116 protein-coding genes and 1 tRNA gene (1 of these 117 running past the window's edge) are annotated in these 110,387 nt (G+C 62.4%); 62 read left to right on the top strand and 55 right to left on the bottom strand.

Annotated elements, in window-relative coordinates; genetic code table 11:
* Both kdpA and kdpF read right to left on the bottom strand, forming a co-directional pair.
* A protein-coding gene (gene kdpA / locus FCU66_RS08420; RefSeq protein ID WP_136618587.1) for a potassium-transporting ATPase subunit KdpA crosses the window boundary here: on the bottom strand, positions 1–1,023 show its 5' portion. 681 nt of this gene lie to the left of the window's left edge; only the first 1,023 of its 1,704 coding nucleotides appear in the window; it begins with the start codon at positions 1,021–1,023; its stop codon lies off the left edge, out of view.
* A gap of 20 nt (positions 1,024–1,043) precedes the next feature.
* Entirely contained in the window at positions 1,044–1,133 is a 90-nt protein-coding gene (kdpF, locus tag FCU66_RS08415) for a K(+)-transporting ATPase subunit F (RefSeq protein WP_015315765.1), read from the bottom strand.
* Between the two features lie 365 nt (positions 1,134–1,498).
* On the opposite strand from kdpF, the gene FCU66_RS08410 reads away from it, so the two are divergent.
* Entirely contained in the window at positions 1,499–1,996 is a 498-nt protein-coding gene (locus FCU66_RS08410; RefSeq protein ID WP_168991905.1) for a YciE/YciF ferroxidase family protein, read from the top strand.
* Between the two features lie 251 nt (positions 1,997–2,247).
* Here the strand turns inward: FCU66_RS08410 and FCU66_RS08405 are convergent, their stop codons facing one another.
* The 3 genes from FCU66_RS08405 to FCU66_RS08395 form a co-directional block, all read right to left on the bottom strand.
* Positions 2,248–2,550 (bottom strand): DUF982 domain-containing protein, encoded by a 303-nt coding sequence (locus FCU66_RS08405; RefSeq protein ID WP_136618585.1) that lies wholly within the window; start codon positions 2,548–2,550, stop codon positions 2,248–2,250.
* 614 nt (positions 2,551–3,164) lie between these two features.
* Positions 3,165–3,461, bottom strand: coding sequence for a hypothetical protein (locus FCU66_RS08400; protein WP_136618584.1), 297 nt, complete (start codon positions 3,459–3,461; stop codon positions 3,165–3,167).
* Positions 3,462–3,778: 317 nt separating this feature from the next.
* On the bottom strand, positions 3,779–4,594 hold the full coding sequence (locus FCU66_RS08395; RefSeq protein ID WP_136618583.1) for an FkbM family methyltransferase: 816 nt from the start codon (positions 4,592–4,594) through the stop codon (positions 3,779–3,781).
* A 436-nt stretch (positions 4,595–5,030) separates the two neighbouring features.
* Between FCU66_RS08395 and FCU66_RS08390 the strand changes: the two genes are divergently transcribed.
* From FCU66_RS08390 to FCU66_RS08355, 8 genes are all read left to right on the top strand, one after another.
* Positions 5,031–6,350, top strand: coding sequence for a DUF6538 domain-containing protein (locus tag FCU66_RS08390; protein ID WP_136618582.1), 1,320 nt, complete (start codon positions 5,031–5,033; stop codon positions 6,348–6,350).
* A gap of 252 nt (positions 6,351–6,602) precedes the next feature.
* Complete coding sequence (locus FCU66_RS08385) at positions 6,603–8,204, top strand: AAA family ATPase (RefSeq protein WP_136618581.1); 1,602 nt, start codon at positions 6,603–6,605, stop codon at positions 8,202–8,204.
* 321 nt (positions 8,205–8,525) lie between these two features.
* Positions 8,526–9,128: a recombinase family protein gene (locus FCU66_RS08380; RefSeq protein WP_136618580.1), complete on the top strand. Its 603-nt coding sequence runs from the start codon at positions 8,526–8,528 to the stop codon at positions 9,126–9,128.
* A gap of 21 nt (positions 9,129–9,149) precedes the next feature.
* Entirely contained in the window at positions 9,150–9,653 is a 504-nt protein-coding gene (locus FCU66_RS08375; protein ID WP_168991904.1) for a hypothetical protein, read from the top strand.
* A 371-nt stretch (positions 9,654–10,024) separates the two neighbouring features.
* Positions 10,025–10,390 carry a KTSC domain-containing protein gene (locus tag FCU66_RS08370; protein WP_136618578.1) on the top strand — a complete coding sequence of 122 codons (366 nt, stop codon included), beginning with the start codon at positions 10,025–10,027 and terminating at the stop codon, positions 10,388–10,390.
* Between the two features lie 148 nt (positions 10,391–10,538).
* Entirely contained in the window at positions 10,539–10,820 is a 282-nt protein-coding gene (locus FCU66_RS08365) for a hypothetical protein (RefSeq protein WP_136618577.1), read from the top strand.
* Between the two features lie 213 nt (positions 10,821–11,033).
* Positions 11,034–12,446: a recombinase family protein gene (locus FCU66_RS08360; protein WP_136618576.1), complete on the top strand. Its 1,413-nt coding sequence runs from the start codon at positions 11,034–11,036 to the stop codon at positions 12,444–12,446.
* Between the two features lie 48 nt (positions 12,447–12,494).
* On the top strand, positions 12,495–12,806 hold the full coding sequence (locus FCU66_RS08355; protein WP_136618575.1) for a helix-turn-helix domain-containing protein: 312 nt from the start codon (positions 12,495–12,497) through the stop codon (positions 12,804–12,806).
* Between the two features lie 204 nt (positions 12,807–13,010).
* Here FCU66_RS08355 and FCU66_RS08350 read toward each other — a convergent pair whose 3' ends face one another.
* Complete coding sequence (locus FCU66_RS08350) at positions 13,011–13,343, bottom strand: hypothetical protein (RefSeq protein WP_136618574.1); 333 nt, start codon at positions 13,341–13,343, stop codon at positions 13,011–13,013.
* 1,001 nt (positions 13,344–14,344) lie between these two features.
* Here FCU66_RS08350 and FCU66_RS08345 point away from each other — a divergent pair.
* The 4 genes from FCU66_RS08345 (at position 14,345) to FCU66_RS08330 (ending at position 17,994) form a co-directional block, all read left to right on the top strand.
* On the top strand, positions 14,345–14,845 hold the full coding sequence (locus FCU66_RS08345) for an RNase H family protein (RefSeq protein ID WP_168991903.1): 501 nt from the start codon (positions 14,345–14,347) through the stop codon (positions 14,843–14,845).
* Between the two features lie 404 nt (positions 14,846–15,249).
* Positions 15,250–15,579 (top strand): hypothetical protein, encoded by a 330-nt coding sequence (locus FCU66_RS41860; RefSeq protein WP_246093831.1) that lies wholly within the window; start codon positions 15,250–15,252, stop codon positions 15,577–15,579.
* Positions 15,580–15,766: 187 nt separating this feature from the next.
* Complete coding sequence (locus FCU66_RS08335; protein ID WP_136618572.1) at positions 15,767–17,008, top strand: hypothetical protein; 1,242 nt, start codon at positions 15,767–15,769, stop codon at positions 17,006–17,008.
* 74 nt (positions 17,009–17,082) lie between these two features.
* Positions 17,083–17,994 carry a DUF2806 domain-containing protein gene (locus FCU66_RS08330; RefSeq protein WP_136618571.1) on the top strand — a complete coding sequence of 304 codons (912 nt, stop codon included), beginning with the start codon at positions 17,083–17,085 and terminating at the stop codon, positions 17,992–17,994.
* A gap of 94 nt (positions 17,995–18,088) precedes the next feature.
* Here FCU66_RS08330 and FCU66_RS08325 read toward each other — a convergent pair.
* A tRNA-Ser gene (locus FCU66_RS08325) sits at positions 18,089–18,178 on the bottom strand.
* Between the two features lie 363 nt (positions 18,179–18,541).
* Between FCU66_RS08325 and FCU66_RS08320 the strand changes: the two genes are divergently transcribed.
* From FCU66_RS08320 to FCU66_RS08300, 5 genes are all read left to right on the top strand, one after another.
* The gene (locus FCU66_RS08320) at positions 18,542–19,261 is read left to right on the top strand and encodes a hypothetical protein (protein WP_246093830.1); all 720 of its coding nucleotides are present in this window, start codon (positions 18,542–18,544) and stop codon (positions 19,259–19,261) included.
* Between the two features lie 117 nt (positions 19,262–19,378).
* Positions 19,379–19,702 carry a hypothetical protein gene (locus tag FCU66_RS08315; protein WP_136618570.1) on the top strand — a complete coding sequence of 108 codons (324 nt, stop codon included), beginning with the start codon at positions 19,379–19,381 and terminating at the stop codon, positions 19,700–19,702.
* A 38-nt stretch (positions 19,703–19,740) separates the two neighbouring features.
* Entirely contained in the window at positions 19,741–20,406 is a 666-nt protein-coding gene (msrA, locus tag FCU66_RS08310; protein ID WP_136618569.1) for a peptide-methionine (S)-S-oxide reductase MsrA, read from the top strand.
* Between the two features lie 310 nt (positions 20,407–20,716).
* Positions 20,717–21,706 (top strand): BMP family lipoprotein, encoded by a 990-nt coding sequence (locus tag FCU66_RS08305; RefSeq protein ID WP_136618568.1) that lies wholly within the window; start codon positions 20,717–20,719, stop codon positions 21,704–21,706.
* A 115-nt stretch (positions 21,707–21,821) separates the two neighbouring features.
* Positions 21,822–22,283 carry a GNAT family N-acetyltransferase gene (locus FCU66_RS08300; RefSeq protein WP_136618596.1) on the top strand — a complete coding sequence of 154 codons (462 nt, stop codon included), beginning with the start codon at positions 21,822–21,824 and terminating at the stop codon, positions 22,281–22,283.
* 16 nt (positions 22,284–22,299) lie between these two features.
* On the opposite strand, the gene FCU66_RS08295 is transcribed toward FCU66_RS08300, so the two are convergent.
* Together FCU66_RS08295 and FCU66_RS08290 are read right to left on the bottom strand one after the other, a co-directional pair.
* Positions 22,300–22,692: a hypothetical protein gene (locus FCU66_RS08295; RefSeq protein WP_136618567.1), complete on the bottom strand. Its 393-nt coding sequence runs from the start codon at positions 22,690–22,692 to the stop codon at positions 22,300–22,302.
* 22 nt (positions 22,693–22,714) lie between these two features.
* Positions 22,715–22,924, bottom strand: coding sequence for a SlyX family protein (locus FCU66_RS08290; RefSeq protein WP_056595051.1), 210 nt, complete (start codon positions 22,922–22,924; stop codon positions 22,715–22,717).
* Between the two features lie 230 nt (positions 22,925–23,154).
* Here FCU66_RS08290 and FCU66_RS08285 point away from each other — a divergent pair, with 230 nt between their 5' ends.
* The 6 genes from FCU66_RS08285 (at position 23,155) to deoA (ending at position 29,410) form a co-directional block, all read left to right on the top strand.
* Positions 23,155–24,687: an ABC transporter ATP-binding protein gene (locus FCU66_RS08285; RefSeq protein WP_136618566.1), complete on the top strand. Its 1,533-nt coding sequence runs from the start codon at positions 23,155–23,157 to the stop codon at positions 24,685–24,687.
* Positions 24,684–25,823 (top strand): ABC transporter permease, encoded by a 1,140-nt coding sequence (locus FCU66_RS08280; RefSeq protein ID WP_136618565.1) that lies wholly within the window; start codon positions 24,684–24,686, stop codon positions 25,821–25,823. Before FCU66_RS08285 ends, FCU66_RS08280 begins: the two co-directional genes overlap by 4 nt.
* 1 nt (position 25,824) lies before the next feature.
* Positions 25,825–26,796, top strand: coding sequence for an ABC transporter permease (locus tag FCU66_RS08275; RefSeq protein WP_136618564.1), 972 nt, complete (start codon positions 25,825–25,827; stop codon positions 26,794–26,796).
* Between the two features lie 62 nt (positions 26,797–26,858).
* Positions 26,859–27,251, top strand: coding sequence for a cytidine deaminase (gene cdd / locus FCU66_RS08270; protein WP_109658878.1), 393 nt, complete (start codon positions 26,859–26,861; stop codon positions 27,249–27,251).
* Between the two features lie 30 nt (positions 27,252–27,281).
* Positions 27,282–28,091, top strand: coding sequence for a purine-nucleoside phosphorylase (locus FCU66_RS08265; RefSeq protein ID WP_136618563.1), 810 nt, complete (start codon positions 27,282–27,284; stop codon positions 28,089–28,091).
* A complete protein-coding gene (gene deoA / locus FCU66_RS08260; protein ID WP_136618562.1) occupies positions 28,091–29,410 on the top strand; it encodes a thymidine phosphorylase in 1,320 nt (439 codons plus the stop codon). Before FCU66_RS08265 ends, deoA begins: the two co-directional genes overlap by 1 nt.
* Before the next feature lie 67 nt (positions 29,411–29,477).
* Here deoA and FCU66_RS08255 read toward each other — a convergent pair whose 3' ends face one another.
* The 3 genes from FCU66_RS08255 to FCU66_RS08245 all read right to left on the bottom strand — a co-directional run bounded on the left by FCU66_RS08255 (position 29,478) and on the right by FCU66_RS08245 (position 32,015).
* Entirely contained in the window at positions 29,478–30,041 is a 564-nt protein-coding gene (locus FCU66_RS08255) for a TIGR02281 family clan AA aspartic protease (protein WP_136618561.1), read from the bottom strand.
* Positions 30,042–30,264: 223 nt separating this feature from the next.
* Positions 30,265–30,894 carry a uracil phosphoribosyltransferase gene (gene upp / locus FCU66_RS08250; RefSeq protein ID WP_023759649.1) on the bottom strand — a complete coding sequence of 210 codons (630 nt, stop codon included), beginning with the start codon at positions 30,892–30,894 and terminating at the stop codon, positions 30,265–30,267.
* A gap of 146 nt (positions 30,895–31,040) precedes the next feature.
* A complete protein-coding gene (locus tag FCU66_RS08245; RefSeq protein WP_109658874.1) occupies positions 31,041–32,015 on the bottom strand; it encodes an adenosine deaminase in 975 nt (324 codons plus the stop codon).
* Between the two features lie 134 nt (positions 32,016–32,149).
* On the opposite strand from FCU66_RS08245, the gene ubiE reads away from it, so the two are divergent.
* The 3 genes from ubiE (at position 32,150) to coaBC (ending at position 36,115) form a co-directional block, all read left to right on the top strand.
* Positions 32,150–32,926, top strand: a complete 777-nt coding sequence (ubiE, locus tag FCU66_RS08240) for a bifunctional demethylmenaquinone methyltransferase/2-methoxy-6-polyprenyl-1,4-benzoquinol methylase UbiE (protein ID WP_136618560.1) — start codon at positions 32,150–32,152, stop codon at positions 32,924–32,926.
* 70 nt (positions 32,927–32,996) lie between these two features.
* Entirely contained in the window at positions 32,997–34,571 is a 1,575-nt protein-coding gene (gene ubiB, locus FCU66_RS08235) for a 2-polyprenylphenol 6-hydroxylase (RefSeq protein ID WP_136618559.1), read from the top strand.
* 80 nt (positions 34,572–34,651) lie between these two features.
* Positions 34,652–36,115 carry a bifunctional phosphopantothenoylcysteine decarboxylase/phosphopantothenate--cysteine ligase CoaBC gene (gene coaBC, locus FCU66_RS08230; RefSeq protein WP_206077123.1) on the top strand — a complete coding sequence of 488 codons (1,464 nt, stop codon included), beginning with the start codon at positions 34,652–34,654 and terminating at the stop codon, positions 36,113–36,115.
* Between the two features lie 103 nt (positions 36,116–36,218).
* On the opposite strand, the gene FCU66_RS08225 is transcribed toward coaBC, so the two are convergent.
* Both FCU66_RS08225 and FCU66_RS08220 read right to left on the bottom strand, forming a co-directional pair.
* Positions 36,219–36,794 carry an invasion associated locus B family protein gene (locus FCU66_RS08225; protein WP_136618558.1) on the bottom strand — a complete coding sequence of 192 codons (576 nt, stop codon included), beginning with the start codon at positions 36,792–36,794 and terminating at the stop codon, positions 36,219–36,221.
* Positions 36,795–36,829: 35 nt separating this feature from the next.
* Complete coding sequence (locus FCU66_RS08220) at positions 36,830–37,096, bottom strand: hypothetical protein (RefSeq protein WP_136618557.1); 267 nt, start codon at positions 37,094–37,096, stop codon at positions 36,830–36,832.
* A gap of 45 nt (positions 37,097–37,141) precedes the next feature.
* Here FCU66_RS08220 and FCU66_RS08215 point away from each other — a divergent pair, with 45 nt between their 5' ends.
* Positions 37,142–37,450, top strand: coding sequence for a hypothetical protein (locus tag FCU66_RS08215; protein WP_136618556.1), 309 nt, complete (start codon positions 37,142–37,144; stop codon positions 37,448–37,450).
* Positions 37,451–37,577: 127 nt separating this feature from the next.
* A complete protein-coding gene (locus FCU66_RS08210; RefSeq protein ID WP_136618555.1) occupies positions 37,578–38,054 on the top strand; it encodes an NUDIX hydrolase in 477 nt (158 codons plus the stop codon).
* A gap of 4 nt (positions 38,055–38,058) precedes the next feature.
* Here the strand turns inward: FCU66_RS08210 and FCU66_RS08205 are convergent, their stop codons facing one another.
* The 5 genes from FCU66_RS08205 to FCU66_RS08185 all read right to left on the bottom strand — a co-directional run bounded on the left by FCU66_RS08205 (position 38,059) and on the right by FCU66_RS08185 (position 43,271).
* A complete protein-coding gene (locus FCU66_RS08205) occupies positions 38,059–38,910 on the bottom strand; it encodes a citryl-CoA lyase (RefSeq protein ID WP_136618554.1) in 852 nt (283 codons plus the stop codon).
* On the bottom strand, positions 38,907–40,091 hold the full coding sequence (locus FCU66_RS08200) for a CaiB/BaiF CoA transferase family protein (protein ID WP_136618553.1): 1,185 nt from the start codon (positions 40,089–40,091) through the stop codon (positions 38,907–38,909). The genes FCU66_RS08205 and FCU66_RS08200 overlap by 4 nt, the downstream gene beginning before the upstream one ends.
* Before the next feature lie 15 nt (positions 40,092–40,106).
* The gene (locus FCU66_RS08195) at positions 40,107–41,630 is read right to left on the bottom strand and encodes a tripartite tricarboxylate transporter permease (protein ID WP_136618552.1); all 1,524 of its coding nucleotides are present in this window, start codon (positions 41,628–41,630) and stop codon (positions 40,107–40,109) included.
* 4 nt (positions 41,631–41,634) lie between these two features.
* Positions 41,635–42,171 carry a tripartite tricarboxylate transporter TctB family protein gene (locus tag FCU66_RS08190; protein WP_136618551.1) on the bottom strand — a complete coding sequence of 179 codons (537 nt, stop codon included), beginning with the start codon at positions 42,169–42,171 and terminating at the stop codon, positions 41,635–41,637.
* 122 nt (positions 42,172–42,293) lie between these two features.
* Positions 42,294–43,271, bottom strand: a complete 978-nt coding sequence (locus FCU66_RS08185; RefSeq protein ID WP_136618550.1) for a tripartite tricarboxylate transporter substrate-binding protein — start codon at positions 43,269–43,271, stop codon at positions 42,294–42,296.
* A gap of 183 nt (positions 43,272–43,454) precedes the next feature.
* Between FCU66_RS08185 and FCU66_RS08180 the strand changes: the two genes are divergently transcribed.
* On the top strand, positions 43,455–44,216 hold the full coding sequence (locus FCU66_RS08180; protein WP_136618549.1) for an IclR family transcriptional regulator: 762 nt from the start codon (positions 43,455–43,457) through the stop codon (positions 44,214–44,216).
* A gap of 26 nt (positions 44,217–44,242) precedes the next feature.
* Here FCU66_RS08180 and FCU66_RS08175 read toward each other — a convergent pair whose 3' ends face one another.
* Positions 44,243–45,343, bottom strand: a complete 1,101-nt coding sequence (locus tag FCU66_RS08175) for an OmpA family protein (RefSeq protein ID WP_168991902.1) — start codon at positions 45,341–45,343, stop codon at positions 44,243–44,245.
* Positions 45,344–45,413: 70 nt separating this feature from the next.
* Positions 45,414–45,947 carry a GNAT family N-acetyltransferase gene (locus FCU66_RS08170; RefSeq protein ID WP_136618548.1) on the bottom strand — a complete coding sequence of 178 codons (534 nt, stop codon included), beginning with the start codon at positions 45,945–45,947 and terminating at the stop codon, positions 45,414–45,416.
* Positions 45,948–46,149: 202 nt separating this feature from the next.
* Between FCU66_RS08170 and FCU66_RS08165 the strand changes: the two genes are divergently transcribed.
* Positions 46,150–46,605, top strand: a complete 456-nt coding sequence (locus FCU66_RS08165) for a DUF2214 family protein (RefSeq protein WP_136618547.1) — start codon at positions 46,150–46,152, stop codon at positions 46,603–46,605.
* Here the strand turns inward: FCU66_RS08165 and nth are convergent.
* Positions 46,599–47,405: an endonuclease III gene (gene nth, locus FCU66_RS08160; protein WP_136618546.1), complete on the bottom strand. Its 807-nt coding sequence runs from the start codon at positions 47,403–47,405 to the stop codon at positions 46,599–46,601. The genes FCU66_RS08165 and nth overlap by 7 nt on opposite strands.
* 22 nt (positions 47,406–47,427) lie before the next feature.
* On the opposite strand from nth, the gene FCU66_RS08155 reads away from it, so the two are divergent.
* Entirely contained in the window at positions 47,428–47,922 is a 495-nt protein-coding gene (locus tag FCU66_RS08155; protein ID WP_136618545.1) for a DUF2244 domain-containing protein, read from the top strand.
* 2 nt (positions 47,923–47,924) lie between these two features.
* On the opposite strand, the gene FCU66_RS08150 is transcribed toward FCU66_RS08155, so the two are convergent.
* Positions 47,925–48,740 carry a class I SAM-dependent methyltransferase gene (locus FCU66_RS08150; RefSeq protein WP_136618544.1) on the bottom strand — a complete coding sequence of 272 codons (816 nt, stop codon included), beginning with the start codon at positions 48,738–48,740 and terminating at the stop codon, positions 47,925–47,927.
* 115 nt (positions 48,741–48,855) lie between these two features.
* On the opposite strand from FCU66_RS08150, the gene FCU66_RS08145 reads away from it, so the two are divergent.
* From FCU66_RS08145 to FCU66_RS08110, 8 genes are all read left to right on the top strand, one after another.
* Positions 48,856–49,731 (top strand): methylated-DNA--[protein]-cysteine S-methyltransferase, encoded by an 876-nt coding sequence (locus tag FCU66_RS08145; RefSeq protein WP_136618543.1) that lies wholly within the window; start codon positions 48,856–48,858, stop codon positions 49,729–49,731.
* A gap of 220 nt (positions 49,732–49,951) precedes the next feature.
* Positions 49,952–50,422, top strand: a complete 471-nt coding sequence (locus tag FCU66_RS08140) for a hypothetical protein (RefSeq protein ID WP_136618542.1) — start codon at positions 49,952–49,954, stop codon at positions 50,420–50,422.
* 22 nt (positions 50,423–50,444) lie between these two features.
* Entirely contained in the window at positions 50,445–50,837 is a 393-nt protein-coding gene (locus FCU66_RS08135; protein ID WP_136618541.1) for a hypothetical protein, read from the top strand.
* Positions 50,804–51,313 carry a hypothetical protein gene (locus tag FCU66_RS08130; RefSeq protein WP_136618540.1) on the top strand — a complete coding sequence of 170 codons (510 nt, stop codon included), beginning with the start codon at positions 50,804–50,806 and terminating at the stop codon, positions 51,311–51,313. Before FCU66_RS08135 ends, FCU66_RS08130 begins: the two co-directional genes overlap by 34 nt.
* Positions 51,288–51,770, top strand: coding sequence for a hypothetical protein (locus FCU66_RS08125; RefSeq protein ID WP_136618539.1), 483 nt, complete (start codon positions 51,288–51,290; stop codon positions 51,768–51,770). The genes FCU66_RS08130 and FCU66_RS08125 overlap by 26 nt, the downstream gene beginning before the upstream one ends.
* Positions 51,771–51,924: 154 nt before the next feature.
* A complete protein-coding gene (locus FCU66_RS08120) occupies positions 51,925–52,830 on the top strand; it encodes a ribokinase (protein ID WP_136618538.1) in 906 nt (301 codons plus the stop codon).
* A 1-nt stretch (position 52,831) separates the two neighbouring features.
* On the top strand, positions 52,832–54,286 hold the full coding sequence (locus tag FCU66_RS08115) for an amidase (protein ID WP_136618537.1): 1,455 nt from the start codon (positions 52,832–52,834) through the stop codon (positions 54,284–54,286).
* 168 nt (positions 54,287–54,454) lie between these two features.
* Entirely contained in the window at positions 54,455–55,069 is a 615-nt protein-coding gene (locus FCU66_RS08110) for a LysE family translocator (RefSeq protein WP_136618536.1), read from the top strand.
* Positions 55,070–55,237: 168 nt separating this feature from the next.
* On the opposite strand, the gene FCU66_RS08105 is transcribed toward FCU66_RS08110, so the two are convergent.
* A complete protein-coding gene (locus FCU66_RS08105) occupies positions 55,238–56,179 on the bottom strand; it encodes a nucleoside hydrolase (protein WP_136618535.1) in 942 nt (313 codons plus the stop codon).
* Between the two features lie 315 nt (positions 56,180–56,494).
* Between FCU66_RS08105 and FCU66_RS08100 the strand changes: the two genes are divergently transcribed.
* Together FCU66_RS08100 and FCU66_RS08095 are read left to right on the top strand one after the other, a co-directional pair.
* Positions 56,495–56,920, top strand: coding sequence for an Hsp20 family protein (locus FCU66_RS08100; protein WP_023760739.1), 426 nt, complete (start codon positions 56,495–56,497; stop codon positions 56,918–56,920).
* 65 nt (positions 56,921–56,985) lie between these two features.
* Entirely contained in the window at positions 56,986–57,240 is a 255-nt protein-coding gene (locus FCU66_RS08095; RefSeq protein ID WP_013529590.1) for a BQ00720 family protein, read from the top strand.
* A 128-nt stretch (positions 57,241–57,368) separates the two neighbouring features.
* On the opposite strand, the gene ptsN is transcribed toward FCU66_RS08095, so the two are convergent.
* The 7 genes from ptsN to FCU66_RS08060 all read right to left on the bottom strand — a co-directional run bounded on the left by ptsN (position 57,369) and on the right by FCU66_RS08060 (position 63,284).
* Complete coding sequence (ptsN, locus tag FCU66_RS08090; RefSeq protein ID WP_013529589.1) at positions 57,369–57,833, bottom strand: PTS IIA-like nitrogen regulatory protein PtsN; 465 nt, start codon at positions 57,831–57,833, stop codon at positions 57,369–57,371.
* 112 nt (positions 57,834–57,945) lie between these two features.
* Positions 57,946–58,530 carry a ribosome hibernation-promoting factor, HPF/YfiA family gene (hpf, locus tag FCU66_RS08085; protein ID WP_126070528.1) on the bottom strand — a complete coding sequence of 195 codons (585 nt, stop codon included), beginning with the start codon at positions 58,528–58,530 and terminating at the stop codon, positions 57,946–57,948.
* A gap of 266 nt (positions 58,531–58,796) precedes the next feature.
* Positions 58,797–60,323, bottom strand: a complete 1,527-nt coding sequence (gene rpoN / locus FCU66_RS08080) for an RNA polymerase factor sigma-54 (RefSeq protein ID WP_136618534.1) — start codon at positions 60,321–60,323, stop codon at positions 58,797–58,799.
* A 199-nt stretch (positions 60,324–60,522) separates the two neighbouring features.
* Positions 60,523–61,341: an LPS export ABC transporter ATP-binding protein gene (gene lptB / locus FCU66_RS08075; protein WP_013529586.1), complete on the bottom strand. Its 819-nt coding sequence runs from the start codon at positions 61,339–61,341 to the stop codon at positions 60,523–60,525.
* A complete protein-coding gene (locus tag FCU66_RS08070; RefSeq protein ID WP_136618533.1) occupies positions 61,341–61,925 on the bottom strand; it encodes an LptA/OstA family protein in 585 nt (194 codons plus the stop codon). The genes lptB and FCU66_RS08070 overlap by 1 nt, the downstream gene beginning before the upstream one ends.
* Positions 61,912–62,625 (bottom strand): LPS export ABC transporter periplasmic protein LptC, encoded by a 714-nt coding sequence (gene lptC / locus FCU66_RS08065; RefSeq protein ID WP_136618532.1) that lies wholly within the window; start codon positions 62,623–62,625, stop codon positions 61,912–61,914. The genes FCU66_RS08070 and lptC overlap by 14 nt, the downstream gene beginning before the upstream one ends.
* 464 nt (positions 62,626–63,089) lie before the next feature.
* Positions 63,090–63,284 carry a hypothetical protein gene (locus tag FCU66_RS08060; RefSeq protein ID WP_136618531.1) on the bottom strand — a complete coding sequence of 65 codons (195 nt, stop codon included), beginning with the start codon at positions 63,282–63,284 and terminating at the stop codon, positions 63,090–63,092.
* A gap of 174 nt (positions 63,285–63,458) precedes the next feature.
* On the opposite strand from FCU66_RS08060, the gene sppA reads away from it, so the two are divergent.
* From sppA to lhpI, 4 genes are all read left to right on the top strand, one after another.
* A complete protein-coding gene (sppA, locus tag FCU66_RS08055; protein WP_136618530.1) occupies positions 63,459–64,415 on the top strand; it encodes a signal peptide peptidase SppA in 957 nt (318 codons plus the stop codon).
* 83 nt (positions 64,416–64,498) lie between these two features.
* The gene (locus FCU66_RS08050) at positions 64,499–64,783 is read left to right on the top strand and encodes an integration host factor subunit beta (RefSeq protein WP_006200394.1); all 285 of its coding nucleotides are present in this window, start codon (positions 64,499–64,501) and stop codon (positions 64,781–64,783) included.
* 54 nt (positions 64,784–64,837) lie between these two features.
* Complete coding sequence (locus FCU66_RS08045) at positions 64,838–65,218, top strand: LapA family protein (RefSeq protein ID WP_136618529.1); 381 nt, start codon at positions 64,838–64,840, stop codon at positions 65,216–65,218.
* Positions 65,219–65,255: 37 nt separating this feature from the next.
* Complete coding sequence (gene lhpI / locus FCU66_RS08040; RefSeq protein ID WP_136618528.1) at positions 65,256–66,221, top strand: bifunctional Delta(1)-pyrroline-2-carboxylate/Delta(1)-piperideine-2-carboxylate reductase; 966 nt, start codon at positions 65,256–65,258, stop codon at positions 66,219–66,221.
* Here lhpI and FCU66_RS08035 read toward each other — a convergent pair.
* The 3 genes from FCU66_RS08035 to FCU66_RS08025 all read right to left on the bottom strand — a co-directional run bounded on the left by FCU66_RS08035 (position 66,218) and on the right by FCU66_RS08025 (position 67,811).
* Entirely contained in the window at positions 66,218–66,655 is a 438-nt protein-coding gene (locus tag FCU66_RS08035; RefSeq protein WP_136618527.1) for an EVE domain-containing protein, read from the bottom strand. The two genes, lhpI and FCU66_RS08035, sit on opposite strands and share 4 nt — an antisense overlap.
* Complete coding sequence (locus FCU66_RS08030) at positions 66,652–67,047, bottom strand: VOC family protein (protein WP_136618526.1); 396 nt, start codon at positions 67,045–67,047, stop codon at positions 66,652–66,654. The genes FCU66_RS08035 and FCU66_RS08030 overlap by 4 nt, the downstream gene beginning before the upstream one ends.
* 74 nt (positions 67,048–67,121) lie before the next feature.
* Positions 67,122–67,811, bottom strand: a complete 690-nt coding sequence (locus FCU66_RS08025) for a helix-turn-helix transcriptional regulator (protein WP_136618525.1) — start codon at positions 67,809–67,811, stop codon at positions 67,122–67,124.
* A 136-nt stretch (positions 67,812–67,947) separates the two neighbouring features.
* Here FCU66_RS08025 and FCU66_RS08020 point away from each other — a divergent pair, with 136 nt between their 5' ends.
* The 6 genes from FCU66_RS08020 to olsB all read left to right on the top strand — a co-directional run bounded on the left by FCU66_RS08020 (position 67,948) and on the right by olsB (position 74,993).
* The gene (locus FCU66_RS08020) at positions 67,948–69,039 is read left to right on the top strand and encodes an RsmD family RNA methyltransferase (RefSeq protein WP_136618524.1); all 1,092 of its coding nucleotides are present in this window, start codon (positions 67,948–67,950) and stop codon (positions 69,037–69,039) included.
* Between the two features lie 17 nt (positions 69,040–69,056).
* Positions 69,057–69,914 carry a TrmH family RNA methyltransferase gene (locus tag FCU66_RS08015; protein ID WP_126070538.1) on the top strand — a complete coding sequence of 286 codons (858 nt, stop codon included), beginning with the start codon at positions 69,057–69,059 and terminating at the stop codon, positions 69,912–69,914.
* Positions 69,915–69,927: 13 nt separating this feature from the next.
* Positions 69,928–70,455 carry a signal peptidase II gene (gene lspA / locus FCU66_RS08010; RefSeq protein WP_136618523.1) on the top strand — a complete coding sequence of 176 codons (528 nt, stop codon included), beginning with the start codon at positions 69,928–69,930 and terminating at the stop codon, positions 70,453–70,455.
* 54 nt (positions 70,456–70,509) lie between these two features.
* Positions 70,510–71,499, top strand: a complete 990-nt coding sequence (gene acuI / locus FCU66_RS08005) for an acrylyl-CoA reductase (NADPH) (protein WP_136618522.1) — start codon at positions 70,510–70,512, stop codon at positions 71,497–71,499.
* A gap of 144 nt (positions 71,500–71,643) precedes the next feature.
* Complete coding sequence (locus tag FCU66_RS08000) at positions 71,644–73,935, top strand: hybrid sensor histidine kinase/response regulator (RefSeq protein ID WP_136618521.1); 2,292 nt, start codon at positions 71,644–71,646, stop codon at positions 73,933–73,935.
* A gap of 182 nt (positions 73,936–74,117) precedes the next feature.
* A complete protein-coding gene (olsB, locus tag FCU66_RS07995; protein ID WP_168991907.1) occupies positions 74,118–74,993 on the top strand; it encodes a l-ornithine N(alpha)-acyltransferase in 876 nt (291 codons plus the stop codon).
* 87 nt (positions 74,994–75,080) lie between these two features.
* Here the strand turns inward: olsB and FCU66_RS07990 are convergent, their stop codons facing one another.
* A complete protein-coding gene (locus FCU66_RS07990) occupies positions 75,081–75,713 on the bottom strand; it encodes a trimeric intracellular cation channel family protein (protein ID WP_136618519.1) in 633 nt (210 codons plus the stop codon).
* A gap of 107 nt (positions 75,714–75,820) precedes the next feature.
* Entirely contained in the window at positions 75,821–76,456 is a 636-nt protein-coding gene (gene grpE / locus FCU66_RS07985) for a nucleotide exchange factor GrpE (RefSeq protein WP_136618518.1), read from the bottom strand.
* 239 nt (positions 76,457–76,695) lie between these two features.
* Here grpE and FCU66_RS07980 point away from each other — a divergent pair, with 239 nt between their 5' ends.
* Positions 76,696–76,896 carry a hypothetical protein gene (locus FCU66_RS07980; RefSeq protein WP_136618517.1) on the top strand — a complete coding sequence of 67 codons (201 nt, stop codon included), beginning with the start codon at positions 76,696–76,698 and terminating at the stop codon, positions 76,894–76,896.
* A 183-nt stretch (positions 76,897–77,079) separates the two neighbouring features.
* Positions 77,080–78,102: a fatty acid desaturase gene (locus FCU66_RS07975; protein ID WP_136618516.1), complete on the top strand. Its 1,023-nt coding sequence runs from the start codon at positions 77,080–77,082 to the stop codon at positions 78,100–78,102.
* A 42-nt stretch (positions 78,103–78,144) separates the two neighbouring features.
* Here the strand turns inward: FCU66_RS07975 and FCU66_RS07970 are convergent, their stop codons facing one another.
* From FCU66_RS07970 to cysG, 7 genes are all read right to left on the bottom strand, one after another.
* Entirely contained in the window at positions 78,145–78,765 is a 621-nt protein-coding gene (locus tag FCU66_RS07970; RefSeq protein ID WP_136618515.1) for a DJ-1/PfpI family protein, read from the bottom strand.
* Between the two features lie 193 nt (positions 78,766–78,958).
* Entirely contained in the window at positions 78,959–80,563 is a 1,605-nt protein-coding gene (locus FCU66_RS07965) for a GMC family oxidoreductase (protein ID WP_136618514.1), read from the bottom strand.
* A gap of 96 nt (positions 80,564–80,659) precedes the next feature.
* Positions 80,660–81,193: a DUF934 domain-containing protein gene (locus FCU66_RS07960; RefSeq protein WP_136618513.1), complete on the bottom strand. Its 534-nt coding sequence runs from the start codon at positions 81,191–81,193 to the stop codon at positions 80,660–80,662.
* 165 nt (positions 81,194–81,358) lie between these two features.
* The gene (locus FCU66_RS07955) at positions 81,359–82,123 is read right to left on the bottom strand and encodes a phosphoadenylyl-sulfate reductase (RefSeq protein WP_136618512.1); all 765 of its coding nucleotides are present in this window, start codon (positions 82,121–82,123) and stop codon (positions 81,359–81,361) included.
* Positions 82,098–83,768 (bottom strand): nitrite/sulfite reductase, encoded by a 1,671-nt coding sequence (locus FCU66_RS07950; protein WP_136618511.1) that lies wholly within the window; start codon positions 83,766–83,768, stop codon positions 82,098–82,100. The genes FCU66_RS07955 and FCU66_RS07950 overlap by 26 nt, the downstream gene beginning before the upstream one ends.
* Before the next feature lie 43 nt (positions 83,769–83,811).
* Positions 83,812–84,117, bottom strand: a complete 306-nt coding sequence (locus FCU66_RS07945; RefSeq protein WP_136618510.1) for a DUF2849 domain-containing protein — start codon at positions 84,115–84,117, stop codon at positions 83,812–83,814.
* Complete coding sequence (gene cysG / locus FCU66_RS07940; protein WP_136618509.1) at positions 84,114–85,565, bottom strand: siroheme synthase CysG; 1,452 nt, start codon at positions 85,563–85,565, stop codon at positions 84,114–84,116. Before cysG ends, FCU66_RS07945 begins: the two co-directional genes overlap by 4 nt.
* Before the next feature lie 418 nt (positions 85,566–85,983).
* Between cysG and FCU66_RS07935 the strand changes: the two genes are divergently transcribed.
* A complete protein-coding gene (locus FCU66_RS07935; RefSeq protein ID WP_136618508.1) occupies positions 85,984–86,433 on the top strand; it encodes a baeRF12 domain-containing protein in 450 nt (149 codons plus the stop codon).
* 224 nt (positions 86,434–86,657) lie between these two features.
* Positions 86,658–88,430, top strand: coding sequence for a cation:proton antiporter domain-containing protein (locus tag FCU66_RS07930; protein WP_136618507.1), 1,773 nt, complete (start codon positions 86,658–86,660; stop codon positions 88,428–88,430).
* Between the two features lie 84 nt (positions 88,431–88,514).
* Here the strand turns inward: FCU66_RS07930 and FCU66_RS07925 are convergent, their stop codons facing one another.
* Positions 88,515–89,324 carry an AraC family transcriptional regulator gene (locus FCU66_RS07925; RefSeq protein ID WP_136618506.1) on the bottom strand — a complete coding sequence of 270 codons (810 nt, stop codon included), beginning with the start codon at positions 89,322–89,324 and terminating at the stop codon, positions 88,515–88,517.
* Positions 89,325–89,516: 192 nt separating this feature from the next.
* On the opposite strand from FCU66_RS07925, the gene FCU66_RS07920 reads away from it, so the two are divergent.
* Positions 89,517–90,437, top strand: a complete 921-nt coding sequence (locus FCU66_RS07920) for a zinc-binding dehydrogenase (RefSeq protein WP_136618505.1) — start codon at positions 89,517–89,519, stop codon at positions 90,435–90,437.
* 26 nt (positions 90,438–90,463) lie between these two features.
* Here the strand turns inward: FCU66_RS07920 and FCU66_RS07915 are convergent, their stop codons facing one another.
* From FCU66_RS07915 to FCU66_RS07870, 10 genes are all read right to left on the bottom strand, one after another.
* Positions 90,464–91,216 carry an SDR family NAD(P)-dependent oxidoreductase gene (locus FCU66_RS07915; RefSeq protein WP_095199543.1) on the bottom strand — a complete coding sequence of 251 codons (753 nt, stop codon included), beginning with the start codon at positions 91,214–91,216 and terminating at the stop codon, positions 90,464–90,466.
* Between the two features lie 145 nt (positions 91,217–91,361).
* On the bottom strand, positions 91,362–93,638 hold the full coding sequence (locus FCU66_RS07910; protein ID WP_136618504.1) for a transglycosylase domain-containing protein: 2,277 nt from the start codon (positions 93,636–93,638) through the stop codon (positions 91,362–91,364).
* 378 nt (positions 93,639–94,016) lie between these two features.
* Positions 94,017–94,400, bottom strand: a complete 384-nt coding sequence (locus FCU66_RS07905) for a hypothetical protein (protein ID WP_136618503.1) — start codon at positions 94,398–94,400, stop codon at positions 94,017–94,019.
* A 114-nt stretch (positions 94,401–94,514) separates the two neighbouring features.
* The gene (locus FCU66_RS07900) at positions 94,515–95,528 is read right to left on the bottom strand and encodes an NHL repeat-containing protein (protein ID WP_136618502.1); all 1,014 of its coding nucleotides are present in this window, start codon (positions 95,526–95,528) and stop codon (positions 94,515–94,517) included.
* A gap of 84 nt (positions 95,529–95,612) precedes the next feature.
* Complete coding sequence (locus tag FCU66_RS07895) at positions 95,613–96,527, bottom strand: hypothetical protein (RefSeq protein ID WP_136618501.1); 915 nt, start codon at positions 96,525–96,527, stop codon at positions 95,613–95,615.
* A 30-nt stretch (positions 96,528–96,557) separates the two neighbouring features.
* Positions 96,558–96,704, bottom strand: coding sequence for a hypothetical protein (locus FCU66_RS07890; RefSeq protein ID WP_013529552.1), 147 nt, complete (start codon positions 96,702–96,704; stop codon positions 96,558–96,560).
* A gap of 25 nt (positions 96,705–96,729) precedes the next feature.
* Positions 96,730–96,984: a GlsB/YeaQ/YmgE family stress response membrane protein gene (locus FCU66_RS07885; RefSeq protein WP_056594910.1), complete on the bottom strand. Its 255-nt coding sequence runs from the start codon at positions 96,982–96,984 to the stop codon at positions 96,730–96,732.
* Positions 96,985–97,222: 238 nt separating this feature from the next.
* Positions 97,223–97,423 carry a hypothetical protein gene (locus FCU66_RS07880; protein ID WP_127261154.1) on the bottom strand — a complete coding sequence of 67 codons (201 nt, stop codon included), beginning with the start codon at positions 97,421–97,423 and terminating at the stop codon, positions 97,223–97,225.
* Between the two features lie 96 nt (positions 97,424–97,519).
* Positions 97,520–98,140, bottom strand: coding sequence for a ribonuclease D (locus FCU66_RS07875; protein ID WP_136618500.1), 621 nt, complete (start codon positions 98,138–98,140; stop codon positions 97,520–97,522).
* A gap of 124 nt (positions 98,141–98,264) precedes the next feature.
* Complete coding sequence (locus tag FCU66_RS07870; RefSeq protein WP_136618499.1) at positions 98,265–99,650, bottom strand: dipeptidase; 1,386 nt, start codon at positions 99,648–99,650, stop codon at positions 98,265–98,267.
* Between the two features lie 421 nt (positions 99,651–100,071).
* Between FCU66_RS07870 and polA the strand changes: the two genes are divergently transcribed.
* Positions 100,072–103,041 carry a DNA polymerase I gene (polA, locus tag FCU66_RS07865; protein WP_168991906.1) on the top strand — a complete coding sequence of 990 codons (2,970 nt, stop codon included), beginning with the start codon at positions 100,072–100,074 and terminating at the stop codon, positions 103,039–103,041.
* 205 nt (positions 103,042–103,246) lie between these two features.
* Here the strand turns inward: polA and FCU66_RS07860 are convergent, their stop codons facing one another.
* The gene (locus tag FCU66_RS07860; protein WP_127264562.1) at positions 103,247–103,651 is read right to left on the bottom strand and encodes a Fur family transcriptional regulator; all 405 of its coding nucleotides are present in this window, start codon (positions 103,649–103,651) and stop codon (positions 103,247–103,249) included.
* A gap of 247 nt (positions 103,652–103,898) precedes the next feature.
* On the opposite strand from FCU66_RS07860, the gene FCU66_RS07855 reads away from it, so the two are divergent.
* From FCU66_RS07855 to FCU66_RS07840, 4 genes are all read left to right on the top strand, one after another.
* Positions 103,899–106,103, top strand: a complete 2,205-nt coding sequence (locus FCU66_RS07855; RefSeq protein ID WP_136618498.1) for a caspase family protein — start codon at positions 103,899–103,901, stop codon at positions 106,101–106,103.
* Between the two features lie 127 nt (positions 106,104–106,230).
* Positions 106,231–106,611, top strand: coding sequence for a hypothetical protein (locus tag FCU66_RS07850; protein ID WP_136618497.1), 381 nt, complete (start codon positions 106,231–106,233; stop codon positions 106,609–106,611).
* On the top strand, positions 106,608–107,315 hold the full coding sequence (locus FCU66_RS07845; protein WP_136618496.1) for a DUF4760 domain-containing protein: 708 nt from the start codon (positions 106,608–106,610) through the stop codon (positions 107,313–107,315). Before FCU66_RS07850 ends, FCU66_RS07845 begins: the two co-directional genes overlap by 4 nt.
* 2 nt (positions 107,316–107,317) lie before the next feature.
* A complete protein-coding gene (locus FCU66_RS07840; protein ID WP_246093828.1) occupies positions 107,318–110,344 on the top strand; it encodes a caspase family protein in 3,027 nt (1,008 codons plus the stop codon).
* Positions 110,345–110,387 lie beyond the last annotated feature (43 nt).

Raw genomic sequence — 110,387 nt, 5'->3', positions numbered from 1 at the left:
GATGACGGCGAACAATGCCGACAGAGCGATGCCGAAGCGGCTCTCCTTGCCTTCCATGTTGCCGCCGTCGATGCCCAGCGCATGCACCAGCGGGTTGCCGGCAGCTTCCGCCCAGTAGCAGATGGCGACACCGGCGATGAACATGACGCCCATGGCCGACAGGATCGCCCAACCCTGGCGCTGGTTGCCGATCATGCGCCCGAAGACGTTGGTCAAGGCGGCGCCGATGGCGAAGATCGACACCATCTGGATCAGGTTGGAGATCGCGTCGGGGTTCTCGAACGGGTGCGCGGCATTGGCGTTGAAGAAACCGCCGCCATTGGTGCCGAGCATCTTGATGGCCACCTGCGAGGCGACCGGGCCGACGGCGATGGTCTGCTGCGCGCCTTCGAGCGTCGTGGCGTTGACATAGGCGCCAAGCGTCTGCGGCATGCCGAGCCAGACATAGACCAGCGTCAGCACGATGCAGAACGGCAACAGCAGATAGAGGGTGGAACGGGTCATATCGACCCAGAAATTACCGATCGACTTGCCCGACGCCCGGGCAAAGCCGCGGATCAGCGCGATGGCGATGGCGATGCCGGTGGCTGCCGAAACGAAGTTCTGCACCGTCAGGCCGGCCATCTGCACGAGATAGGACATCGTACTTTCGCCACCATAATTCTGCCAGTTGGTGTTGGTCATGAAGCTGGCGGCGGTGTTGAAGGCCAGCCCTGGTTCAACCGCGGTCATGCCGGCCGGATTGTAGGGCAGGCTTCCCTGCAGGCGCTGCAGGATATAAAGCACCAGGAAGCCGGCAAGGTTGAACAGCAGCAGAGCGACCGCGTAGGTCGTCCAGTGCTGTTCGTCGCGCTCGCTGGTTCCGCAAATGCGATAGAGCCCGCGCTCGAGCGGGCCGAAGAGTGGCGAAAGCAGCGTGCGGTCGCCGTTGAAGACGCGGTGCATGTAGCCGCCGAGCGGCTTCACCAGCAAAATGATGATCCCGCAAAAGACCAGGATCTGTATCCAACCGTTTGTTGTCATGGCTGTGGCTTTCCGTGCCTTCAGAAGCGTTCTGGACGAATGAGCGCGTAGGTCAGGTAGGCGAGCAGGAACAACGTCACGCCACCACCGAGGATGTAATCGACAAGCATGGTCCGATCCTTCAGCTCAAATTCTGTCGCAGGCTTTGACATAGGCGAAGAACAGGGCAAAAAATAAAACCCCGGTCCCGAGAACAATGACGTCCATTATGTTTATTCCTTGCTTCCACTTTTCTATGGCGCGCCTGCTGCTCGCAAGCTGGCAATTACGTGAAAACGGCGCGCCCCACTTCGATTGGTGGCGGCGTCCGGCGTTTTGCTCAAGGGGAATATGGACCCGATCGCCATAAAGGTTCGAGACGGGGCGCAGTGGAAAGAAATAGGAATTTTATAAAGGTTTCCGTTCGAACCGGGCGGAACGAATCCCCGGACGGGAGATTGTCGACCTGAGGGCTCACGCACCAAAGGACATGACAATGGCAAAGCAGAAAGTGCTCGACGACCTGTTTCACGACACGCTGAAAGACATCTATTTCGCCGAGAAGAAGATATTGGCGACGTTGCCGAAAATGGCCAAGGCCGCGCAAAGTGCCGACCTGAAAGCCGCCTTCGAAAAGCACCGCACCGAGACCGAAGGACATGTCGCAAGGCTGGAGAAGGTCTTTGGTGTCATCGGCAAGAAGCCGGCTGGCAAGACCTGTGCGGCCATCATGGGCATCACCGAGGAAGGCGCCGAGATCATTGAGGAGTACAAGGGATCTCCCGCGCTCGACGCCGGCCTGCTGGCTGCCGCGCAAGCGGTCGAACACTACGAGATCTCGCGCTATGGGACGCTGAGGACCTGGGCCGGCGAACTCGGCCTGAACGAGGCCGTGACGCTGCTTGAAGCGACGCTGAAGGAAGAGAAAGCCACCGACGAAGCGCTGACGCAGCTCGCGGAGTCGGCCGTGAACGTCGCGGCGGAAGCAGCGTAGATCCGCGAAAAAATGATCGGTGGGCCGCGTCTAAGCGGCTCCCGCATCATGCTGAGGTAGGTCGGGTCAAACTCGGCGACGCACACGTTCGACAAGTTGATTGCCACGGAAGGCGCAACGTCGTCAGCCTCAGTTGCAAGATGGCGGTTTCCTGGGTTGCTGGAAAAGTGAAGCCCGGCTGGGGAGGACCAAGCCGGGCTTTCTGGTGGCTGGTGTGGCTTTTGCCACCCGATGGACGGTGGCATCAATCCTCAGGCGGCGTAACCGCCATAACCACGCGCAACGGCGTGCACGCCCTCGACCGGCTCAAGGTCCGGCCACAGGATACCGGTGGCTTGCGCAAAATCGAGCAGCGCCCGGCGTGCCTGTTCGATGGTCACATAGCCCGGAATGGCGAGGTCACATGCCTTGACCGCATTGCGGTAAAGCGGGCCGCGGCGGGAGGTCGTCCAGTCGGTCAGAAAATCGTGCATTCCGGCCAACGAGGCGATCTCGCGCTTGAAGCCGAGGCCGACGGACAGTGCGACCGGTGAATGAAACAGCTTGTCGTGCATGAAGCGGGCTCCTGATTTTATCGCGCGCTTGGAGAAATATCCGGGCGGGTCCGCGAACGGGACGCCGAGAAACGCGCAACGAGGCAGGAGGTTCCAAGCTTGGGCCTGGACGCTTTTTTGGATGTGCCCGGCTGCTGTCGAAGCGGTTGTCTCGAAGGCGTGCATCGGGTGTCCGGTCCGCCAGCCATGGCTGTGGTCATACGGTTAAGTCTGCTCCTGGCGCGAGGCTGGCGCCTTCCGGAATTTTGACCGTCACTTGACAAACAGGCCGCCGGCGACGAATTTGACGTGGTCTGAGTCAGGGGGATTTCGGATGAGAAAGACTTACGAAAAGCCGATTTTGGTAAAGCGGGAAAGATTGTCCGTCGTCACCGCCGACTGCACGCCTTCCACCTGCGTGCCGCAGTAAGGCCAGCAGATCGGTAGATGACCGCGCCTGACCGAGGGCTGGCGTGGCTTTTGGCCGCCTGTTGGTGCGGCAGGCCCGCTCTCGCGCTGGCTGGCTTTGTGCTGAGCGGCTTCAGGAAATGTGTCCGGGGCCTTGCGTCGGATGCCCGGTTAGCCAGTGATGTCGGGCGGGCATATGCGCTTGGCGATCTGCGCGTGCCACAGTTTCATTGCTGAATGGATTTGGCCGGCATTCCAATATCGTTCTGTATTCCTATGGCGTCCGCGGCCCATTCCCGCATTTCCGGGGACGCATCGCTGGACTTGAGGATCGACACTGCCAGTGCTGCTATATCGGCCGGCGGTTTTTGGTTGGCGGCCATATAGGCAAAATAGCCAACTGTGACGGCACATCCTATCGAGATGACAGGTGGCACAAACTGCACTGTCTTCAGAGCTATTGTTCGCCAGCGGTTGGATGGGCTGGGTTTTGGGACGTCATCCTCGTCATCCAGGTCAGTCATTCCACCCCGCCCCCGCGAGTCGATACCACACCATTTGGTAGGATGAGCTTCATTGGTTAAAATGCGAATAAACTTTCATGGGTCTATTCGCACAAGCAAGGCCGAGAAGTGTACAGCCACGCCCGATCGATCCGAAAGACGCGGCCCAGACAGAATGGCCAGACAATGTGCTGCTGCCAGCCAGCTTCTATTGCCACACAGTTTGCACGGGCGGTCCGATCAACATAGATAATAGTATGCGCTGGAATCTGATCGTCCGCGCCTGGGCATGATTGTCCCTCGCGCCTGCGCTAGCCCATTAGAAATGGTGCCTCTCCTTAAACCGGACGTGGGACTGCAAACATGTCGATATTCTTGGTCCCGCCAAGGTCGTTTTCGGTAAGAAGGTTTCCGAAAAGCGTTGTCGGTTCGACACGCCGGACATCGTAGCCTCTGCCGGTGAAGAACCGAAGCATCTCGACCCGCTCCTCAATCGAAAGATTGTGGCTGACTTCCGATTTTATGTAGGGCCGGCACTCGTCTATCAGCGAACTGATCGAGACCAAAACCGATAGATCGTGCGATTCCACATCAGTCTTAATATAGCGCAGTCGCTTGATACGATCTCCCAAACGAGCTCGGATCAAGGGTTCAATTCTTCGCCCTTCAACGGGGACGCTGAATGCGCTGCCGTGCTTCCATCGCGAAACACCGGCATGGTTGCCGCCGTTGTCGAATCCGGGGTTGCCGTAGTCGAAGACGAACGACCCATCTTCTGGCGTAGCTGCATAGGGGATCGGGAAAATGTTTAGCTTGGTCGGATTGAGCGCCGCGTTGGCACCGAGGATCGCAAAGGTGAACGGGTTAGGTTCAAAAGCAAGCACAAGTCCTTGGGGACCGCAGGCAAGGGCAATCGGCACGGTACTGTCACCGACCTGAGCACCAACGTCGACTGCCACATCGCCATCACTCAGGAAAGTTCGGAGGTCATCCAGGTCGGACTGAGCAAGATTGAGGTCTTCGCCACGCGGGTTTTTCCACCTGGCAAACTCGATCCTTCCGTCTTTTGGCAGGTCAATTGTCTGTATAGAGTGGCCATAAACCCGAGTATTCGGTTTAAAACCAAGTAGATAGAAAAATTCATTTATCCTCATGCCGCAGCTGATAGCTCAAAGGTAAATGCCATACAAGCCTGCTCGCCCCCTTCGCCCCTTCCATAGACGACGTTGCCAGCACCATCTGCCGAATTGCACCATGGCTGCTATACTGGTGCTTCCAGCGCATAACGTGCCGGCCCAAGGGGCAACGTCGCCATGCCCGGACCAGTTATCAAACTCGCAGCTTTTTCGGGCGAACACGCCCGCATCATCGCGCGGCTGATGCCCGATTCCGCTGCGCGTGCAAGGCGCGTAGAGCGTCGAGAAGATCAATAGGAGGGATCAGAATAGCCGAATTCTGCGGTTTTTGGGTAAGCTGCTGGCGGAGAGAGCGGGACACTCTCCTCCAAGGCTCTAGACCCATTGCATCCCTTGACTTCTGGCCTTCTAAGACTCAGTTGTGGGGCACCAGCGTGGGGCACCGGGGGCGGGTTTGGCAAATCAGCGACAATATCTCGAATGGCATGGGCAGCAGTGGCGGGTCCGCGTCAAGGTGCCCGCGCGGGTTCGGGATTTGATTGGACGTGGCAAGCTAACCCATCCCCTCCACACCGCCGACCTCAAGGAAGCAGATGCTCGCAAATGGCCCATCGTGTCTCGGCTCAAGGGTATCATAGCGGCAGCCGAGAAAGTGTTGGGGACGAATGATCCCTTGGAGGCGGAGGCGCTGCGACATCGGCTTACGATGGACGATGAGGGCACCCAGTACGCAATCAATTTGCGGGCTCATCAGATTGAGGAGACCAAGGGCCTAGACATAGCTAAAGCATTCTTCGCGCTTGCCAGCGGACAGGTCACGCCGCTTGACCACCACGCCGCCGAGTTCGTGAAACACCAGAATTACCGTCTCAAGTCTGAAGGGGACTTCCGAAGGGCGCTGGGCTGGCTTGGGGACTGGCTCCGCGATAGCCGGCTCCCTGTCGCCCTTGAAGCCGTTAGACGGGTGGACGCCGGCAAGTTCCTGTCTGAGTCTCTGCTTGTCGGTAGGGGTCGTCAGAAGGCCACAGCCTATCTTGGGTTCATACGGCAATACTGGACGTGGCTGCTAGACAAGGGGCACCTGCCAGCCGGGGAGAACCCGTGGGCAGGGCAGAGGCTTCCAGCAGAGCGACGGCAAGCACGCGAAGCGGAGACGGACAAGGGCAAACGCCCGTTTACAGATGATGAAATGACCAAGCTGCTCAAAGGCGACGGCGGGCCACTTCTGAATGACTTAATGCCGGTGGGAGCCCTAAGCGGAATGCGGATCGAGGAGATTTGCCAACTCCAAGTCTCCGATTGTCGAGACGATGTTTTTAGTGTCTGGGCAGGCAAGACAGACAACGCCCGCCGCACTGTACCAATCCACACTGGGCTTACAGAGATCGTAAGGCGGCGCACGACAGGGAAGAAGAGCACCGACTATCTATTTGACGACTTGCCGCCTATCCCAAAGTCACGTGAGACGCGCTCCGATCCGGCAGCTAAGCAGTTCACCCGCTATCGCCGTAAGGTGGGTGTCGATGAACGGCCAAACGAAAAGGCCAAGAGCAACGTGGATTTCCACTCGTTCCGCCGCTGGTTCATGCGCAAGGCACGTGATGCCATGCTTGCTGGTGGCGCGGGGTTTGATGAATGGACTTTCGCCTGGGTGGTTGGACATACAGATAGCGAACGTGCCAAGAGCCTAGACCTAAGCCAGCACGGCTACGCGGGGCAGGACCCGGAGAAGGCCAAGAGGGCGCTTGTGGAGGCCGTGACACTGCCTTGCTAGTCGCGCCTAGAAGTGTCAGAGGCGAATTGCCCTTGGGCGCCAACTCGCCATTGAATCATCAATTAGTCGGTGTCGAGTTACTGTAACACACTGCGGTAGCACGTTTTAAGCTCGGACCGTCACCTGAGTGACAGCGCTGAGAAACACGTAAGAAGTGACCCTGGTTCGCCTACAATTCTCATCTCCCCCGTCATACTGATATTGCGCGAGCTCAATCGACCTGATTAAAACCGGCGCGAGTGGGAGGGAATCATGGAAGACATCAATATAATTTTAGATGGGGATGTTTCCTATCCTGGGAATTCGCCAATAGTTGTGCTAGGGCCGAACGGGTCGGGTAAGACGAAGCTCGCTCAGCGCATTTCGCAGTTGAATTCTGTCTCCGCAATAAGTGCTCAGCGGCGGACTTGGCTGGACGACAATATACCCGTTCAGCAAGAGGCGCAGGCATACTCGAATATCAATCAACACCAAAATTCTTGGCAGGGGCACGCTTACAGGCCCACGGAAGAGATAAATGACCTCCTGTCCTTCCTCATCCAAGAGCATGCCAACGCCCTGACAAAACAGAATGCGGAGGCGATCCTCAGAAAGAAGAGATTGCCACCTATAACTAACACGAAGCTTATGCAGCTACAGGCAATTTGGAAGACGATTTACCCAAAGCGAGACCTGCAAATCGGAGGGTATTTCCCAGCGGTAAAAAGGCTCGATGCCGCAGGCGAGCCGCCTTACAAACTTAGGGATATGAGCGACGGAGAAAGGACCGTCCTATATATGTGCGCCAGAGTGCTATCGGCCAAGCAAAACATTATTTTGATTGATGAGCCGGAACTCCACCTCCATACGCGTCTCGCGGTTATGTTCTGGGATGAGATCGAAAAGCTCAGGTCCGATTGCCGATTCATTTACATAACACACGACCTAAATTTTGCTCTGTCTCGCAGGGATGCCATTATGCTGGTGGCCAAAGGGAATAATGAAGCAGTCACCCTGCTCACGGAGGACCTACCATCGTCTGTCGCTGCGGACGTTCTCGGGGCCGCGACGCTCCCCTTTCATGCGAGGCGCATATTCATCTTTGAAGGACAAGACGGTCGTGGGTTCGCTGGCGAGTTCTTTCCGGTGTGGTTTGACGATTCTTCCACATACTCCATGGGAGTAGGCGACCGCGCTTCGGTCATGGAGACGACCTCAGGTCTACTCAAAGCTGGCGTGGCGGCAGCTACCGTGGTTGGGCTGGTTGATCGGGACTACTATCCAGATGAGGCACTCGCTAAGCCGCCGAAAGGTGTGGCAGTCCTTGCTCTTCATGAGATCGAGAGCGTTCTTTGCGACAAGGATTGTGTGTCCGCTATCGCAAGTCACTTAGGCAAGGATGGAGCGGAGGTGTGGAGCGGTTTCCACAAACGGGTTGTCAACGAGTTCAGTGCCGGCCAACTGAGTCACATTGTCGCGAACAGGGTCAGGGCAAGGGTTGGCGATTTGCTCCACGGCGCATTTGACGCCGCTCAGGTGACCAAGAGTTTGGCGGAAACTAGCGAGAACCATCGCAACGGATTCGAGGCACTTGACTTGCCTAACAAGGTGCAAACGATGTTCCAAGAGGAAGGCGAGAGAGTGAAGGCTGCGCTCAAGCCTGATAGCCAGGAAACGCTTGCAATCTTGCCGGGCAAACAACTTCTTTCGCTCTTAGCTTCCACGCTGGGCTTCAACAAGAATAGCGAACTCACCGGATTAGTCCTCCGAGCGCTCAATCGCGGGCCAACGCGGGAGCAGTCGGTTGCAAAGCTGGGCGGCGAGATTTCAGTCGCGCTAGCGAAGTACCTGCCCCCCAGAAAGACCCCGGAATAGGGCCGCCGTATGAAATTTGGGGCCACTAATGTGAGACCCCATATCGCGGGGGGCGACGGCGAGGTTCCCCCCCCGTACCCCCTCCAGCTGCCGCGTATTGTGCCGCCTCCGATGAGGAAGCCGCCGACAAGCTCTAAGTGCGTGGGGCACGGGGACCATTGCGTCTGCCCTACTGTGACGCTGGAGGGTCAGACAGCCGCATGCGCTAGCAAGCCGTCTCACTAGGGCAAGCCCATGTGAGTCTCGCGAAAGGCCGCCCGGACAGTCTCACATGAATAGTCTCTTGACATTTTGCCTTAGAGTCTCACATAATAGTCTCATATGAATGCCAATGGGAGACCCAATGTCATGTCCACGTCCGCATTAGTCGGCTACGCCCGCACCTCCACCACCGACCAAAAAGCAGGCCTTGAGGCTCAGCTTCGCGACCTTGAGCAAGCGGGATGCACCAAGGTTTTCCGGGAGGAAATCTCCTCTGTGGCGACCAATCGGCCACAACTTGCGGCCGTCCTTGAATGGGTACGTGAAGGCGACACATTGGTTGTGACCAAGCTGGACCGGCTTGCCCGCTCAGTGGTGGACCTCATGTCAATCACTGCCGCCTTAAAGGCGAAGGGGACAGGCCTCCGCATTCTGGCGATGAACCTCGACACCGCCACCCCCACCGGAAAGTTGATGTTGAACCTATTGGGCTCAATCGCCGAGTTCGAACGGGAGCTAATGCTTGAACGGCAGCGCGAGGGGATCGCGAAGGCGAAGGCGGAGGGGAAGTATTCGGGGAGGCAACCAACTGCGCGGCGGCAGGCCGGCGAAGTGCTTCGGCTCCGCGCGGAGGGCAAGTCTGCCAACGATATCGTGGGCGCTTTGGGCATTAGCAGGGCATCCGTCTTTAGGATATTGCAGGAGAACGGGGAAACCGCCTAACCAGAGGAAAGACGACACGCCATGTCACATTCTTACTTTGGCTCTGTCGAGGTTGGACCACACTGGTGCGGAGAGTACCTCGTTGAGAGCGTTGCGGCGGGGCGGGCAGTAGCCGACGAGGCGTTCGCCACGCTTAGCAAACAGCAAGAAGTAGCCGCTATGGCGCAGCAACTTATGCGCGACAATCCAAGCCTCGACTTAACGCCTAGTGAGGAGCAAACCAAAGCGGCCCGAGAGACAGTGGAAGAGCAGGACCGCCTTGATGTCTTGCGGTCTCGTGAAAGGGCGGCGGAGATTTGGGCAGAGATTTTGCCGGTGACCAACCGGGTAATGGAAGAACTGCAAGGATTGCCCGCCAACTATCTGCTGTGGGCGCTCGCTCAGGTCGTTGGCGACGCGATTGCCAAAATCTCTCACACGAAGGGTGATGCTCTGACTAGGGCCTACTATCTAGACGGCTGCATCCGCCAAAAGTTGGCAGAGGTGTTTTACCACAGGGAAAACGACGGAGCGCTACGCGGATAGCTTCTGGTGCCTTGGAAATTCTGCAAACGGCAAGTGAGAGGGCTTAAAGCTTAGGGGTTTGGCTTCGATTGAGTCGGGAGGGCCGGCGCTTGGGATGATCCGGCGTGAGGTGAGGCGTTAGGAACGCCAACCAACAAACCGCCTATTCCGCAAAATAGAACTAGAACCGCCAGAGCGAATGCGGCCAACAGTGTCCCGATCACAGCGAGGGGGCCGTTAGCCTTGACCTTGGCGAACCAAATTGACACTTCCAAATCGCTCATGTCTGGTGTGCTCCTTTCGCGGGGCAACGTACCATCTGAACGTTGATGTTGCGTTTTAAGATGCTCTTGCGTCGTGGGCCGTTGGCGCTTGATCCGGGAGTGAGTGATATGGTGGCTTTGCTGAAACAAGGTCGGTTGCTTTCCTGCTGGGCGCTGTTGCTCTTGGTGTCAGTGAGCCCCCTATACGCGGAGACAGTTGAGGTGAAATATCGGGGTCCTGTGGACCTTGCCAAGTTCGAATGCACGGGGGAGTTGGATGGCAGCTTGGTCAAGCGCGTCTGCTACAATACTGAACACTCCTATATGCTCATCCGCCTCAAGCAGACTTGGTATCACTACTGCGAGATTGACCAGGGTACGGTGTCCGCGCTGTTGGCGGCTCGATCAATGGGGAGCTTCTACCGCGAGAATATCAAGGACGATGCAACAGGCGGAAAGTTCGGTTGTAGGGACAAGCCTGTGCCGGAGTTTTAGCGCTCCCAGTTCGGTTGCGGTGCGACTTTTTGCGAATGAGCGCACGCGAGGTAAGCAGATGAGGGGAGACGGGATGAGGTGTTCGCTGATGTTGGGCTTGGTTAGCCTTCAATGTGTCACGGCAGCCGCTAAGGAGCCATTCGCAATCATGGGCTTTGGACAAAGTACCTGCGCCGAGATTACAAGATTAAAGCCAGTCGATAGAACCCCAGAAGCCGCTGCGGTCATGTCTTGGGCTCAGGGCTATATGAGTGCCCTTAATATTGATCACGTGCGCAATGGGAAACCATTTCAGGATTTGGGAGCAGTGACCATCTCCGGCCAGCTGGCATTCATGCTAAACTACTGTGACAAAAACCCGCTCAAACAGTTCGGCGTAGCTGTGCATTCGCTTTACATTTCTTTGCCCCAAGTCACAGAAACGAAATAGGCCGTCGCGCTAGCCATGTGCAACCTCTACAACATCACCACGTCGCAAGAAGCCATCCGCCAGCTAACCCGTTGAGCCGCTTTGCTATCGACAAGCACCCGTGAGTTGACCGCGAAGAATGTTTGCTCAAGCACGTTCTGGATGTAGTATGCGCTTGTCGTCATCAGCGTCATCCCTACCGCATTAGAGATCAGCTCGCGCGGAGGCACTATAGTGGCTGAGCTTACAAGCAATCTCCGGGTTCCGGCTGCGCAGTACATTCGCATGTCGACCGACCACCAGCGCTATTCGTTGGAGAACCAGATTGCTGCCATCGGGGAGTATGCCGAAAAGCGAGGGTTTGCTATCGTTGATACCTATGCTGATGCCGGCAAAAGTGGTTTGAGCCTGAAGGGAAGAGATGGCCTAAAACGGTTGTTGGCTGACGTTGTGACTGGGCAACACACTTATTCTGCCGTTCTCGTTTTAGACGTCAGCCGATGGGGCCGCTTTCCGGACACGGATCAATCCGCCCACTACGAATTTCTCTGTCGTAACGCGGGTGTCGCGGTGGTGTACTGCGCCGAGCCCTTTGAAAACGACGGAAGCATGGTCTCGGCCATCCTCAAAAACATGAAACGCGCAATGGCTAGCGAGTTCAGCCGAGAACTATCTTTCAAGGTTTCAAGGGCACATCGACAGCAAGCCCTGCTTGGTTTCAGTCAAGGAGGTGTCCTGCAATATGGCGTGAGACGCCTTTTGGTGAACAAAGACCGGGAGCCGCTGTTTCTACTTAAGCCCGGCGAACGAAAGGGATTGAGTACCGACCGCGTATTGCTTGTCCCTGGTCCACCGAACGAAATTAGTGTTGTGCGGCGAATATTTGACATGTTCGTGAATCAAAAGAGAAGCATGAGCCGCATTTCAATCAGCCTGAATCAAGAGGGGCTTCCCTCTACGAACGGTCGGGTCTGGAATCACCGGCGGGTCAAAGCCGTGCTCAGCAACGAATTGATGATAGGTTACTACGTATACAATCGCAGATCTTATTTGCTGAAGGGCAGACCCAAGCGGAACCCTCCTGAACAATGGACAAGAGCGCGGGTCATCGACCCGATTGTGGACTTAAGGCAGTTCGAGAAGGCTCAACGAGAACTCCGTTGTAAGCGGGGCTACGGTTATGAGAGGCCCAGGATGGTCAAATGCCTCCAGCGCCTGTTCAAGGAAAAGAAGAAGCTTACCGTCTCGATTATCAACGCTTGCCCATATACGCCCGCTGCGGCAGCTTATGTTGCGCATTTTGGAAGTCTAAGAGCCGCCTATGCAGCTGTCGGTTATAAGCAGTGCTCCGCAGGTCCTAAGGCAGATCGACACTACTCGGACGAAGAGCTTTTGGAGTGCCTTCGTCGACTGCAAAGGGCATACGGATATGTCACGGTCGCGCATATAAATGCTGATCCTGAGCTACCTAGGTATCAGGCTTTCCTAGACCGATTTGGCACGATGAGGAGCGCCTATTCGCTGGCAGGCTTGCCCGCCACCAACTCGGAGTTGATCTCGGCGGGGCTTCTACGGGCAACCCTTCGACGCGAGAAAGATCAACAGGGGAGCTCAAGAAGGGGTCCGCCTTTTTCTCGGGAGAAGTGATGTGCTAAAGTATATCAGACTTTGAACCTGATATGCAGAGACATATCGATGCGCTACGCGACCGAAGACATTATTCAAACTCTCCGTGGTGCCCGCAAAGACAAAGGGCTAAGCCAGCGCAAGCTCAGCGCTCGGGTCGGACTGCCGCAAAGCCATATCTCCAAGATCGAAAGTGGGGCAACTGATCTCAGGCTTTCGAGCCTGGTTCAGCTAGCTCGATCGCTCGATTATGAGGTGGTGATTGTGCCGCGCAAGGCCCTGTCGGCAGTCAAGGCAGTGGTCGTTGCGTTGTCGGTCCCACATAAGGCGATCTCCCAACCCCGCGCAGCCTACGAACTCAACGACGACGAGGATGCGTAAGGTTCCAAAAAACGCACCCATCTCGTAAATGGACGCATCACGGGCGAGGCGACCGGCTTCACAAGAGCGTTGTCGGCCCGCTACTGTCGCCAAGCTGTGACCACTACCGAGCGCTTCAGGCGAGGCATGTGGCTGTCGTCGTGTAGGCCCGTGATGCGAACCCCTCGCTTTAGCGATGTGCCCGACATGGAGTTAGCTACGGCCTTAGGGCTGCGCAGACACGTCAGGATCAATCTCGTACGAAAATTTCCCAGGAGTGCGCGGATAGTCCGGACAGCGCGAGACTGGGCCTGACATACAGTAGCGATTGACTGACCGTCGATATTCCATCTTGCCGAATGCATAGAGGACCACAACTGTAAGCGCGAGCGCCAGAGCGGCATAAATCAGCACCGCCAGCATGTTCTTTGGGCGCGGCTCGTCTTCGGCGAAGTAGCCCTTTTTGGAGCGTGCTCCCAAGCCAGCGATTTGGTTGGCAATGGTTGCCGTGACCCCAGAGGCGACGGCTTCTCCCTGCCTAGCCTCCGCCGGCATCATCTCCACCTTCCAGCTTGGAGGTACCGGGCGTGCCCCCATGAGAAAACTCGTCACGGCTGCTGATGCTAAATCGGGCCAGCCCGCCTCTCGAAACTCTGCCAGCCATACTGCCGGCTCTCTCCCTCGGAATGTGCGGTAGCGATCGGATGCCTCAACGTTACTTGATCGCTGCGAACCTCTTACGGACATGCGGTTTCCCCTACGGAGGCAGTGGCCTGCGGTACGCCCCCGCAAGCAGCCTCCTCGTGACCCCTGATCGGGGAGTTGGAAAACCGAGTTCCGGTTCCTGCGGCCTTTAGTTCCGGAGAACCTGGACATACGCCACAGGCTCCCCGACCAAAAAGTCGAGGTTCGGCACCGACGTGTTCGGCACCATGTCTGAACTCGGGTTTCCACACCCGGACCGCCGCGTAAGCAGTCGAGAAAGAGTCTAGCCAACGGGCAGCACATTGCAAGGCTTGACCGAGTTAGGCCTTCCTTCGTTCGCAAAGCCGTGGCGGCTGCTTGACACCCCTGCCAGTGCCCTTGCTCGGTGCTGTCGCTGATGCCCCTGGTCGGTGCCTGGGGGGTCTGTGGCCCTGGTGATGTCCTCGCTACCTCCTGCGCGATGCCCGTAGTCGATGTCCTTGCTGGTGCCCTTGGTCGGTGCCTGGGGTCTATCCCCTTGGTGAGGACCTTGTCTGTGCTCCTAGTCCATGCTTGTGGTCAGTACTCGATTACTACACAGAACCACCGCTACGTCAGTCATGGTGAAGTCCATGTGACCACATGAGGGGTGGTGACCCTAGGTAGTAGGAGGGTGGGCGGTGTATACCCCTGACCTATGCCGGGATGTGATGATCTGTCGACAGGTGCTACCCTTGCTCTGTGAGTAATGTACTGTGCCATGTAGGTATCCTATTTGATAAATATTTGTTTTATACTCACTTGCAATGTGATGCGGCATGCTTACGTGAAAGGCGTCGGCCCGGATTGCGAGGCCGCGAATGGAGCCTGAAACAATGCAGATGACCAAATGGCCTTACCCCGAGGCGGAGCCGGATTTCGACGAAGTGGGGGAATTCGATGGTTGGCTGGCGGGCAGCGGAAGTCCCGGAAAATCGGCATCCGCGTGGCGCGTGGTGTCAAAGACCGATCCGTCTTCTTTTGTCGAGAAAGTCAAACTGAGTCGCCCCAAGGGCACATCGCCGCGAGCGGCTTTGGGAAGCCTAGTCGGTGCGTTAGAGGCTTTGAAAAGGGGTTCGTCTCTAGATTGCTATACACGCAGTGAGTACGCGATCACTGCCGCCGAGAGCATTGACGTTTGGAAGCAACGAGGCTGGCAATCAACCGACGAACCGCTCGCCAATCGGGACATTTTGCTGAGGATCGAGGAGGTCTTGCGAACACGTCAAATAACCTTGCGAATGCACCATGTCCCAAAGGCACGTGCACCGCACGATGAGATTATTGAAACTCTTACCCGCAGGGCTCGTGGCAAAGTTCGGGATGATGCGGAGTGAAATCTAACAACCATCCTGCAAATCGAATCCGGCAAGGTGGTGGAGCGACAGGCGACCTATGTTCTATTCCGGGATGTGGTCGCCTTTCGATGCTCTCACAAGGCACCGGGCTATCTCGATATTTGTGCCGCTATCACGGCCAACGAAGGTCGCGTAACGGGAGCCCGTGGCACCGGACATATCGTGCGGCCGAATTGAAGCCGTATCTTGATGCCGCCTCCCGCTGGCTGGCCGCTCAGCATGGAACTAGTGCCGGGGGTATAGCGGTAAGGGAGATGGACCACATGCTGGCCGGGTCCGGCAGGGCCGAATCTGCGATGAACTTGCGGGGACTCCGTGCAGTCACCAGGGCGCGGATTGCATTCGCCCGGCTGAGTGAGGCAGAAGTCCCAGCAAGCAGGCTGGTGGCCATCTACGTCGCCGTGGCGGCCCTCATTGAAGACGACTTTGGAAGCCATAGGACACGCGAGTTCCAAATCGTGCAGGCTGCCAAGGTTGCTCATCGGTTGGCAAGTGGCACTCATCGGCGCTGGCAGATGTGGAATCCAAAGGGCGCGGACGTGCCAATTGAGATTCACGCCTACCCTCGCTCCGCAGGTCTTGTGTTGCGAAAAATCGGAGAGGCTATTGGCAAGGTTGTCGATCCGCTGGTTGCCGCTGCCGTGCCGGAAATCATTCAACTGAAAGTCGCCAAGAGCGGCCCGCATCCGTCACACCGATGCCAGCAGAAATGAAATTCGCGGCCACTTTATCGTGTGACCACATTGAGCACAGTGGGGACGCGCATGTTGAAGCCTTAGCTCCCCCCATTCCCCTTATCGCGGCCCGTGGCGGTGCGCTTAAAGAGATTTACCTTGCTAGCCCCCATCTCCATCAATTCGGCTTAATGGCTCCTTGAGACCTTAGAGATTGATGGCTTCGATGGATGATCCCTTCTCCTCCTCCGACCATTGGTTTGATCCCTGGGCAACAGCACAAGGCCCCAGCCTCAAGGCCGTCACCCAGTCCATCACAAAGCAGGTACTCCAAGCCACCGCTAAGGGACCTCAAGCCCGCATCAGGCAACCCAAGCAGGAGCAGGTGGAGAGGGTGACCAACATCGTGTCCTGCCTAGTGGCCAACCTTGCGGTGATGCATCATGGTCACCCCGAGCACAGGCGCCTAGCCATCCCCCTACGCCACGACACTCTGTCCCGCTATGACCGCAAGGGCTTTGGGCACCTCCCCCATGTCCTCGATGCGATGGCCACCATGGGCCTAGTGGTCAAGCATGCAGCACACATCAAGAAGCGGAGGACAGGCATAGAGGCCACCGGAAAGCTGCTTGAGGCTCTGCTATCGGGGACAGTGGCGGAGGTGGGCAGAGCAGAAGGGGAGGAGGCTGTATGGTTGACCGCGAGGATGGGGCGGGACGGCAGAGGCCACAAGCTCCCCTTCATGCTGATGAACTATGAGGACACCCCCGAGACATGCTCACTGCGGGGGGAGATGGAGGAGATCAACGCCTTCCTCGCCACCCAGCGCATAGAGCTTCAAGGCGAGCCCCAAGCCGGCTTCAAGTTAACCCGCCGCTTTACCCTTCGCCACATCGGGGACCCGCATACCTTTCGCCTTCATGGCAGGCTTTACGGCGGCTTCTGGGAGTCGTTACCGAAGAGGCTGCGGGACGACCTTCGCATCAACGGGGAGCCGATAGCCGACCTAGACTTTGCCAGCATGTTCCCGAGGCTTGCCTATGCGCTGGTACGGGCCGAGCCGCCTGAGGGTGACCTTTATGCCATCCCCGGATTGGAGGAGCATCGTGCCGGCGTGAAGGCGGGCTTTGCGGCCATGCTGTCCTCTTCGAACGAGATGACCCGCTTGCCGAGTAGCGTAAAGGATGCCTTGCCGGTTGGCTGGACGGGAAGGCGATTAGCTGAGGCGATTGGCAAGAAGCACCCAGCCCTTGTGCGGCTGTTCGGCAAGGACATCGCCATGGACCTGATGTTCACCGAAAGCACCATCTTGGTTGCCGTGTTGCTGCGGCTGGCGCGGATGGGGATAGCGGCCCTCCCGATGCATGACGGGATAATGGTTCAATGCAATCACGGTGAAACCGCTGCTGAAGCGATGAAGATCGCGGCACACCAAATCGGGCTGACTATTCCGGTGATTCATAAATGACATCGAAGTCCTCCGTCGCGACTCACGCTCAGATGTTGTACCAAGTCTTGCATGGATAGCTGACGAGAAACGATATGTCGGGCGGTGGCGGACTCATAAATGTTGGCGACCTGGGCAAGGCAGCGGAGGCCTTAATCAATAGAGTCTCTGATGCTGTCGGCGGTGTTGCAAGACCCTGGCAGATCGAACGCGTAGCAAAGGCGGAGGCCAAGGCTGAAATCATCCAAGCTCAATCGAAAGTCGCAGTCTCAGACATTGAGCAACGAGCGATCCATCGAATGGTTCGAGAGGAGGGCAGAAAGCAAGAAAACATTGAAGCCATTACTATGAAGTCGTTGGAATACCTGTCGCAGGAGGCACAGCCCGAAAAGATTGAAGAGGATTGGCTGACTCATTTTTTTGAACGCTCTCGGGCCTACAGTGACGCAGACACCCGCACCATATGGGCCAAGATTCTTGCCGGCGAAGCCAACAGCCCCAAAAGCTTCTCTAGGCGAACCATTGATATCCTTGCTTCGATGGATACCGACGATGCACAAATGTTCACGGCGTTGTGCTCATGCGTCTGGAACCGAAGCAATGACCCTATCCTGATCATTCCCGGTCTCGATCCTTCTGATTTGATGATTGCGGGGGTCAATTTTTCTCAGTTGGCTCACATGGAGAGTGCAGGACTAATTTCCCTTGAGACACTGGGCGGCTATTCGAGGCAAGGACTTGGACCTGTCGTGGTGCTTACCTACTTCAATCAGGCGACTTTCTTAAAGTTCCCGGCACCTCCGGAAGGTCGTGCGCAATCTGTTGATAACAGGCTCTCTCTGGGCAGAGCACTGTTGACGAGGGCGGGCGTCCAACTTTGCAAAGTATGTGAACCGCAGAAGAACGAAGCTTACCACGCACAGGTTCTGAAGGCATGGGAAGGCCAAGGTTTGCAATTCGTTTCAGGCCAGGAATACGTTGAAATGCTTGTCCAGAAGAGCACTTAGCAGAGGTTTTTGGGGCACCACCGTGGGGCACCAACCCAAAACTGCGGCAGATTTTGTGCTTAAAAAGCAATAACTTACGTATAAACGGAATAGCTGGCGGAGAGAGCGGGATTCGAACCCGCGTTACGGTCTCCCGTAAACACACTTTCCAGGCGTGCGCCTTCAACCACTCGGCCACCTCTCCGTCCTTGCATGTCGCGCCGGCCGGTTTCGCCGCGCGGGTTGGGGAGATGCATCTCCCTTGGGGCAAGGCGGAACTTCCGCCATCGGCGTCGCCAACCAGCAAACGCCTTCCCCCGCACCTGAGCCGTCAAAGCAACAGGCGCGGGGCTCATCTAGTCGATCCGACGGCGAATGCCAAGCCATAACGGCAGTCTATTCGCTTTGCCGGCCACACAGTGTTTCGCAAGGCCACCGGCGCCGCCGTTTCTGACGGGTACCGCCAGCAAATGGTGTGCACAGGACAAGCCGCAAAGCCAGCCGCGCTTGACTTCGTCCCTGCCCGTCTGTCGAGTGGCGCAAAGGCGCTGCGGGGGCATTGTCGGATATGACATCGAGCAGTGAAACGCCGGGCAGTGGACAGACGCCAGCCAGGCGGCCGGACAGCGGGCTGTCCTTCGTGCCACCCGGCTGGATCGTCTTCGTCATGGCATGGTCGGTCTACGGCCTGATATCCACCTGGCGACTGGTGTGGGACTACAGCCTGCCGGACGGAGTTTTCTATCTCATCTATGGCGGGCTCGCCGTCGACATCATCACCATTCTATGGGGGCTCTATCTGCTCGGCCTTGCCTTTGGCCGCTCGGCGCGCTTCCCGCGCCAGTTCACCATCTGGCAGATCGCCACCATCGTCTGGCTGCTGGCGCGGCAGGCCTATGTGCTGACGATTTCCGATTTCGTCTTTTCAGGCAAGGCGCTTACCATCACCGTTGCGGAAATCGCCATCGGGGTTCTCTGTATCTATCTCCTGCGCCGCGGGTCCGAAGCCGAGGCCGTCTATGCCAAGCCGGGAACCGAAGCGCCTCCGGTCTTCGTTTCGATCGTCGCCGCCCTGCTCGGCATCATCCTTGGGGCGATCATCGGGGCCTTGGGTGGCTTCTTCGTCGGCTCAGTGGTTGCGAATGCCACCGACATGAGTTGCTTCGAAGGCGCCTGCGGCTATTTCGCCGTGTTCATCGGCCTGGCCGGGTTGGTGGTCGGCGCCATAGGCGGCGGCATTTTCGCCGTCTGGCGCGTCCATCGGCGCAAACGCAAGCCGGTGGCTTAGTCGGGCTTCAAATTCGCGTATGGCGATTGCGAACCAGACATGCGCATTCTATCTCTCGTTTTGAACCCGGAAGGCCCTCGGGAGGAGCTTGAGGACTGGCCGGAGGGAAGGTCTCCAATGTTTCGCTTCGTTTTCCGTCTTGCCGCAATGGTCGCGCTGTCGATTTCCGTCATCATGGCGGTGCTCGACGCGACGCGCACCGTGGCGGCCTCAGTGCTGGTGCTAACCCCGCTCAACACCAGCTGGCTGGCCGTCTCGCCCGACACGCGGGCCGCCTTCGAAACCTTCGTTCGGGCCAAGGCCGGTCCGCTGCTGTGGGACGGCGTCATCGCCTGGGTGCTCAACCAGCCGGGCTTCGCCGTGTTCGCGGTGCTGGCCTTCCTGCTCTATGCGATCGGCTACAGGCGGCAACGGCGCACGGGACAGTTCGCGGCCACCTGACCCACTTCTTCCGTTCCACCCAGAGAGGAAAGCCGCGCATGTTCTTTCTCAGCGACATGCTGAACAAGAAGCTCAATCTGCCGAAGCCGTCCGAGGCGTTGCCGGGGCGCGCCCGGGCGATCCCGACCGCACCCAGGCACAAGGTCTTGAAAAGACCGCTCAAGGGTCCCCATCCCGAGGGGCTGGAGACGGCGATGTTCGGGCTGGGCTGCTTCTGGGGTGCGGAGCGGCTGTTCTGGCAGTTGGAAGGCGTCTGGGTCACGGCGGTCGGCTATTCCGGCGGCTTCACGCCCAATCCGACCTATCAGGAAACCTGCACCGGACTTACCGGCCATGCCGAAGTGGTGCTGGTCGTCCACGATCCCGAGATCGTCTCCTATGCCGCGCTTCTGAAGCTGTTCTGGGAAAGCCACGACCCGACGCAAGGCATGCGCCAGGGCAATGATGTCGGCACCACCTACCGCTCGGCGATCTACACATCAGGTGATGCGCAATTGCGGGCGGCGAGCGCCTCGCGCGATGCCTATGAGGCCTCGCTGCGCGGCGCCGGCCACGGCAGGATCACCACCGAGATCGCGCCGGCGCCCGAATTCTACTTTGCCGAAGGCGATCACCAGCAATATCTGGCGAAGAACCCTTACGGCACTTGCAACCTCAAAGGCACCGGCGTCGCTTGCGCCATTCCGGCTGCCGCCTCCGCCTGAAGCCCAATGCATCTCGCTCAAAAGTGGCCCCGGTTTTGAGACGACATGCATGGAAACAAAGACCTAAAGCGCGGCGCATGAATCCGTTTCGACGCGACGCGCTTTAGGCGCAAGGATCAAGCAGCAGCGCGACTTACCCACGCCATGCTTTTCCAAAAGGTCAAAATTCCGCGTGAATTTTGTTTCGGGCCATGCCAGATTGCCCCGAGCGGGAGGGGAGTACACTCCTGGCTGACGTCGCATGCCTGCCGGAGAACCGGGCCGGTATGCGGTGCGTAACGGAAAAAATAACCGACAGGGTGTGGATCACATGAAACGTATCGTTCTCGGCCTTCTGGCCGCAACCGCAATGGTTCTTCCGGCTTTCGCCGCGGATGTCCAGCCGGCCATCCTCTATGATCTCGGCGGCAAATTCGACAAATCCTTCAACGAGGCTGCCTATCACGGCGCCGAGAAGTTCAAGACCGAGACCGGCGTCGCTTATGTCGAGTTCGAGGTGTCCAATGCCTCGCAGCGCGAGCAGGCTTTGCGCCGCTTCGCCGAGGACGGCCACAACCCGATCGTCATGGCCGGCTTCGCCTGGGAGGATGCGCTGAAGAAGGTCGCGGCCGAATATCCCGATCTCAACTTCGCCATCATCGACGATGCCGTTGACCTGCCTAATGTTCGCTCGCTGGTATTCAAGGAGAACGAAGGCTCCTATCTCGTCGGCATCCTGGCGGCGATGGCCTCGAAGTCCAAGAAGGTCAGCTTCATCGGCGGCATGGACATCCCGCTGATCCGCAAGTTCGAATGCGGCTATGTCGGCGGCGCCAAGTCGGCCGGCGCGACCGACGTCATCCAGAACATGACCGGTGACACGCCGGCGGCGTGGAACGACCCGGCCAAGGGCGGCGAGATCGCCAAGACGCAGATCGACCAGGGCTCCGACGTGGTCTATGCCGCGGCCGGCGGCACCGGCGTCGGCGTGTTGCAGGCGGCGGCTGATGCCGGCAAGCTCGGCATCGGCGTCGATTCCAACCAGAACGGCCTGCAGCCCGGCAAAGTGCTGACCTCGATGATGAAGCGCGTCGACGTTGCCGTCTACACCGCCTTCATGGACGGCAAGAACGGCACCTTCAAGGGTGGTGTCGAGAACCTCGGCCTCAAGGAAGGCGGCGTCGACTACGCCATGGACGACAACAACAAGGCACTGGTAACCGACGAGATGAAGGCGGCCGTCGAAAAGGCCAAGGCCGACATCATCGCGGGCAAGCTCGAAGTGCACGACTATACGACTGACAACGCCTGCCCATACTGAGCGGCACGGATATCCAGCAATGATCCGCAAACCGCCGGGCGCAAGCCCGGCGGTTTTGCCTTGCCGGATCGGGCGAAATATTCGCCACCCGCAACGATACCATTCCGGGACAATGATGCAGCCGACAATCGAACCCATGGACGAGCGCGATGTAGCAGCCGTCGCGCGACTGCGCCTGGCCACCTTTTTCGAGGGGACGGCGAGGACTGTCGAAGAGGATGCGGCAGGCCTTCGCCGACTGCTTGCCGGTGATGGCTTCGAGGTCGCATTCGTGGCTCGGCTCGGCGACATACCGGTCGGGACGTGCCTGCTGGTCCGCCACGAACTTGAACCAGCGCATGATCTCACGCCATGGCTGGCCGGGTTGGTTGTCGATGCCAGGTATCGAGGCGCAGGGATCGGCAGCGCACTGGTCAGGGCGACTGAAGCCCATGCGGCTGCGCGGGGTGTCGAGACACTCTATCTCTACACATGGGAAGCACGTGATTTCTACGCAGCCCTTGGCTGGAACATGATTGAGGTTTTTGGGCAGGACGACGAAACGATGGCTCTGATGTCGTGCCGGCCGCGAGCATGATCTCGAAAACAAAGCTCTAAAACTTGCCCGCCAGATACCCCAGCGCGAACGCCACGATCAACCCGACGGCGACGACAAATCCGCGCCGGCCGCCAAGCGTGTGCAGGCCGATGCCGTACGGCCGCCGCGACAGGCTTCGGATCACGGTTGGCGACCTGGCGTCGCTCAGGCCAGAGCTGCGCATCTGCGGCAGGTCGGCAATGCGCTGCGTGATCTGCTTCCAGCGCGCTTCGCCGTCAGCCGGTTCGGCACGGTCGAAGATGTGCATGCGTTCGGCAAGCTGCACGACGGCGTCGCGGAAGGCCGGGTCGATCTCCAGATCGCGCTCGGCCCGTTCACGTTCCGCGTCGTTCATCAGGCCGAGCACATAGTCGCCGGCCCGCGCGATGCGATCGCTTTCACTGGCCATGGCGTGCACCTCCCCCTTTTCCTCACCAGTGCGGCGGCTTGGTTACAGGCACATCATCTCCTGCCTGCTCCTCCAGCGCCAGGAAGCGATCCGTCAGGGCGTCGAGCTTGCGTTGCATGCGTTCGATCACCTTCCACTGCTCGGCGATCTGGCCGGACAGTTCCTCGATGGTCTTCTCCTGTTCGGCGGCGCGGATCTCCAGCGTCGTCAGCCGGTCGGCGGGCATGATCATCTAAAATTCCCCAGTCCTCACCGCGATGTCTTGCACCGCAATGTCTTGTGCCGTGATGCGAATTCCGGCTTCGCCATATTAGCGAATATGAAGGCCCCGGCCATGTTGGAAATTGACAAGCGCACCGGGATTTGTCGAGAGTGAACCCTGCTCCGCCCAATTGGCATGGACGGAGCGTCATGCTAGGCGTTTTGACCAAGCGATAAAAAAATAAGAGTGGGACAGGCTGCATGGCGCAAGCCGCAATCGAGCTGATCGGCATCAACAAGAGTTTTGGCGCCGTGCGCGCCAACCGCGACATCAATCTGGAGATCGCGCGCGGCACCATCCACGGCATCGTCGGCGAGAACGGCGCCGGCAAGTCGACGCTGATGTCGATTCTCTATGGCTTCTACCAGGCCGACAGCGGCGAAATCCGTGTCGGCGGCCAGCCGGCCTCGATCAAGACGCCCAATGACGCGATCGCGCTCGGCATCGGCATGGTGCATCAGCATTTCATGCTGGTCGACAATTTCTCGGTGCTGGAAAACATCATCCTCGGCGCCGAGAGCGATGCGTTGCTGAAGAAGAGCATCGCCAAGGCGCGCTCGGAACTGGAGCGGCTTGAGCGCGAATACGGGTTGGAAGTCGACCCCGATGCGATCATCGAGGAACTGCCGGTCGGCCTGCAACAGCGTGTCGAAATCCTCAAGGCGCTTTATCGCGGCGCCGAGATCCTGATCCTCGACGAGCCGACGGGCGTGCTGACGCCGGCCGAGGCCGACCATCTGTTCCGCATCCTCAGGCAGTTGAAGGACCAGGGCAAGACGGTGGTGCTGATCACCCACAAACTCCGCGAAATCATGGCCATCACCGACACGGTGTCGGTCATGCGCCAGGGCACGATGGTGGCGACGCGCGAGACAGCCAAGACCACGGTCGAGGAGCTGGCCGAACTGATGGTCGGGCGGCGCGTGCTCTTGAGGGTCGAAAAGGGCGAGGCGGAAGCCGGCGGCGTCAAGCTCGCGGTCAAGAACCTGACGGTGAAGGACACGCGCGGCGTCACCATGGTCGACGACATCTCCTTCGACATCCGCGCCGGCGAGATTGTCGGCATTGCCGGTGTTGCCGGCAACGGCCAATCCGAATTGCTCGAGGCGATTTCCGGCATCAGGCGCGCCGTCTCCGGGTCGGTCATGCTCGACGGCAAGCCGATCGACCTGACCGGTGCCGCCGACCCCGGAGAATTGCGCGACCGTGGCCTGGCGCATGTACCGGAGGACCGCCATCACGTCGGGTTGGTGCTGGCCTTCGAGGAGAACGAGAATTCCATCCTCGGCTATCATGACGACCCCCGCTATTTGAAGGGACCGTTCCTCAACATCGATGCCATTCGCAACGATGCCAAGGACAAGATCGCCAAATACGACATCCGCCCGGCCGACTGCCGGCTCAAGACCGCCAATTTCTCCGGCGGCAACCAGCAGAAGATCGTGCTCGCGCGCGAGATGGAACAGGACCCCGGCGTGCTGATCGTCGGCCAGCCGACGCGCGGCGTCGATGTCGGCGCCATCGAATTCATCCACAAGCGCCTGATCGCCATGCGCGACCAGGGCAAGGCGGTGCTGGTGGTATCGGTCGAGCTGGACGAGATCCGTTCGCTCTCCGACCGCATCCTGGTGATGTTTGCCGGCCGCATCGTCGGTGAGCGCGGCCCGGAAGCGACCGAAGGCGAACTCGGCCTGCTGATGGCCGGCGTCGAGCAGCAGGAGGCAGCACTTTGAGCACGCCTTACGCCAAACTGCCGGCCTGGGCTGACTACGGCCTGATCCCGCTGATCAATCTGTTCGTCGCCTTCGTCGTTGCCGGCTTCGTCGTGCTTCTTGTCGGCGAGAACCCGTTCCGCGCCGCAATCATCCTGGTCGAAGGCGCCTTCGGCAAGGGCACAGGCATTGCCTTCACCCTCTTCTATGCCACCACGTTCATCTTCACCGGATTGTCGGTGGCAGTGGCAGCGCATTGTGGCCTGTTCAACATCGGCACCGAGGGGCAGGCCTACATCTCCGGCCTCGGTATCGCCGTCGTCTGCCTGAGCTTCGACAGCACGCTGCCATGGTGGCTGACCTTTCCGCTGGCCATCATCGCTGCGGCGGTCGTGGGCGCGTTGTGGGCGCTGATCCCCGCCTACCTGCAGGCCAAGCGCGGTTCGCACATCGTCATCACCACCATCATGTTCAACTTCATCGCCGCCTCGATCATGGTTTACCTGCTGGTGGGCCCGTTGAAGCCCGCAGCCTCGCAGGCGCCGCAGACGCGCAACTTCTTTGCCGGCGCGGAATTGCCGAAGCTCAACTGGATCATCGAGCTGTTCGGCGCCAAGATCCGTTCGGCGCCGCTCAACATTTCCTTCCTGCTGGCGCTGGCCATGGCCTTCCTGGTCTGGCTGCTGATCTGGCGCACCAAGCTCGGCTATGAGATGCGCACCTACGGTCACAGCCCGAAGGCGGCGCGCTATGCCGGCATTTCCGAAACCCGCATCATCATCACCGCCATGATGATCTCCGGCGCGCTCGCCGGTATGATGGCGCTCAACCCGGTGATGGGCGACCAGCACAATGTCGCCATCGACTTCGTTTCCGGCGCCGGTTTCGTAGGCATCGCCGTGGCGCTGATGGGCCGCCTGCACCCTGTCGGCATCGTGCTGGCAGCGATCCTGTTCGGCATGCTCTACCAGGGCGGCGCCGAGCTTGCCTTCGAGATGCCGGCAATCAGCCGCGACATGATCGTCATCATCCAGGGCCTGGTGATCCTGTTTGCCGGCGCCCTCGAACACATGTTCCGGCCTTACATCCAGGCGCTGTTCGCCTCGTTCAGTCCGCGATCGGTCGGTATGGAAGCGGTCAAGGGGAAGGGTGCCTGAGATGGACGTGTTCAACGCAATCGTCCAGACACTGGACTCCACCATCCGCCTCTCGGTGCCGCTGCTGCTCGCTTGCCTCGCCGGCCTCTACTCGGAGCGCGCCGGCATCTTCGACATCGGCCTCGAAGGCAAGATGCTGGTCGGCGCCTTCGCCGGTGCTGCGGCCGCTTCCGTGTTCCATTCGGCCTTTCTCGGCCTCGGCATGGCCGTCCTGATCTCGGTCGCCTTTGCCATGATCCACGGCTTTGCCTCGATCACCCATCGCGGCAACCAGATCGTCTCCGGCGTCGCGATCAATTTCATCGCCGCCGGCTCGACCATCATTCTCGGCCAGGCCTGGTTCCAGCAGGGTGGACGCACGCCCGCGCTGCAACCGGGCGAGCGCTTCGAGGCCATCACTCTGCCGGGTGCCGACGCCATCCGCGACGTGCCGATCGTTGGGCCGATCTATGCCGAGCTGCTGTCGGGCCACTCGATCCTGGTCTATCTCGCCTTCGCGATGGTGCCGTTCACCTGGTGGGTGCTGTTTCGCACCCGCTTCGGCCTGCGCCTGCGCGCCGTCGGCGAGAACCCTGCCGCCGTCGACACCGCCGGCATCTCCGTCGCCTGGCTGCGCTACCGGGCGCTGATCTGCACCGGCATCCTCACCGGCATTGCCGGCGCCTATCTGTCGATGGTGCAAAATGGCGGCTTCGTGAAGGACATGACCGCCGGCAAGGGCTATATCGCGCTGGCCGCGCTGATCTTCGCCAAGTGGAAGCCGGTCAACGCCATGTTCGCCTGCCTGTTGTTCGGCTTCCTCGACGCGCTGTCGATCCGCCTGCAAGGCTCGCCACTGCCCATCATCGGCAAGGTGCCGGTGCAGTTCATGCAGGCGCTGCCCTATATCCTCACCGTCATCCTGCTCGCCGGCTTCATCGGCAAGGCCATTCCGCCACGCGCCGGCGGCGTGCCTTACGTCAAGGAACGCTGAGCCGCAGCAACGGGGCGGCTTGGTGCCGGGTTTTGGACACGATCATCGGAGAGAACACCTGAATGTCGCATGATCTGTTCGAGGCCGCCAAGGCTGCCATGGCCAAGGCCTATGCGCCCTATTCGAAATTTCCGGTGGGCGCTGCCTTGCGCACCGAGGACGGGCGCGTCTTTACCGGCGCCAACATCGAGGTCGCCTCCTACCCGGAAGGCTGGTGCGCCGAGACCACAGCGCTCGGCCACTACATCATGGGCGGTGGCGGCAAGATCGTGGAAATCGCCGTTCTTGCCGAGCGCATGGCGAAATGCTCGCCTTGCGGCGGCTGCCGGCAGCGGCTGGCCGAATTCTGCCGGCCGGAAACAAAGCTCTATCTCTGCGACAATGCCGGCGTGGCCGAGACTGTGACCATGGGCGAGATGCTGCCCTACGGCTTCCGCGGCGACATTTTGAAATGAACAACGAGCTGAAATGAAGAGCTGGCTGCAATGACGGAAAAGGCTCTGGACCACCTCATCGAAAGACTGGACGGCTTGGCGCCGTTGACAGCGCTGGTGCTGGGTTCGGGCCTGGGCGGGCTGGTCGACCAGATCGAGCATCCGATCCACATCTCCTATGCCGACCTGCCGGGCTTTCCCAGAAGCGGCGTCACCGGCCATGCCGGCGAAGTGGTGGCGGGGCTGTTTGCCGGTGTGCCGGTGCTGATGCTGTCTGGCCGCGCCCACTACTATGAGCATGGCGTTGCTGCGGCTATGCGACCGGTGCTGGAAGTGCTTGCCGGCATCGGCATCACGAAACTGATCCTCACCAATGCCGCCGGCTCGGTCGATCCGGACATGCCGCCGGGCTCGGTGATGCTGATATCGGACCACATCAATTTTTCGGGCACCAATCCGCTGATCGGCGAGCCCAGCGACCGCCGCTTCGTTGGTCTCACCGAGGCCTATGATGCCGGCATCCGCAAGGCCATCGAACGGGCGGCGAAAGCGACGGGAACCACACTGCACAAGGGCGTCTACATGTGGTTCTCGGGGCCATGCTTCGAAACACCCGCTGAAATCCGCATGGCGCGCATCATGGGCGCCAACGCGGTCGGCATGTCGACAGTACCGGAGGTCATTCTCGCCCGTTTCCTTGGACTGCGCGTCGCTGCCTGTTCGGTCATCACCAATCTGGCGGCCGGCATGACCGGGGCCGAGCTTTCGCACCAGGAGACCAAGGACATGGCGCCGGTAGGCGGCGCGCGGCTGGCAACGATCCTGCAGCGGGTGTTCCGCGACGGACTGCTGGAGAGCTGATGCTTCCGCAGGAAATCATCCGCCGCAAGCGCGACGGCCTGAGGCTGTCGGAGCAGGAGATTGCCGACTTTGTGAAGGGCTTGACCGGTGGGGCCGTTTCGGATGGCCAGGTCGGCGCCTTCGCCATGGCGGTGTTCTTCAACGGCATGAACCGCGACGAGGCGGTGGCGCTGACGCTGGCGATGCGCGATTCCGGTGACGTGCTCGACTGGTCGGACCTGCCCGGCCCGGTCACCGACAAGCATTCGACTGGCGGCGTCGGCGACAATGTCTCGCTGATGCTGGCGCCGATCGTCGCCGCCTGCGGCGCTTATGTGCCGATGATATCAGGCCGTGGCCTTGGCCACACCGGCGGCACGCTGGACAAGATGGATGCGATCCCCGGCTACGCCAGCCAGCCCGATATCGCACTGTTTCGCAAGGCGGTGCTCGAAACCGGCTGCGCCATCATCGGCCAGACCGCCGACCTCGCGCCAGCCGATCGACGGCTTTATGCGATCCGCGACGTCACCGGCACGGTCGAATCGGTGCCGCTGATCACCGCTTCGATCCTGTCGAAGAAGCTGGCGGCCGGGCTGCAATCGCTGGTGCTCGACGTCAAGGTCGGCAACGGCGCCTTCATGGAAAAATCGCGCGACGCCACCGCACTCGCCAACAGCCTGGTCGAAATCGCCAATGGCGCCGGGCTGAAGGCCTCGGCGTTGATCACCGGCATGAACGAGCCGCTGGCGTCGGCCGCCGGCAACGCCGTCGAGGTGCGCAACGCCGTCGATTTCCTCACCGGCCGGTTTCGTGACCATCGGCTCGAGGATGTGACGCTGGCGCTGGCCGCCGAAATGCTGCAGTCGGCGGGACTGGTTTCGTCCAATCAGGATGGCATGCGGCGCGCCACCGAGACGCTCACCAGCGGCCGCGCCGCCGCCACCTTCGCGCGCATGGTGGCCGTGCTCGGCGGCCCGGCCGATTTCATCGAGAAGCCGGAAAGATACCTGGCCACAGCGGCGACCGAATTTGCCGTCAAGGCGACGGCGAACGGCTTCGTCACCGGCATCGCGACCCGCGACATCGGGCTCGCCGTGGTTGGCCTGGGAGGCGGACGCACGCGGCCGGACGACAAGATCGACCCCGCGGTCGGCATCACCAGGCTGTTGCCGGTCGGTGCGGAGGTGAGGAGCGGCGAGCCGCTGGCGCTGGTCCATGCCCGCTCGTTGGCCGATGCCGAGGCCGCCGCCGTCACCGTGCTTTCGGCCTATACGGTCGGCGCTTCGAAACCGGCCGCCGACAAGTCGGTTATCCGGCGGATTCTTCCGCGCGGCTAGTGCATGTCGCCCAAAAGTGCGCAGCGGTTTTGGGATAACGACCTGCACAAAACAAAGACACGACTCTTTACTGAACGAGCAGCAGCGTGCCGTTCTCGACCTGGTATTTGTCGAGCCGGTTGAGGAAGCTCATGCCGATCAGATTTGTGCGCAGCGCCTTGTCGTCGAGCACGATGGTCTGGACGTCATTGACGGTGATGTTGCCGATCTGCAGGCGGTCGATCATTGCCACGGCTGCCTTGATGGTGCCGTTGGCGGTGCTGACCTCGTGACTGAAATCGGAAGCGTTCAGCGACAGCCCGATTCTACGCGCCGTCGAGGTGTTGATGGCGACCAATGTCGCGCCGGTGTCGATCATGCCGTCGACCTGACGTCCATTGAGCTTGAAGGCCGACGAAAAGTGTCCGCGCTCGTCTGCCGCAACGACGACCTTGCGGCCCATCGGCAGCGGCGCCGCCGATTTGTCGGGCACCGACGCCAGCTTGACGTCCGGCTGGGCCGCGATCGTAGGTTTGTTCGGCGCCGTCGATTTCAGCAGGTTTTCGACGAATTGCGGATTCGACTGATACACAATCGGTATCGATGCCGACGTACCGGCGAAAACGCCGAGGATGAGAAGTTTGCGCAGCATGGCTCGGCCTCGCCGCATGACCCCGAAAATCGGGATCGATTTTCGGAAAGGATCATGCGCAAAATCAAAGTGCTACAGCGTCTTTTGCGCGTCCGAATGGACGCGCGGCGCTGTAGTGACAGCCGATCCTTAAGCGCGGATGGTGTTTGCCGCTTTAACGGGCGCCAAAACCCCGCCTTTGCGTAAACATTTGGTAAATCGTACCAGGCAACTTTGCCTGGTACTACTTGGTCCCGTACATGCGGTCGCCGGCGTCGCCGAGGCCGGGCATGATGTAGCCCTTCTCGTTGAGCTGGCGGTCGATCGAGGCGGTGAAGACGGGAACGTCCGGATGCGCCTTGGTGAAGCGCTCGATGCCTTCGGGCGCTGCCAGCAGGCAAAGGAAACGGATGTTGGTGGCGCCGCGCTCTTTCAGCTTGTCGATCGCAGCGATCGCCGAATTGGCGGTCGCCAGCATCGGATCGACGACGATCACCAGACGATCGGCGAGGTCGCTCGGCGCCTTGAAGAAATATTCGACCGCTTCCAGTGTTTCGTGATCGCGATAGAGGCCGACATGGGCGACGCGGGCCGCCGGCACCAGGTCGAGCAGGCCTTCCAGCAATCCATTGCCGGCGCGCAGCACCGAGGCGAAGACCAGCTTCTTGCCCTCCAGCGTCGGCGCCTCCATGGTTTCCATCGGCGTTTCGATCGTCGTCGTCGTCAGTTCGAGGTTGCGGGTGACCTCGTAGCCAAGCAGCAGCGATATTTCGCGCAGCAGCCGGCGGAAGCCCGCCGTCGAGGTTTCCTTCTTGCGCATGATGGTCAGCTTGTGCTGGACAAGCGGATGGTCGATGACGGTGACGCCCTGCATGGTGTTCTCCTGATGCCTGCGCCCGAAAGTGCGCGCATGGTCCTTTCGGACGCGCCGCGCTTCAAGCTGCTTGAGCGAACCCTATCGACAATGCGCCGGCCAAGGAACCGCTTGGCCCGCACCGACCACAGCTTTGTCGGCAGAAATCAGCGTGCCGCGCCGTTCAACCGGGCAAGAAGCGCGGTCTTGGTCTTTTTGTCGACGAAAGCGGCTTCGATCGCGGTGCGGGTAACGGCGGCCAGCGCCTTTTCGTTCATCGAGAAATGCTCGCCGGCAATGTCGTATTCGCGCTTCAGCGAGGTCCAGAAATAGGGCGGGTCGTCGGAGTTGAGGGTCACCTTGCAACCGGCTGCCTGCAAGGCCGGGAACGGATGGTCGGCAAAACTGTCGAACACCTTGAGCGCGATGTTGGAACCGGGGCAGCATTCCAGCACGACGCCCTCGTCGGCAATGCGCCGGACAAGGTCCGGATTCTCGATGGCGCGCACACCATGGCCGATGCGGGACGGACGGATGTGATCGAGCGCCGCCTGGACCGTCTCCCAGCCCGTCAGTTCGCCGGCATGGATGGTGATGCCGAGCCCGGCCTCGCGCGCGATCTCGAAAGCCCTGACATAGTCCTCCATCTCGCCGATCCGCTCATCGCCGGCGACGCCGAAACCGGTGACCAGCGGATGCCCGCAGCGCGCTGCGAAACGCGCCGCCTGCTCGATCGACTCGACGCCGACATGGCGCACGCCTGTGACGATCATGCGGCCCTCGATGCCGGTCTTGGCCTTGGCGCGGGCCATGCCTTCGCCGAGCGCGTCGGTATAGGCTTTCGGCGACAGCCCGGCCTTCCTGGCATGGTCCGGCGAGGTGAAGACCTCGGAATAGATAGCCCCGTCGCGGGCAAGGCTGGTCAGATAATGGTCGGCCAGCCGCGCATAGTCCTCCTCGGTCCGGAAGAGGTCGGCGGAAAAGTCGTAAGCCGCGAGGAAGGACGTGAAATCGTGCCAGACGAAGGAACCGTTCTGGATATAGGGCGAGGTGTCCTTGCCGTATTTCTGCGCCTGGCGGATGACGAGTTCGGGCGCCGCTGCCCCTTCAATGTGGCAGTGCAGTTCCGCTTTCAAAGGCATTCAATCATCCCGTCGGTCTGTCCAGGTCTTGAAAACCCGCCACCTGGAAGCGCGGCTGAACACCGCGCCTTAAACAATAGCGCCCGCACCATCGATCGGCTATGGTCCCGCCGGTTTTATGACGGATCAAAAAAATGTCAGTTGAGAGAACCACGGCCGCGGGCGGCATGGAAACCTCTTATGGTTTCAAGCGTGTAGGGGCTGGCGACAAGCAGTCCCTGGTCAACGATGTTTTCCACAAGGTCGCCAACCGCTACGACCTGATGAACGATCTGATGTCGGCCGGCCTGCACCGGCTGTGGAAGGATGCCATGGTGACATGGCTCAACCCGCCGAAACGGGCGGGCTGGAAGGTGCTCGACGTTGCCGGCGGCACCGGCGACATCGCCTTCCGCATCGTCGATGCCAGCCACGGCAACGCCCATGCAACCGTGCTCGACATCAATGGCTCGATGCTGGCCGTCGGCCGCGACCGGGCCGAAAAGAAAGGCCTGTCCGCCAACACCGATTTCGTCGAGGCCAATGCCGAGGAGTTGCCCTTCGCTGATGCCACATTCGACGCCTACACCATCGCTTTCGGCATCCGCAACGTGCCGCGCATCGATGTCGCGCTCAGCGAAGCGTTCCGCGTGCTGAAGCCGGGCGGGCGCTTCCTGTGCCTGGAATTTTCCGAGGTCGAGATGCCGCTGCTCGACAAGGCCTACGAAGCATGGTCGTTCAATGCCATTCCCAAGATCGGCAAGATGGTCACCGGCGACGGCGAGCCCTATTCCTATCTGGTCGAATCGATCGCCAGGTTCCCCAACCAGCAGAATTTCGCGACGATGATTTCCCGCGCCGGCTTCGACCGCGTTTCCTTCCGCAATTATTCCGGCGGTATTGCTGCGCTGCATTCGGGCTGGAAGCTTTGAGGCTGGCTCGCATTTCTCACATTCGATGTGCGCTATGCCGGTTCGAAGATCCGGCAGGGCGGGCGCAGCCATGAGCACGGTCAGCGCTGGATTTCGGCTCGTAAGGGCCGGCTGGGTGCTGGTGCGCGAGGGCGTCGTCGCCGCCTTGCCGGGCGAGGAGCTGTCCGGCCTGCCGAAGTTCGGCTGGCGGCTGGCGCGATTGTTCACCCGTCGCCGCGCGCTTGCCTATGAGCGCAGCGACCGGCTGGCCAAAGCGGTCGTCCGGCTCGGTCCATCCTACGTCAAGCTCGGCCAGTTCCTGGCGACGCGGCCCGACGTGGTCGGCAACGACATGGCGCTCGATCTCGCTATGTTGCAGGACAAGATGCACACCTTTCCGAAGGCCGAAGCCATCGCGGCTATCGAGGCTTCGCTTGGGCGCAAGGTCGGCGATCTCTACGCGCAATTCGGCGATCCGGTCGCCGCCGCCTCGATCGCCCAGGTCCATGCCGCCGACACCATCCATGACGGCGCAGCCACCAAGGTGGCGGTAAAAGTCATCCGGCCGGGCGTACGCCGCCGCTTCTTCCATGATCTCGAAAGCTATTTCCTCGCCGCTCGCCTGCAGGAAAAATACATCCCGTCGTCACGCCGGCTGCGACCGGTCGAAGTGACCGAGACCCTGGCGCAGACCACCAGGATCGAGATGGATCTGCGGCTCGAGGCGGCCGCGCTCTCTGAGCTTGGTGAGAACACCAAGGACGATCCCGGCTTTCGCGTGCCATCCGTCGACTGGGAGCGCACCGGCCGCGACGTGCTGACCATGGAGTGGGTCGACGGCGTCAAGATGAACGACATTGCCGGTCTCGACGCCGCCGGCCACGATTTGAAGGCGATCGCCACCAATCTCATCCAGTCGTTCCTGCGCCATACGCTGCGCGACGGCTTCTTCCATGCCGACATGCATCCGGGCAACCTCTTCGTCGAGGCAAACGGCACCATCGTCGCCGTCGATCTCGGCATTGCCGGACGTCTCGGCAAGAAGGAGCGCCGCTTCCTCGCCGAAATCCTCTACGGCTTCATCACGCGCGACTATCTGCGCGTCGCCGAGGTGCATTTCGAGGCCGGCTACGTGCCGCGTCAGCACAATGTCGCGGCTTTCGCGCAAGCGATCCGCGCGATCGGTGAGCCGATCCATGGCCAGCCGGCCGAAACCATTTCGATGGCCAAGCTTTTGACGCTGCTGTTCGAGGTGACCGAACTCTTCGACATGGCGACGCGGCCCGAACTGATCCTGCTGCAGAAGACCATGGTGGTGGTCGAGGGCGTGGCGCGCACACTCGATCCGGCCTTCAACATGTGGAAGACGGCCGAACCGGTGGTTGGCGGCTGGATCGCCGGCAACCTTGGCCCGCAGGGTATGATGATCGATGCGCGCGACGGCGCCAAGGCGCTGCTGACGCTGGCCCGCCAGGTGCCCGAGCTTGCGGCGCGCACCGACCGGCTGTCACGCGAGATCGACCTGATGGCCGAGCACGGCCTGCGCTTCGACGAGACAACCGCGCGCGCCATCGGCAAGGCCGAGGCGCGTTACAGCCGCTCTGGCCGCCTGGCACTGTGGGTGATCGCGCTGACGCTCGTCTATATCGCCTGGAAGATCATCTAGCGGTCTGCCAAGAACGGCTTGTCCCAAAGTGATTGCATTGCTATCATTGCATTCGGCAGTGTTGAGCAGAGTGCAATCATATGGCCAGCATCACCATTCGCAATCTTGACAACGAGGTCAAGGATCTGCTGCGCCAGCTCGCTGCGGAGAACGACCGCTCGATGGAAGAGCAGGCGCGAGTGATGATCCGTGCTGCCGTCGAAGGCCAGCTTGGTTCGGCCGGCCGCATCGATCAGATCGAACAGACCTTGCGCGAACTGGCGAGCGCGCGCGGCCTGGCCGCCCCGGTTACCGCGGGGAAAATCATGCCGCGCGGCCTCTCCGGCAAGCGCATCCTGTTCATCATTGGCGGCGGCATCGCCGCCTACAAGGCGCTCGATCTGATCCGCCGGCTGCGCGAGCGCGGGGCTGCGGTTCGGGTGGTCATGACATCGGCCGCGCAGGAATTCGTCACAACCCTGTCGGTTGGCGCGCTCTCCGCCGACCATGTCTTTACCGAACTGTTCGACCGCAATGACGAGCACGATGTCGGCCATATCAGGCTGTCGCGCGAGGCCGACCTGCTGGTGGTGGCGCCCGCCACCACCGACCTGATGGCCAAGCTTGCCAATGGCCACGCCAACGATCTCGCCTCCACCGTACTCATCGCCACCGACAAGCCGGTGTTGATGGCGCCGGCCATGAACCCCAGGATGTGGGCGCATCCGGCCACCCGCCGCAACCGCGCGACACTGCAAAAGGACGGCATCGCCTTTGTCGGTCCGGCCAGGGGTGAGATGGCCGAAAGCAACGAGGCGGGCGAAGGCCGCATGGCCGAACCGCTGGAGATCGTCGCCGCGATTGAGGCGCTGCTCGATGTCGGCCCCAAGCCGCTGTCGGGGCGCAAGATCATCGTCACCTCCGGCCCGACGCATGAGCCGATCGACCCGGTGCGCTACATCGCCAACCGTTCGTCCGGCAAGCAGGGCCATGCCATCGCGGCAGCATTGGCCAGGCTCGGTGCGGATGTGTACCTCGTTTCCGGCCCTGTCGGCATCGCCGATCCGGCAGGCGTGCAGACCATCCATGTCGAACGTGCGCAAGAGATGCGCGATGCGGTGGAACAGCTCCTGCCCGCCGACGCGGCAGTGTTCGTCGCCGCCGTTGCCGACTGGCGCACGGAGAACTCGGCCGATGAGAAGATCAAGAAGGTCGCGGGCGAAGGGCCGCCGATGCTGCGCATGGTGGAGAATCCCGACATCCTCGCCGGCGTCGGCCATCACAGCCAGCGACCCGGCCTGGTTATCGGCTTCGCCGCCGAGACACAGGACCTTTTGCGCAACGCCGAGGCAAAACTCAGAAAGAAGGGCGCCGATCTCATCGTCGCCAACGACGTGTCGCAGGAAAGCGGCGTCGGTCCTTCGGGCGTGATGGGCGGCGATCGCAACCGGGTGCGGATCGTGTCCAAGGCCGGTGTCGAGGAATGGCCCGAGATGAGCAAGGACGAAGTGGCGGCTCGGCTCGCCGCCCTGATCGCCGAACGGCTCAAAACGATCGTCGTTTGAGCCGGCGCAAAGACGTCCCGCCCGCCACGTTCTGCGGCAGCGGCGCACCGCCCTGCCGCGAGATGGCATTCAGGCGGCGCGCCTTAAGTCCTGCGGCTCTACATCAATTGGTCAAAAGCTCCGCGGTCCGGGCAAGCGCGCCGGCGAAGCCGTTGAGCGGAATGGAAAAGCTCACCGCTTGTCCGGTGTCGGCCGCGAAGGCGTCGATCTTCAGGGTGGTGCCTGATTTCAGCAGCGGCGTGACAGTCGCATCGAACGCCACCGGCACCAGACAGCCGACGACCTGGCAGGTGTTGAATGCCAGGCTGCCATCCAGCTTCTGATCGTCGATGGTCAGGCTGACCCCCTTGGCCAGCGCCAGCCCGAACGGCAGCGCCAGCGTTCCCGTGGCATCGTCGCCGGTCTTGCTCGACAACTCGATCGCCAGCAGGCGCTGATTGCTTTGCTTGTTGAATTGCTGATGCGACAGGCTGCAGGTCTTGGTCGTGCCCGATATCTGGCAATTGACCGTCCAATCGCCATGGGTTTCGGACAGTGCCGACGCGCCCCCAGGCAGCTGCGGCGCATCGGCGGCGGCCGGCGCCGCCACCTTGTCACTTTTGGTTTGCGCTGCCACGGCCGGCATGCCGACGGTGCAGGCAACACCCAGCACCGCCACCAAATACGCGTACTTCCTCATCAAGACCCCTCCCGCCCGGCTCCGCCTCGGGCCAGCTAGAAGCTGACCTCGAGAGACGCGCTGATAGCGTTCTGTTCAACCGTTTCGCCGAAGGCGCCATTATACCTGACGGACATGCCGACGCCATTGACGCCATTCAGCTCAAGGCCAGCGTCGACCCGATAGAGCGGCGAATCGACGGCCTCCGTCAAGTACAATGCGGGGTTGCCAGGCAGATTCTCCGCCGCCGCGAAGCGGCCTTCGGCGGGTAAGTAGATCGACTTCACGACGATCGACGCCCTGGCCATGGCATCGTCGCGCAAAAGCCCTATATCAATGCACGGTGTTTTTTGCGCGGGAATGAGCGGATGTCGGCGCTTCGACCATCAACGATCTTCACATCGGCGATGCTGGCCACGGCAATGCTGGTGGGCGCTTGCCTGCCCGCCTCCGCGCAGGCCCTCAATTTCGACACCGGCAACAACGCGCTGATCCGGCAGAACGACCTGCAAATCCTGCAAAACAGGGTGCAGCGGCAGCAATACCAGCAGCAACAGCAGCAGTATCGTGCCCAGGACCGTCAGATCGTTCCGCAACCGCCGCCTGTCGTGCAGCAACTCAGGCCAAGCTGCCAGACGCAGATAATCGGCACCACCGCCGTGAGCAATTGCCGCTGACATCCAGGCGTTTTTCATTTATTTAGCCGACTTATGTATTGCGGGTGCCTTTCAGCACGTGCGAAAGTTTTGGTTTTGCAACGATGCCTTGTCGCGCTATGCGGCATTGCATCGACTGGATTGACGAATGGCAGCCACGAAGAAAAAGGCCGTACGCAAGGCAAAGAAGGGCGAGAGCATCCGCCAGGTGGCGGCTATTCCCTTTCGGCTGAACGCGCGCGGCGACATCGAGGTGATGCTGGTCACGTCGCGAACCACCAGACGCTTCATCGTCCCCAAGGGCTGGCCGATGAAGGGCAAGAGCGGACGCAAGGCAGCCACCATCGAGGCGCAGGAGGAAGCCGGCGTGCTCGGCAAGACGCTGAAGCAGCCGGCGGGCACCTATTCCTACTGGAAGCGGCTGGCCAATCGCTTTGTCCGCGTCGACGTCATCGTCTATCTGCTTGAAGTGACGGAGGAACTGGCCGACTGGCAGGAATCCAAACGACGCCAGCGGGCGTGGCTGGCGCCGGCCGACGCGGCCATGCTCATCGATGAGCCCGACCTTTCGACGCTGGTGAAGACGCTGAAGCTTCCTCAGCCTGTGCCAGACGACCAAGCATAAAGCCTCAGTCGCCGGTGTCATCGCCTCCAGAAAACGGCCGTACCGGAGTGCCGGTATAGGCCCACAACCACTCGCGCGGCAGCGGCCCCTTGTTTCGCTCGGCCTGCTGCGACTGCTCCCAGGCATGCGCCAGGATGCCGACCGAGCGCGACAGCACGAAAAGCCCGCGCGTCAGCGGCGGCGGAAAGCCGAGTTCGCCATAGATGACGGCGGTGGCGCCATCGATGTTGAGCGGTATCTTTTTCCCTTTGCGCCGCGCGATTTCCGTCTCGATCGCCTCGGCGATGTCGGCGAAACGTCCATTGACGACACCGCGCGCGGCAAATTCGCGGGTCAGTTCCAGCAGCCGCGGCGCGCGCGGGTCGACGGGATGGAAGCGGTGTCCGAGCCCCGGCACATAGCCCTTCTCCTCGGCGAAGAACCGGTCGAGCCGTGCCGAGACCGCTTCATTCAGCATCATCCCGGCATCGATCGCCACGGCAATGTCACCGTAGAAGGAAAGCGCCTGTTCGCCGGCGCCGCCATGCACGTCGCCGAGAACGTTGATGGCCGAGGCCATGGCGCTGTTGATGCCGACGCCGCAGGTTGCCGCCATGCGCGCGATGGCGATCGACGGCGCCTGAGGCCCGTGGTCGACTGCCGCCCCCAGCGCAATACCGAGCAGTGCCGCCTGGTCCTCGCTGGGAAGCTCGCCACGCAGCATCAGCCAGATCATCGCCGGGAAGCTGACGCGGCCGATCAGATCCTGGATCTCGTAGCCGCGCAGCCGGATGACACCAGGGTGCATCTCGATGATATCGGTCTGCCACCATTCCTCGCCGCGCTCACGGCCAGTCTTCTTCTCCGTGCCACTCATGCCCGTGCCTTTGCCTTGGCGCGGGACGGCAGGTCCGCGAACACCTCGCCCATATGCTCGCCGAGCGCCGGCGGCGGCTTCGTCGGCAAGGGTGCCACGCCGTCGACCATGAAGCCGCCGCGCAGAACGGTCAGCGGCTTGTCCATGCCAGCCACATCGTCAAAATTGGTGGTCACCTGGCGTTCGAGGACTTGCGGCTCGGCGAGCACTTGCGGGATCGTCAGCACCCTGCCGGCGGGCACGCCGGCACGATTGAGCGTCTCTTCCCAGGCCGCCGCCGGGGCGCCCGCCAGGGCGTCCTCGATCTCGACTTTCAGCGCCGCACGGTTGCGCTTGCGCGTCTCGCGCTCGGCAAAGCGGGCGTCCCCGGCCAGGTCCGGCCGGCCGATCAGCCGGCACAGCGTCACGAACTGCTCCTGCTTGTTGGCGGCGATGTTGATGAGCCCGTCGCCGGTGCGAAAGGCGCCGGAGGGTGCCGCGGTCATGTTCTCATTGCCCATCGGCTGGGGATCGACACCTGCGGTCAGGTAGTTGGAGACCGGCCAGCCAAGCGCGGAAAGCGTGCATTCGAGCATCGAGACGTCGAGAAAAGCGCCCTCGCCGCTCGTCTTCTGCCGCACCAGCGCCGAGGCGATGGCGAACGCGCCGACCAGTCCGCCAAGCGTGTCGGCGACGGGATAGCCGACACGCAGCGGCGCCGTCTCCGGCGTACCGGTGATGCTCATGATCCCCGACAGGCCCTGGATGATCTGGTCATAGGCGGGATTGTCGCGCATCGGCCCGGTCTGGCCGAAACCCGATATCGCGCAATAGACGAGGCCGGGACGGACCGCCTTCAGCGCCTCGTAGCCAAGGCCGAGCCGATCCATCACGCCCGGGCGGAAATTCTCCACCAGCGCATCGGCGCTGGCGACCAGATCGAGGAAGCGCTCGCGATCCGCTTGCTTCTTGAGGTCGAGCACCACCGATCGTTTGCCGGCGTTCTGCGCCAGGAACGAGGCGCCCATGCCGGCGCTGTTGAGCTTTGGTGAGCCGCCGAGCTGGCGTGCCAGGTCGCCGCCTTGCGGTGCCTCGACCTTGATGACGTCGGCGCCGAGCAGCGCCAGCTGATAGGCGCAATAGGGGCCGGCCAGGACGTTGGTCAGGTCGAGGACGCGGATACCGGAAAGCAGTTCTGTCATGGCATCAGGGATCGATCAGGCATCGCCGGGCACATGCTCCGGTCCGCGCCGGCGCCGATGCTCGATGAAGGCCCAGATATGCGGGCCGGCGAGGCCGATGAAGGCGAGCGTCAGCAGCGTGAGCGACAGCTTGTGGGTGTAAAACACCGACCAGTCGCCATTCGAGATGGTCATCGCCCGGCGAAACTGGGTTTCTGCGAGTGGCCCCAGGATCATGCCGATGATGACGGGCGCGGTCGGGAAATCGAAGCGCCGCATCAGGAAGCCGGCCGCCCCCAGCAGGTAGAGGATGACGAGGTCGATGGGCGATTGCGAAATGCCATAGGTGCCGACCGTGGCGAACACCAGGATGCCGGCGTAGAGCTGCGGCGCCGGGATTTTCAGCAGCCGCACCCACAGCCCGATCAGCGGCAGGTTGAGGATGACGAGGATGACGTTGGCAATGAACAGGCTGGCGATCAACCCCCAGACGAGGTCGCCCTGGGTCGTCAGAAGCAGCGGCCCGGGATTGATGCCGTAGCTCTGGAACGCCGACAGCATGATTGCCGCCGTCGCCGAGGTCGGCAGGCCAAGCGTCAGCATCGGCACCAGCACGCCGGCCGCGGACGCATTGTTGGCCGCCTCGGGACCGGCGACGCCCTCGATGGCGCCGACCGTGCCGAACTCCTCCTTGTGCTTCGACAGCTTCTTTTCGATCGCATAGGACAGGAAGGTCGGGATTTCGGCGCCGCCGGCCGGCATGGCGCCGATCGGGAAGCCGATAGCAGCGCCGCGCAGCCAGGGTTTCCACGAACGCCCCCACTCGGCCGCAGTCATGTAGAGCGAGCCCTTCAGCGGCACGATCTCGTCCTTGCCGGCATAGCGGCGCGAGGCCATGTAGAGCGTCTCGCCGACGGCAAACAGGCCAACGGCGGCGATGATGACATCGACGCCGTCGAGCAGTTCGTTCGTGCCGAAGGTGAAGCGCGGCTGGCCGGTCTGCAGGTCGACGCCGATCATGCCGATGACGAAGCCGGCGAACAGGCTGGTCAGGCCACGCACGGACGAGGAGCCCAGCACCGCCGAAACCGTGATGAAGGCCAGCACCATCAGCGAGAAATATTCGGCCGGGCCGAAGGCCAGCGCGAACTTGACCACCACCGGCGCCAGAAAGGCGACGCCCATCGTGCCGATCGTGCCGGCGACGAACGAGCCGATCGCCGAGGTGGCGAGGGCTGCACCGCCACGGCCGGACCGCGCCATCCTGTTGCCTTCCAGCGCGGTGACGATGGTGGCGCTTTCGCCGGGCGTGTTGAGCAGGATCGACGTCGTCGAACCACCATACATGGCGCCGTAGTAGATGCCGGCAAACAGGATGAAGGACGCTTCCGGCGCCACCTGGTAGGTGATCGGCAGCAGCAGCGCGATGGTCAGCGCCGGCCCGAGGCCGGGCAGCACGCCGATGGCGGTGCCGAGCGTGGTGCCGAGCAGGCACCACATCAGGTTCACCGGCGTGAAGGCGACGGAAAATCCATGTGCGAGATGACCGAGCGTTTCCATGGCGTCAGCCCCTCAACGCGCCGATGATCGCATCGATCACCGTGTTCAGCTGGTTTTCGATGAAGCCGGCGCCGATGTTGACTCCAAGCGCCCTGGCAAAGCCGAAATAGGCGGCAAGCGCCAGGATCAGACCGAGCAGCGCATCGCGCAGCGTATTCTTGCTGCCGAAGCCGTAGCAGACGAGCACGAACATAACGACCGAGGCGGCGGTGAAGCCGAGCGGCTGGATCAGCACCAGGTTCGCCACCAGCCCGGCAACGACGATGCCCATCGCCTTCCAGTCGGTCGGCGTTTCCTTTTCTTCCTCCGGCTGCCAGCCGCCGCGCAGCGCGGCGAGGATGAGCAGCAGCGAAAGCACGATCATGCCGGTCATGGTGATATAGGGAAAGACGGTCGGCCCGACCTTGGAATAGAGCGGCGACACCGGGATCGCCAGGGTCTGCCAGGCTACAGCCCCGGCGCAGGCCAGAAGCCCGACGCCGATCAACAATTCGGGCACGGCAAGGCGCGGGGGCGCCGCCTGCTGGTCGCTGGTGCTCATCGGTGTCCTCCCAAGGTGGCCGGCATCCTCCAGCCGGCCGCATCCGCAGTTTCGCCGCATGATATGTCCATGCGGCAGGCGAAATGGGAAGGGGGCGGCACTCTAACCGCCCCCTGAAGACATCAGGCGAGGCCGAGATCCTTGAGGATCGCGGTGATGCGGGCCGTGTCCTCGGTGAGGAATTTTGCGTAGTCGTCGCCAGTCAAAAGGATGGGCGTCCAGTTGCGGTTTTTGCACTCGGTTGCCCATGCATCGCTCTTGGCCATGGTCTCGATCATTGTGACCATCGCCGCCTTGTCGGCGTCGGAAACGCCGGGCGGTGCGAAGACACCGCGCCAGTTGAACAGCTCGACATCGATGCCGGCTTCCCTCATCGTCGGCGCGTCGATGCCGTCCTGGCGCTTGTCAGCCGAGATGGCGAGCAGCCTGAGCGCACCCGCCTTGATCTGCTCGGAGAACTCGCCAAAGCCGGAGATGCCGGCCGCGACCTGGTTGCCGAGCAGCGCCGACAGCGCCTCGCCGCCGCCGGCGAACGGCACATAGGAAAGGTTGGTTGCCGGCACGCCGACGGTCTTGGCAATCAAGCCGAACAGAATGTGGTCCGAACCGCCGGCCGAGCCGCCAGCGACAGGAACCTTTGTCGGATCGGCCTTCAGCGCGGCGACGAAATCGGCGGCCGTCTTGAACGGCGAGTCCGCCGGCACCACCAGCGCCTCGAACTCGCCCGTAAGGCGGGCGATGGGCGTGACTTCGGTGAGGTTGTTGGCGGATTTGTTGGCGATGATGGCGCCAACCATGACCATGCCGGCAACCATCAGCGTATTGCCCTTGCCGTTCCACTGGCTGATGAACTGCGGCAAGCCGACAGTGCCGCCGGCGCCGCCGACATTGGTGATCTGCGAGCCGGAGATCAGTTTTTCACTGCGCAGCACCTGGTCGATGGTGCGCCCCGTCTGGTCCCAGCCGCCGCCTGGTGCCGCCGGTACGAAAATCTGGATCTGGGGTGCACCCTCGGCGAAAGCTGGAGAGAGATGCGACGCCACCAGCCCGGCGGCGCCCGCGGCTGCGGTGCTCATCAAAAATCTGCGTCTGTTCAGCATGGGATTCCTCCAGATCACGACACCTCCTCCGGTGCCTGCCAAAACGCGCCTGCATCCAGACCCGTAATCAAGTTCAAGCAGATGTTACGGAGTTCTGTCAACGGAAACGATATTCTACTAGACAGAACGTATTGGTGGCGCGACACAGTCGCTCGGCTCGGCCTTCTTCGAATTGGAACCGCAATGGACTCACCAAGCAAATCGGAAATCCGGCGCGCATCGGCCGAAGGTGTTGCAGCACTTGATCGGGCAATCGCCATCCTCGATGCCTTCACCACGGCCGACCGGTCGCTCAGCCTGGCCGAAATCGCGGCGCGCACCGGCCTCTACAAGAGCACCATCCTGCGGCTGGCGAATTCCCTGTTGCGCGGACGATTGCTCGAGCGCCTCGACGACGGGCGCTACCGCGTCGGACCTGCCACATTTCGCCTCGGTGCGCTCTATCAGCGTTCGGTGGTGGCGATCGATATCCTGTTGCCGATCATGCGCGACCTTTCCGAACGAAGCTGGGAAAGCGTTGCCTTCTATGTTCGCTCGGGCGACGTCCGCACCTGTCTCTACCGCGTCGAATCCAAGCACGCGATCCGCTACACGATACGCGAAGGCGACGTCCTGCCCTTGCTGGTCGGCTCGGGCGGTCGCGTGCTTGCGGCGTTTTCAGGCCAGCAGGGCGAACCCTACGAGACCATCCGCAAGACCTGCAACTGTCTCGCCATCGGCGACCGCGATCCCGACACGGCGGGCGTGTCGGCGCCGGTGTTCGGGCCGGGGCGCGTCCTGCTCGGCGCCCTGACGCTGGCCGGACCCAGCACGCGCGTCGACGCGGCATTTCTCCAGCGCATGAAGCGTCCGCTGCTCGAGGCGGCGGCCCGCGCCACCCGCGCCTTCGGCGAGGACGCCTCCATGCTCGAGCAGGCAAGCCTCGCGGCGGATGCCGTGTCGTAGAATGCGTCCTCGTCGGGAAGGCTCGCTCAGTTCAACTTGACCAGAACCACACGGCGATTCTTGGCGCGGCCCGCGTCATCGTCATTGCTGGCGACAGGCGCCATCATGCCGGCGCCGGCTGCGGTCAGCCGCGCCCCGTCGATGCCGTATTTCGACACAAGTGCCGCCTTGACCGCTTGCGCCCGTCGCGACGACAGGTCGAGATTGTAGTCGAAGGCGCCCTGATTGTCGGTGTGGCCGACGACGATGACGGCCATCTTCGGGTCGTTGGCCAGCAGCATCGAAATTTCCTTCAGTGTTGGTTCCGACTCCGGCTTGATGTCGGCCTTGTCGGTGTCGAAGAAGATGCCGTAGAGCGAAATGCTGCCGGTGGCGGAGAGCGAATCCGCCATCTTGGCCGCCTCGACGACCACCATCTTCTTGTCGCGCGCCTTGGGTTCCAGCACCTGGACGATGGCAACGGTGCGGCCGTTAAGCTCCTTGCAGTAGAGATCGTCGGTCATCGAATAGGTCTGCACGGTCACATAGGCGTCGCCGCCGTCCTGCGGCACCTTGGCCGAGAAATAGCGCTGGTCGTTGATGCCGGAGGTCTGCGCGCAGGCGCCATTGGAGAATGCCGCGTCCTTCAGATCGCTCTCATGGAAGGAATACATCGTCAGGCTCATGTCGCCGCCGCCGCCGCTCGACGAGCGGTCAGCGGCGCCACCGCATTCCTCCTTCTTGCATTCGAACAAGGTTTCGCCGCCGGCCGCCTCGATCACATCCTGATAGTTGCGCAGCACTTCGAGCGGCGAGCGCTCGGCCGGCAGCACATAGGCGATGCGGGTCAAAGCGCCCTCGACCTCGGCCTTCTTGTCGGGTGCGAAGACACGGTTGTTCATCGCATCGCGCGCGTCCGGGTCGGCGCTCGGCTTCAGCGGCGACAGCGGCACGCTGAAGTCCGTAAAGGCCAATTTCCCATAGGAGACGATGAACGAGCCTTCGTAGCGCTTGGCGAGATGGTTGTCGGCGGCGCCCTCGATATCGGCGGTGGGCACAGTCGCGTCGGCTGCCGCCAGCCGTCCGGCCAGCATGAGCACCAGCATCGCCCAGAAAAACTTGATGGCTATCGTCTTGAATGCACGCATCGATCGTCCCCCCTTCGCACCAATCGATGCTAGCAGAGCGGATATGTCCAGTCGATGACGCCGGTTAGGGTCACCGCGCCAGCAGGATGGTCGGGGCGTCGTGATAGGTGGTCTGCACCACTTCCCGGTAACCGCACTTCGCGGCAACCCTCAGCGAAGCGGTGTTTTCCGGATCGATGATGCAGACGGTCTTCTCCCGCCCGAACGTCTCTTCGCCCCATGCGAGCACGCGGCCGACCACCTCGGTGGCGAAGCCCGCCCCGTGCACGGCCGGAACCAGCGCCCAGCCGGCCTCGGGAATGCCTTCGATCGACGGCTCCATATCGCGCTTGAGATCGTGAAAGCCGGCCTCGCCGATGAAACGGCCCGTCGCCTTCTCCTCGATCGCCCAGAAACCGTAGCCGAGCAGCGACCACAGGCCGGCGTGACGCAGGAAGCGCATCCAGCTCTCTTCGCGCGTGCGCGGCTTGCCGCCGATGAAACGGGTGACGACGGGATTGGTCCACATCGTGGCATAGGCGTCGAAATCGCCCATCCGGTGTGCCCGCAGGATGGTTCGCTTCGTCTCGATGACAGGAGCGCTGGTCGCTGGTGAATTGTTCATGGATCTGCCTCGCCCGGATGGTCAGCGCTTAGCAAATCGCCGGTCTGGTGCAAGGGCCAGGGCAACGCGGCCGATCATCCAGGCGCCGCTATGGGAATCTTGCGCGACGGTGTTACTTTCACCACAGGCTGATTCAACACCTGCCGGCGCGACCCTTTTTTCAGGCGCGGGCCGGCGCGCCATCAAACCCAAGGGAAAAAGCATGGACACCACCGATCTTGTGCTGGCGATCTTCCATCATGTGCTGGTGTTTTCGCTGGCGGGGATCATCGGCGCCGAATTCGTGCTGATCCGCGGCGATCTGGCCGCCCCGACGCTCAAGCGGCTCGCCGGCATCGATCGCCACTACGGCATCATCGCCGCGCTGATCATCATCGTCGGCATCGGCCGCATCTTCTATGGCCTCAAGGGCTGGGAATTCTACGTCTACAACTGGGTGTTCTGGGCCAAGATGGCGGCGTTTGGCGTGGTCGGCCTGCTGTCGATCATCCCGACCGTCCGCTTCATTTCCTGGAACAGGCAGGCAAGCGCCAATCCCTCGTTCCTGGTGCCGGCGACCGAGCTTGCGTCCGTGAAGACTTACATCCGCGCCGAGGCTTCCATCTTCCTGCTGATCCCGGTCTTCGCGGCGGCGATGGCGCGCGGCTACGGCTACTGATCTACCGCCGAAGCCATTTCAAGAGGAGCGATCGGCACCAGCGGTGCCGGCACATCGGTTGTCTTCTCCTGCGCCTTGCAGATGTCGGCGATGACGCAGGCCGTGCAATCCGGCTTGCGCGCCTTGCAGACATAGCGGCCGTGCAGGATCAGCCAGTGATGCGCGTGGCGCATATATTCGTCCGGGATGATCTTGAGCAGCCCCTGCTCGACCTGTTCCGGTGTCTTGCCGGGCGCCAACCCAAGCCGGTTGCCAATGCGGAGAATGTGCGTGTCGACCGCCATCGTGTGCTGGCCGAAGGCCATGTTGAGCACGACATTGGCGGTCTTGCGCCCGACGCCCGGCAGCTTGACCAATTCATCGCGGTCGTCGGGCACCTCGCCGCCATGGTCGCGGATCAGCGCTTGCGACAGCGCAATCACGTTCTTGGCCTTGTTGCGCCAGAGCCCGATGGTTCTGATGTAGTCGCCGACCTTGGCTTCGCCCAGCGCCAGCATCTTCTGCGGCGTGTCGGCGACCTTGAACAGCGCCCGCGTCGCCTTGTTGACGCCGGCGTCCGTGGCTTGCGCCGACAGCACCACCGCGACCAGCAAGGTGAAGGCGTTGACATGTTCAAGCTCGCCCTTCGGTTCGGGCCGCTGGACGGAAAAGCGCCGGAAAATCTCGTGCACTTCGGCCGGGCTGTAGCGCGAAATGCGTCGCACCGGCCGCGGGCGCGGCTTCGCGTTCGACCCATCGCGTCGTCCGGGCAACAGTTCTTTTTTGGGCATCGAAGACTCTTTGGACTTGGGGCTCGCCATTTCCCTCCTATAATGTCCCGCCATGAGCGACACAAACGCCTCGTTTCAGGCCGACGAGCCATTCTTTCAGGCGCTACTGACCCCGCACCGGTCGCTGGGCCGGACAGGCTTCTTCATCCTGATGGGGGCTCTGCTGTTCGGCTGGCTGGTGCCAGGCGCGTTTTTCCTGTCGCGCGGCGCCTGGCCGGTGTTCGGCTTCTTCGGCCTCGATGTGGTCGGCGTCTACATCGCCTTTCGCGTCAACTACCGAGCCGCCCGCGCACGCGAGGAAGTCTCGGTCTCGCGCACCAGCCTCGACATCCGCAAGACGGCGCCATCCGGTAAATCGGAAGCGCATCGCTTCAATCCGTTCTGGGCGCGGTTTTCGGTCGCCCGTCACGCCGAGATCGGCATCACCAGGATGACGGTTGAAGGGCAAGGCCAGACCGTGCCGATCGGATCTTTCCTGGACCCAGACTCCCGAGAGAGCTTTGCCACGGCTTTTTCACGAGCGCTGGCGACCGCCAAGACGCGCTGATTCTAGAAGCGGTAGCGCAAAAGCCTGCCGACTTTGCGCAATGCGGGAATGTGTCTCCACAGGCGAACGAACAGTTTCGCGAACCAGCCCATGCGGGCGGCGTGTTCAGGCTTGTATGCCGAGATGTCCTCGACGAATCGCAGCTTCGGAACGGCTCGCTCCAGCTCATGCGGATCGTCGATCGCCCAGTGGACCTCGGCGCCCGTCGCCTTGATGGTCGGATTGAGGCGAAGCAGCTTCAGGCCGAAACGGCTGTAGGCGTCGAACACCAGCTCACCGCTGGCAAGATGCGAGACAAGCCGCGCAAACAGGCGTGGCCCTTCGTCGGCAGGGAGATAGGGCGTCAGCCCTTCCGCCACCACGATCGCCGGGCGATTGCGGGGCACCTCAGCCAGCCAATCCGGCTCGGTCACCGACGAAGCCACCAGATGATAATGCTCCCGGGACGGGTAAAGCTTGCGCCTGAGCTCGATCACCTCGGGGTAGTCGACATCGAACCAGTCCACGCCCGGTGTTGGATCGACACGTAAGATGCGCGTATCGAGCCCGCAACCGAGATGCAGCACGATGGCGTCAGGAGTTCTGGCGAGAAAATCCTCAACGCGGACGTCCAGCGTCTTTGCCCTGATCGCCAGGCCGACGCCAAGATTGTCGTCGACCTTGAGCCTGGAGAAATCATAGTCGATCTTGCGAACCGCCTCGTCGGCGAAATGATCCCCGAGCAGCGAATCCGGCAACCGGCTCTCCAGCGCCTTGCCGTAGAGCGTCATCAGCAAGGTCTCTTTTGCCCCGGTGAGATTTACTTTTTCGCCAGCCATGAGCGACTCCTGGACACGAATCCCGTGTCTATCTGGGTATGCGCCGCAAGAAGGCAAGTTTCGGGTGGCGATCGACGCCCCAAGGGGCGATATTCCGGCTCAAGGAGACAGTTCCATGAGCACACACACAGCAGTCCTCAAAAAGGACATCACGCCGCAAGGCAGCGACTATGAAATCGTGCGCCGTGCCATCGAGAAGATCAGCCTCGACTACCGCGACCAGCCTTCCCTCGAAGAGCTGGCGGAGGAGGTCGGCGAGACGCCGACCGGCCTGCAAAAACTCTTCACCCGCTGGGCCGGCCTGTCGCCCAAGGCTTTCCTGCAGGCGGTGACACTGGATCATGCGCGCAGACTGCTCGATTCCGGCATGCCGCTGCTCGAAACATCGTTCGAACTGGGCATGTCCGGCCCGGGCCGGCTGCATGACCTGTTCGTCACCCATGAGGCGATGTCGCCGGGCGACTACAAGACGCGCGGCGCCGGGCTCACCATCCGCTACGGCTACCATTCCTCGCCCTTCGGCACCGCCCTCATCATGGCCACCGACCGCGGGCTTGCCGGCCTCGCCTTCAACGACCCCGGCGAGGAGCGCGCCGCCTTCGCCGACATGTCCAGCCGTTGGCCGAACGCCATCTATGTCGAGGACATGACTGCTACAGGCCCCTATGCCGCGCGCATCTTCGACCCAGCGCTGTGGCGCCCCGACCAGCCGCTGCATGTCGTCATGATCGGTACCGACTTCCAGGTTCGCGTCTGGGAGGCGCTGCTCAAGATCCCGATGGGCAAGGCCCGCACCTATTCCTCGATCGCCGCCAGCATCGGCGCGCCGTCCGCCAGCCGTGCCGTCGGTGCGGCGAACGGCGCCAACCCGCTCTCTTTCGTGGTTCCCTGCCACCGCGCGATCGGCAAGTCCGGCGACCTCACCGGCTATCACTGGGGCCTGACCCGCAAGCGCGCCATCCTGGGCTGGGAGGCAGGACAAGTGTCGTGAATATCGATTTTCCCAATTACAGCCGAAGAAATATGTAGATATCAGATGTATCCAATATAAATATGATTTCAGCTTCAGTTTTATTTCTTACAACCGAAGGCAACCTCCGGTTTCTGTAGCTGTTATTTTCAGAAGTTATTTTAGTTAACTCTAAATTAACCACGATAAAGTGATGATGACCCATATTAATTCGGGCGATCCGGCTTGATAGGAGGTCTCGATGGCACTGTTTCGCGCCGCCTTCGGCGCAGCTCTGCTGGTTGCCAGCATCGACCAGACCGCTTTGGCCACGACGCAAAATGTCATTTTCAATGGCACGGTCGCGCCCACCTGCACGCTTGTCGTTGCCACCACCGGCACGATGACGGTCAGCCCCGATCTCCAGTCCCTCAGCTCCCACAACAGCGGCGGTTCTGCCGGAACCGTGACGCTGACGACGACCGGAGGTGTGTCGCTCAGTGTCGATCCGGTCACCACCACGACGGCGCCGTCGGCCGACAGCACATCGACGACCTGGACGCCGACCTACTCCGCCGCTGGTGCGCATTCTATCGTTGAGACCGGCTCGGCTACCAGCATCAGCACTCCCGGCGCCGATCTCGTCTCGGTCCACCTCGCCGGCACCAAGGGCGGCAGCAACCGCTTCGCCAACGGCAACTATCAGGCAACGGTAACGCTGCGCTGCGAATGACGCCGTGGCGAAGGAGGGGTCCTTGAAACATGCTCGAATCCTGGCGACGGCACTGGCCGTCGGATTGGCGCCCATTGCCGCCAAGGCTCAGTCGATGTCGCCGATGCGCGGCGAGGTCAACAGCTTCACCGACGTCTTTGCGGTCCGCGTTTTCCCCGCCAATCCCTACGACCGGAAGATCCAGGTCGAAATCCACGTCTACGATCAGGATTTTCAGCCAGTAGACGCCAGGATCTCTCCGAATGTCTTCCAACTGGCTTCCCAGGCTTCCCGTCCCGTCCTTGTGGTCGTGCCCTTTGACGGCACCACCGAGCGTAAAGTGCGTATCTGTACCGAAAGCATCCCCTTTCCCAATCAACAGACGCAGATAAGGGCACAGATATGCGGAAAGTTTTTTGGGCACCGCAAGTCTTGACGATTGCGCTCGCGGCTGCGTTTGCGAATGTCTCGCCCGCCGGGGCCGAGGATGTCTACAACCTCAATCAGAACGAGAGCGGCTTCAACCTGCCCGGCGTAACCTTGCCCCAGGGCCAGGACGAGGTCCATGCCGCGGACGGCACCACTTGCCGTTCCGCCGTCTCCGGCTCCGGCGCCTATGTCGATCTCGGCGTTATCAGAGGCAACAGCCAGTCGGACAACAGCGTTGCCACCTATGGTCGGGTGGTGATCCCGATCGGGCGTACGCCGAAGCGCGTCGATTGCAGCCGCCTCTATGAGCTTGAGGTCGAGCGCCTGCAACTGGAGCTGAAGCTCCTCAAAATGGGCCTCGGCGCCGACGGCCAGACGGCGAGCGTTGCCGCCAGCGCTCCCGCGGCCGCATCACCCGGATGGGCCAACGAAGGCTGGAGCATCAGGACCGGAAGCGATGGCAAGAAAAAGAAGAAGAAATAGCCGCGCGCTGCTTGCAATGGCAGCACTTGCCGGCTTCTGCCTTCCGCTGCAAGCGGCGATCATCGGCACTTGCACCATCATGGTCGGGGCATCGGGAACGATGACCGCAAATCCCGCCATCAGCATACTGGGTTCCAAACAGGCCGGCGGATCGAGCGCAAGCGCCACCATCGTGGCAAGCTCCCTGCTGTGCTCCTTGCTCAACTTGCTGGACTGCTATTCGGTTTCGGCGCCGGCGCCTGCCGCATTCTCGTCCGCGCCGAGCGGCGGCGGCACCAACGTGACCTTCGCTTCGGTCTTCCGCCTCGATGGCTCGGGGGTCGACATCAACGGAAGTGTGCCGCAGCGGGTCGTCAACGGCACCCACCCGATGCAGGTCGACCTCACCGCCACCAAGTCGAGCGGTATCTTTCCCGCCGGCACCTATCAGGGCACGGTCACCGTGCGCTGTGAATAAGCCACGATACCTCAAATCGAGCTGGACCATTCGCGTGGTCTGGCAAGCCGCGGCCTTACAGGTTAGCTTCCCGCGCGATTGGAACGACCTGCGTTCGCCCGGACGCACAAAGGACGCTCCGACATTTTGAATTTGCGCTGCCAGGAGGCCTTGCTTGATTATCGTCATCGGCTCGATCAACCTCGACCTTATCGCCAATGTCGACCGCTTGCCGAGCCCCGGCGAGACGGTAGGCGGCTCGGCCTTCACCACCGCGCCTGGCGGCAAGGGTGCCAACCAGGCGCTGGCCGCCGCGCGCGCCGGCGCCTCGGTGCGTATGGTCGGCGCCGTCGGCAAGGACAGCTTCGCTGCCGAGGCGCTGGCATTGCTGCGCGACGGCATGGTCGACCTGTCCGGCGTCGCCGAGACCTTTGCTTCGACCGGCACGGCGCTGATCATGGTCGGCGACGACGGCGAGAACATCATCGCCGTGGTGCCGGGCGCCAACGCCTCCGTCCTGCCCGGTGATCTCTCCAAAGCCTTCCTGAAAAAGGGCGATGTCGTGCTGCTGCAACATGAGATCCCGCTGGCGACCGTCGATGCCGCCCTCGACCAGGCAAGAGCGGCCGGCGCCATCACCGTGCTCAACACAGCCCCTTTCCAGGGCAAGGCAGCCGGCTTTCTCGGCAAGGCAGACTATGCCGTCGCCAACGAGACCGAATTCGACCTCTATGGCGAAGCGCTGGCCCTGAACGGCCGCGACCGGGCGGCACGGATGCGCGACTTCGCCGCGAAAACCGGCCGAACCATCGTCGTCACGCTCGGCGGCGACGGCGTGATGGCGGCGACGCCGACCGATTTCCTCACCGTTCTGGCAATGAAGATCAGCCCTGTCGACACGGTCGGCGCCGGGGATACGTTCTGCGGTTATTTTGCCGCCGGCCTCTCTGCCCGTCTCACGCTCGAACAGGCGCTGGCGCGCGCCGGCGCGGCCGGCTCGCTGGCCTGCCTGAAGCCTGGCGCCCAGCCGGCAATCCCGCTCGCCAGGGATGTCGATCAGGCGTTGCAGGAAACCCGTTGAGATGCTGCGCCCTCAAACGAAACATGCTGTGCCGCCGGCCGGCGAGATCTGCCGCCTGTCCGCTGTCGAACTCGCCGCCGCGATCCGCCAGAAGACACTTTCCGTGCGCGAGGTGATGACGGCATTCCTCGACCGCATCGAGGCGGTCAACCCGCTGGTCAACGCCATCGTCTCCTTGCGCGACCGCGGCGATATCCTGCGCGAAGCCGATGCGGCCGATGCCAGCCTGGCGCGAGCCGAAGCCGGCCCGCTCTTCGGCCTGCCGATCGCCATCAAGGATCTCGCCTCGACCACGGGCCTCAGAACCTCCCTCGGCTCGCCGATCTTCGCCGATTTCGTGCCGCAGGAAGACGATTTCTTCGTCGAGCGCATTCGAAACGCCGGCGCCATCATCATCGGCAAGACCAACGTCCCCGAATTCGGGCTTGGCTCCAACACCTACAACAGCGTGTTCGGGCCGACGCTGAACGCCTTCGATCCGGCCCTGACCGCCGGCGGCTCGAGCGGCGGCGCGGCGGTGGCGCTGGCGCTCGACATGGTGCCCGTCGCCGATGGCAGCGACTTTGGCGGCTCGCTGCGCAATCCGGCCGCCTGGAACAATGTCTACGGCTTCCGCCCGTCACAGGGGCTTGTCCCCGGCGGACCCGACTTCGAGGTTTTTCATGCGCAGATGGGCGTCGATGGGCCGATGGGCCGCAACGTCCGTGACATGGCGCTGCTGCTCGATGTGCAGGCGGGTTACCACCCGCGCGCGCCATTGTCCTATGAGAAACCGGGTTCCTTCCTCGAAGGGCTCGGCGCGGCAGCGGCTGGTGGCCGCATCGCCTGGCTCGGCGACCTCGGCGGTCATCTGCCGCTCGAATCCGGTATTCTTGAACTTTGCGAGGCAGCACTAGGCCGCTTTGCGGATGCGTCCTTCCTGACCGAACCCTTGCTGCCGGATTTCGATTTCGAAGCGCTGTGGCAGGCCTTCGTGACGCTGCGCCAGGCCGGCAGCGGCTGCGCGCTCAAAACCCACTATGACGATCCCGCCAAGCGCGGCCTGCTCAAGCCGGAAGCCATCTGGGAGGTGGAGAACGCAATGCGGCTGACGGCACCGCAGATCCGCGCGGCTTCGGTTATCCGTACGTCCTGGCATCGCACGCTGCTGTCGCTCTTCGACCGCTATGACCTCATTGCGCTGCCGACCGCGCAGGTCTTCCCCTTCGATATAGGCACGCATTGGCCCCGTGAGGTCGCCGGACGCGCAATGGACAGCTACCACCGCTGGATGCAGGTTTCCGCCTTCGCGACCTTGGGCGGCTGCCCGGCGGTCAACGTGCCGGTCGGCTTCGACGACAAGGGTAGGCCGATGGGCATGCAGCTGATCGGCCGGCCACGCGGCGACCTTGCCGTACTGAAGGCGGCGGCGGCCTATGAGGCGACGCTGCCCTGGCAGTCCGGCGCCAGCGCCTGAGCCGCATGCACCGGCGTGTCGCGGCGCTTCGCGCATCGGCTTGCATCGGCAGTGCCGCCATGCATTGATTGTCCTCAGCTGCGCCGCATCGCAGGCATTCCTAGAGCATGATCCCGAAAAGTGGGAACCGGTTTTCGGAAAAGATCATGCTCCAACTAGGGAAAAATCATGTCGCTCGAACTCTACGCTGCCTATGTCGTCGCTTGCATCGTCATCATCTTGGTGCCCGGTCCGACGGTCACGCTGATCATCGCCAACAGCATCCGCCATGGCTCCCGCGCCGGTCTCGCCAACGTCGCCGGCACGCAGGCCGGGCTTGCCGTGATGATCGCCATCGTCGGCATCGGCCTCAACACGCTGATTTCGGGCATGGGCCACTGGTTCGAGTGGGTCAGGCTGATCGGCGCCGCCTATCTGATCTGGATGGGCGTGCAGATGTTCCGTTCCAAGGGCACGCTGAACGCTGACGGAACAGCGAGGAAACCGCGTGGCGGCTTCTTCCTGCAGGGCCTGCTGGTGGCGCTCAGCAACCCCAAGACGCTGATCTTCTTCGGCGCCTTCTTTCCGCAGTTCATTTCGCCGCAAGGCAACTATTCGCTGCAGATCGCCGTCATGGGTCTCACCGCCATGATCTTCGCGGCCATGTCGGATTCGACCTATGCACTGGCCGCCGGCCGCGCCGGGCGTCTGCTGTCGGCCAGCCGCATCAAGCTTTTGTCGAGGATCAGCGGCAGCTTCATGGTCGGTGGCGGCCTGTGGCTGGCGTTTTCGCGGTCGAAGTAAGACCGCCTTTACCTTCTCCCCTTGAGGGAGAAGGTGGATCGGCGCGCAGCGCCGAGACGGTTGAGGGGTGCGTGAAGGATCGCCGTCTTTGCCAAGCTGGAACACCCCTCATCCGACCTCGCTTCGCTCGGCCACCTTCTCCCACAAGGGGAGAAGGTAAAAAGCCCCCTAAAGCCGCCCCAGCCGCTCCACCAGCAAGGCGAAAAAGCCGTCATGGTCGATGTCGCGCATCACCATGGCGTTCTTTGGCCGCTTGGTGACGCCCCACCAGTCGATCACGGTCATGCCCATGGTCAGTTCCGAATTGGTCTCCACGCTGACGTTGCAGTTGCGGCCCTTGAACAGGTCCGGCTTCAACAGATAGGCGATGACGCAGGGGTCGTGCAGCGGCCCGCCATCGGTGCCATATTTCTCCTCATCGAAGCGCTCGAAGAATTCCAGCATCTCGGCGGTCGCGGTGCCGACCTTGGTGCCGAGCGCGCGGAAGGCCTGCGTGCGCTTGGCGGTGGTCAGCGCCTTGTGGGTGACGTCAAGCGGCATCATCACGATCGGAATGCCGGATTTGAGCACGACATCGGCGGCATGCGGATCGACATAGATGTTGAATTCGGCCGACGGCGTGACATTGCCGCCTTCGAAGAAGCCGCCGCCCATCAGCACGATTTCCTTGATGCGCGGTGCGATGCGCGGCTCGCGGATCAGCGCCAGCGCAATGTTGGTCAGCGGGCCGAGCGGGCAAAGCGTGATCGTGCCGCTTTCTTCCTTCATCAGCGTCTCGACGATGAAATCGACCGCGTATTGGTCCTGCAGCTTCATCGTCGGTTCGGGCAATTGCGGTCCGTTGAGGCCGGTCTTGCCATGCACTTCCTCGGCGGTGACCAGTTCGCGCATCAGGGGCCGGATGGCGCCGGCATAGACCTTGATGTCAGGCCGGCCGGCCAGCTCGCAGATCTTGCGGGCATTCTTTTCGGTAAGCTTCAGCGGCACGTTGCCGGCAACCGCTGTGATGCCGACGATCTCCAGCTCGGCGCTGCCGAGCGCCAGCAAAATGGCGACGGCATCATCCTGGCCGGGATCCGTGTCGATGATGATCTTGCGTGATTGAGGCATTTCAATTCCTTGTTTGGCGAGGCCGTGGACCTGAATGAATCTGATCGAAACATCCAAATGACGCCGAAGCGGCCGCGAGCTGCAATGTCGAACCGCTCGACCGGGGAAGACAATCCCGACCTGCGCGCTTCTCCTTGCATCTGCTCGCCGTTTCAAGCGCCATGTCGATCATTCCTGTGAGTCCACGACCTGGTCTTTTTGGGCGGGTCTTTTGACGGCTTGAACTTGGTCGCGGGGCGGACCATATCAAGACCATCGGGAAAAATGCCATCTGGGTTTTTCCACTTTATGTCGCTCTTGAGAGGACAGTGTAACATGAGCCGAATGACGCCCTTTTCCAGCCCGCTTCTGCTTGGCTTCGACGCCATGGAAAAGACCCTGGAACGCCTGGCGAAATCCGGTGACAGCTACCCTCCCTACAACATCGAACGCCTCAGCGGCGCCGACGGCAAGACCGAGAGGTTGCGCATCACATTGGCGGTCGCCGGTTTCGCCGAAAGCGATCTCGATGTCACTACGGAGGAAAACCAGCTGGTCGTGCGCGGCCGTCAGACCGACGACACCGAGCGCGAATTTCTTCATCGCGGCATCGCCGCACGCCAGTTCCAGCGCTGTTTCGTGCTGGCCGACGGCATGCGGGTGATCGCGGCGGAGCTGAAGAACGGCCTTTTGTCGATCGACCTCGATCGGCCGGAGTCCGAACGGCTGGTACGGAAAATAAACATATCGGTGAAAGACTGATCTTTACCGATGGCTCTCATGCGGGATGGCCTTGAGCGGCGTCCTCGCGCCAAGGAGGCTTTGAAATGACCAGAACTGAAACTATCACCATGACCAATGGCGAATTCGCCCATCTCGGCGAGGGCTCGGTCGCCTATCTCAGAAAGGTCTCGAGCGACGAATTGCTCGGCCGTTTCCCGAATCTCGGCGAAATCGCTCCCGGCATGGAACTGTGGGCGCTGTTTGCGGCCAATGGCCAGCCGATCCTGCTTTCCGACGCGCGTGACCGCGCTTTGGCCGGCGCCATGGAAAACGACCTGACCACGGTCGCCATTCACTGACAGCAATTTCCGGCTGAAACGGAAAGGGCCGCCCATGGCGGCCCTTGAGGTCGTCTCAATTCAAAGCAATTCCAGGAAAAGTGTGTAACGGTTTTCCGTCCGGAATTGCGTAAAAACAGATAAAAATATCAGGCCGCGTGCGAGGCCTGGGTGTCCGACAACAGCGCGTGGATCGCCGCGGCGTCGCGCGTACCCCTGATCTTGGCCACCGTGTCGGCGTCGCGCAGCACCCGCGCGATGCGCGACAGTGCCTTGAGATGGTCGGCGCCCGCCCCTTCCGGCGCCAGCAGCAGAAACACCAGATCGACCGGCTGATCGTCCAGCGATTCGAAATCGACAGGCGTCTCCAGCCGGGCGAAAACCCCGGCGATGCGCTTCACGCCGGCCAGCTTGCCGTGCGGAATGGCGATGCCGTTGCCGACGCCGGTCGAGCCCAGCCGCTCACGCTGCAGGATGGTGTCGAACACTTCCCGCTCCGGAATGCCCGAAATCGCAGCTGCCCGTTCGGACAGCAGTTGCAGCAGCTGCTTCTTGGAGTTCGCCTTCAACGCCGGCAATATCGCCGGAACGTTGATAAGATCGCTCAGATCCATGCTTGAAAATCCCTTGTTCGCCTACCGTCACCAGTCCTCACCCCTCGTGCGGCCGGCTTTTATCCCTTGTCGTCACCGTGCGACCCTTGTCGTCACGCCCGTGCGACCCTTGTCACGCTTGTGCGACCTTGGTGGTGGACGGGTCGATCCAGCCGATGTTTCCATCGGGCCGGCGATAGACGATGTTGAGATGGTCGTTTCCGGCGTTGCGGAAGACGAAGACCGGGCTGTCCTTGGTGTCGAGCTCGATGACCGCCGACGCCACCGACATGGTCTTCAGCGTCATGGTTGATTCGGCGACGATGGCCGGCGCGAAATTCTCCGGAATGTCCTCGTCGTCATCGGCAAGCGGCGCCATCACCGTATAGGCAATGTCGGTCGGCTCGCCATTGGCGGCGCCCGAATTGTGCGATTTCAGCCGGCGCTTGTAACGCCTCAGCCGGGTCTCCAGACGATCCGCCGCCGCCTCGAAGGCAAGCGTCGGATCCTGGGCATCGCCGGTGGCCTGCAGCGAAGCGCCGGAATCCAGCCTGATCATGCAATCCGCCGAATAGCGCGAGCCCGATTTGATGACAGTGACGTGTCCGGCAAAGCCGCGATCGAAATACTTGCCGATCGCTTCGCCGACACGATCGTTGATGCGTGTGCGGAACGCATCGCCGATATCCATGTGTTTTCCCGATATGCGCAGATTCATCTGAAAACTGACCTTCCTTGCTCAGGCTTCAAACTGGCCCGAGTTTATACTCGTGATCCGTGCGCACAAGCTTTGCGGCGTCACTCGCGCCGATTTTAAATCCGAACTTTTCCGGTTGATCACAAGCCGCCCTTTGACCGTCCCGAGGCCAACGTCGTGACGGACCATCCGCATGCAGGCATCTAGCCCGTCTCATGCGGGCGGGCTTCTAGCCACTTCACCGCGGCTTGTCAATGAAGTGCGGGCCTGTGGAAAATCGGGCGGCCTCAGCGGCCGGCGCTGGCCAGCGCCCGTTTCTCGCGCCGGCGCTGCACCGAGGAGGGAATATTCATGCCTTCCCGGTACTTGGCGACCGTGCGCCTGGCAATATCGACGCCGCTCTCGCGCAACATGTCGACGATCGCATCGTCTGAAAGCACGTCGACCGGTTTTTCCTCGTCGATCAATTGCTTGATGCGGTCGCGCACGGCTTCCGAGGAATGCGCATCGCCGCCGCCCGACGCCGCGATCGAGGCGGTGAAGAAGTAGCGAAGCTCGAACACGCCGCGCGGCGTCAGCATGTATTTGTTCGCGGTGACCCGGCTGACCGTCGATTCGTGCATGCCGATGGCATCGGCCACCGTGCGCAGGTTGAGCGGTTTCAGCTGGCGCACGCCATGGACGAGGAAGGCATCCTGCTGGCGAACGATTTCCGAAGCGACCTTGAGGATGGTCTTCGCCCGCTGGTCGAGGCTGCGCGTCAGCCAATTGGCGTTCTGCAGGCATTCGGCCAGAAAATCCTTTTCCGCCTGATTCTTCGTCTGCGGCGAGACCTGGGCGAAATAGATATGGTCGACCAAAACGCGCGGCAGCGTTTCGGCATTGAGCTCGACCGTCCAGCTGCCGTCATTGGCGGCACGCACCTCGACATCGGCGACGATCGCATCGCTGGCGCCGCCCGAAAACGCCATGCCCGGCCGGGGATCGAGTGCCCGGATCTCAGCCAGCATGTCGAGCAGATCCTCCTCGTCGACGCCGCAGATCCGTTTCAATGCGTGGAAATCGCGCCGCGCCAGCAGTTCGAGATTGGCGATCAGCGCCTTCATCGCCGGATCGAGCCGGTCGCGCACGGCAAGCTGCAGCGACAGGCATTCGGCAAGGTCGCGGGCGAACAGGCCCGCCGGCTCGAAAGTCTGGCACACCGCCAGCACCTTCCCCACAGCGGCGGCGTCGGTACCGAGACGAGCGGCGATCTCGGCCATGTCGGCGCGCAAATAGCCGGTCTCGTCTAGGCCGTCGGCGAGGTCGGCGGCGATCAGCCGCGCGGCCGGGTCGGCGAAGGCGAGCGCGACCTGTTCGCCGACATGGTCGCGCAGCGTGATCGCTGCGGCCGCCATGTCGCCGGCGTCGAAACCCTCGGATGAGGAACTCGCGCCATTGCCGGAAGCCGATTTCCATTGCGCCGTCAGGTCGGGACCGAGCCGCTCGCTGGTGCCCGGATCGTCGGGAAACAGGTTTTCCAGCGACGTGTCGAGCTTGTCCGAGATCGCCTCGGCGCTCCACTGCGTCTCGTTTTCGAACCAGTCACCGTCAGTGGTGGCTTGCGGCTCCGCCTCGATCTTCTGCGCCTGATCACCGGCGGCATCGTCCTGCGGTTCGGCGCGCTCCAGCAGCGGGTTGCGCTCGATTTCCTCGTCGATGAAATGCTCGAGTTCGACATGGGTGAATTGCAGCAGCCGAATCGACTGCATCAGCTGCGGCGTCATCACCAGCGACTGCGATTGTCGTAGCTGTAGTTTGGCCGCCAACGCCATGGTTCGGTTTCAAACGCCTCGTCTACGCATCCGGACTTCCGGAAAAGAATTTTGCAGCCGGCCATAGAAACTGGCCCAGCTTTTGCTTGTCAAGGCAATTGCTAGCAAAACCCGCTTACCGGAGCGTTATCTCGGAGCAAAATCGAGGAAAAAGAGCCGCGCGAACCGCAAAAATCGTGTCAGGAAACAAATTTCACGCTCAGAGCGTAAAACCCTCGCCGAGGTAAAGTCGCCGCACATCCGGGTTTGCCACCACTTCGTCGGCCCTTCCATGGGTCAGCACCTGGCCGGCATGGATGATGTAGGCGCGGTCGATCAGTCCGAGCGTTTCGCGCACATTGTGATCGGTGATGAGGACGCCGATGCCGCGCGCCGTCAGGTGGCGCACCAATTGCTGGATGTCGGCGACGGCGATCGGATCGATGCCGGCAAAAGGCTCGTCGAGCAGCATGTAGGCCGGACGCGTCGCGAGCGCACGTGCGATTTCCAGGCGTCGCCGCTCGCCGCCCGAGAGCGACATGGATGGCGCCTTGCGCAGATGGCTGATGTGGAATTCCTCAAGCAGTTCGTCGAGATTGCGCTCGCGCACCTTGCGGTCCTTTTCGACCACTTCCAGCACGGCACGGATATTCTGCTCGACATTGAGGCCACGGAAAATCGACGCTTCCTGCGGCAGATAGCCGATGCCGAGGCGGGCGCGACGGTACATCGGCATCGACGTGACGTCGAAGCCGTCGATCTCGATCGTGCCTTCATCCACCGGCACCAGGCCCGTGACCATGTAGAAACAGGTCGTCTTGCCGGCGCCATTGGGACCAAGCAATCCAACGGCCTCGCCGGCACGCACGCCGATGGTGACGCCGCTGACGACCTTGCGGCCCTTGTAGCTCTTGGTCAAACCCTTTGCGATCAGGGTTCCCTTGAACTTTCCCGCATCGACGGTCACCGTGGCCGGCGCCGAAAGCTTGCCAGCGGCCCGCCCCGGAAGACGCGCCGTCAGCGACGACAGGCTGGCCATCAGGGGTTCGTCGCTCCCGATTTCGGCGGCGGCGTGATCGACATCTGGACGCGTTGCCCAGCGCATGGATCAACCTGGGCCAACCCGCTTTTCATCTGCACGGTGAGCTTGCAGCCGACCAGAACGTTGTCGTTCTGCGACAGAACGACCTTTTTGCCCGAAAGCACCAGCACCTGGCTCTTCATATCGAAGCTGCCTTGATCGCCGGTCGCGACCTGCGCATCCGACTTGATGTAAACCTTGTCGGAGATCTCAAGGTGATCGATGTTGGCCGAGCCGGTCATGGCTGCCGCGCCAGCCGCTTCCGCGCCCTTGGCGCCGGCGTTGGGGTCCTTGACGTAATAGACCATCATCTTGCCGGCCTTCATCAATGTCGGGCCCTGGACGACGCTGACATTGCCCGTGAAGATGGCGATACTTTCGGCCTGGCGGACCTCCAGCTTGTCGCTTTCGATCTGGATCGGCTTGTCGCCGGACAGTTTGAGGCCTGATTGGCTGGTGGTCTGCGCCCATGACGGCACAAGTCCGAGCAGCAGCAACGCTGAAGTTGCAGCCGCGAGCCGCGTCGAACTACTGAGCCGCATTGGTTTCTCCGCTGTTTCCCTCTGCCGTCTTCAAGGCGGCGGAATCGATGTTGACGCGCACTTTGTTCTCGAAAACCAGAATCTTGCCATTGTCCTGGACCGACATCGAATCCGCCTGGATCCGCGACCCGCCACGGCTGACATCGACGGGATCTCCCGTCTTCATAGTGCCTTTGCCCATGTCGAGGAAGACCGATTTGAACTTGGCCTGCATGCCGTCGGTTGTGGTGATCGTCACGTCGCTGGTCAGGTTCATCGTATTGCCGTCGCGATCGTAGGTGCCGTGCGAGGCCTTGACCGCCGCTACATTGTCGGGCGCGATCGGCACCTTGGCGTCGATGCCTTCCAGTTCGATGATACCTTGCGTGCTGACATCCTGAATGGCGCGCAGCGCGGTCATCGAATAGGGCTGCTTCTGCTTGGTGAAACCGTTGAGCTTGGGATTGGCCATCACCAGCTTGCCGTTGGAAAAGGCGGTGCCTTCCGCCTGAACCTTCACGGAGATGGGTGCGGCCAGATAGGAGTAGACCGGGAAAGCGATGGCGATCAGGGCCGCAGCCAGCGGCACCGCAAACTTGAGAATGCGCACGCGGCGCGAATGACGTTGCGCGCGGTCGAACGCGTCGCCACGCGTCCGGCCGTCCGCCTGGGGGACCAACTCCATCTCGGCGTCGGTCGGTTCATTCGGTCGCGCTAACATTCACTGCTTTCTTCTAAACCCCTGCCCACCCGGGAGCATCGCCTATAGGTGGGACGCCGGCGCCTTCAAGCAAGCACAAGCCCACGAAAACTGCAAAAATGTGACAGCCGCACTTGTACAGATGAAAACCAGGTCCGCACAACTGCCCGTTCTTCATAGCAGAAACAGACACGCGGGGTAAAATTTATCAGCTGTCTGTCTCGCCGCCCGACCTCGCGGTGAATGCACAAATACGTGAGGGGAGATGTCGGATGCCCCGCCTGGCCGGCCCGGTCGATCGTGTATGCGGCATGGCCATCTCGACCATCCGCGCCGATTGTCCCGTCGTGTGGGAAAGAGGTCAGTTTGAAATTTGAAACCAGAGAAGCGCGTTGGTCGGCGGCTTGATGTTGGCAATGCGCATGGTGCTAACGGCGTTGCCGATCACTTCGGCGGGACGCTTTTGGCCTTAGATCCGGTCAGCGTCAGGCCGCCTTCCGCCGTATGAGACCAACAAGAACGGTGCGCATTCCCGAATACGATGGGCTGCCAATTTTCACTTCCCAATCAGTGTTGCGTTTCCGAGGGTGCTTCACATTACGCAACGCTTCGCGGAATGTGTTCGGGTCAACACCTACAGTTCGAGCCATATCTTCGGCGGTTGTGTGTTTGGCGATCATGACGTCTCCTATGCCTATGCCTTTTGCCGGTATATAGGGCGTTTGCACAACTCGGCCAAAGGATTAGGCGTTTCCGCAAATTTCAAACTGAGACACTGCCGGGAAAGAGAACTGCTTCCCGATGGAAGGATCATGGTCTAAAAGCGTCTCCTCCCGCCGACTGAAAGGCTGACCATGGCACTGAGAGCCGACGACCTGATCGACCGCCGCCGTTTGCGGCGCAAGCTGACATTCTGGCGCGTCGTCGCCATAGGCATCGTTGCACTTGGGGTGATTGCGCTTTCAGCCTGGTTCTATGGCGACGATTTCGGCGGCTCGGCGGTCGACCATATCGCCAAGGTCAGGATCGAAGGCACCATCACCGAGGACGAGGAACTGATCAAGCGGCTGGAAACCATCCGCCTGTCGTCGAAGGTGAAAGGCGTGATCCTGTCGATCGATTCGCCTGGCGGCACCACGGTCGGCGGTGAATCGATCTATGAAGAGGTGCGCAAGCTGGCTGCCGACAAGCCGGTGGTGGCGGAAGTCGGCACGCTCGCCGCATCGGCGGGCTATATGATCGCCAGTGCCGCCGATCACATCGTTGCCCGCAAGACTTCGATCGTCGGCTCGATCGGCGTGTTGATCCAGTATCCCGATGTCAGCGGCCTGATGGACAAGCTCGGCGTCAAGCTGGAGGAAGTGAAGTCCTCGCCGCTGAAAGCCGCCCCCTCGCCTTTCAAGCCGACCAATGACGACGAGCGCGCCATGGTCCGCAAGCTCATCCTCGACAGCTACGACTGGTTTGTCGGCATCGTTGCCGAGCGCCGCAAGATGACCCGCGAGCAAGCGCTGGTGCTTGCCGACGGCTCGATCTTCACCGGTCGCCAGGGTGTCGCCAACGGACTGATCGACGCCGTCGGCGGCGAGACCGAAGCGGTCGACTGGCTGGCGACCAAGGGCGTCGATGCCAAACTCAAGGTCGTCGAATGGAAGGACACTGAACGGCGCGGCGGCTTCCTGTTCTCCAAGGCGATGGCGCAAACGATCGGCAATGCGCTCGGCCTGCCGGCCTATAGCAGCGACGTCATCCATGAACTCGGTGCCGACCGCTTGTTTCTTGACGGTCTCGTTTCCGTCTGGCACCCTTGAGATGCCGTTTGGGGGCAAGTGAAAAAAGCAAATAAAATCATCCTCATAAATTTGACCGCACTGCTTTCACGGGGACCCGTCTCATGATCAAGTCCGAACTTGTGCAGATTATTGCCACGCGCAATCCGCATCTTTTCCTGCGCGACGTCGAAAACATCGTCGGCGCGATCTTCGATGAAATCACCGACGCCCTTGCCGAAGGCAACCGGGTCGAGTTGCGTGGCTTCGGCGCTTTTTCGGTGAAAAACCGTCCCGCCCGCACCGGCCGCAATCCGCGCACCGGCGAATCCGTCGAGGTCGAGGAGAAATGGGTGCCGTTCTTCAAGACCGGCAAGGAACTGCGTGAAAGGCTGAACGGCGGCAAGTAGGCGCGTCAGCGCCAGACGGCCTTTCGGACAGGCCAGCTTCCGACGGAAAACATCATGTTCAATCGCTTCATGCTCATCGTGATCTTCGTGCCCCTGGCGATCATCCTGATCGCACTCGCCGTTGCCAATCGCGAACTGGTCGCCTTCACGCTGGATCCGTTCAACCCCGGCAATCCCAAGCTGACACTGACTTTGCCGCTGTTCATCTTCTTGTTCCTGGCGCTCGCCATCGGCATGATCGTCGGCAGCCTGGCAACCTGGGTCAAGCAGGGCCGCTACCGCAAGCTGGCGCGCCAGCGTGGCGTCGAGGCCGAGAACCTGCGCCAGGCGGTCAGCCGTGCGCCGGCGGCACCGCAAAGCCCGGTCCAAGGATCGGCCCAGGGGGCGGCTCAAGGGTCGGCCCAAGGGTCGGCATTGCCGAAGCCGACCACTTGAACCGCCTGTCGGCGGTTTTGTCCCCACGGAGTTTTTCATGCTGACCATTTCGGCCGCAGAGGTCGACCATGCGCTGACCTTTCCCGGATTGGTCGAGACGCTGCGCACGGCGTTTCGCGACGGTGCGGTGCAGCCGGTCAGGCACCATCATACGATCGAACGGCCCGATGGCGCGGCCTCCACCCTGCTTTTGATGCCGGCCTGGACCGACCTCAACGCGGCCGGCACGTCGGCCGGTGGTCACGTCGGCGTCAAGATCGTCACCGTTTCGCCCGACAACAACGCCATCGGCAAGCCCGCGGTGATGGGGCTCTATCTCCTGCTCAACGGCGCCACCGGCGAACCCGAGGCCTTGATCGACGGCCAGCGGTTGACCCAATGGCGCACGGCCTGCGCTTCGGCACTTGCGGCCTCCTATATGGCCCGCGACGATGCCTCGCGGCTGCTTGTGGTCGGCGCCGGCGCGCTGTCGCCCTTCCTCGCCAAGGCGCACTCAGCCGTGCGGCCGATCAAGACCATCCGCATCTGGAACCGCACCCCGGCCAATGCCGAGAAGGTCGCGGCCGATCTGCGCGCCGAAGGCTTCGCGGCCAGCGCCGCAAGTGATCTCGATGCCGAGCTTGGGCAGGCCGACATCATCTCCTCGGCGACGATCACGACCACGCCATTGATCAAGGGCGCATTGTTGCGGCCGGGAACCCATGTCGACCTGGTCGGCGGCTTTACGCCTACGATGCGCGAAAGCGATGATGATGCGATCAGGCTCGCCCGCGTCTATGTCGACACCCGCGCCGGCGCCACCAAGGAAGCCGGCGACATCGTGCAGCCGCTGGCCTCCGGCGTGCTGAAGCCGGAAGCCATCGTCGCCGATCTGCACGAATTGGCGCGCGGCCAGAAGAAGGGCCGCGAAAGCGCCGACGAGATCACGCTGTTCAAGTCGGTCGGCGCGGCGCTCGAGGACCTTGCCGCCGGCATTGCCGTCTACAAGGCGCTCACCGCCTAGTTTACTATAGCAGCCATTTTGGCGCCCATCGCCTCGGCGATGACACGAAAATCGTGATCCCCGATTTCGAAAAGGCCGAACCGAAGCTGATAACCCCAGTTCGACTTTCCGGCGGTGAAGTCCAGCCTGTCGAGTAACGGCTTGATCGGCGTTTCTTCAGCCGCTGTCCACTCGACGTCGCGGCGGAACGGTGTGAAACCGCCACCCATGACGCCCTGATAGGGTTCGCCTTCCCGCACCGTGCCGATTGCGGTGAAAGCCTGCAGGCCGTCTTTCTGGCCCATAATGATGGTCGGCGAATAATAGATGATGCCATCGCTGGGCTTGACGCGACGCAGCGGTGCCGCCTTGCCGTGGTTGACCTGCATGAAGCCGGCGGCACGGCCGCGCCGGACATGCTCGGCGGAGGCCACCGCGATCCAGTACGCGCTCATTTTTGTTCCCCATTGGCCTGTTCCCCATCGGACAGCCAGTAGACGCGCAGGCGATGATTGTCGGGATCGAGCGCAACGAAGGTGCGGCCGAAATCCATGTCGGTCGGCGTCTGCAGGATTGTCAGCCCGCGCCCGGACCAGTCGGCATGAGTGGCATCGACCGCATCGGGCGTATGCAGCGCAAAGACGATTTCGGCGCCGCCGCCTGCCGCGGCAGCAGCCGGCTCCACCGTGTGGCGCGACCAGAGGCCGAGCTTGAAGCCGTTGTCGAGAACGAACAGCACGAAGGTCGGCGAACTTTCGACCGGCTCACGGCCGAGCAGTGCACCGTAGAAGGCACCGCTCTGTTGCGGCTGGTCGACATAGAGGATGACGAAATTCGGGGTGGTCATGTCTGCTCTCCAAGGTTCAGCGTTTCGACTTGGCGACCATAGGATAGGCTACTGTCAGTTTCTGGCAGCAGCCGTCACGAACCACGCGGCTTGTCGAGCGTCGCCCGCCATTCCTTGAGCAGTGCCTGGCGACGGCGCGGATAGCGCGTATCTGTTGCTTGAAGCTCGGCGATGCGATCGGCGCGAAAATGCCGGAAATCTTGCCGCATCTCGCACCACGCCACCACCACCCGCACCTTGTCGAAGAACCCCAGCGCAAACGGCCAAACCACACGTTCGGACGCGGCGCCGCCAGCATCGCGGTATAAAAAGCCGAGCTTGCGCTCGTTGCGGATGGCCTGCCGCACCAGACCAAGGTCGATGCCCTCGATGGCCGCGGCGGGAGGGCCGACCAGCAGTGTGCTCGCGTCGAGATCCTCGCGCAGATCGTCCGGCAGCACGGCGGCGATCTTGGCCAAAGCATTGGCGGCGGCGGCCGAGAGACGCTGGTCCGGCTGCTTGGCGACCCAGCGCGAGCCGAGCACCATGGCTTCGATCTCCTCGTCGCTGAACATCAGCGGCGGCAGCATGAAGCCGGGCTTCAGCACATAACCCAGCCCCGCCTCACCCTCGATCGGCGCACCTTGGCCCTGCAGCGTCGCAATATCTCGGTAGAGCGTGCGGATCGAAATCCCAAGCTCATCGGCCAGCGCCTGCCCGCTCACCGGCCGGCGATGCCGACGCAAGGACTGGATCAGGTCGAGCAGGCGTTCGGAGCGGGACATCCAGCAGATTTGCCTGTTTCTTTGACATTGGTCCATCGCCGGCCGACATAAACCGGGAAGGCCGGCGTGTCGGACTTGGTTGCGAAGCCGGTTGCCCTATGTCAAAAGCGGCCACGCCGCTCGGAGTTGCCCCCGCTTGAAGTCTTTTCGCGACAAACGCCGCGACAACCGTCCGCATCCATCCGCAAAGGGTGCGGCGGACGCGTCACGTCCGCGTACCGGCCAGGCTCCTGCCCGACCGGAAGCGCCGCCGCGCGAGCGGCACGAGGCGAAGGCGGACAACCGTTCCGAGCCGAAAGCGGCGCCGCGCATCCTGGCCCGCCGCGAAGGCGCTCTGCCCAGCGAGCAGCTTCCTGTGATCCTGGAAGTCGCGCCCAATGCCGATTATGCGCTGCTCGACAGCGGCGCCGGTCAGAAGCTCGAACAATACGGCCCTTACCGGATCGTGCGGCCCGAGGGCCAGGCGATCTGGCAAAAGGCCTTGCCGGCAAAAGACTGGGAGCGCGCCGACGCCATCTTCACCGGTGATACCGACGAGGAAGGCATCGGCCGCTGGCGTTTCCCCAAGACGCCGCTCGGCGAGACCTGGCCGATGAAGCATGACGGCATCGACTATCTCGGCCGTTTCACCTCGTTTCGCCATGTCGGCGTCTTTCCCGAGCAGGCCTCGCACTGGGACCACATGGCCGGGCTGATCGCGGCGGCGAAGCGGCCGGTCAAGGTGCTGAACCTGTTCGGCTATACCGGTCTTGCCTCGCTGGTGGCAGCCCGCGCCGGCGCCGAGGTCACCCATGTCGATGCCTCGAAGAAAGCGATCGGCTGGGCCCGCGAAAATCAGGAGATGGCTGGGCTCGGCAGCAAGCCGATCCGCTGGATCGTCGACGACGCGGTGAAATTCGCCGAGCGCGAGGAGCGCCGCGGCAGCCGCTACGACATCATCCTGTTCGACCCGCCGGCCTATGGCCGCGGCCCCAAGGGCGAGGTCTGGCAATTGTTCGAGAACCTGCCTGATTTGACCGACCTTTGCCGCGCGATCCTGACGCCGAAGCCGCTTGCCGTGGTGCTGACCGCCTATTCGATCCGCGCCTCCTTCTTCGCCATCCATGCCTTGATGCGCGACACCTTTGCCGGCATGGGCGGCAAGATCGAATCGGGTGAGCTGATCATCCGAGAAAAGTCCGCCGGCCGGGCGCTTTCGACCTCATTGTTTTCGCGTTGGGTGGCCTGAATGCCCGGGAGTCCTGAATGAACGAGCGGCACGCAGGCGCACCCGGGCAGGTGAAGGAAGTCACCAGCCTCGCCAATCCGCTGGTCAAGGACATCAAGGCGCTCGCGCAGAAGAAATTCCGCGACCAGCAGAACGCCTTCATGGCCGAAGGACTGAAGCTGGTCATCGATGCGCTCGATCTCGGCTGGCACATCAGGACATTGGTTTTCGCCAAGGCCGGGCGCGGCAACGCGGCGGTGGAGAAGGTCGCGGCACGCACGGTTGCAGCCGGCGGCATGGTGCTCGAAGTGTCGGAAAAGGTGCTCGTCGCCATCACCCGTCGCGACAATCCGCAAATGGTGGTCGGCGTCTTTTCGCAAAAATTCCTGGCCTTGAAGGATGTCCGCGCTGACAATGGCGACGTCTGGGTGGCGCTCGACCGGGTGCGCGATCCCGGCAATCTCGGCACCGTCATCCGCACCATCGATGCCGTCGGCGCCAAGGGCGTCATCCTGGTCGGCGACACCACCGATCCTTTTTCCGTGGAGACAGTGCGCGCCACCATGGGCTCGATCTTTGCCGTGCCGGTGGCCAAGGCGACAACCGAGGCTTTCCTTGCCTGGCGAGGCGGGTTTTCAGGCCTCGTCGCCGGCACCCACCTGAAAGGCGCCGTCGACTACCGCTCGGTCGATTTTTCCCGTGGACCCGTGCTGCTGATGATGGGCAACGAGCAGCAGGGACTGCCCGAAAGCCTGGCTGCGAGTTGCGACAGGCTGCTCAGGATTCCGCAAGCGGGCCGTGCCGATTCGCTCAATCTGGCCGTTGCCACCGGCATCATGCTGTTCGAGATCCGGCGCGGCGCGCTGAAGCTCGAACCAATCGTGGATCAGCAATGAAGGTTGCCTGCCCGTGAGATCATGGTCTCCCTACGCACTGCTCGTCGTCGCGGCCATCGCGCTTGACCAATGGATAAAACACCTGGTCGAGACCAGTCTCGCCTTTCAGGAAAAGCTCGATCTGGTGCCTTTCCTGGCGCTGTTTCGCACCTACAACACCGGCATCGCCTTCTCGATGTTCTCGTCCTTCGGCGACACCGGGCTGATCGTCATTTCGCTTGCGGTCGTTGCCTTCGTGCTGTTCCTGGCGACGCGGATCGCGCCGTCCCAGATCCTTGCCCGCACCGGTTTTGCGCTGATCGTCGGCGGTGCGCTCGGCAATCTGATCGACCGCGCCGTCTACGGCCACGTCATCGACTACATCCTGTTCCATACGCCGGTCTGGTCCTTCGCCGTCTTCAACCTTGCCGACGCCTTCATCTCGGTGGGTGCGGCGCTGGTCGTCTTCGACGAGCTGTTCGGCTGGCGGCGCGAGCCCAGGCCTTCAAACGCCAAGCCTTCCAAAGCCGGGCCTTCCAAAGCCAGGCCTTCCAAAGATTGACCCCGTGCGGCCATCGCCGCACAGTTCATGTCGCCAAAGATCGCGGAGAAAGAGATGTCCGAAACCTTCAAAGCCATCCTCGTTTCGCGCGACGCCGAGAAAAAGCAGTCGGTAACCGTGACCGATCTCACCGAAGCCGACCTGATGGAAGGCGATGTCACCGTCGCGGTCGAGGCGACGACGGTGAACTACAAGGATGGCCTGGCCATCACAGGCAAGGCGCCGGTGATCCGCCGCTGGCCGCTGGTGCCGGGCATCGATTTCGCCGGCACCGTCATCTCGTCTTCCCATCCCGACTGGCGCGCTGGTGACAAGGTCATCCTGAACGGCTGGGGCGTCGGCGAAACCCATTTCGGTGCCTACGCCGGCCGCGCCCGCGTCAAGGGCGACTGGCTGGTGCCGCTCCCGCAAGGCATCAGCCCGCATGACGCGATGGCCGTCGGCACCGCAGGCTATACCGCCATGCTCTGCGTCATGGCCCTGGAGCGGCACGGCATCCTGCCCGATCGCGGCCCGGTGGTGGTGACGGGGGCGGCCGGCGGCGTGGGCTCGGTCGCGGTCTCGATCCTGTCCAGCCTCGGCTACCATGTCATTGCTTCCACCGGCCGCAATGCCGAAAGCCCCTATTTGATCAACCTTGGCGCCGCCGAAGTGATATCGCGCGACGAGCTTGCCCAGCCGGCCAAGCCGCTGGCCAAGGAGCGCTGGGCCGGCGGCGTCGACGCCGTCGGCAGCCACACGCTGGCCAATGTGCTCTCGATGACCTCTTATGGCGGCGCGGTCGCCGCATGCGGCCTGGCCGGCGGCATGGACCTGCCGACCAGCGTCGCTCCCTTCATCCTGCGTGGCGTCTCATTGCTCGGCATCGATTCGGTGATGGCGCCGAAGGCAGTCCGCCTCGAGGCATGGCGACGCATCGGCACCGACCTCGATCTGCAGAAGCTCGCCAGCCTGTCCAGGACCATCGGTTTCGACGGCATCATCGATGCCGCGCGCGACATCGTCGACGGCAAGATCCGCGGCCGCGTCGTCGTGAACATGTGAACCCGCTCGACTGCCGGGGAAGGCGGACGGAAATCGCCATTTCTGGTGGCAAATCCGCCGCTGCGGCAGCAAAAAGCGCTCATCCGCTAAAATTCGAACGATCCGCCGCAATTTTCCATAATCTCTGTCTGGCAAGGATTTCGCATGATCGCGGAATCCGGCAGCCAAGAGGCGGACACTGGTGACGACGTCGATGCGGCGCCCCCGCCGACGTCGACGCGGCGCTTCGTAGCCGCGCCGACGCTGGTGCCCGAGCCGGAATTCTCCAGGCGCGAAGGCCTGCCCTTTCTGACATTCGTCGCCATCGTCGTGGTGGCCGGCCTGGCGCATTTGACCGGGGCACCGATCTTCATCAGCGTCGCATTGCTGGCAACCGGCCTTGCCGGCCTTGCCATGCATCTGCGCGCCAGGCGGAGCGAACACCGCACCGCCGCCCTTCTTGACGAAACTACTGCCCGCAGCCGCGCCGAGATCGAGACGCTGGCCGACCGCATGTGGGAAATGCAGGAGAGCGATGAGCGCTTTCGCGGCCTGATCGACGCGCTTGGTGATCTCGTCATCCATCGCGACCGCGATGGCTACATCGTCTATGCCAACAAGGTCTTCGCCGATCTCGTCGAAATCGATCAACGCGACCTTGCCGGCAAGACCCTGGCGGAGCTCGGCATCGAGGTCGGCATCGTTCCCGATGCCGCCTTTTCCGACCATGAGTGCCTGAGTTCCACCGATGTCGCCATCAGTACGCCGAGCGGGCCGCGTTGGTTCTCGTGGATCGAACTGTCGGTGCGCGACAAGGACAGCGATGCGGTTTCGCATCGCGCGATCGCTCGCGACATCACCGCCCGCAAACGCGCCGAATCCTCGCTGATCACCGCACGCGAGCGGGCCGAATATGCCAGCCAGGCCAAATCGCGCTTCCTCGCCACCGTCAGCCATGAAATTCGCACGCCGATGAACGGCATCATGGGCATGGCCAGGTTGCTGGCCGACACCAGCCTGTCGCCGGAGCAGCAGACCTATGTCGGCGCCGTCTCGACCTCGGCCAGCGCATTGCTTGCCTTGATCGAGGATCTTCTCGACTACTCCAAGATCGAAGCCGGGCGCTTCGACCCGGAGCCGCAGCCGATGTCGGTGCGCGAGATCGCCGACAACATCATCGAGTTGCTGGCCGCGCGCGCCTTCGCCAAGGGTATCGGGCTGGGCTGCCATGTCGAACCCGACGTGCCGCAGTTGATCACCGCCGATCCGGGCAAGGTCAGGCAGGTGCTGCTCAACCTTATCGGCAACGCCATCAAGTTCACCGACAGCGGCGGCGTGTTGGTGAGCATCGCACGCGCGCGCACCGAAACCAGCGACCGCGTATGCTTCACCATCGCCGATACCGGTCCGGGCCTGCATGATGAGGACCTGGAACGCATTTTCGAGGAGTTCGAGCAGGCCGACGGCACGTCGACGCGCACGCATGGCGGGGCCGGCCTCGGCCTTGCCATCTCCAGGCGCCTAGTGGCCGCCATGGGCGGCACGATCTCGGTATCCAGCCGGCTCGGCCAGGGATCCGAGTTCGTCTTCGAAATCCCGGCGATAGCGGCCACCGAAGCGCCGCAGGGCCGCCAGAACGCGCTCTCGGGCAGACGCGCGGTGATCCTGTCGAAAAACGCCGTCGAGGCCGACGCCATCGCCCGCACCATCCGCGCCAATGGCGGCGCGGTCGACGTCGCCACCACCGCCGCACAGGCCGCGCCCTTCGCCGCCGGCTGCGATGTGATTCTGGTCGATGCGGCCATGGAAGAAAGCGACGGAAGGCTACTCAAGCGCCTGCGCCAGAGCGGTTTCTCCGACTGCGAGGCCATCACTTTGATCGCGCCGACCGACCGCGGCATGCTTGGCGAGTTCCGCGCCAGCGGCTACGCAACCTTCCTGGCCAGGCCGGTGCGTGGCGGAACGCTTCTGCGTGTGCTGTTGAGCAGCCATGCTCCCAGCCTCGCCCAGCCGCAGCCGGAAAAGCGCGGCGCGCCGACGCTGCGCGCCGTCGGCAACCGCCAGCGCGGCCTGTCGGTGCTGATCGCCGAGGACAATGACATCAACGCCATGCTGGCCCGCGCCACGCTGTTGAAGGCCGGGCATCGCGTCAAGGTGGTCGGCAACGGCAAGGCCGCCGTCGAGGCCGTCACCGGCGCCGGGCACAGAGACCGCTTCGACGTGGTCTTGATGGATCTGCATATGCCGGTCATGGACGGGCTGGACGCGATTGCCGCCATCCGCCGCCATGAGGAAGAAACCGCCGTGTCGCCGGTGCCGATCATGGTGCTGTCGGCCGACAGCCAGGAAAAGACCCGCCATGCGGTGCTGGCCCATGGCGCCAGCGGCTTTGTCACCAAGCCGCTCGACCCTGAGGCGCTGGTCAATGCCGTAGAGGGACAGGTCGTCGCGGCCTGAGCTTTCCACCGCCCATTCCGAGCTGCGCGATCACTTAAACGTAGCCGGTTGATCGTATTCGCCAGCCGACGAAGTATTGCCCACGACGTCGTATCACGGTACTGTCACAATCCTGTTGCACCTACACCGTATCCCCGTGCCAAGAGGGATGGCTCGAAGGAGAATCACTCGTGCATACAGTTATGCCGGAATGTGACACTCGGCCGAACGCCAGCAGCGCCTTGCTTGCCGGACGTAACGTCGATTGCGTCATAAAGGGCGCGGCACTGGGCCGTATAGGCAATCTTGAAGTGCGGCTCGCTCGCAACGAAGCCGAGATCGCGGCCGCGCAGGAAGTGCGCTACCGGGTGTTTTACGACGAACTTGGCGCCAGGAAGGACCTGTTCCAGGCCCATGACCGCCGTGATGCCGACCGGTTCGATCCGCTCTGCGACCATCTGCTGGTTTTGGACACCACGCTTTCCGGCCCCGAACATCGCCGCATCGTCGGCACGTATCGGCTGCTGCGGCAAGAAATCGCGGCCACGGCCGGAGGGTTCTATTCGGAAGGCGAATTTGAGCTGACCAAGCTCATCGCTCGTCACCCCGGCCAGCGTTTTCTCGAACTCGGCCGCTCCTGCGTTTTGCCGGAATACCGCTCGAAGCGCACAATCGAGGCGCTGTGGCAAGGCATCTGGGCTTACATCAACCATTACGAAATCGGTGTGATGACCGGTTGCGCGTCCTTCCACGGCACCGTGCCGGCGGCGCATGCTGAGGCGCTCACCTACCTCGCCCATCACTGCCGGACGAATTCGGCCTGGGACGTGCGCGCCGTCACCGGGCGCTACTGCTCGATGGATCTGATGCCGATCGAGGCGGTCAATGCCAAGGCGGCGATCGCGGCGATGCCGCCTTTGGTCAAGGGCTATCTGCGCGTCGGTGCCCGCATCGGTGACGGCTGCGTCATCGATCGCGAATTCTCGACGGTCGACGTGTTCGTCGTCATGCCGGTCAAGGAAATCGGCGCCCGCTACGTCAATTATTACGGCGGGGAAGCCCAGCGCTTCGCGGCGTGATAGCGAATAGCGAATAGCGAATAGAATGTAGCGGGCTTTGTCCCGCTTAACCCCTATTCGCTACTCCCTATTCGCTATTCGCTCCTTTCACGGAATGTCTTCCGGCCGTCGGCCGGGTCGGCTCTTGTAGGACGGAAACGACCAGCCGAATTTGAGCGCGCCGCCACGCACGAGGAACGCCGCCGCAAAACCGGCGAGGTCCGAGGCGAGCGGCGGCAGTCCGGCAAGATCGCCAAGTGTGTAGAGCCCGGCACCCGCAAGGGCTGCCGTGACGTAGATTTCGGGCCTGAGCAGCACCGATGGCTCGCCGGCAAGGAGGTCGCGCAGAATGCCGCCGAAAGTGGCGGTGAGCACGCCGGTGATGACGGAGACGACCGGCGAACCGGTAATCGCAAGTCCCTTGGCCGCGCCCATCACCGAAAAGGCGGCGAGCCCGATGGCGTCGAGCCAGAGCAGCCATTTCCAGCGCGATTCGACACGGTGCGCGCTGAAGAAGACCAGCACCGCAACCACGGCGCAGATCAGCACATAGCTGGAGTTGGCGACCCAGAAAACCGGCAGGTTGAGGATGACGTCGCGAAGCGTGCCGCCGCCTATCCCGGTGACGCTGGCCAGGAACAGGAAGCCGATAATGTCGAGCTGCTTGCGCGAGGCCGCAAGCGCCCCGGTCGCCGCGAAGACGGCGACACCGGCATAGTCGAGAAGCGCGATGGAGTTCATGAGGCTAAGGCAGTAGGAATTAGGGATTAGGCAGTATGAATAGCACGAAGCCGCGCGATTGATACGACTGCCCTAGTTTCCCTACTGCCTACTCCCTACTCCCTACCTCACGCATCCTTCTCAGCCTGTTCGTTCACCGGCCCCGGCTCGACCGGCGCTTCAGCGGCGGCAAGCTTCGGACCGCCCTTGGCGACGCCGACCATGGCCGGGCGCAGCACGCGGTCGCCGATCGAATAGCCCGGCTGCACGACCTGGACCACCGTATTGGCCGGAACATCCGGGTTGGGCACTTCGAACATCGCCTGGTGGAAATTGGGATCGAACTTCTCGCCTTCAGGCGCGAGCTTCTTGACCCCATGCCGTTCCAGCGCCGACAGCATGGCGCGCTCGGTCAAGTCGACGCCTTCGATCAGCGCCTTGAAGCCGGCGTCACCCGACGCCTTGGCCTCGGCGGGGATAGCGTCCAGCGCGCGGCGCAGATTGTCCGACACCGACAGCATGTCGCGCGCGAAATTCGCGACCGCATAGGTGCGCGCGTCATGCACGTCGCGCGCCGTGCGACGACGCAGGTTTTCCATCTCGGCCGCCACGCGCAGCGCGCGGTCCTTCAGCTCTTCATTTTCCTTCAGCAGCCGCACAAGGGCTTCATAGTCGCCGTCGATGCTGCCTTCCGTGCGCTCGGCAGTGGCCTCGGTCGCCTCGACTTCATCGGGCGCGCGTTCGTCTTTTGCCTGGTCGCTCATCGCCGTTTCCCGTCAATCTCGAATGATGTGGATTTTGTGCCCGATATCGAGGTTTGGCAGCCAAAAATCAAGGGGTAAGCGATAGTGGAGGCGATCCGTCAGGGCTGGACAATGACAGCCAAGGCATTTCGATTTTAGTTCAAATTTTACCCTAACCGCCGGCTTTGCTTGCCACAAAGGCGTTATGCGGGAACCATTCCCTTGCTGGAGGAGTTTCGAAGCCGACACAGGATTTTGAGATGATGACCCGCAACAAGGGCGAAAAGGCAGAAAAGCTGGCCACCGAGGTCAGACGCCAGTTCGGCGCCGAGACGGTGACGCGCTTTCTGCGCACCTTGCCGGCCTTCCGCACCGAGGCCGACATCCCTGACCGATTCAGAGAATTGCTCGACCGCCTCGACGGAGCGGAGAACGGTGACGTCGGTTGGCGCCGGCGGTAACGCGACAAAGAGAGCTTCGGATTCCTGAACGATCGGACTTGAAAGCCAGCCACTTCGGCGGCGTATCATCAATGGGTCGGGCCGGCGGTTGGCAGGCTCGACCGCCACCACGCGACAATTACGCACAGTAATTTTGCGTGATTGCTGTCTTGCGGTGGCGTGGCACCCCGCCTATGCTTCCTGATGAACATGATTTCCCCTGAGGCGGTCGCCAACAGCAAGCGCGCCTGGTTGAAGATTCTGGCGCGCTACAAGAAGCCTGACAGGCGGCGCAGCACCATCGAACTCGCCATCACACTCATCCCGTTCGCCGTGCTCTGGGGATTGTCCTCGGCGGCCTATGCCTATGGCCATTGGTGGGGACTGATCCTGATCCTTCCCGCGGCCGGGTTTCTGGTGCGCATCTTCATGATCCAGCACGATTGCGGCCACGGCTCCTTCTTCGCCAATCGCTACGCGGACGACTGGATCGGCCGCGCGCTCGGCATCCTGACGCTGACGCCCTACGATTGCTGGCGGCGCGCTCACGCGACGCATCATGCCAGCGCCGGCAATCTCGACGAACGCGGCATGGGCGACATCAGGACGCTGACCGTTGCCGAATACCGGCAGATGTCATGGCGAGGCCGTCTTGCCTATCGTCTCTATCGCCACCCGCTGGTGATGTTCGGGCTCGGGCCGATCTGGCTGTTCATCTTCGAGCAAAGGCTGCCCGTCGGCATGATGCGCGGCGGCCTGACGCCCTGGGTGTCGTCGATGACCACCAATCTTGGCATCGCGGTTGCAGCAGCCGTCGTCATCTGGTTCGTCGGCCCCGGCGCGTTCCTGGTGGTCCATCTGCCGATCGTCATCCTCGCCGGTTCAGCCGGCATCTGGCTGTTCTACGTCCAGCACCAGTTCGAGGAAACGGAATGGGCGAAGGATGCCGACTGGGAATTCCAGCACGCCGCCCTGCACGGATCGTCCTATTACGACCTGCCGCCGGTGCTGAACTGGTTCACCGGCAATATCGGTGTCCATCACGTCCACCACCTCTCTGCCAAGGTGCCTTGCTACCGGTTGCAGGAAGTGCTGCGGGATTATCCCGAACTGCGCAACATCGGCCGCGTCACGCTGCTCGAAAGCCTGCGCTGCGTCAAACTTGCACTGTGGGACGAGAACCGCCGCAAGCTGGTGTCGTTCCGCGAGGCACGGGCGGCGGTGTAGCAAGACCGCCGCGCCATTGGCACGGCGGCCCAAAATCCTGGATCAGGCCGCCTGGCGCTCGTCACGCATCAGGATCTCGCCATGGCGGATCTCGGTGCCCAGCACCTTCAGGCATTCGCGGATGAAGTTGGACAGGCCCGGCCAGCCCTTGGCTGAAACGAGATTGCCGTCGACATGGGCGCCGGTCGGCGCAACGTCGATATAGATGCCGCCGGCGAGCGTGACCTCCGGCTCGCAGTAATGGAGTGCGGCGACTTCCCGGCCCCGCACCACGCCGTCGACAGCGATCAGTATCTGCACGCCATGGCAGATGGTGAAGATCGGCTTGCCGGCCTCGTGGAAATGCCGCACCAGCGCCTGTACCCGCTTGTCGATGCGGATGTATTCCGGCCCGCGCCCGCCCGCCGCATAGACGGCGTCGTATCCGGCTGGGTCCACCTCGGAAAACGTCTTGTTGAGGATGTAGTCGTGGCCAAGTTTTTCCGTGTAGGTCTGGTGGCCTTCGAAGTCGTGCAGCGACGTTTTCAATATATCGCCCGCCTTCTTGTCCGGGCAGACGACATGCACGGTGTGGCCAACCGCATGCATCGCCTGCTCAAAGACGAAAATCTCATATTCCTCGCTGAACTCGCCAACGAGCATCAGTATCTTCTTGCCAGCCATTTCCGGTTCCTCCCTTGTGGCCATATTTATTTCGGATCGCGAAATAATGGACCTATCCTAAGGGCAGGATGGCGAAAGGGAAAGCGCAAATCGCACAATTGGTAAGACCAGTTGATGTCGATTGGCACCAGCATCCTCACAGAGTATTCCACAACAGGCAAAACCAGCCCCACTGGTTCGACCAGAATTCCAATCAGGCAGCCTTGATCATATCAGCTGCCTTTTCGGCGATCATGATGGTTGGCGCGTTGGTGTTGCCACCGATCAACGTCGGCATCACCGAGGCGTCGACAACACGCAAGGCTTGCATGCCGTGCACGCGAAGCTGCGGGTCGACCACGGCCATATCGTCGATGCCCATCTTGCAGGTGCCGACCGGGTGATAGATCGTATCGGCACGAGCCCGGATATGCGCCATCAGCTCGGCATCGCTCGAAACGCCGGCGGTGTAGATTTCCTTATGGCGGTATTTGGCCAGCGACGGCGCCTCCAATATGGCGCGCATCATTCTGGCGCCCTTGAGCAAAAGCTCGGCGTCGCGTTCGTCGGACAGAAATCGCGGATCGATGCGCGGTGGCGCCAGCGGGTCCGGCGTCGACAGCCCGACCTCGCCGCGCGACTGCGGCCGCAGCACGCAGACATGGCATGAGAAGCCATAGCCCATATGCAGCTTGCGGCCATGGTCATCGACGATGGCGATGCAGAAATGCAATTGCAGATCGGGCCGATCGATCGCCGGGTCGGACTTGAGGAAGGCGCCGCCCTCCGCGTAGGGCGTGGCGATCATGCCGCTGCCGTCCTTGCGCCAGCGCCGCAGATGCCGCAGCAGGCCAGGCAGACCGCGCAGGCCGATGCCCATCATGTCGGCATCCCTTGATGTCCAGCCCATGATGAAGTCGAGATGATCCTGCAGGTTCTTACCGACGCCGGGCAACTCATGAACGACCGGAATTCCGTGCGCTGCAAGCTCGACAGCTGGCCCGATCCCGGACAGCAACAAGAGCTGCGGCGAGCCGAAGGCACCACCGCAGACGATGACCTCGCGCCTGGCTTTCGCAACGGCTTCGCCCTTGCCCACGCGGTAGCGCACGCCGGTGGCCCGCTTGCCGTCAAGGACGATGCCCGTGGCATGCGCGCCGGTGATGACGGTAAGGTTTGGGCGGTCCATGGCCGGATGCAGATAGGCGGCCGCCGCCGAGCAGCGCTCGCCATTGCGGCGTTCGCCCCAGAATTGCGTGACCTGATAAAGCCCCGCCCCTTCCTGCTCCGGTCCATTGAAATCATCGTTGCGACGGATCTGGTTTTCGCCGCAGGCCTCGACAAAGGCCCGGGAGAGCGCACGTGGCTCTTGCTGTTCGGCAACCCGCAGCGGCCCGTCGCCGCCATGCAGGGCATCGGTGCCGCGCTCATTGCCTTCGGCCCGCTGGAAATACGGCAGCACCTCGTCCCATGACCAGCCGGTGCAGCCGAGATCGGCCCATTCGTCATAGTCGCCGTGGTGTCCGCGTGTGTAGAGCATGGCATTGATCGCACTGGAACCACCCAGCGCCTTGCCGCGCGGCTGGTAACCCTTGCGCCCGCCAAGCCCCTGCTGCGGCACCGTCTCGAACGCCCAGTTGTTGATCTTCGGCCGACCCGGCAGCAGCGCGATGACGCCTGCCGGGGCGCGGATGAGCAGATCTTTGCCCTCGCCGCCGGCTTCGATCAGGCAGACCGTTTTCGATGGATCTTCGGAGAGCCGCGCGGCAAGCGTGCAGCCAGCGGACCCGCCGCCGGCAATGACATAGTCGAAATCCATGATCTCCTCCCTCTCACCCGGCGGATGTTTCCGTCCGGACGACCAAGAGAAGGCCCGATCACAGCTGATGTAAAGGCGTACGGAACTACCGTTGCGTCAGCTGTTGCGAAGGCGGCGCCAGGAATATTTTGGGCCCTTGGGCTCCGGCACGGCGGCTGGCTGGTAGTAGAGCCCCAACCCGCCGGTGCGGCCCTCCTCCAGCCGCTTCAACAGCACCGGATTCGAGATCTCGAACTCATCGAAGCCAAGCCGCAGCATATGCGGCAATTGGTCGACCAGAACCTGCCCGGTGGCGCGCATCGCACCTTCGAAATCGTAGCGGCTGCGCAGCAACTCACCCTTGGAGAAGGAGCGTCCATCGTTGAAGGCCGGGAAGGCCAGCGTCACCAAAGGCAGCTGGTCGAGCAGATCGGCGATCTTTTCGAGCTGATCGCCCGGCTGCAGCACGACGCCGAGCCGCTCCTTGGCTGACCGGCGCACCTCCGGCTCGAGATCGAGAAACGCCTGCAGCGGCAGGATGAAGCGGCCATTGCCGGAAAGCGCATCCGCGTTTTCGGCATAGGCCCAATCGTCCTCGCGAAAACCTGTCGGGGTCCAGAGGCGGGTCTCCGGTATCGTCGGTTCAGTCATCAAAAATTCCTAAAAACTCAAAGAAGCTCATTGTGTGTTGAGATTCAGGTCAGGCCGCGCCGAAAATGGTGGCTTCCGAGAACCGGAGCGTAGCGTACTTGAAGTACGTGAGCACCGGAAGCGCAGGAAGCTGCCGTTTGCAGGCCGGCTGAATATCTACATACCCTAAAGGGATGCGTCGGTCAGCGACTTCTCCAGCCCCGACAGGTGAATGCCGCACTCGGTCTTGGCATGACCGGCCCAGCGGCCGCTGCGCGCGTCCTCGCCCGGCTGCACGGGCTGCGTGCACGGGAAGCAGCCGATCGACAGATAGCCATAGGCGACCAGCGGATTTTCGCGCAGCGCATGCGCGCGCATATAGTCCGCCTGATCCGATGTCGTCCAGTGCGCCAGCGGATTGATACGGATGCGCGGGCCGACCGCTTCGAACACCGGAAGTGCCGCCCGGGTCGAGGCCTGGAAGCGCTTGCGGCCGGTGAACCAGGCACGGAAGGGGGCAACGCCCCGCGCCAGCGGCTCAACCTTGCGCACGTCGCAGCAGGCGTCGGTGTTGCTCTGGTGCAGATTGCCCGTCGGATCGATCCGTTCGAGCGCCGCTTCCTCTGGCTTGATCACCCTTATATTGGTCAGCCCGAAATCGGCGGCAAGCGCGTCGCGATAGCCGAGCGTCTCCTCGAAATGCTTGCCGGTGTCGAGGAAGATGACCGGCAGCGTCCGGTCGATCTTGGCGATCATGTGCAGCAGCACAGCCGAGTCCGCGCCGAACGACGACACCGCAGCGATCTCGTCGAGGAACAGTTCGCGGGCCGAGCGTTCGATGATCTCGAGCGGCTTCAGATGACCGTAAAGCGCATCGAGTCCCGCCGCCTTGGCGGCGATGCCGTCATCGACATCGGCAATACGGTCAAGCGGCCTTGGTTTCGCCAGCATAGAGCGCCTCCTTGAACGGCGCGGGACCGACACGGCGGTAGGCGTCGATGAATTTTTCTTGTGGGTCGAGCCGAAGGCCGAGATAGGTCTCGACGATCTGCTCGATGGCGTCGGTGATCTCTTCCGAGGAGAAGCCGCGGCCGATAATCTCGCCGACCGAGGTGTTCTCGTCGGCCGAGCCGCCCAGTGTCACCTGATAGAGCTCGGAGCCCTTCTTCTCGACGCCGAGGATGCCGATATGGCCGACATGGTGATGGCCGCAGGCGTTGATGCAGCCGGAGATCTTCAGCTTCAGTTCGCCGATCTCGCGCTGCCGTTCCAGCGAGGCGAAGCGGCGCGAGATTTCCTGCGCGATCGGAATCGAGCGCGCCGTCGCCAGCGCGCAATAATCGAGGCCCGGGCAAGCGATGATGTCCGATATCAAATTGGAATTGGCCGTCGCCAGGCCGATGCCGACCAGCGCATCATAGACCGCCTTGAGGTCAGCGCGCGCCACATGCGGCAGGATCAAGTTCTGCTCATGGCTGACGCGCAGCTCGTCAAAGGCATATGTCTCGGCGATGTCGGCGACCGCTTCCATCTGGCTGTCCGAGGCGTCGCCCGGCACCTCGCCGATGCCCTTGAGCGAGATCGTCACCGCCGCGTAGTCGGGATGGCGGTGCGTCACGACGTTCTGGTCGAGCCACTCCGAGAACCCTTTGGAATCCAGACGCGCCAGCTTGACCGCCTGGTCGCCTTCCGGCCGCTCGGTGAGCGCCGGCGGCGCGAAATAGGCCTCGATGGCGCGGATATCGGCTTCCGGCAGCTTCAGCTCGGCGTTCTTCAACTCCTGCCACTCGGCCTCGACCTGGCGGGTGATTTCCTCGACGCCGGTCTCGTGCACGAGGATCTTGATGCGCGCCTTGTACTTGTTGTCGCGGCGGCCATAGAGGTTGTAAACGCGCAGGATCGCCGTGCAGTAGGACAAGAGGTCGGCTTCCGGCAGGAAGTCGCGGATCTTGCGGGCCACCATCGGCGTGCGGCCCTGGCCGCCGCCGATATAGACGGCGAAACCCAGTTCGCCGGCAGCGTTCTTCTTCAGATGCAGGCCGATGTCATGCGTCTGGATGGCGGCGCGGTCGCGCTCGGCACCCGTCACCGCGATCTTGAACTTGCGCGGCAGGAACGAGAATTCCGGATGCACCGACGACCACTGGCGCAGGATTTCCGCATAGGGCCGCGGATCGGCGACCTCATCGGCTGCGGCACCGGCGAAATGGTCGGCGGTGACATTGCGGATGCAATTGCCGCTGGTCTGGATGGCGTGCATCTCGACGCTTGCCAGATCGGCCAGGATCGCCGGAATGTCCGACAGCGCCGGCCAGTTGAACTGGATGTTCTGGCGCGTGGTGAAATGGCCGTAGCCCTTGTCGTATTTGCGGGCGATGTGGCCGAGCATACGCAACTGCTTGCCGTTCAGCGTGCCATAGGGCACCGCGATGCGCAGCATGTAGGCGTGCAGCTGAAGATAAACGCCGTTCATCAGCCTGAGCGGCCGGAACTGGTCCTCGGTGATCTCGCCGGCCAGCCGGCGCTGGACCTGGTCGCTGAACTCGGCGACGCGGGCCTGGACAAAATCGTGGTCGAACTCATCGTAACGGTACATGCTTCGTCTTTCAGGGCGCGTCCGCCCATGCCTGGTGTCTTGGTTATGCTGCCCAAGTTGCCTGCTTGGCAGCCTGCTTGCCGAGATCGCTGCGGATGGTCGGGCCGGCAGCGCGGATCTTCTCGCGCAACCGCACCGGCTCGACGACGCCGTTGACGACGTCCGCATCGATCAAATTCACGTCGACCACTTCGTTGGCCGCATACGCCTTGGCGCCGATTGCCTCGAGCCGATCCTCGGCCGCCTTGTCATGGGCAAGGTCGGCATGGTCGACCGTCTCGGCCCAGCCCCCATCGGCGTACCAGACGGCAATGCCGTCGGTGAGGCGGTTGGCGGTCAGTATCTTCATTGCTGAACTCCTTCGGCGACCGAACTGGACGCGCCTTCATGCCTGTGTGCCGCGAGCGGCTCGGACCGTTCAAAATTGGCGCCGGCGACCGCATCGCCGATGATGGTCATGACCGGGCCGGAAAGATCGGCCCGCGCTTCCAGCGACGGCAGGTCGGCAAGCGTGCCGTGGAAGCGGCGACGGTTGGCGAGGCTGGCATTCTCGACCACGGCCACCGCCGTATCCGGCGACAGCCCGGCCTCGATCAGCCGGCCGGCAACCTCGGCCGCGACCGAGCGGCCCATATAGACGGCGACCGTGGCGCCGGAAATGGCGAGCTTGGCCCAGTCGGGCAGCGAATTGCCCTTGAGGTCATGGCCGGTGGTGAACACCATCGACGAGGAAACACCGCGCAAGGTCAGCGGCAGTTCAAAATCGGCGGCGGCGGCAAAGGCCGCGGTGACGCCCGGAACCACCTCATAGGCGATGCCGGCATCACGCAGTGCCGCCATCTCTTCGCCGGCCCGGCCGAACACCAGCGGATCGCCCGACTTCAGCCGCACGACGCGCTTGCCTTCACGGCCAAGCTCGACCAGCAGCGCATTGATTTCAGCCTGGCTCTTGCTGTGGCAGCCCTTGCGTTTTCCGACCGGCAGGCGCTCGGCATCACGGCGACCCATGGCAACGACCGCCTCCGGCACCAGCGCATCATGGACGATGACATCGGCTTCCATCAGCAAACGATGGGCACGCAAGGTCAAAAGATCCTCGGCGCCTGGACCGGCGCCGACCAGGGCGATGTGGCCGCAAGCAGGCGTGTTCGACAGCAGAAGATCGACGGCGGCGTCATGCGCCTGCGAAAGCTGGCCGGCTTCAGCCGCGCGGGCAGGAGCGCCAGCGAAGAAATCATTCCAGAAGCGGCGGCGGGCATTGCCTCTCGGCAGCAGCTTCTCGGCAGCCCCGCGAAACGAAGCGGCAAGAATTGCCAGCGGCCCGAGCGACGGCGACAGCATGCGGTCGATGCGGCCGCGCAGCATCTGGGCAAGCACCGGGCCTGCACCTTCCGTGCCGATGGCTATGGCGACCGGCGCGCGGTTGACCAGCGCCGGGGTGAAGAAATCGCAAAGCTCTGGCCGGTCGACGGCATTGACCGGAATGCTTAAGCGGCGCGCATCCGTGACCACACGGCGATCGAGTTCCTCGTCGCCGCTGGCGGCAAACACCATGACCGCGCCTTCGAGCTGCGACGCGTCGTAGGCGGCGGCAAGATGGTTCGTGCCGGTCTGGGCGATGAAGGCGAGCAGGTCGGGCTCGGCGTGTTCCGCAATGATGCGCAGGACCGCGCTCGACTGTCCGATCAGCCGCGCCTTGGCCAGCGCCTCTTCGCCGCCGCCGACGATGGCCACGGTCTGCCCCTCGACCCGCATGAAGACAGGAAAGGCATTGAGTTTGGGAGCAGTGTGCGACATGGGCGCGAGCGGAATCCTGAACAGGCTTGCAGTTCTACGCGCGGGCGTGAGAAACCAGAAGGAACGCACTCGCGCATCGCCTGTCGGGATGCAATCGCTTTTCTGAAAGCATCCCGGCCAAGAGAAAAATATTCCTCGTTGGCGGATGGAGCGGATTCAAGCCGCTGTCGCAGGCCTTGATTTGTAGGTCTTTTAGCGCCCGACGACAAATGCCGCAAAACAGTTTTTTCTAAATTCTACCAATTTAGTAGATTAAAGCCGCAGGCATTGGATGACCCGAATGACCGATACCCGCGAGGGTCTGGTTGGAACATTACCGGTTCGGGGCGCGTTCCCCAAACAGCCCATCACGTCGGATCGAAACCCGGCCGCGGCATGTCACAAGATGCCCGCGCGGCCCTAGAAGGAACCTGTCATCATGAGCACAATCAATCTGAAGCACGGCATCTGGGTCATGGTGGCCGATGGCGAGAAGGCGCTTTTCCTCAGGAACGCCGGTGACAACAAATATCCGAATCTCGAGGTGGTGCAGGAAATGCAGCAGGACAACCCGCCCACCCGTGAGCAAGGCAGTGACAGCCCGGGCCGATACAATGATGGTCCCTCCGTGCACCGCAGCGCGGTCGAGGACACGGACTGGCACCGCATCGGCAAGGAGCGTTTCGCCGATGAGATCGCCGCCCGGCTCTACAAGCTCGCCCATAGCGGCGAGTTCAAGGAGATCGTGCTTGTCGCACCGCCGATGCTGCTTGGGGCAATGCGCAAGAAGCTGCACAAGGAAGTCGAGGACAGGGTGACCGCCGAAATTCCCAAGACACTGACCAACCGCGCCATACCAGAGATCGAGGCCCTGCTGCAGGCAACCTGATTGGTGTCGATCGATCGCGCCGGATCGGAACGCAATATCATCGCGCGAATTCAAATCCGGCCGGCGGCTTCTTCGGCTGCCGGTCAAGTTTTTGCGGCCGCACCGTCGATTTCATGGCTTTGCGGGTTGCATCGCCGACACCCCATCCACCATATTGCAAACAGGCGGCGGCTTCGGGCGGCGCCCATCCGACATTGCTGATTTTGAAAGGCGCTCCATACACAATGCCGCATGACACGCCCCTTATCGCCACCATCGTCGCCGGTCTGGGGCTGGCTTTCGTCTTCGGCGCTCTCGCCAACCGCTTCCGTATTCCGCCTCTGGTCGGCTATCTCGTAGCCGGCGTGTTGGTCGGGCCGAACACGCCCGGCTTCGTCGCCGATGCCGGCCTTGCCAACGAACTCGCCGAAATCGGCGTCATCCTGCTGATGTTCGGCGTCGGCCTGCACTTCTCGTTGAAGGACCTGCTGTCGGTGCGCGCCATCGCCGTGCCCGGCGCCATCGTCCAGATCGGCTTTGCCACCGCGCTCGGCGCCGGCCTTGCCTGGATGCTCGGCTGGTCGATGGGTGCGGGGCTGGTTTTCGGCCTGGCGCTGTCGGTCGCCTCGACCGTGGTGTTGCTGCGCGCGCTGCAGGAGCGGCGGATGATCGAGACCGAGCGCGGCCGCATCGCCGTCGGCTGGCTGATCGTCGAGGATCTGGCCATGGTGCTGGCGCTGGTGCTGCTGCCGGCGCTTGCCGGCGTGCTCGGCGGCCAAGAGCAGGTGGACACCCATGCGAGCGGCCTGCTGTCGCTACCGGCCAGTTACGGCATCTGGGGCGTCGTCGGCATCACGCTGGCCAAGGTCGCCGCTTTCGTCGTCGTCATGCTGGTGGTCGGCCGCCGGGTCATTCCCTGGATCCTGCACTATGTCGCCCACACCGGCTCGCGCGAATTGTTCCGGCTGGCGGTGCTCGCCATAGCGCTCGGCGTCGCCTTCGGCGCGGCCAAACTGTTCGGCGTCTCGCTGGCGCTGGGTGCCTTCTTCGCCGGCATGATCATGAGCGAGTCCGAACTCAGCCACCGCGCGGCGGAAGAATCGCTGCCATTGCGCGATGCCTTCTCCGTGCTGTTCTTCGTCTCGGTCGGCATGCTGTTCGACCCGTTCAGCCTGATCAGCAATGGCTGGCCGATCCTGGCGACGCTGGCCATCATCGTCATCGGCAAATCGTTGGCGGCGTTCCTCATCGTCGTTGCCTTCGGTTATCCCCTGGCCACGGCACTGATGATCTCGGCAAGCCTTGCCCAGATCGGCGAATTCTCCTTCATCCTGGCCGAGCTCGGCGTCGGGCTGAAACTGTTGCCCGAACAAGGTCGCGACCTCATCCTGGCCGGCGCCATCCTGTCGATCGTCCTCAACCCGCTGATGTTCCTGGCCATCGACTGGATGAAGCCATGGCTGGAGCGGCGTGCCGCCAGGACGGCACCGCCGGCCGAGGCAAAGCCGGTTGGTCCGGCGACGGAGCCGGGCCATGTGGCCTCTGTTGCAGCCACGACGAAAGCGGAAGACGGGCCGCCGCCCAGGACAACCCTCACCGACCACGCCATCCTGATCGGCTACGGCCGCGTCGGCAGTCTCGTCGGTGCGTCGTTGAAAGAGGCCGCCTTGCCCTTCCTCGTCGTCGAGGATGCCGACAAGACGCTGGCCAGACTGAAGGCCGATGGCATCGAGACGGTTTCCGGCAACGCGGCCAACGCCGAAGTGTTCGCCGCCGCCAATCCCGAAGGGGCGAAGCGGCTGATCCTGGCCATTCCCAACGCCTTCGAGGCCGGCCAGATCGTGCTCAGGGCACGCGCCGCCAACCCCGGCATCAACGTCATCGCCCGCGCCCATTCCGACGCCGAGGTCGAGCACCTCAAGGGCCTCGGCGCCGACACGGTGATCATGGGCGAGCGCGAAATCGCCCGCGGCATTGTCGAAGAGGTGCTTGGCCACAAGCCGGGTGCCGCGGCCTGAGCTTCCGCATGTCAACGGATAGGCCGGTGGCCGGCGACGGCATTTGGCCTGTCGAACTCGACAACCTGCCCTCAATCGAATTGATCACGCAACGAACGCAGAGCCGCCATTCTGCGCGACGCTGCTGAGATACTGCGCAGGCGGCTTGCCCAGCGCCTTCTTGAACATGGTGATGAAGGCTGTGACGGACTCATAGCCGAGATCTGCCGAAACCTGCTGCACGCTCGCGCCCGAGGCCAGTTCCCGTATCGCGACGATCAGATGCAATTGCTGGCGCCAGCGTCCGAAGCTCAGGCCTGTTTCTCTCACCGCCAGGCGTGCCAGGCTGCTCTCGCTGAGAGCGACACGCCTGGCCCATTCTGCCAGATTGCTGCGGTCGGCAGGATTTTCAGCCAAAGCATCGGCGATCCGTCTCAAGCGCGGCTCTGACGATATCGGCATATGCAGTTGCTGGACAGGCATGCGCGGCAGCTCGCTGAGCAGAACCTTGGACAGCACAGCCATCCGTGAATCGTCGTCCTGCACACCATCGGACAGCTCGATGATCAGTTCGCGCAGCAGCGGCGAGATCGAAAGCGTGCAGCAGCGGTCTGGCAGATCTGCGGCTCCCGGCTCGATGTACACGAAGAAAATCCGGGCATTGGCGGTGGCGATATTGCTGTGCTCCATACCGCCCGGAATCCACACGCCGCAATGCGGCGGCACCATCCATAGACCGCTCGGGACGCGGCAGGTGACGCCACCACCGAGCACGAAAACAAGTTGGCCTTTGCGGTGCCAATGGGAGGGGACCTCAGCCCTGGTCTCGGTGACGTCAACGCGCACGGCAATCACCGGCTCGGAACGCTCATCCACATCGAAATCGAGCCAGGGGTAGCGGAGGGGTTGTCTCATGATTGACGAGTTTTAGCGATCGAATGCTTTGATATCTAAATTATTCAGGAGAGAAAGTCGATAGGTTCCGGCTTGTGGATGAGCACGTCCGGAGCTTGGTGCAGGGTTCTTCGATCAGCGGCCGCCTTGCGAACCGGCAAGACCAGCCGCCCGAAGGCTATGCGCCCACCACGCAGCAATGAGGTATGAACCATGCTCGCTCTAGTCATCTCTTCCGACAGCGCGACCGGACTGAGGATCGCGGAGCTTGCCGAGCCTCAAACGGCCTCGAACGAGGCGCTTGTCTCGGTCCGCGCGACCTCTTTGAACCGCGGCGAACTGCGCCTGCTCGCCATTCGCCCGGACGGCTGGATACCGGGCCAGGACATCGTCGGGTTTGTCGAACGGGCAGCAGCCGATGGTTCCGGGCCAGCCATGGGCGCCCGGGTTGCGGCTCTGGTCGACCAGGCCGGCTGGGCCGAACGGGTCGCCGTTCCGACCGACCGTCTCGCGGTCTTGCCGGATGACGTCAGCTTCGTTTCGGCAGCCACGCTTCCGGTCGCGGGCACGACGGCGCTGAGGACTTTGCGCCATGGCGGCGACCTGACCGGCCAGCAGGTCCTGATCACCGGCGCAAGCGGTGCGGTCGGTCGTTTCCAGATCCAGCTTGCCCGCCTGCAAGGCGCCTCGGTCACCGCGATCGCCGCCGCCCGGCATGCCGAGGATCTCCGTAACCTTGGGGCCGAGCAGGTTGTCGAAGCGATCGAACTGGCCGAGGGACCGTTTTCGCTGATCACCGAGTCGGTCGGCGGCAAAAGCCTCGCCCACGCCATCGAACGCGTGGCACCCGGCGGGACCATCGTCATGTTCGGCTCGAGCAGCGGCGAACTCACGCCCATTGGATTCCGCCAGTTCGTTCCGGATCATGAAGGGGCGAGGCTTCAGACTTTTGCCTACTACACGTCTGGTCCAGGCATTGGCGCGGACATCGCCTCGCTGCTCGCTCTGGTCGCGGCCGGCCGGCTCGAAACACGCGTGGCCCTGACCGTGCCGTGGACAGACATTGCCCAAGCCCTGGACGCACTGCGACAACGCAGCTTCAGCGGCAAGGCCGTTCTCACCCTAGCGGAATGAGCAGTCCTCGACCTGAAGTCGGCCGCTCACACATGCTGGCCGCCATTGATGTGGATTTCCGAGCCCGTCACATAGGACGCCTGCTGCGAGCACAGAAAGAAGATGATGTCGGCGACCTCGGCCGTGGTGCCGAGCCTTCTCAACGGGATCGTCTCGACGATCTTGTCCGTGCCCGGCGACAGGATCGCGGTGTCGATCTCGCCGGGCGCGATGGCGTTGACGCGAATGCCGTGCGGGCCGAAATCATGCGCCATCTCGCGCGTCAGCGAGCCGAGTGCCGCCTTCGATGTCGCATAGGCGGTGCCGGCAAAGGGATGCACGCGGGTGCCGGCGATCGAGGTGACGTTGACGATCGAGCCCTTGGCCGCCGCCAGTTCCTTGAACAGTCCGCGCGCCAGCATGATCGGCGCGAAGAAATTGACCTGGAACACGTCGCGCCAGACATGCATCGGCGTGTCGATCGAGTCCATGCGGCTGTTGCCGTCCTTGAGCTTCGGCGAAATGCCGGCATTGTTGACCAGCGCATGCAGCTGGCCGCCATGCGCTTCCAGCCGGTGGCGGATTTCCGACACCGCGATACCGACATCCTCCTGGTCGGCGAGATCGACCTTGATGTGGTCCTCAGGACCTGCCGGCCAGGGACAGTCCTCGGCGAACGCCTGGCGCGAGCAGGTGATGACGCGCCAGCCCTCGCGCGAAAATCGCTTGACCGTGGCGTGGCCGATGCCGCGGCTGGCGCCGGTCAGCACGATGGTCTTTCTGGTGTCGAGTTCAGCCATTTCAGGGTCTCCGGGCCGGAGATGTAGCCGAACGACGCCGAAGTGGCGAGAGGCGAGTTGCCGCTAATGCATGTCGCTCAAAAGTGGCCTCGGCTTTGAAGCAACGACACGCATATAGACAAAGCTCTAAAGCGCGCGACGCGCTTTAGCCGCCAAGGAGATCGAGGATCGAGGTCTGCCGCTTCTTGCGTGGACCGCCGACGTTGCCTGGCGGCACCGGGTGCTTGATCGAGGCGGTGGCGCCGTCGTCCTCCGGCATGGAAAGGCCATTGGCATCGACGGTCTGGGCGGGACGGGCCGCGCGGACCGGTGCTGGCGCCTGGGCGACCGGCGCAGCTGGCCGCGCCTGCGGCGCCTGCTGGCCGACGGACGCGGATGGAACCGGCGCCGGTGGCGTGTTGTTTGCCGAGGGTATCTCATCGGGCACGATGGTGTCGGCCGGCGTCGATTTCCAGGTGCCGGGCAGCGGCCGCACCGGCACGCCCTCGTGGGCTGCGACCATGAATTCGTGCCATGCCTGCGCCGGCAGTGCGCCGCCGGTGACCTTCTTCATCGGACTGCCGTCATCATTGCCGAACCACACACCGGTGGTGAGGTTGGCGGTGTAGCCGACGAACCAGGCGTCGCGCGAATTCTGGCTGGTGCCGGTCTTGCCGGCGGACGGCCAGGCGAAAGCCGCTTTCCGGGCGGTGCCGGTCTCGACCGTACCCGTCATCATAGAGTTCATCATGCCGACGATCTCGGGCTTGACGACACGCGGCGCGCTGCCGCCACCGCTGTCGTAGAGCACCTTGCCGTCGGTGGTCGTCACGCGGCGGATGAAATGGATGTCCGGCTTGTAGCCGCCATTGGCGAAGGGCACATAGGCCGATGTCAGCTCCAGCGGCGTCACTTCCGAGGTGCCGAGCGCGATCGAGGTGTTGGATTGCAGGTCGGACTGGATGCCCATGCGGTGCGCCGCCTCGACAACCGCGTTCGGCCCGACCTCCATGGTCAGCTGGGCGGCAACCGAATTCAGCGATTTGGCCAATGCGGTGGCCAGCGTCACCTTGCCGAAATACTTGCCGCCGTAATTGTCGGGCGTCCAGTTGCCGATCTTGATCGGCGCATCGTTGCGCACGCTGTCGGGAGTGCGGCCGGCCTCAAGCGCGGCCATATAGACGAACGGCTTGAACGCCGAGCCCGGCTGGCGGCGTGCTTCCGAAGCGCGGTCGAACTGGCTCGTCGAATAGTCGTAGCCGCCGACCATGGCGCGCACCGCACCGGAATCGTCGATCGACACCAGGGCGCCCTGGCTGACGTTGAGCTTCTTGCCGCTGTCGTCGATCAGCCTGCGGATCGATTGCTCGGCGAGCTTCTGCAGGTTCAGGTCGACGGTGCTGTCGACGACGATGTCGCCGCGCACGTCGCCGATCAGGTCGGGCAGTTCCTCCATGATGGTGTCGGCGACATAGTTCTCCGAGCCGGTCCAGTAGGACGGCGCACGCGTTGCCGGCGCGCTCATCGCCGAGGTCAGCTCCTTGGCGCTGATCTTGCCCTCGTCGCGCATGGCGGCAAGCACCAGCTGCGAGCGTTCCTCGGCAGCCTTCGGATCGCGTGCCGGCGACAGCCGCGACGGCGCCTTCAACAGGCCGGCAAGCAATGCGGCTTCCGACAGGGTGACGTCGCGCGCGCTCTTGCCGAAATAACGCCGCGAGGCCGCTTCGACGCCATAGGCGCCGGAACCGAAATAGACCCTGTTGAGGTACATTTCGAGGATCTGATCCTTGGTGTGCTTGTGCTCCAGCCATAGCGCCAGCAGCACCTCCTGCACCTTGCGCTCCAGCGTGCGGTCGGGCGTCAGGAACAGGTTCTTGGCCAATTGCTGGGTCAGCGTCGAACCGCCCTGCGAGAAATGCCCGCCCAGAACATTGGTCACCATGGCACGCGACAGGCCGATCGGGTCGATGCCGAAATGCGAGTAGAAGCGACGATCCTCGATGGCGATGACGGCCTCTGGGATATAGGGCGACATTTCGTGCAGGCCGACCGCCTCGCCACCGCTCATGCCGCGATTGGCGAGCAATTGGCCATCGGCCGAGACGATCTTGATGTTGGGCGCGCGGTCGGGGATCGACCAGGTCGTCGCCGCCGGCATCTTGGCGCCGTAGTAGACGACGATGCCGGCCACCGCGATGCCGCCCCAGATGGCGAGCACGAAGCACCAGTAGAACAGCCGGCCGAGCACGCCGAACAGGCCGCGCCGGCTCCTGCCGCGCCCACCGCGCGACGATTTCCCTTTGGCCGGCTTGCGTTTGGCGGAGGCTTTGCGGTTGCTCGGCACGACGCGATCCTCCTCGTTCGCCGAAAGACCCGCCGAGGATCGCGCCTGCGGCGGTCCCTCGAAACTGGGTTCGATGCGGCTGTCTCTGCGGTTCGCCATGCGCTGTGCTTGATATCCCCGATGCCTATGGCGTTCGGGTTGAAGAGTAGATGCGGCGGTTTAAAGGCGGGTTAAGTCGGAAAAATTCAAAGCGATTGATAATCAAATGCTTGGGGTCTGGCCGTTGTCGCTCGGTTCGAGGCCCCTTATTCTGGCGCTAGCGAGCGCTCCACACCCTCGAAGATAGAACAATCAGAAACCGCAGCATTTTTGTTCGGGCGCCAAAGACCCAACTCCTGCCAACTGCCGCGCGGACAAGCCTTTGGCAGGCGATGCAACCATGTTCCTCGTTAGGGCGCGATCGCAAATGGTTGCAGCTTCGCGTTGGACCGCGCCCTAAATCATCTCGTCACCAGGTGATCACCTGGCGGACATGCGTCAGCCGATCGCCGCACGAACCGAAAGCGCTGCCCTGGACGATTGCATAACCTCGCCAACATGGCAGTAGCAGACAATCTCGTGCAGTTGGTGGTCGGTCAACTCGAAGAAGCGCTTGGCTTCGCCATAGCTGTCGTCTCTCAGACCTTCGTCGCGCAGAATGGGGTCAGTGAAGGCAACCGTTATCGGCGAGCCATCGCCTCGCATCACATCGCGCTCGGGCGGCGCACGGTATTCGGTCCCGGCAAGCGCGTTCAGGAGCCGGCTGGGCTCACGTTCAAGAAGTTCGGCCCAACGTACGAGACGCTGGGTTCGACTCATTACCGGCTGTGTGGTGTTGATCTCGGCCACTGCATGCAGTTGGTCCAGTGTTTGGTGCTTCATAGCAACCTCCTAGTGGTTAGGTTGGTTGGCCCAAACGCCCTATGCCGCCATCATAGCGCCGAAGCGTCGATCCGTCATTCTAATTCCATGTCGGGTTGGGCTCTCTTCCGGCCGCTACGCCGGTGCAATGGTCCTGCCTTGCCGGCAATTTTCAACTGCACCGAGTATCGTCGCCAGTGGGAAAAAGGCCAGCGCCTGCTCTTCGCAAGTCACCGCGACGACGCTGTTGGACCGGTCGATATCGAGGCCTTTCGGCCCGCCCTCGTCAAAACTGGCCCTGCCGCGCAGGAAGGTTGCCTCGTCGAGCACAGCAACCGAGCGCGCGGGCTCGCGATGCTCCTTCCAGCCACCGTCGCCGGCATAGGCATGCACCATCTGGCTGCCCGCGTCGGCGACGAGGATGTGCCGATCGTCAGCGGTAAAGCGCACGCCGTGCGGATAGCCGGCATTCTGCAGGATACCGGCCGGTTCACTGTCCGGTCCAAGCGACGCGGACATGCTGTAGATCTTCACATCCTTTGTGCCGTGGCTGCTGACAGCGATCCACTTTCCGTCATGGCTGAGCGCAATGCCGTCCGGTATATCGAGACCGCGCTTCAGAAACAGCTGATTGCTTGTAGCGCGATAGCCAAGCCACCGGTTAACGACGTGCCGTGTGACCAGATGCGTGTAGTTGTTGCAGACCAGCAGGCTGACGCGGCCGTACGACTCCTGCCTGACGGCGACGGAGCCCGGCGAATTTAGTTTGTAGGGCCGCCTGCCTCGGAGCTGGCGAATGGCCGCGATCTCACGACTCTGGCCAGCCGGTTCTTCACGCGGCAGAGCAAACAGCGCAACCAGCCCGTCGCGGTTGGCGATCGCCAGGGTGCGATCATCGATGAAATCGAGACCATGGATTTCGCCCATGCTGTCGGACGTCAACTCCATGAAATTGTGAAGTGTGACGCCTGGACCATCAGGTCCCGTCTCGACGTCGATGCGCAGGATCAGGCAGCGCTTGCGCGCATATCCGGCAATTGCCAGCAGCCGGTTGTCCGGCGAGAAGCGCAGGTCTTCGGTGCGTCCGATTTCCGCAAGCGCGGCCCGCACGGCACCGCCTGCCTTGAAATCGATCTGGTGTATCGTCATGCGCCTCTCGTTGGCATTGAAGGCTGAAAATCTGTCTCGTCGGCCCGGCCCATTGCCAAACCCTGCCCGGCTTTGATGTCTGGTTCAGATAGGCTCGAACTTCACATCCGGCTGGTCAGGACCGCCGGCTTGCCGCAACAGCGCGAGAATGTGTTCGCCCCTGTCAATCTGCTGTCGTCTCCAGTTCGAAGCGTTCGTCACATGCAGCCAGCCATCGACCACCATGAAAAAATCCTCGGATTGATCATATCCCGCGCCGAAGCGTAGCGATTTGTTTTCAGCGAACCGAACCAGCGTCGGATCGATCGACCTGTAGAGCACCGGCCAGTTGCCGGCGCCGGAATCCATATGAAACTTGTAGCTCGGGGCGAAATCCAGCCGTCGCCGCAGCAGGCTTCCGTCGAAAAAACAGAAACCGGGCCACAGGAACCAGCCGCCCGGTGTCGGTGTATCGCGCCGCACGCTGCCGTAGAGGCTTTTGCCCTCCATCCGGGCGCGGATTGAAAATGGTTCAGTCGGAAAGATGTCATGGTCGATGAAGCCGAAGAGCTTCGGCCCGAACCTGGGCAAGAAATTCCGCACGATCCAGTTGAGCGCTTGACCGTGCGACCTGCTGACAACCAGCCTGTTTCTCGGCAAGGCGACATAGGGGACATGCTGGCGACGACAGAGATCGCGGATTGCTTCCCTTGCCTCGTCCTTCTTGCTGTTGTCGAAGACGATGTAGCTGTCGTGCTCGGCCAGATATCGGCGCACGAGATGTATTTGCCATTCGATCACGTCGGGTCGGTTGAAGGCCACGCTAGCGATGATCGCATCGCGGAAAGCCTGCTCTCGTCCCTGCAGTTCGCTGACCGGCGCGGATGACCTCAGGAAGCGAAATACCCGCCAATGATAGCGCAGCAGCGCCTCGCGCCTTGGCGGCCTGTTCAGCCTCTCCCATTCCGCGACGGTGATTGCGGGCCGATCAGCGCCTTCCGATGCGTCAGAAGCCACCATGTCGCGCTCCCGCATCCACCGATCGACGGTTCAGTTCTGCTGGATCGAGATGCCCTTGTCGTCGATCTTGAGCTCGACGCCCTTCGGCTTGGTCTGCTCGCGATAGACATAGATACCGAGCGCGATGACCACGACGACGAGCGCGCCAATGACGAGATAGAGCGTATTCTGTTTCATGGCGCGCTCTTTGCGTTGTCGAGCCTCAGGCTCGTTTCAGGACCTTGACCAGCACCAGCAGGATGATGGCGCCGATGGTGGCATGGATGATGGAGGCGAGAATGCCGCCGCCGATGGAGAAGCCGATCCGCGGGAACAGCCAGCCGGCGATGAACGCGCCGACGATGCCGACGATGATGTTGCCGATCAGACCGAAGCCGAAGCCGGAAACGATGAGACCGGCGAGCCAGCCGGCGATGGCACCGATGATGATGAAGACGAGCAGGCTTTCGACACCCATAGCGATTTCCTCCGAGCAAGAGGGCGACGGCGGAACGGAAAGCTCCGAATCGGCCTCGATATCAACGGCTTCAGGCTATTCGAAAGCAGCCGGCCTCGCCAGCGGCGCGCTCACCAGAGCAATTCTAGGAAAAGTGTAAAGCGGTTTTCCTGGCAAAAGCGTAGCGCTTTCCCCTAGAGAGTTGCGTCAAAACAAAGAGTTAGAGCAGCTCGCCGTTTCCGTGAAACGGTGAACTGCTCTAATCGTCATCGTCGCTTGCGGCAGGCCGCCAACTGGTCGGCTCGACCTTCTTTTGCGTGTGACTGTCGGTGTAGACCCACCAGCCGTCGTCGCGATATTGCGCGATGGATTCGTTGATCACGCCGTCGCTGTCCTTCCAGGTGACGGAGACTTTGGAGCCGTCGGTCGGCGCGGTCGCTATCGGCTTTCTGTCCGCCATGTCATCCCCCTTTGAACCGACAAACTGAGCCGACAGAACGCGGCGGCCGGCATCTGGTTCCAACCGGCCATCGGCAGCAACTCGCCTCAGCGACCGTCAGCTGTGGGCGAAGATATCCTCTTCGCCCCAGCCCATCAGATCGAGTTTGGCACGCGTCGGCAGGAAGCGGAAGCAGGCATCGGCCTCCTTGGTTCGCCCATCGCGCGCCAGCCGCCCGGCCAGCACATCGTGCAACCGGTGCAGATAGAGCACATCGGAAGCCGCATATTCGAGCTGTTCGGGCGACAATGTTTCGGCCGCCCAGTCCGACGATTGCTGCGCCTTGGACAGGCCGACGCCGAGAAGCTCGAAGCAGATGTCTTTCAGCCCGTGGCGGTCGGTGTAAGTGCGGGTTAGCCGCGAGGCGATCTTGGTGCAGAACACAGGCTCCGGCATTACCCCGAACGCATTGTAGAGCACGGCGAGATCGAACCGGCCGAAATGGAAGAGCTTGGTTATGCCACGGTTCCTCAGCAGGCTGACGAGGTTCGGCGCCTTCTTCTGGCCGGGCGCGATCTGGATGACATCGGCCGTGCCGTCGCCAGGCGAAATCTGCACCACGCACAGCCGGTCGCGATGCGGATTGAGCCCGAGCGTCTCGGTGTCGATGGCCACCGCCCCGACATTGTAGTGCGAGAGGTCTGGCAGATCATGCTTATGGAAACGGATATCGGCCATTGTCTTCTCCGGTCGAGCCTTGCGCGTCCCTTGCCCCGCAAGGGACGCTGTAGCGCTTTTGTCTTGTGGCCCGTCCTCGCCGCGATCCGCTGAAAAATCAACAGGAAAACGAGGGTCCCGCCGCTCAGCGCGTCAAGGCTTCGAGAATCCGTGCCCAGGAGCGCTGGCCCTTGTGGAAGGAGCTGAGCTCGTATTTTTCGTTGGGCGAGTGGATGCGGTCGTCGTCGAGGCCGAACCCGACCAGCAGCGATTCCATGCCGAGATAGGTCTGAAAATCGCCGACCACCGGGATCGAACCGCCGCTGCCCGTCGTCACCGCCGGCTTCGGCCATTCGTCGGACAGCGCATTCTTGGCCTTGGCCAGGAACGGCGAGTCGTAGGAAAGCTGGATCGCCGGCGAGCCGCCATGCGGGTGGAATTCGACCGAGCAGTCGGCCGGGATGCGCTCCTGGACGAATTTCTGGAACGCGGCGCGGATCTTCTGGGGATCCTGCTTGTGGACGAGGCGGAAGGAGACTTTTGCCGAGGCTTCCGCCGCGATCACCGTCTTGAAGCCCTTGCCGGTGTAGCCGCCGATGATGCCGTTGAACTCGGCCGTCGGCCGCGCCCAGGTCAATTCCAGCACCGAGCGGCCCTTTTCGCCCGACGGGATCGACAGGCCGACTGGCCCGAGGAACGTCTCGGCCGTCTCGCCAAGCGTCTCCCATGATTTCAGGATCTGCGACGGCGTTTCCTCGACCCCGTCATAGAAGCCGGGAATGGTGATGTGGCCGTCCTTGTCGTGGATATCGGCCAAAACCTTGACCAGGATGCGGATCGGGTTGGCGGCAGCACCGCCATAAAGGCCGGAATGCAGGTCGCGGTCGGCGGCCTTCACCGTGATCTCCTCACCGACCAGCCCGCGCAATCCGACGCAGATCGACGGCGTGTCGCGATCCCACATGCCGGTATCGCAGACCAGCGCGAAATCAGCCTTGAGCTCGTCGGCATTGGCCTCGAGGAACGGCTTCAGCGACGGTGAGCCGGATTCCTCCTCGCCCTCGAACAGGATGGTGATGCGGCACGGCAGATTGCCATGCACCTGTTTCCAGGCGCGGCAAGCCTCTACGAAGGTCATCAACTGGCCCTTGTCGTCGGCCGAGCCGCGTCCCGTGATCACCTTGTGGTCTGGTCCGACCTCCTTGACAGCGGGCGCGAACGGATCGCTTTCCCACAATTCGATCGGGTCGACCGGCTGCACGTCATAATGGCCGTAGAACAGCACATGCGGCGCACCGGCCGGGCCATCATGATGGGCGACCACCATTGGGTGTCCGGGCGTATCGCGCACGCTGGCGTCGAAGCCGATCAGCTTGAGTTCGGCCACCAGCCATTCCGCCGCCTTGCGGCAGTCGGCGGCATAGGCCGGATCGGTGGAGATCGACTTGATCCTGAGCAGGCCGAACAGGCGTTCGAGGCTCTGGTCGAGGTTCTTGTCGAGACGGTCGAGGACGGGGGAAACTGCGGACATGTGTGAAGCCTTTCGATTCAGAACCGGAACCGTAAAGGTAGGACAGGAAAACGAAAAGCCCGCGATCATTGGACCACGGGCTGCAAACGTCTGTCTGAGGTAAAAAAAGACCGCCGTGGTGGAGGGGGAACCACGGCGGCCTTCCACTCGAAACGATGCGGCAGCCCGGAGAGGGGGGATAGGCTGCCGCAGGTGTCCGGGATAGGCGGGGGACGGGCCTTGCTCCGGACTCGGCGAAAACTGCCGATGACCTTTATTTGTGTCTTTGAACGTGGCGATTCAAGGGCACGAAGATTACACTTTTGTAACATGGGCGTGAGCAGGCCGGCCCGCCGCCGTTCTGTCAGGGTGTTGCCGGAACCGGTGGGTGCCGGTGCCTTTGGCATGGACCAAGCCGCCGCGCCGCGCTATCCCTGCCGACATGAAAAAAGGCGATCATCTCTTCCTTGTCGATGGCTCCGGCTACATCTTCCGTGCCTACCATGCGCTGCCGCCACTGACCCGCAAATCCGACGGTCTGCCGGTGGGTGCCGTTTCCGGCTTCTGCAACATGCTGTGGAAGCTGATGCTCGACGCCCGCAACACCGATGTAGGCATTGTGCCGACGCATTTCGCCGTCATTTTCGACTATTCGTCGAAAACCTTCCGCAACGACCTCTACCCCGAATACAAGGCCAACCGCTCGGCCCCGCCGGAAGACCTGATCCCGCAATTCGGCCTCATCCGCCAGGCAACCAGGGCGTTCAACCTCCCTTGCATCGAGATCGAAGGCTACGAGGCCGACGATCTGATCGCCACTTATGCCAGGCTGGCCTGCGAAGCAGGCGGCGACACCACCATCATCTCCTCCGACAAGGATCTGATGCAGCTGGTCGGCGACACGGTCGGCATGTACGACCCGATGAAGGACCGCCAGATCGGTATTCCGGAGGTGATCGAGAAATGGGGCGTGCCGCCGGAGAAAATGGTCGACCTGCAGGCGCTGACCGGTGACTCGGTCGACAATGTGCCTGGTGTGCCCGGCATCGGGCCGAAGACGGCGGCACAACTGCTCGAACAATTCGGCGACCTCGACACGCTGCTGGCCCGCGCCGGCGAGATCAAGCAGGACAAGAGGCGCGAATCCATCATCGCCAACGCCGACAAGGCGCGCATTTCGCGTCAGTTGGTGACGCTGATGAACGACGTGCCGGTGGCCGAGGGGCTGGACGATTTCGTCCTGCATGCGCCGGACGGGCCGAAGCTGATCGGCTTCCTCAAGACCATGGAATTCACCTCGCTGACCCGCCGCGTGGCGGAAGCGACAGGCACCGAGGCCGGCGACGTCCAGGCTGTGTCGGTGACGGTTGAGCGTGCCGACAACGCCCATGGCCCCGATGTCGGATCCGGAGCGCCAGCCGTTGCCCGAAGCGAGCCCGGCGCCGAGCCAGGCCAAGCCGGCGGAACGGCAACCACAACACCTTCGACAGCGACACCGAAGCAAGGCGACACCCCTTCCTTGCTCGCAGCATTGCGGCTGGAGAGCGCGGCCACCCGCAAGATCGATACGTCAGCCTATCAATGCATTCGCGACGTCGCGACCCTGAAAGCCTGGGTAGCCGAGGCAAAGGAGACCGGCCTTGCTGCGTTCGATGTGAGGGCCACTTCCTCTGACCCGATGCAAGCCGAGTTGATCGGCATATCCATCGCCACGGCGCCCGGCCGCGCCGCCTACATTCCTTTCACCCACAAGAGCGGCAACGGTGATCTGCTCGGCGGTGGCGCGGTCGAAAACCAGATTCCTCTCCGCGAGGCGCTGGCCCTGCTGAAACCGCTGCTGGAAGACAGATCGGTTCTCAAGGTCGCGCAGAACCTGAAATACGATCTTGTCGTCATGAGCCGTTATGGCATCGATGTCGTGCCTTTTGACGACACCATGCTGATCTCCTACGTGCTCGATGCCGGCACTCCCCATGGTCACGGCCTGGACTCGCTTGCCGAGAAATGGCTGGGGCATACCCCTCTCCTGCTCAAGGACGTCACCGGCTCCGGCAAAAGCTCTGTCGGTTTCGATCAGGTCGACATCGACAAGGCGACCGCTCATGCCGCCGAAGACGCCGATATGACGCTGCGGCTCTGGCTGGTGCTGAAACCGCGGCTTGCCGCCAAGGGCCTGGTGTCGGTCTATGAGCGGCTGGAACGGCCGCTGGTGCCGGTGCTGGCGCGCATGGAACAGCGCGGCATCTCGGTCGACCGTCAGATTCTGTCGCGACTGTCCGGCGAACTGGCACAGGGCGCCGCTCGCCTCGAAGAGGAAATCTACCAGCTCATCGGCGAGCGCATCAACATCGGCTCGCCCAAGCAGCTCGGCGACATCCTGTTCGGGCGCATGGGCCTGCCCGGCGGCTCCAAAACCAAGACCGGCCAGTGGTCGACATCGGCGCAGCTTCTCGAAGACCTTGCCGCCGAGGGCCACGAACTGCCGCGCAAGATCGTCGACTGGCGACAGCTGACCAAGCTGAAGTCAACCTATACCGATGCCCTACCCGGCTTCATCCACCCCGACACCAAGCGCGTCCACACCTCCTATGCGCTGGCCGCGACGACGACGGGGCGCCTGTCATCCTCCGATCCGAACCTGCAGAACATCCCGGTGCGCACCGCCGAAGGCCGCAAGATCAGGACCGCCTTCATCACCGACAAGAGCCATCGGCTGGTCTCGGCCGACTACAGCCAGATCGAATTGCGGGTACTTGCGCATGTCGCCGAGATCCCGCAACTGCGGCAGGCCTTTGCCGACGGCGCCGACATCCACGCCATCACCGCGTCGGAAATGTTCAACGTGCCGGTCGAAGGCATGCCTTCGGAAGTCCGCCGCCGCGCCAAGGCGATCAATTTCGGCATCATCTACGGCATCTCGGCCTTCGGCCTTGCCAACCAGCTGTCGATCCCGCGTGAGGAGGCGAGCAACTACATCAAGAAATATTTCGAGCGCTTCCCCGGCATCCGAGACTACATCGAAGAGACCAAGGCCTATGCCCGCGAGCACGGCTTTGTCGAAACGATCTTCGGCCGCCGCATCCATTACCCGGACATAAGATCGTCCAATCCCTCACTCCGCGCGTTCAACGAGCGCGCCTCGATCAACGCCCGCCTGCAAGGCACCGCCGCCGACATCATCCGCCGTGCCATGATCCGCATGGAGGAGGCGCTGGAAAAAGCGGGCCTTTCGGCACGCATGCTGTTGCAAGTGCATGACGAACTGATCTTCGAGACCATCGAGGGCGAAGTCGAGGCGACGATCCCGGTCGTCCGTCATGTCATGGAAAACGCCGCGATGCCGGCGGTTTCGATGTCGGTACCGCTGCATGTCGACGCGCGGGCCGCCAACAACTGGGACGAGGCGCATTAGTCTAGCGGCTGGACGCGCCGCGATCCTTCGCACCCCCTCTGTCCTGCGGACATCTCCCCCGCAAGGGGGGAGATCGGATGTCGTTTCTGGTTTCGCCAATCGCCAACGTTGCAGGAATGAGCGGAGCGCCGAAGCTGCCAATCTNNGTCCGGCAGGACAGAGGGGGTGCTGTCCCTCCAACATCAATAGGTTGGCTGGCCTGATCCTAAGCCGCCTCCGCCAGGCACTTGGCACACGTCCCGCGAAATTCGATCACCGCCTTCTTGGCGGCGAAGCCGGTGGAACGAACCCATTCGTCCAGTCGGTGGCCGACATCGTGGTCGGACATTTCGGTCACCTGCCCGCATGTGTCGCAGATGGCGAAAGCGGTCATCGAGTGGCTGTGGTCGTGTGGCTCGGCGCAGGCGACGAAGGAGTTGATGCTTTCCAGCCGGTGCACGAAGCCGGACTTCACCAGCGTGTCGAGCGCCCGATAGACCTGCAGCGGTGCGCGAAAGCCCCGCTCGCGCAGTTGGTCAAGCAAGGTGTAGGCGCTGAGCGGGCCGCTGGCGGCCTCAAGCTTTTCGAGCACGCACACCTGGTTCTTCGTCAGCACATCCCTTGCCGCCATGGTCCTGATCCAACTTGTCTTGCGTCGCTCGCGCATCATTTCCGCGCGCAAACGATCCCTGTCCCACCCAGATAGCGACGAACAAGCATTTTTGCTACTGTTTCCAACATCTGCCCAGAAGAGACCGCTATCATCGACCGGATTGGGAACAGGCAGGTTGCTCTGCGATGCGACATTCAAAATACTGACAAAATCTTCGGCAAGAGTCGCCGTGCTTGGAAATTCGATCGGGCTTGGGGAAGCAATCATGATCAAATTGACCCGGCGGACGCTGCTGGTCGGCACGTCTGCGCTGACGGTGGCCGGCATGGTGTCGTTCCGGACCATGGCTGCATCGCGCACCTACCATGCACTGCTGGTCGCCTGCACCGAATATCCTGCTCTACCGCAGAGGAACTGGCTGATCGGGCCGAAGAACGATGCCGGCCTCGTCCACGAATATCTCCTGAAGAACGTGCCCGACCCGGTGCGGTTCGCGCCGGAGAACGTCACGTTGCTCGCCAAGGATGTCCCCGGCGCCAGTGGCCTGCCGACCCATGCGGCGATCAAGGCCGCACTGGCCGACCTTGCCGCCAAGGTGCAGCGCGACGATTTCGTCTATTTGCATCTGTCCGGTCACGGCGCCCAGCAGCCGCAGATGGTCAAGGGCGACGAGACCGACGGGCTCGACGAGATCTTCCTGCCCGTCGACATCGACAAATGGATCAACCGCGATGCCGGCGTGCCCAATGCGCTGGTCGACAACGAGATCGGCGCAGCACTCGACGCCATTCGCGACAAGGGTGCCTTCGTCTGGGTTGTGTTCGACTGCTGCCATTCCGGCACCGCGACGCGCGCAGTGGAAGTCGACGACGAAATGGAGCGCAAGGTCGAATTCGCCGACCTGGTCGGCGGCAGCGACGCCGAACGGGCCGCTGCGATCAAGGCCTATGACGAGGTGATTTCGGCCGCCGGCTCGCGCGGCGTCGACGACAACGGCACGCGCAAGCCCGCCTTCACCCTGACCCCGACCGGCGGCGAACCGATCACCAAGGGCAAGCTGGTCGCCTTCTATGCTGCACAGACGGTGGAGACGACGCCGGAGATGCCGCTGCCCAAGGGCACGGCGGATGCGCCCCGGTTCGGCCTGTTCACCTTCACCATCCTGTCGAAACTGGCCGAAAACCCCAACGTCACCTATCGCCAGCTCGGCCAGGCCGTGCTGCAGCAATATTCGGCCGACAGCCGCACCCGGCCGACACCGCTGTTCGAGGGCGAACTGGATGCTCGTGTGTTCGGCACCGACAAGACCGACGCGGTCATGCAGTGGCCTGTCGTCATCAAGGATGGCGAAGCGACGATCGGCGCCGGCTTGCTGCACCGCCTCACCCCCGGCAGCAAGCTCGCCATCCTGCCTTCGGCGCTGTCGCCGCTTTCCGACGCGGTCGGATTTTTGGAAGTGCAGTCGGCCAAGAACCTGGAAAGCCGCGTCAAGCCGGTCGAGTTCGACAAGAAGCCGGCGCTCAAAGTCGCCGACATTCCCGCCAACGCCTATGCGCGGGTGGCGGAGATGGCGGTCGACTACAAGCTCGTCGTGGCGCGCCCGGCCGCGGCCAAGGGACTTGAGAAGGAAACCGCTCTGGTCAATTCGGTTCTCGACGAACTGGCCACAGCCAAGGAGACCGGCTTCAACATCGAGCTGGTCGAGCCCGGCAAAAGCGCCGAGCTCCGGTTTGCGGTGATGCGCGAGAATGCTGTTCCCGGCGCCGCCAAGGATGCGACCGACAAGCCAGCGCTGTGGTTCCTGCCGGCGTCGGGCGACGTGACCTTGACGGACGGCAGCAAGCCGCCGCTGATCGTCATCCACTTGGATGACCGGCAGAAGCTGGTCGATGCAACGACCAGGAACCTGCGCACCATCTTCCGCGCCACCGGGCTTTCGCGGCTGGCGGCGGCCTCCGACTACAAGCCCGAGGACGTCGACGTCCAGTTCCAGGTCAAACGTCGCGACAAGGATGGCCTCGAACCGCTGCAGGCTTCGGTGGTGCCGCGCGTCTCGCCGGGCGACGAAGTGCATGTGCTGGCCAAGAACAGCTCGGACCTTCTGGTCGACATCAACGTGCTCTATGTCGGCAGCGACTATTCGATCACTCATATCGTTGCCGAACGCCTCGCCCCGCAGGCCACGATCGAGGAGGGGCTGCTGGCCTTCACCGACACCAGCTTCGGCATGGAACGGATGATCGCGGTTTTGACCGAAGCGCCGCCGGAGAGCGAGAAGGAGGACCTGAGCTTCCTGGCGCAGGACGGCGTCGCCTCGGCGACACGCGGAACAGGCTCTGCCGGCTTCTCCGACATGCTGACCGATCTCGGTATGGCGCCGGCAACCCGCTCGGTGATGCGGCTTGCCGACAAGAGCGGGCCGAAAGGCGCGGTGATGATCTTCCCGATGGAAACGGTACCCCGCGCCTGAGCGGATGCCGGCGCCCAAGGCCGTAATGGCTCTGCTGTGCCGGCTCTTGCGCGATCGGCGCGATATGTGAACATTCCCGGCCGCGGCCTTGGCGCATGACGGCCGGATGAAACGGATAGGATCGATTGTGAAGAATTCTGTGTTTTCCTGGCGTGGAACGGTGGCCGGCCTTGCCGGCGGCCTGTTGCTGATCGCCAACGCTTCGGCGGACGAGGCCTGCGGCCTGTGCGTCAAGCAGATCGTCATCAACTCGGAACTGGCGACCTGTTTTCTCGATCAGTACGACCAGATCGCCAAAAGCGGCAGCGGCGCCGTTGTCGTCGATCTCAGCAACTGCGCCTCGCGCGGCGTCGTCGAAGCCTTGCCGTCACCGAACAAGGGGGCGGCGGAGCCCGACGTACAGTTCATGATTTCGCGCCTGCAGTTGCAATGCCTGAAAAAGAAGCTGGAGGCGCCAGGCATCGTGCTGGATCCCTCCGCCACCATTGAACTGGACACCTGCGGATGAAGAAGCCGGCGGGCAACACCAGACAGACCGCAGCCGCCGCACCCGCAAAGGCGCCGGCCGGCAAACCGGCGCTGCCGGAAACCACCGAAGGCTTTCCGTGGCCCAGCAGCCACGAGATCAAGAAGGAGAGCAATCCCTTCACCGACCGCGACTGGCGCATGTTGGTCTATGCCTGGTCGGGCATGGCTGTGCGTCTCGCCATCATCTTCACCCTGATGTTCTCGGTCTATCAGTTCCTGGCCAACCAGGAGCAGAAGCGCGTCGAGCAGACCATGTCGCTGGTCGAACTCTGGGAGAACAAGGACTACCAGCAGGCGCAGCGTGCCCTGAAGGATCGTCTGACAGCCCTCAACGCCAAATATGACAATCTGCTCAGCGCAAACCCCTCGCCGACCGAGGAGCAGGTGTTCCGGCAGCGGATCGGCATCGAGGCGATGACCGCCTCCGGTGGTGATATGCCGCTTGCCGATTTCAGCGAGAATTTCGACCGCATCGTCTATTTCCTCAACCGCCTGTCCTTCTGCGTCGACGGCGACCTGTGTTCGCGCAAAGTGACGGATGCCTATTTCCGCGACTACGCCATCTCGTTCTGGAGCTATTTTGCCGGCTATGTCGACAAGCAGCGCAAGGCGGGGTCACCCACTTTCGCCTCGGCGATCGAGACTTATGTGCGCAATGGGCCGCCCGCGGCCGAAGCCAAATAGCGATGAAAAAACCCAGCCTCCGCCTGATGCGCAGCTGTCGCTGGCTGGCCGTGGCCGGGGCCTTGATTGCGAATTCGGCGGCCCGTGCCGAGGACGCACCGGATTTCCACCTCGATCTCGACACCGGTGGGCACAGCGCGCAGGTCACCGACCTCGCCTTCACACCCGATGGCGAGGACATCGTCTCGGCATCCAATGACAAGACCATCCGCGTCTGGGACTGGCAGAGCGGGGTGACGCTGCGCACCATTCGCGGCTATCTCGGCAATGGCAGCGACGGCAAGATTTTCGCGGTCGCGGTCTCGCCCGACGGCAAGACGATCGCCGCCGGAGGCTATTTCGGCGCCAGCCTTGGCGACAAGCCGCCCTATGGCGACATCAGGCTGTTCGACTTCGCCACCGGCAAGATGAAGGCGGTGCTCGAGGCCGCCAACTACGCGACCTACGATCTCGCCTTCTCTCCCGATGGCAAGACGCTGGCTGCCGGTGGCGCCGATGGCGTCGTCTATCTCTGGCGGCTAGACGACAAATCCGCGAGCGGCTGGACGCTGGACAAGAAGCTCGACGCCGATTCCTGGCACATCGACAAGCTTGCCTTCGCCGCCGCGGGAACAAGGCTGGCGGCGACCACCACCGACAATGGCATCCGGCTCTGGGACGTCGTCAAGGGCGGAGAGATCGCACTGCCTGACGAAGCCGAGCCGCTGCGGGACATCAGCGTCATGGCACTGGCCGTTTCGCAGGACGGCAGCCTGTTTGCCACCGGCAGCAAGGACGGGCTGGTGCAGCTCTGGCGGGCTGCCGACGGCACGCTGGCGCGCGCCATGCCGAAGCAGGATTTCCTCATCGGCTCGCTGACCTTTGCCAAGGGGTCGCGGTTGGTCGCCTCCTGCGGCTATCGCTGCGCCGACAAGCACCGCTCCATCGTCTGGAACACCGACACCGGCGAGAAGGCGCTCGACTACACCGGTCATGACGGCACGGTCTATGCCAGCGCCGCCAATGCCGATGGCTCGCTGGTGGCGACGGCCGGCGGCACGCGCAACGCCATCCAGGTCTGGGACCCCGCGACCGGTGTGCGCAAGGCGCTGCTGCAGGGCGTGGGCGAACCGGTGACCGCGGTCGGCATCGATGCGGCAAACGACATCATCGCCTGGGGCAATGCCAACCCTTGCCCCGATCGCGTGGCCTGCCCTGAACAACAGGGCGCGCTGGACAAAACGCTGGCGTTGCCGACCACGGAGCGTTTCTTCGAGGACCCGCAGCCGCTGATCGAGCCGAGTTCGTTTGCCCGCGCCACCCTCACTGACGGCCAGTGGTCGCTGCAAGCCGCGCCGGGCGGCAAGGACGCGCTCGAAAACGCGGTGCTGGAGATCGCCAATGGCGGCAAAATGGTGCGCAGCATCGAGAACGACGCCACCAACGGCTTTGTCCATTCGGCCTACACGCTGATCGACAATGGCCTTGGCCTGATCACCGGCGGCAATGATGGCACGCTGATCGAATACAGAACCGCGACCGCGAAAGTGTCCGGCGAGTTCACCGGCCATACCGGCGAGATCAACGCCATGGTCGCCTCGGAGAAGGCCGGCCTGCTCGTCACCGGCAGCGCCGACCAGACGCTCAGATTGTGGAACCTGCAGACGCACGAACTGATCGCGTCGATGTTCGTTGCCGGCTCGCAATGGATCGTCTGGATGCCGCAGGGCTACTATTATTCCTCCGACGAGGGCGACAAGCTGATCGGCTGGCAGGTCAACCAGGGCCGCGACCACGAAGGCCGCTTCATCCGCGCCGGCCAGTTGAAAAAATACCTCTGGAGCCCGGAAATGGTGCGCCGGGCAATCATCCAGCGCAGCGCCAAACAGGCGGTCAAGGAGATGCGGCCTGGCGTCGACAACGAGTTGCAGAAGCTGCTGCAGCGCAAGCCGCTCGAGTTCGCCATCCGCCTCGCCGACGACCAGAGCAAGGTCCGCGACGGTTATGTCGCCGTCGAGATATCAGGCGCCAAGGAAGCTGGAACGGATGTCGCCGGCTTCTCGATCCTGTCGAACAGCCGCAATGTCGGCGATGTCACCGCCCGCTCGGTGAACGACAACAGCACCATTGTCGAGATACCAGTCGAGAACGGCGAGAACACCATCCGCATCACTGGCACCAACGAGTTTGGCTATCTGACCGAACGCAGCGTCACGGCACTGGCGAGAAAGACCGAGAAGGCCGAGGCCAAGGGCAAGCTCTATGTCGCGGTCATCGGCGTCGACAAATATCCGTTCCTGACCGACGCCTGTTCCGGCCGAGCCTGCGACCTGCGCTATCCCGTCGATGATGCGACGGAATTCCTGAAGGTGATTTCGCAGAAATCGGCGCCGTTGTTTTCATCGATGGAGACGCTGGTTCTGGTCAACCGCGAGGCGCTCGACGAGAGCCCCGACAAGGCCAAGCAGACCTACGCCGTCGCCAGTGCCGACACCGTCATGGAGCCTGACTCCGACACGATCGACGACCAGCTCGCCGATTTCCTCGACAGGCCGGGCGAGCACGACACCACCATCATCTTCGTCGCCGGCCACGGCATCAACATCGACGAGGACTATTATTTCATCCCGACCGATGGCCGCAAACAGGATGCCGAGCGCTGGAAACGTTCGTCACTTGTCGACTGGTCGGACATCCAGAAATCGGTCGAGCGGGCAAAAGGCATGCGCTTCATGCTGCTCGACACCTGCCACGCCGCCAACGCCTTCAATCCGCGCCTGGAAAAGGACGCGCAGGACGCGCGCATCGTGGTGTTTTCTGCGACCGCCGCCAACAACACCGCCGCCGAACTGCCGGAACTCGGCCACGGCGTCTTCACCTATTCGATCCTTGAAGGCTTGCGCGGCAAAGCCAGGACGTCGGACGGCGGCGTCACCCTGTTCGGCCTTGCCGACTATATTTCACGCGAAGTGGTGCGGCTGACATCGTCGAAGCAGAAGCCGTTCTATTATGTCGGCGGCGTGGAGAACATTGTGCTCGCCGAGCCATGAGGGGGCGGGGTCTGCGCCAAGTTACCCCCCTCTGTCCTGCCGG

This window comes from Mesorhizobium norvegicum (assembly GCF_004919685.1).
GTDB lineage: Bacteria > Pseudomonadota > Alphaproteobacteria > Rhizobiales > Rhizobiaceae > Mesorhizobium > Mesorhizobium norvegicum.
Note: the sequence above shows the minus strand (reverse complement) of the source record. Positions and strands in the feature narration are given on the sequence as shown.

What these genes read in the sequence shown, in the direction of transcription:
- FCU66_RS08115 (WP_136618537.1), top strand. Translation starts at nt 52,832, where the DNA reads ATGCTGCGCCCTCAAACGAAACATGCTGTGCCGCCGGCCGGCGAGATC.
- FCU66_RS08150 (WP_136618544.1), bottom strand. Translation starts at nt 48,740, where the DNA reads ATGGCTGGCGAAAAAGTAAATCTCACCGGGGCAAAAGAGACCTTGCTG.
- lhpI (WP_136618528.1), top strand. Translation starts at nt 65,256, where the DNA reads ATGCTGACCATTTCGGCCGCAGAGGTCGACCATGCGCTGACCTTTCCC.
- FCU66_RS08305 (WP_136618568.1), top strand. Translation starts at nt 20,717, where the DNA reads ATGAAACGTATCGTTCTCGGCCTTCTGGCCGCAACCGCAATGGTTCTT.
- FCU66_RS08405 (WP_136618585.1), bottom strand. Translation starts at nt 2,550, where the DNA reads ATGCACGACAAGCTGTTTCATTCACCGGTCGCACTGTCCGTCGGCCTC.
- FCU66_RS08045 (WP_136618529.1), top strand. Translation starts at nt 64,838, where the DNA reads ATGTTCAATCGCTTCATGCTCATCGTGATCTTCGTGCCCCTGGCGATC.
- FCU66_RS07895 (WP_136618501.1), bottom strand. Translation starts at nt 96,527, where the DNA reads ATGGTGGCTTCTGACGCATCGGAAGGCGCTGATCGGCCCGCAATCACC.
- FCU66_RS08385 (WP_136618581.1), top strand. Translation starts at nt 6,603, where the DNA reads ATGGAAGACATCAATATAATTTTAGATGGGGATGTTTCCTATCCTGGG.
- FCU66_RS07900 (WP_136618502.1), bottom strand. Translation starts at nt 95,528, where the DNA reads ATGACGATACACCAGATCGATTTCAAGGCAGGCGGTGCCGTGCGGGCC.
- FCU66_RS08070 (WP_136618533.1), bottom strand. Translation starts at nt 61,925, where the DNA reads ATGCGGCTCAGTAGTTCGACGCGGCTCGCGGCTGCAACTTCAGCGTTG.
- sppA (WP_136618530.1), top strand. Translation starts at nt 63,459, where the DNA reads ATGGCACTGAGAGCCGACGACCTGATCGACCGCCGCCGTTTGCGGCGC.
- FCU66_RS08255 (WP_136618561.1), bottom strand. Translation starts at nt 30,041, where the DNA reads ATGCTGCGCAAACTTCTCATCCTCGGCGTTTTCGCCGGTACGTCGGCA.
- coaBC (WP_206077123.1), top strand. Translation starts at nt 34,652, where the DNA reads ATGGCCAGCATCACCATTCGCAATCTTGACAACGAGGTCAAGGATCTG.
- FCU66_RS07945 (WP_136618510.1), bottom strand. Translation starts at nt 84,117, where the DNA reads ATGAAGATACTGACCGCCAACCGCCTCACCGACGGCATTGCCGTCTGG.
- FCU66_RS08395 (WP_136618583.1), bottom strand. Translation starts at nt 4,594, where the DNA reads ATGAGGATAAATGAATTTTTCTATCTACTTGGTTTTAAACCGAATACT.
- FCU66_RS07905 (WP_136618503.1), bottom strand. Translation starts at nt 94,400, where the DNA reads ATGAAGCACCAAACACTGGACCAACTGCATGCAGTGGCCGAGATCAAC.
- FCU66_RS08210 (WP_136618555.1), top strand. Translation starts at nt 37,578, where the DNA reads ATGGCAGCCACGAAGAAAAAGGCCGTACGCAAGGCAAAGAAGGGCGAG.
- FCU66_RS07880 (WP_127261154.1), bottom strand. Translation starts at nt 97,423, where the DNA reads ATGGCGGACAGAAAGCCGATAGCGACCGCGCCGACCGACGGCTCCAAA.
- FCU66_RS08285 (WP_136618566.1), top strand. Translation starts at nt 23,155, where the DNA reads ATGGCGCAAGCCGCAATCGAGCTGATCGGCATCAACAAGAGTTTTGGC.
- FCU66_RS08165 (WP_136618547.1), top strand. Translation starts at nt 46,150, where the DNA reads ATGGACACCACCGATCTTGTGCTGGCGATCTTCCATCATGTGCTGGTG.
- FCU66_RS08300 (WP_136618596.1), top strand. Translation starts at nt 21,822, where the DNA reads ATGCAGCCGACAATCGAACCCATGGACGAGCGCGATGTAGCAGCCGTC.
- FCU66_RS07970 (WP_136618515.1), bottom strand. Translation starts at nt 78,765, where the DNA reads ATGGCTGGCAAGAAGATACTGATGCTCGTTGGCGAGTTCAGCGAGGAA.
- FCU66_RS08245 (WP_109658874.1), bottom strand. Translation starts at nt 32,015, where the DNA reads ATGCCTTTGAAAGCGGAACTGCACTGCCACATTGAAGGGGCAGCGGCG.
- FCU66_RS07990 (WP_136618519.1), bottom strand. Translation starts at nt 75,713, where the DNA reads ATGAACTCCATCGCGCTTCTCGACTATGCCGGTGTCGCCGTCTTCGCG.
- hpf (WP_126070528.1), bottom strand. Translation starts at nt 58,530, where the DNA reads ATGAATCTGCGCATATCGGGAAAACACATGGATATCGGCGATGCGTTC.
- FCU66_RS07890 (WP_013529552.1), bottom strand. Translation starts at nt 96,704, where the DNA reads ATGAAACAGAATACGCTCTATCTCGTCATTGGCGCGCTCGTCGTCGTG.
- FCU66_RS07855 (WP_136618498.1), top strand. Translation starts at nt 103,899, where the DNA reads ATGATCAAATTGACCCGGCGGACGCTGCTGGTCGGCACGTCTGCGCTG.
- FCU66_RS07845 (WP_136618496.1), top strand. Translation starts at nt 106,608, where the DNA reads ATGAAGAAGCCGGCGGGCAACACCAGACAGACCGCAGCCGCCGCACCC.
- nth (WP_136618546.1), bottom strand. Translation starts at nt 47,405, where the DNA reads ATGGCGAGCCCCAAGTCCAAAGAGTCTTCGATGCCCAAAAAAGAACTG.
- FCU66_RS08315 (WP_136618570.1), top strand. Translation starts at nt 19,379, where the DNA reads ATGTTTCGCTTCGTTTTCCGTCTTGCCGCAATGGTCGCGCTGTCGATT.
- FCU66_RS07915 (WP_095199543.1), bottom strand. Translation starts at nt 91,216, where the DNA reads ATGGCTGAACTCGACACCAGAAAGACCATCGTGCTGACCGGCGCCAGC.
- FCU66_RS08140 (WP_136618542.1), top strand. Translation starts at nt 49,952, where the DNA reads ATGGCACTGTTTCGCGCCGCCTTCGGCGCAGCTCTGCTGGTTGCCAGC.
- grpE (WP_136618518.1), bottom strand. Translation starts at nt 76,456, where the DNA reads ATGAGCGACCAGGCAAAAGACGAACGCGCGCCCGATGAAGTCGAGGCG.
- FCU66_RS07965 (WP_136618514.1), bottom strand. Translation starts at nt 80,563, where the DNA reads ATGGATTTCGACTATGTCATTGCCGGCGGCGGGTCCGCTGGCTGCACG.
- FCU66_RS08345 (WP_168991903.1), top strand. Translation starts at nt 14,345, where the DNA reads ATGCAGATGACCAAATGGCCTTACCCCGAGGCGGAGCCGGATTTCGAC.
- FCU66_RS07860 (WP_127264562.1), bottom strand. Translation starts at nt 103,651, where the DNA reads ATGGCGGCAAGGGATGTGCTGACGAAGAACCAGGTGTGCGTGCTCGAA.
- FCU66_RS08035 (WP_136618527.1), bottom strand. Translation starts at nt 66,655, where the DNA reads ATGAGCGCGTACTGGATCGCGGTGGCCTCCGCCGAGCATGTCCGGCGC.
- FCU66_RS07955 (WP_136618512.1), bottom strand. Translation starts at nt 82,123, where the DNA reads ATGCTGGCGAAACCAAGGCCGCTTGACCGTATTGCCGATGTCGATGAC.
- acuI (WP_136618522.1), top strand. Translation starts at nt 70,510, where the DNA reads ATGTCCGAAACCTTCAAAGCCATCCTCGTTTCGCGCGACGCCGAGAAA.
- rpoN (WP_136618534.1), bottom strand. Translation starts at nt 60,323, where the DNA reads ATGGCGTTGGCGGCCAAACTACAGCTACGACAATCGCAGTCGCTGGTG.
- FCU66_RS08000 (WP_136618521.1), top strand. Translation starts at nt 71,644, where the DNA reads ATGATCGCGGAATCCGGCAGCCAAGAGGCGGACACTGGTGACGACGTC.
- upp (WP_023759649.1), bottom strand. Translation starts at nt 30,894, where the DNA reads ATGCAGGGCGTCACCGTCATCGACCATCCGCTTGTCCAGCACAAGCTG.
- FCU66_RS08030 (WP_136618526.1), bottom strand. Translation starts at nt 67,047, where the DNA reads ATGACCACCCCGAATTTCGTCATCCTCTATGTCGACCAGCCGCAACAG.
- FCU66_RS08375 (WP_168991904.1), top strand. Translation starts at nt 9,150, where the DNA reads ATGTCACATTCTTACTTTGGCTCTGTCGAGGTTGGACCACACTGGTGC.
- FCU66_RS08320 (WP_246093830.1), top strand. Translation starts at nt 18,542, where the DNA reads ATGACATCGAGCAGTGAAACGCCGGGCAGTGGACAGACGCCAGCCAGG.
- ptsN (WP_013529589.1), bottom strand. Translation starts at nt 57,833, where the DNA reads ATGGATCTGAGCGATCTTATCAACGTTCCGGCGATATTGCCGGCGTTG.
- FCU66_RS07975 (WP_136618516.1), top strand. Translation starts at nt 77,080, where the DNA reads ATGAACATGATTTCCCCTGAGGCGGTCGCCAACAGCAAGCGCGCCTGG.
- FCU66_RS08195 (WP_136618552.1), bottom strand. Translation starts at nt 41,630, where the DNA reads ATGGAAACGCTCGGTCATCTCGCACATGGATTTTCCGTCGCCTTCACG.
- FCU66_RS08155 (WP_136618545.1), top strand. Translation starts at nt 47,428, where the DNA reads ATGAGCGACACAAACGCCTCGTTTCAGGCCGACGAGCCATTCTTTCAG.
- FCU66_RS08185 (WP_136618550.1), bottom strand. Translation starts at nt 43,271, where the DNA reads ATGCTGAACAGACGCAGATTTTTGATGAGCACCGCAGCCGCGGGCGCC.
- FCU66_RS08355 (WP_136618575.1), top strand. Translation starts at nt 12,495, where the DNA reads ATGCGCTACGCGACCGAAGACATTATTCAAACTCTCCGTGGTGCCCGC.
- FCU66_RS08335 (WP_136618572.1), top strand. Translation starts at nt 15,767, where the DNA reads ATGGATGATCCCTTCTCCTCCTCCGACCATTGGTTTGATCCCTGGGCA.
- FCU66_RS08200 (WP_136618553.1), bottom strand. Translation starts at nt 40,091, where the DNA reads ATGACAGAACTGCTTTCCGGTATCCGCGTCCTCGACCTGACCAACGTC.
- FCU66_RS08400 (WP_136618584.1), bottom strand. Translation starts at nt 3,461, where the DNA reads ATGACTGACCTGGATGACGAGGATGACGTCCCAAAACCCAGCCCATCC.
- FCU66_RS07840 (WP_246093828.1), top strand. Translation starts at nt 107,318, where the DNA reads ATGAAAAAACCCAGCCTCCGCCTGATGCGCAGCTGTCGCTGGCTGGCC.
- FCU66_RS08190 (WP_136618551.1), bottom strand. Translation starts at nt 42,171, where the DNA reads ATGAGCACCAGCGACCAGCAGGCGGCGCCCCCGCGCCTTGCCGTGCCC.
- msrA (WP_136618569.1), top strand. Translation starts at nt 19,741, where the DNA reads ATGTTCTTTCTCAGCGACATGCTGAACAAGAAGCTCAATCTGCCGAAG.
- FCU66_RS07870 (WP_136618499.1), bottom strand. Translation starts at nt 99,650, where the DNA reads ATGTCCGCAGTTTCCCCCGTCCTCGACCGTCTCGACAAGAACCTCGAC.
- FCU66_RS08370 (WP_136618578.1), top strand. Translation starts at nt 10,025, where the DNA reads ATGGTGGCTTTGCTGAAACAAGGTCGGTTGCTTTCCTGCTGGGCGCTG.
- FCU66_RS07960 (WP_136618513.1), bottom strand. Translation starts at nt 81,193, where the DNA reads ATGACTGAACCGACGATACCGGAGACCCGCCTCTGGACCCCGACAGGT.
- kdpF (WP_015315765.1), bottom strand. Translation starts at nt 1,133, where the DNA reads ATGCTTGTCGATTACATCCTCGGTGGTGGCGTGACGTTGTTCCTGCTC.
- FCU66_RS08265 (WP_136618563.1), top strand. Translation starts at nt 27,282, where the DNA reads ATGACGGAAAAGGCTCTGGACCACCTCATCGAAAGACTGGACGGCTTG.
- FCU66_RS08410 (WP_168991905.1), top strand. Translation starts at nt 1,499, where the DNA reads ATGGCAAAGCAGAAAGTGCTCGACGACCTGTTTCACGACACGCTGAAA.
- FCU66_RS08145 (WP_136618543.1), top strand. Translation starts at nt 48,856, where the DNA reads ATGAGCACACACACAGCAGTCCTCAAAAAGGACATCACGCCGCAAGGC.
- FCU66_RS08175 (WP_168991902.1), bottom strand. Translation starts at nt 45,343, where the DNA reads ATGCGTGCATTCAAGACGATAGCCATCAAGTTTTTCTGGGCGATGCTG.
- FCU66_RS08205 (WP_136618554.1), bottom strand. Translation starts at nt 38,910, where the DNA reads ATGAGTGGCACGGAGAAGAAGACTGGCCGTGAGCGCGGCGAGGAATGG.
- FCU66_RS08060 (WP_136618531.1), bottom strand. Translation starts at nt 63,284, where the DNA reads ATGATCGCCAAACACACAACCGCCGAAGATATGGCTCGAACTGTAGGT.
- cysG (WP_136618509.1), bottom strand. Translation starts at nt 85,565, where the DNA reads ATGTCGCACACTGCTCCCAAACTCAATGCCTTTCCTGTCTTCATGCGG.
- cdd (WP_109658878.1), top strand. Translation starts at nt 26,859, where the DNA reads ATGTCGCATGATCTGTTCGAGGCCGCCAAGGCTGCCATGGCCAAGGCC.
- FCU66_RS08025 (WP_136618525.1), bottom strand. Translation starts at nt 67,811, where the DNA reads ATGTCCCGCTCCGAACGCCTGCTCGACCTGATCCAGTCCTTGCGTCGG.
- FCU66_RS07910 (WP_136618504.1), bottom strand. Translation starts at nt 93,638, where the DNA reads ATGGCGAACCGCAGAGACAGCCGCATCGAACCCAGTTTCGAGGGACCG.
- FCU66_RS07980 (WP_136618517.1), top strand. Translation starts at nt 76,696, where the DNA reads ATGATGACCCGCAACAAGGGCGAAAAGGCAGAAAAGCTGGCCACCGAG.
- ubiE (WP_136618560.1), top strand. Translation starts at nt 32,150, where the DNA reads ATGTCAGTTGAGAGAACCACGGCCGCGGGCGGCATGGAAACCTCTTAT.
- FCU66_RS08105 (WP_136618535.1), bottom strand. Translation starts at nt 56,179, where the DNA reads ATGCCTCAATCACGCAAGATCATCATCGACACGGATCCCGGCCAGGAT.
- FCU66_RS08365 (WP_136618577.1), top strand. Translation starts at nt 10,539, where the DNA reads ATGGGCTTTGGACAAAGTACCTGCGCCGAGATTACAAGATTAAAGCCA.
- FCU66_RS08130 (WP_136618540.1), top strand. Translation starts at nt 50,804, where the DNA reads ATGCGGAAAGTTTTTTGGGCACCGCAAGTCTTGACGATTGCGCTCGCG.
- FCU66_RS08015 (WP_126070538.1), top strand. Translation starts at nt 69,057, where the DNA reads ATGAACGAGCGGCACGCAGGCGCACCCGGGCAGGTGAAGGAAGTCACC.
- FCU66_RS08125 (WP_136618539.1), top strand. Translation starts at nt 51,288, where the DNA reads ATGGCAAGAAAAAGAAGAAGAAATAGCCGCGCGCTGCTTGCAATGGCA.
- FCU66_RS07950 (WP_136618511.1), bottom strand. Translation starts at nt 83,768, where the DNA reads ATGTACCGTTACGATGAGTTCGACCACGATTTTGTCCAGGCCCGCGTC.
- FCU66_RS07920 (WP_136618505.1), top strand. Translation starts at nt 89,517, where the DNA reads ATGCTCGCTCTAGTCATCTCTTCCGACAGCGCGACCGGACTGAGGATC.
- deoA (WP_136618562.1), top strand. Translation starts at nt 28,091, where the DNA reads ATGCTTCCGCAGGAAATCATCCGCCGCAAGCGCGACGGCCTGAGGCTG.
- FCU66_RS08100 (WP_023760739.1), top strand. Translation starts at nt 56,495, where the DNA reads ATGAGCCGAATGACGCCCTTTTCCAGCCCGCTTCTGCTTGGCTTCGAC.
- FCU66_RS07935 (WP_136618508.1), top strand. Translation starts at nt 85,984, where the DNA reads ATGAGCACAATCAATCTGAAGCACGGCATCTGGGTCATGGTGGCCGAT.
- ubiB (WP_136618559.1), top strand. Translation starts at nt 32,997, where the DNA reads ATGAGCACGGTCAGCGCTGGATTTCGGCTCGTAAGGGCCGGCTGGGTG.
- FCU66_RS07930 (WP_136618507.1), top strand. Translation starts at nt 86,658, where the DNA reads ATGCCGCATGACACGCCCCTTATCGCCACCATCGTCGCCGGTCTGGGG.
- FCU66_RS08275 (WP_136618564.1), top strand. Translation starts at nt 25,825, where the DNA reads ATGGACGTGTTCAACGCAATCGTCCAGACACTGGACTCCACCATCCGC.
- FCU66_RS07875 (WP_136618500.1), bottom strand. Translation starts at nt 98,140, where the DNA reads ATGGCCGATATCCGTTTCCATAAGCATGATCTGCCAGACCTCTCGCAC.
- polA (WP_168991906.1), top strand. Translation starts at nt 100,072, where the DNA reads ATGAAAAAAGGCGATCATCTCTTCCTTGTCGATGGCTCCGGCTACATC.
- FCU66_RS08225 (WP_136618558.1), bottom strand. Translation starts at nt 36,794, where the DNA reads ATGAGGAAGTACGCGTATTTGGTGGCGGTGCTGGGTGTTGCCTGCACC.
- FCU66_RS08215 (WP_136618556.1), top strand. Translation starts at nt 37,142, where the DNA reads ATGTCGGCGCTTCGACCATCAACGATCTTCACATCGGCGATGCTGGCC.
- lptC (WP_136618532.1), bottom strand. Translation starts at nt 62,625, where the DNA reads ATGTTAGCGCGACCGAATGAACCGACCGACGCCGAGATGGAGTTGGTC.
- FCU66_RS07925 (WP_136618506.1), bottom strand. Translation starts at nt 89,324, where the DNA reads ATGAGACAACCCCTCCGCTACCCCTGGCTCGATTTCGATGTGGATGAG.
- FCU66_RS08170 (WP_136618548.1), bottom strand. Translation starts at nt 45,947, where the DNA reads ATGAACAATTCACCAGCGACCAGCGCTCCTGTCATCGAGACGAAGCGA.
- FCU66_RS08330 (WP_136618571.1), top strand. Translation starts at nt 17,083, where the DNA reads ATGTCGGGCGGTGGCGGACTCATAAATGTTGGCGACCTGGGCAAGGCA.
- FCU66_RS08380 (WP_136618580.1), top strand. Translation starts at nt 8,526, where the DNA reads ATGAATGCCAATGGGAGACCCAATGTCATGTCCACGTCCGCATTAGTC.
- FCU66_RS08180 (WP_136618549.1), top strand. Translation starts at nt 43,455, where the DNA reads ATGGACTCACCAAGCAAATCGGAAATCCGGCGCGCATCGGCCGAAGGT.
- FCU66_RS08290 (WP_056595051.1), bottom strand. Translation starts at nt 22,924, where the DNA reads ATGATCATGCCCGCCGACCGGCTGACGACGCTGGAGATCCGCGCCGCC.
- lptB (WP_013529586.1), bottom strand. Translation starts at nt 61,341, where the DNA reads ATGGCCAGCCTGTCGTCGCTGACGGCGCGTCTTCCGGGGCGGGCCGCT.
- FCU66_RS08110 (WP_136618536.1), top strand. Translation starts at nt 54,455, where the DNA reads ATGTCGCTCGAACTCTACGCTGCCTATGTCGTCGCTTGCATCGTCATC.
- FCU66_RS07885 (WP_056594910.1), bottom strand. Translation starts at nt 96,984, where the DNA reads ATGGGTGTCGAAAGCCTGCTCGTCTTCATCATCATCGGTGCCATCGCC.
- FCU66_RS08095 (WP_013529590.1), top strand. Translation starts at nt 56,986, where the DNA reads ATGACCAGAACTGAAACTATCACCATGACCAATGGCGAATTCGCCCAT.
- olsB (WP_168991907.1), top strand. Translation starts at nt 74,118, where the DNA reads ATGCCGGAATGTGACACTCGGCCGAACGCCAGCAGCGCCTTGCTTGCC.
- FCU66_RS08050 (WP_006200394.1), top strand. Translation starts at nt 64,499, where the DNA reads ATGATCAAGTCCGAACTTGTGCAGATTATTGCCACGCGCAATCCGCAT.
- FCU66_RS08350 (WP_136618574.1), bottom strand. Translation starts at nt 13,343, where the DNA reads ATGATGCCGGCGGAGGCTAGGCAGGGAGAAGCCGTCGCCTCTGGGGTC.
- FCU66_RS08295 (WP_136618567.1), bottom strand. Translation starts at nt 22,692, where the DNA reads ATGGCCAGTGAAAGCGATCGCATCGCGCGGGCCGGCGACTATGTGCTC.